This is a genomic window from Nocardia grenadensis NBRC 108939, from assembly GCF_001613445.1.
GTDB lineage: Bacteria > Actinomycetota > Actinomycetes > Mycobacteriales > Mycobacteriaceae > Nocardia > Nocardia grenadensis.
The window spans coordinates 1-114,308 of the sequence record NZ_BDCJ01000028.1 but is presented as its reverse complement, the minus strand read 5'-3'; the positions used below and the strand labels follow the sequence as shown (position 1 = coordinate 114,308).

At 68.3% G+C, this 114,308-nt stretch carries 100 protein-coding genes, 2 tRNA genes, 3 pseudogenes and 1 riboswitch; of the genes and pseudogenes, 52 read left to right on the top strand and 53 right to left on the bottom strand.

Annotated elements, in window-relative coordinates:
- Positions 1-363 precede the first annotated feature (363 nt).
- Positions 364-699, top strand: coding sequence for a hypothetical protein (locus NGR01S_RS26545; protein ID WP_373861466.1), 336 nt, complete (start codon positions 364-366; stop codon positions 697-699).
- 16 nt (positions 700-715) lie between these two features.
- On the opposite strand, the gene NGR01S_RS26540 is transcribed toward NGR01S_RS26545, so the two are convergent.
- A complete protein-coding gene (locus NGR01S_RS26540; protein WP_039825984.1) occupies positions 716-1,366 on the bottom strand; it encodes an ACT domain-containing protein in 651 nt (216 codons plus the stop codon).
- 291 nt (positions 1,367-1,657) lie between these two features.
- On the opposite strand from NGR01S_RS26540, the gene gatC reads away from it, so the two are divergent.
- A complete protein-coding gene (gatC, locus tag NGR01S_RS26535; protein ID WP_063041474.1) occupies positions 1,658-1,957 on the top strand; it encodes an Asp-tRNA(Asn)/Glu-tRNA(Gln) amidotransferase subunit GatC in 300 nt (99 codons plus the stop codon).
- Complete coding sequence (gatA, locus tag NGR01S_RS26530; RefSeq protein ID WP_063041472.1) at positions 1,954-3,432, top strand: Asp-tRNA(Asn)/Glu-tRNA(Gln) amidotransferase subunit GatA; 1,479 nt, start codon at positions 1,954-1,956, stop codon at positions 3,430-3,432. Before gatC ends, gatA begins: the two co-directional genes overlap by 4 nt.
- Before the next feature lie 98 nt (positions 3,433-3,530).
- Here the strand turns inward: gatA and NGR01S_RS26525 are convergent, their stop codons facing one another.
- The 4 genes from NGR01S_RS26525 to NGR01S_RS26510 all read right to left on the bottom strand — a co-directional run bounded on the left by NGR01S_RS26525 (position 3,531) and on the right by NGR01S_RS26510 (position 7,571).
- Entirely contained in the window at positions 3,531-3,974 is a 444-nt protein-coding gene (locus NGR01S_RS26525; protein ID WP_063041470.1) for an SRPBCC domain-containing protein, read from the bottom strand.
- A 41-nt stretch (positions 3,975-4,015) separates the two neighbouring features.
- A complete protein-coding gene (locus NGR01S_RS31800; RefSeq protein ID WP_063041468.1) occupies positions 4,016-4,945 on the bottom strand; it encodes a hypothetical protein in 930 nt (309 codons plus the stop codon).
- A gap of 129 nt (positions 4,946-5,074) precedes the next feature.
- Positions 5,075-6,367, bottom strand: a complete 1,293-nt coding sequence (locus NGR01S_RS26515) for an alpha/beta-hydrolase family protein (protein WP_245664794.1) — start codon at positions 6,365-6,367, stop codon at positions 5,075-5,077.
- 469 nt (positions 6,368-6,836) lie between these two features.
- On the bottom strand, positions 6,837-7,571 hold the full coding sequence (locus tag NGR01S_RS26510) for a hypothetical protein (RefSeq protein WP_063041466.1): 735 nt from the start codon (positions 7,569-7,571) through the stop codon (positions 6,837-6,839).
- Between the two features lie 165 nt (positions 7,572-7,736).
- On the opposite strand from NGR01S_RS26510, the gene NGR01S_RS26505 reads away from it, so the two are divergent.
- The 3 genes from NGR01S_RS26505 to NGR01S_RS32930 all read left to right on the top strand — a co-directional run bounded on the left by NGR01S_RS26505 (position 7,737) and on the right by NGR01S_RS32930 (position 11,957).
- Positions 7,737-8,978 (top strand): sensor histidine kinase, encoded by a 1,242-nt coding sequence (locus NGR01S_RS26505; protein ID WP_084481730.1) that lies wholly within the window; start codon positions 7,737-7,739, stop codon positions 8,976-8,978.
- Positions 8,979-9,108: 130 nt separating this feature from the next.
- Positions 9,109-9,771: a response regulator gene (locus NGR01S_RS26500; protein WP_063041464.1), complete on the top strand. Its 663-nt coding sequence runs from the start codon at positions 9,109-9,111 to the stop codon at positions 9,769-9,771.
- A gap of 107 nt (positions 9,772-9,878) precedes the next feature.
- A complete protein-coding gene (locus tag NGR01S_RS32930; RefSeq protein ID WP_063041462.1) occupies positions 9,879-11,957 on the top strand; it encodes a serine/threonine-protein kinase in 2,079 nt (692 codons plus the stop codon).
- 109 nt (positions 11,958-12,066) lie between these two features.
- Here the strand turns inward: NGR01S_RS32930 and NGR01S_RS33275 are convergent.
- Both NGR01S_RS33275 and NGR01S_RS26490 read right to left on the bottom strand, forming a co-directional pair.
- Positions 12,067-12,135 (bottom strand): annotated as a pseudogene (locus NGR01S_RS33275) (ABC transporter ATP-binding protein); the annotation flags it as partial.
- 168 nt (positions 12,136-12,303) lie between these two features.
- Positions 12,304-12,609 (bottom strand): hypothetical protein, encoded by a 306-nt coding sequence (locus tag NGR01S_RS26490; RefSeq protein WP_063041459.1) that lies wholly within the window; start codon positions 12,607-12,609, stop codon positions 12,304-12,306.
- Between the two features lie 191 nt (positions 12,610-12,800).
- Here NGR01S_RS26490 and NGR01S_RS26485 point away from each other — a divergent pair, with 191 nt between their 5' ends.
- The 9 genes from NGR01S_RS26485 to NGR01S_RS26445 all read left to right on the top strand — a co-directional run bounded on the left by NGR01S_RS26485 (position 12,801) and on the right by NGR01S_RS26445 (position 24,196).
- Positions 12,801-14,273 (top strand): sensor histidine kinase, encoded by a 1,473-nt coding sequence (locus NGR01S_RS26485; RefSeq protein ID WP_084481729.1) that lies wholly within the window; start codon positions 12,801-12,803, stop codon positions 14,271-14,273.
- Between the two features lie 239 nt (positions 14,274-14,512).
- On the top strand, positions 14,513-15,202 hold the full coding sequence (locus NGR01S_RS26480) for a response regulator transcription factor (RefSeq protein ID WP_174551751.1): 690 nt from the start codon (positions 14,513-14,515) through the stop codon (positions 15,200-15,202).
- 64 nt (positions 15,203-15,266) lie between these two features.
- Positions 15,267-17,657, top strand: a complete 2,391-nt coding sequence (locus NGR01S_RS32925) for a serine/threonine-protein kinase (RefSeq protein WP_281179806.1) — start codon at positions 15,267-15,269, stop codon at positions 17,655-17,657.
- Positions 17,658-17,802: 145 nt separating this feature from the next.
- Entirely contained in the window at positions 17,803-18,705 is a 903-nt protein-coding gene (locus NGR01S_RS26470; protein ID WP_245664793.1) for a serine hydrolase family protein, read from the top strand.
- Positions 18,706-18,793: 88 nt separating this feature from the next.
- Positions 18,794-19,828 (top strand): ATP-dependent 6-phosphofructokinase, encoded by a 1,035-nt coding sequence (locus tag NGR01S_RS26465; RefSeq protein WP_063041558.1) that lies wholly within the window; start codon positions 18,794-18,796, stop codon positions 19,826-19,828.
- Positions 19,829-19,930: 102 nt separating this feature from the next.
- On the top strand, positions 19,931-21,316 hold the full coding sequence (locus tag NGR01S_RS26460; protein ID WP_063041453.1) for an alpha/beta hydrolase family protein: 1,386 nt from the start codon (positions 19,931-19,933) through the stop codon (positions 21,314-21,316).
- A gap of 43 nt (positions 21,317-21,359) precedes the next feature.
- Positions 21,360-22,868 carry an Asp-tRNA(Asn)/Glu-tRNA(Gln) amidotransferase subunit GatB gene (gene gatB, locus NGR01S_RS26455; RefSeq protein WP_063041451.1) on the top strand — a complete coding sequence of 503 codons (1,509 nt, stop codon included), beginning with the start codon at positions 21,360-21,362 and terminating at the stop codon, positions 22,866-22,868.
- Between the two features lie 172 nt (positions 22,869-23,040).
- Positions 23,041-23,577, top strand: a complete 537-nt coding sequence (locus NGR01S_RS26450) for a PadR family transcriptional regulator (protein WP_063041449.1) — start codon at positions 23,041-23,043, stop codon at positions 23,575-23,577.
- Positions 23,558-24,196 carry a GyrI-like domain-containing protein gene (locus tag NGR01S_RS26445; protein WP_063041448.1) on the top strand — a complete coding sequence of 213 codons (639 nt, stop codon included), beginning with the start codon at positions 23,558-23,560 and terminating at the stop codon, positions 24,194-24,196. The genes NGR01S_RS26450 and NGR01S_RS26445 overlap by 20 nt, the downstream gene beginning before the upstream one ends.
- Before the next feature lie 225 nt (positions 24,197-24,421).
- On the opposite strand, the gene NGR01S_RS26440 is transcribed toward NGR01S_RS26445, so the two are convergent.
- From NGR01S_RS26440 to NGR01S_RS26420, 5 genes are read right to left on the bottom strand one after another with little or no spacing between them, the layout of a single operon-like run.
- Entirely contained in the window at positions 24,422-25,162 is a 741-nt protein-coding gene (locus tag NGR01S_RS26440) for a TetR/AcrR family transcriptional regulator (RefSeq protein ID WP_063041447.1), read from the bottom strand.
- An 11-nt stretch (positions 25,163-25,173) separates the two neighbouring features.
- The gene (locus NGR01S_RS26435) at positions 25,174-26,706 is read right to left on the bottom strand and encodes an FAD-dependent monooxygenase (protein WP_063041445.1); all 1,533 of its coding nucleotides are present in this window, start codon (positions 26,704-26,706) and stop codon (positions 25,174-25,176) included.
- Positions 26,703-28,388 (bottom strand): (2,3-dihydroxybenzoyl)adenylate synthase, encoded by a 1,686-nt coding sequence (locus tag NGR01S_RS26430; protein WP_063041443.1) that lies wholly within the window; start codon positions 28,386-28,388, stop codon positions 26,703-26,705. The genes NGR01S_RS26435 and NGR01S_RS26430 overlap by 4 nt, the downstream gene beginning before the upstream one ends.
- A 33-nt stretch (positions 28,389-28,421) precedes the next feature.
- Positions 28,422-30,746 (bottom strand): hydantoinase B/oxoprolinase family protein, encoded by a 2,325-nt coding sequence (locus NGR01S_RS26425; protein WP_063041441.1) that lies wholly within the window; start codon positions 30,744-30,746, stop codon positions 28,422-28,424.
- Positions 30,747-30,763: 17 nt separating this feature from the next.
- Positions 30,764-32,884: a hydantoinase/oxoprolinase family protein gene (locus NGR01S_RS26420; protein ID WP_063041439.1), complete on the bottom strand. Its 2,121-nt coding sequence runs from the start codon at positions 32,882-32,884 to the stop codon at positions 30,764-30,766.
- Positions 32,885-33,089: 205 nt separating this feature from the next.
- Here NGR01S_RS26420 and NGR01S_RS26415 point away from each other — a divergent pair, with 205 nt between their 5' ends.
- Genes NGR01S_RS26415 through NGR01S_RS26400 form a run of 4 tightly spaced genes read left to right on the top strand, consistent with a single transcriptional unit; the run spans position 33,090 to position 36,007 of the window.
- On the top strand, positions 33,090-33,845 hold the full coding sequence (locus tag NGR01S_RS26415) for a maleate cis-trans isomerase family protein (protein WP_063041437.1): 756 nt from the start codon (positions 33,090-33,092) through the stop codon (positions 33,843-33,845).
- A gap of 28 nt (positions 33,846-33,873) precedes the next feature.
- Positions 33,874-34,521 (top strand): VOC family protein, encoded by a 648-nt coding sequence (locus NGR01S_RS26410; RefSeq protein WP_063041435.1) that lies wholly within the window; start codon positions 33,874-33,876, stop codon positions 34,519-34,521.
- Positions 34,521-34,766, top strand: coding sequence for a hypothetical protein (locus NGR01S_RS26405; protein WP_063041433.1), 246 nt, complete (start codon positions 34,521-34,523; stop codon positions 34,764-34,766). The genes NGR01S_RS26410 and NGR01S_RS26405 overlap by 1 nt, the downstream gene beginning before the upstream one ends.
- Positions 34,763-36,007, top strand: coding sequence for a hypothetical protein (locus NGR01S_RS26400; RefSeq protein ID WP_063041431.1), 1,245 nt, complete (start codon positions 34,763-34,765; stop codon positions 36,005-36,007). The genes NGR01S_RS26405 and NGR01S_RS26400 overlap by 4 nt, the downstream gene beginning before the upstream one ends.
- Positions 36,008-36,233: 226 nt before the next feature.
- On the opposite strand, the gene NGR01S_RS26395 is transcribed toward NGR01S_RS26400, so the two are convergent.
- Positions 36,234-37,340 carry a PQQ-dependent sugar dehydrogenase gene (locus NGR01S_RS26395; RefSeq protein WP_063041429.1) on the bottom strand — a complete coding sequence of 369 codons (1,107 nt, stop codon included), beginning with the start codon at positions 37,338-37,340 and terminating at the stop codon, positions 36,234-36,236.
- A gap of 338 nt (positions 37,341-37,678) precedes the next feature.
- Here NGR01S_RS26395 and NGR01S_RS26390 point away from each other — a divergent pair, with 338 nt between their 5' ends.
- Positions 37,679-38,374: a DoxX family protein gene (locus tag NGR01S_RS26390; protein WP_245664792.1), complete on the top strand. Its 696-nt coding sequence runs from the start codon at positions 37,679-37,681 to the stop codon at positions 38,372-38,374.
- 65 nt (positions 38,375-38,439) lie between these two features.
- On the opposite strand, the gene ilvD is transcribed toward NGR01S_RS26390, so the two are convergent.
- Positions 38,440-40,281 (bottom strand): dihydroxy-acid dehydratase, encoded by a 1,842-nt coding sequence (gene ilvD, locus NGR01S_RS26385; RefSeq protein WP_063041424.1) that lies wholly within the window; start codon positions 40,279-40,281, stop codon positions 38,440-38,442.
- Between the two features lie 96 nt (positions 40,282-40,377).
- Complete coding sequence (locus NGR01S_RS30555) at positions 40,378-41,103, bottom strand: PH domain-containing protein (protein WP_245664791.1); 726 nt, start codon at positions 41,101-41,103, stop codon at positions 40,378-40,380.
- A gap of 391 nt (positions 41,104-41,494) precedes the next feature.
- Between NGR01S_RS30555 and NGR01S_RS26375 the strand changes: the two genes are divergently transcribed.
- The 3 genes from NGR01S_RS26375 (at position 41,495) to ilvC (ending at position 45,107) form a co-directional block, all read left to right on the top strand.
- Positions 41,495-43,420, top strand: a complete 1,926-nt coding sequence (locus NGR01S_RS26375) for an acetolactate synthase large subunit (protein WP_063041422.1) — start codon at positions 41,495-41,497, stop codon at positions 43,418-43,420.
- A 70-nt stretch (positions 43,421-43,490) separates the two neighbouring features.
- Complete coding sequence (ilvN, locus tag NGR01S_RS26370; protein WP_030521893.1) at positions 43,491-43,994, top strand: acetolactate synthase small subunit; 504 nt, start codon at positions 43,491-43,493, stop codon at positions 43,992-43,994.
- A 99-nt stretch (positions 43,995-44,093) separates the two neighbouring features.
- Positions 44,094-45,107: a ketol-acid reductoisomerase gene (gene ilvC / locus NGR01S_RS26365; protein WP_036513754.1), complete on the top strand. Its 1,014-nt coding sequence runs from the start codon at positions 44,094-44,096 to the stop codon at positions 45,105-45,107.
- Positions 45,108-45,179: 72 nt separating this feature from the next.
- Here ilvC and NGR01S_RS26360 read toward each other — a convergent pair.
- Positions 45,180-45,568 (bottom strand): annotated as a pseudogene (locus tag NGR01S_RS26360) (IS30 family transposase); the annotation flags it as partial.
- Here NGR01S_RS26360 and NGR01S_RS32720 point away from each other — a divergent pair.
- Positions 45,563-45,746: pseudogene (locus NGR01S_RS32720) on the top strand (dihydrofolate reductase family protein); the annotation flags it as partial. The pseudogenes NGR01S_RS26360 and NGR01S_RS32720 sit on opposite strands and share 6 nt — an antisense overlap.
- Before the next feature lie 53 nt (positions 45,747-45,799).
- Here NGR01S_RS32720 and NGR01S_RS26355 read toward each other — a convergent pair.
- Positions 45,800-46,210, bottom strand: coding sequence for a RidA family protein (locus NGR01S_RS26355; protein WP_063041556.1), 411 nt, complete (start codon positions 46,208-46,210; stop codon positions 45,800-45,802).
- A 79-nt stretch (positions 46,211-46,289) separates the two neighbouring features.
- On the opposite strand from NGR01S_RS26355, the gene NGR01S_RS26350 reads away from it, so the two are divergent.
- Both NGR01S_RS26350 and NGR01S_RS26345 read left to right on the top strand, forming a co-directional pair.
- Positions 46,290-46,697 carry a winged helix-turn-helix transcriptional regulator gene (locus tag NGR01S_RS26350; RefSeq protein WP_063041420.1) on the top strand — a complete coding sequence of 136 codons (408 nt, stop codon included), beginning with the start codon at positions 46,290-46,292 and terminating at the stop codon, positions 46,695-46,697.
- Between the two features lie 151 nt (positions 46,698-46,848).
- Positions 46,849-47,610 carry a dienelactone hydrolase family protein gene (locus NGR01S_RS26345; protein WP_063041554.1) on the top strand — a complete coding sequence of 254 codons (762 nt, stop codon included), beginning with the start codon at positions 46,849-46,851 and terminating at the stop codon, positions 47,608-47,610.
- 101 nt (positions 47,611-47,711) lie between these two features.
- On the opposite strand, the gene NGR01S_RS26340 is transcribed toward NGR01S_RS26345, so the two are convergent.
- Positions 47,712-48,293 carry a TetR/AcrR family transcriptional regulator gene (locus tag NGR01S_RS26340; RefSeq protein WP_063041418.1) on the bottom strand — a complete coding sequence of 194 codons (582 nt, stop codon included), beginning with the start codon at positions 48,291-48,293 and terminating at the stop codon, positions 47,712-47,714.
- Positions 48,294-48,378: 85 nt separating this feature from the next.
- Here NGR01S_RS26340 and NGR01S_RS26335 point away from each other — a divergent pair, with 85 nt between their 5' ends.
- Together NGR01S_RS26335 and NGR01S_RS26330 are read left to right on the top strand one after the other, a co-directional pair.
- The gene (locus tag NGR01S_RS26335) at positions 48,379-49,146 is read left to right on the top strand and encodes an alpha/beta fold hydrolase (protein ID WP_063041416.1); all 768 of its coding nucleotides are present in this window, start codon (positions 48,379-48,381) and stop codon (positions 49,144-49,146) included.
- A gap of 126 nt (positions 49,147-49,272) precedes the next feature.
- The gene (locus NGR01S_RS26330; RefSeq protein ID WP_063041414.1) at positions 49,273-50,106 is read left to right on the top strand and encodes an SAM-dependent methyltransferase; all 834 of its coding nucleotides are present in this window, start codon (positions 49,273-49,275) and stop codon (positions 50,104-50,106) included.
- A 109-nt stretch (positions 50,107-50,215) separates the two neighbouring features.
- Here NGR01S_RS26330 and NGR01S_RS26325 read toward each other — a convergent pair whose 3' ends face one another.
- From NGR01S_RS26325 to NGR01S_RS26315, 3 genes are read right to left on the bottom strand one after another with little or no spacing between them, the layout of a single operon-like run.
- Entirely contained in the window at positions 50,216-50,794 is a 579-nt protein-coding gene (locus tag NGR01S_RS26325; RefSeq protein ID WP_063041412.1) for a TetR/AcrR family transcriptional regulator, read from the bottom strand.
- A 44-nt stretch (positions 50,795-50,838) separates the two neighbouring features.
- Entirely contained in the window at positions 50,839-51,534 is a 696-nt protein-coding gene (locus NGR01S_RS26320) for an ABC transporter ATP-binding protein (protein WP_063041410.1), read from the bottom strand.
- Positions 51,531-52,655: an ABC transporter permease gene (locus tag NGR01S_RS26315; RefSeq protein WP_063041408.1), complete on the bottom strand. Its 1,125-nt coding sequence runs from the start codon at positions 52,653-52,655 to the stop codon at positions 51,531-51,533. Before NGR01S_RS26315 ends, NGR01S_RS26320 begins: the two co-directional genes overlap by 4 nt.
- A 260-nt stretch (positions 52,656-52,915) precedes the next feature.
- On the opposite strand from NGR01S_RS26315, the gene NGR01S_RS26310 reads away from it, so the two are divergent.
- A complete protein-coding gene (locus NGR01S_RS26310; protein WP_063041406.1) occupies positions 52,916-53,398 on the top strand; it encodes an RDD family protein in 483 nt (160 codons plus the stop codon).
- A 371-nt stretch (positions 53,399-53,769) separates the two neighbouring features.
- Here NGR01S_RS26310 and NGR01S_RS26305 read toward each other — a convergent pair whose 3' ends face one another.
- Positions 53,770-53,961 carry a DUF397 domain-containing protein gene (locus NGR01S_RS26305; RefSeq protein WP_063041404.1) on the bottom strand — a complete coding sequence of 64 codons (192 nt, stop codon included), beginning with the start codon at positions 53,959-53,961 and terminating at the stop codon, positions 53,770-53,772.
- Entirely contained in the window at positions 53,958-54,851 is an 894-nt protein-coding gene (locus NGR01S_RS26300) for a helix-turn-helix domain-containing protein (RefSeq protein WP_169811970.1), read from the bottom strand. Before NGR01S_RS26300 ends, NGR01S_RS26305 begins: the two co-directional genes overlap by 4 nt.
- Positions 54,852-55,012: 161 nt before the next feature.
- On the opposite strand from NGR01S_RS26300, the gene NGR01S_RS31220 reads away from it, so the two are divergent.
- On the top strand, positions 55,013-56,008 hold the full coding sequence (locus NGR01S_RS31220) for a hypothetical protein (protein ID WP_157107439.1): 996 nt from the start codon (positions 55,013-55,015) through the stop codon (positions 56,006-56,008).
- Between the two features lie 132 nt (positions 56,009-56,140).
- Here the strand turns inward: NGR01S_RS31220 and NGR01S_RS26285 are convergent, their stop codons facing one another.
- The 17 genes from NGR01S_RS26285 to urtA all read right to left on the bottom strand — a co-directional run bounded on the left by NGR01S_RS26285 (position 56,141) and on the right by urtA (position 77,298).
- On the bottom strand, positions 56,141-57,025 hold the full coding sequence (locus NGR01S_RS26285) for an HNH endonuclease (RefSeq protein WP_245664790.1): 885 nt from the start codon (positions 57,023-57,025) through the stop codon (positions 56,141-56,143).
- 137 nt (positions 57,026-57,162) lie between these two features.
- Positions 57,163-57,843, bottom strand: a complete 681-nt coding sequence (locus tag NGR01S_RS26280) for a response regulator transcription factor (RefSeq protein ID WP_063041397.1) — start codon at positions 57,841-57,843, stop codon at positions 57,163-57,165.
- Positions 57,840-59,048: a sensor histidine kinase gene (locus tag NGR01S_RS26275; protein WP_063041395.1), complete on the bottom strand. Its 1,209-nt coding sequence runs from the start codon at positions 59,046-59,048 to the stop codon at positions 57,840-57,842. The genes NGR01S_RS26280 and NGR01S_RS26275 overlap by 4 nt, the downstream gene beginning before the upstream one ends.
- Positions 59,045-59,935 carry a CPBP family intramembrane glutamic endopeptidase gene (locus tag NGR01S_RS26270; protein WP_063041393.1) on the bottom strand — a complete coding sequence of 297 codons (891 nt, stop codon included), beginning with the start codon at positions 59,933-59,935 and terminating at the stop codon, positions 59,045-59,047. Before NGR01S_RS26270 ends, NGR01S_RS26275 begins: the two co-directional genes overlap by 4 nt.
- A 654-nt stretch (positions 59,936-60,589) precedes the next feature.
- Complete coding sequence (locus tag NGR01S_RS26265; RefSeq protein WP_245664788.1) at positions 60,590-61,378, bottom strand: ABC transporter permease; 789 nt, start codon at positions 61,376-61,378, stop codon at positions 60,590-60,592.
- Positions 61,375-62,112, bottom strand: a complete 738-nt coding sequence (locus NGR01S_RS26260) for an ABC transporter ATP-binding protein (protein WP_063041390.1) — start codon at positions 62,110-62,112, stop codon at positions 61,375-61,377. The genes NGR01S_RS26265 and NGR01S_RS26260 overlap by 4 nt, the downstream gene beginning before the upstream one ends.
- A 137-nt stretch (positions 62,113-62,249) precedes the next feature.
- Positions 62,250-62,732: an MTB12 C-terminal domain-containing protein gene (locus tag NGR01S_RS26255; RefSeq protein ID WP_063041550.1), complete on the bottom strand. Its 483-nt coding sequence runs from the start codon at positions 62,730-62,732 to the stop codon at positions 62,250-62,252.
- 178 nt (positions 62,733-62,910) lie between these two features.
- The gene (locus NGR01S_RS26250; RefSeq protein ID WP_063041388.1) at positions 62,911-64,143 is read right to left on the bottom strand and encodes a cytochrome P450 family protein; all 1,233 of its coding nucleotides are present in this window, start codon (positions 64,141-64,143) and stop codon (positions 62,911-62,913) included.
- Complete coding sequence (locus NGR01S_RS26245; RefSeq protein ID WP_063041548.1) at positions 64,140-65,405, bottom strand: cytochrome P450 family protein; 1,266 nt, start codon at positions 65,403-65,405, stop codon at positions 64,140-64,142. The genes NGR01S_RS26250 and NGR01S_RS26245 overlap by 4 nt, the downstream gene beginning before the upstream one ends.
- 763 nt (positions 65,406-66,168) lie before the next feature.
- On the bottom strand, positions 66,169-67,911 hold the full coding sequence (gene atzF, locus NGR01S_RS26235) for an allophanate hydrolase (RefSeq protein WP_084481726.1): 1,743 nt from the start codon (positions 67,909-67,911) through the stop codon (positions 66,169-66,171).
- Entirely contained in the window at positions 67,908-71,567 is a 3,660-nt protein-coding gene (gene uca, locus NGR01S_RS26230) for an urea carboxylase (protein ID WP_245664787.1), read from the bottom strand. The genes atzF and uca overlap by 4 nt, the downstream gene beginning before the upstream one ends.
- A 50-nt stretch (positions 71,568-71,617) precedes the next feature.
- A complete protein-coding gene (locus NGR01S_RS26225) occupies positions 71,618-72,319 on the bottom strand; it encodes a GntR family transcriptional regulator (RefSeq protein ID WP_281179805.1) in 702 nt (233 codons plus the stop codon).
- A 10-nt stretch (positions 72,320-72,329) separates the two neighbouring features.
- Positions 72,330-73,022: an urea ABC transporter ATP-binding subunit UrtE gene (urtE, locus tag NGR01S_RS26220; protein WP_063041539.1), complete on the bottom strand. Its 693-nt coding sequence runs from the start codon at positions 73,020-73,022 to the stop codon at positions 72,330-72,332.
- A gap of 5 nt (positions 73,023-73,027) precedes the next feature.
- Complete coding sequence (urtD, locus tag NGR01S_RS26215) at positions 73,028-73,969, bottom strand: urea ABC transporter ATP-binding protein UrtD (RefSeq protein WP_084481725.1); 942 nt, start codon at positions 73,967-73,969, stop codon at positions 73,028-73,030.
- Positions 73,966-75,084 carry an urea ABC transporter permease subunit UrtC gene (gene urtC, locus NGR01S_RS26210; protein WP_063041384.1) on the bottom strand — a complete coding sequence of 373 codons (1,119 nt, stop codon included), beginning with the start codon at positions 75,082-75,084 and terminating at the stop codon, positions 73,966-73,968. Before urtC ends, urtD begins: the two co-directional genes overlap by 4 nt.
- Entirely contained in the window at positions 75,081-75,968 is an 888-nt protein-coding gene (gene urtB, locus NGR01S_RS26205; RefSeq protein WP_063041382.1) for an urea ABC transporter permease subunit UrtB, read from the bottom strand. The genes urtC and urtB overlap by 4 nt, the downstream gene beginning before the upstream one ends.
- Positions 75,969-75,972: 4 nt before the next feature.
- Positions 75,973-77,298, bottom strand: coding sequence for an urea ABC transporter substrate-binding protein (gene urtA, locus NGR01S_RS26200; protein WP_084481724.1), 1,326 nt, complete (start codon positions 77,296-77,298; stop codon positions 75,973-75,975).
- Positions 77,299-77,531: 233 nt separating this feature from the next.
- Between urtA and NGR01S_RS26195 the strand changes: the two genes are divergently transcribed.
- Both NGR01S_RS26195 and NGR01S_RS26190 read left to right on the top strand, forming a co-directional pair.
- Entirely contained in the window at positions 77,532-78,137 is a 606-nt protein-coding gene (locus NGR01S_RS26195) for a ClpP family protease (RefSeq protein WP_063041535.1), read from the top strand.
- Positions 78,138-78,312: 175 nt separating this feature from the next.
- Positions 78,313-78,918, top strand: coding sequence for a ClpP family protease (locus tag NGR01S_RS26190; RefSeq protein WP_063041380.1), 606 nt, complete (start codon positions 78,313-78,315; stop codon positions 78,916-78,918).
- A gap of 68 nt (positions 78,919-78,986) precedes the next feature.
- On the opposite strand, the gene NGR01S_RS26185 is transcribed toward NGR01S_RS26190, so the two are convergent.
- Positions 78,987-79,358, bottom strand: coding sequence for a helix-turn-helix domain-containing protein (locus NGR01S_RS26185; protein WP_084481723.1), 372 nt, complete (start codon positions 79,356-79,358; stop codon positions 78,987-78,989).
- Between the two features lie 199 nt (positions 79,359-79,557).
- The gene (locus NGR01S_RS26180; RefSeq protein WP_063041378.1) at positions 79,558-79,875 is read right to left on the bottom strand and encodes a hypothetical protein; all 318 of its coding nucleotides are present in this window, start codon (positions 79,873-79,875) and stop codon (positions 79,558-79,560) included.
- A gap of 362 nt (positions 79,876-80,237) precedes the next feature.
- On the opposite strand from NGR01S_RS26180, the gene NGR01S_RS26175 reads away from it, so the two are divergent.
- The 4 genes from NGR01S_RS26175 to NGR01S_RS26160 all read left to right on the top strand — a co-directional run bounded on the left by NGR01S_RS26175 (position 80,238) and on the right by NGR01S_RS26160 (position 84,545).
- A complete protein-coding gene (locus NGR01S_RS26175; protein WP_030521844.1) occupies positions 80,238-80,441 on the top strand; it encodes a cold-shock protein in 204 nt (67 codons plus the stop codon).
- A 605-nt stretch (positions 80,442-81,046) separates the two neighbouring features.
- The gene (gene serA / locus NGR01S_RS26170) at positions 81,047-82,645 is read left to right on the top strand and encodes a phosphoglycerate dehydrogenase (protein ID WP_063041376.1); all 1,599 of its coding nucleotides are present in this window, start codon (positions 81,047-81,049) and stop codon (positions 82,643-82,645) included.
- 183 nt (positions 82,646-82,828) lie between these two features.
- The gene (locus NGR01S_RS26165) at positions 82,829-83,836 is read left to right on the top strand and encodes a 3-isopropylmalate dehydrogenase (protein ID WP_063041374.1); all 1,008 of its coding nucleotides are present in this window, start codon (positions 82,829-82,831) and stop codon (positions 83,834-83,836) included.
- A gap of 106 nt (positions 83,837-83,942) precedes the next feature.
- On the top strand, positions 83,943-84,545 hold the full coding sequence (locus NGR01S_RS26160) for a Uma2 family endonuclease (RefSeq protein WP_218020832.1): 603 nt from the start codon (positions 83,943-83,945) through the stop codon (positions 84,543-84,545).
- A 232-nt stretch (positions 84,546-84,777) separates the two neighbouring features.
- On the opposite strand, the gene NGR01S_RS26155 is transcribed toward NGR01S_RS26160, so the two are convergent.
- Positions 84,778-85,995 carry an MFS transporter gene (locus NGR01S_RS26155; RefSeq protein WP_218020831.1) on the bottom strand — a complete coding sequence of 406 codons (1,218 nt, stop codon included), beginning with the start codon at positions 85,993-85,995 and terminating at the stop codon, positions 84,778-84,780.
- Between the two features lie 186 nt (positions 85,996-86,181).
- Here NGR01S_RS26155 and NGR01S_RS26150 point away from each other — a divergent pair, with 186 nt between their 5' ends.
- The 4 genes from NGR01S_RS26150 to NGR01S_RS26135 all read left to right on the top strand — a co-directional run bounded on the left by NGR01S_RS26150 (position 86,182) and on the right by NGR01S_RS26135 (position 88,937).
- Positions 86,182-86,943 (top strand): fumarylacetoacetate hydrolase family protein, encoded by a 762-nt coding sequence (locus tag NGR01S_RS26150; protein WP_063041372.1) that lies wholly within the window; start codon positions 86,182-86,184, stop codon positions 86,941-86,943.
- Positions 86,944-86,956: 13 nt separating this feature from the next.
- Complete coding sequence (gene gltX / locus NGR01S_RS26145; RefSeq protein WP_063041370.1) at positions 86,957-88,432, top strand: glutamate--tRNA ligase; 1,476 nt, start codon at positions 86,957-86,959, stop codon at positions 88,430-88,432.
- 211 nt (positions 88,433-88,643) lie between these two features.
- Positions 88,644-88,715, top strand: a tRNA-Gln gene (locus NGR01S_RS26140).
- A 149-nt stretch (positions 88,716-88,864) separates the two neighbouring features.
- Positions 88,865-88,937: transfer RNA gene (locus NGR01S_RS26135), tRNA-Glu, on the top strand.
- A 188-nt stretch (positions 88,938-89,125) separates the two neighbouring features.
- Here the strand turns inward: NGR01S_RS26135 and NGR01S_RS26130 are convergent.
- Positions 89,126-89,653, bottom strand: coding sequence for a pyridoxamine 5'-phosphate oxidase family protein (locus NGR01S_RS26130; RefSeq protein ID WP_063041368.1), 528 nt, complete (start codon positions 89,651-89,653; stop codon positions 89,126-89,128).
- 34 nt (positions 89,654-89,687) lie between these two features.
- Entirely contained in the window at positions 89,688-90,389 is a 702-nt protein-coding gene (locus tag NGR01S_RS26125) for an IclR family transcriptional regulator (protein ID WP_063041366.1), read from the bottom strand.
- A gap of 147 nt (positions 90,390-90,536) precedes the next feature.
- On the opposite strand from NGR01S_RS26125, the gene leuC reads away from it, so the two are divergent.
- The 3 genes from leuC (at position 90,537) to NGR01S_RS26110 (ending at position 93,408) form a co-directional block, all read left to right on the top strand.
- The gene (leuC, locus tag NGR01S_RS26120) at positions 90,537-91,952 is read left to right on the top strand and encodes a 3-isopropylmalate dehydratase large subunit (RefSeq protein ID WP_084481722.1); all 1,416 of its coding nucleotides are present in this window, start codon (positions 90,537-90,539) and stop codon (positions 91,950-91,952) included.
- A 49-nt stretch (positions 91,953-92,001) separates the two neighbouring features.
- Positions 92,002-92,610, top strand: coding sequence for a 3-isopropylmalate dehydratase small subunit (gene leuD, locus NGR01S_RS26115; protein ID WP_063041364.1), 609 nt, complete (start codon positions 92,002-92,004; stop codon positions 92,608-92,610).
- Between the two features lie 156 nt (positions 92,611-92,766).
- A complete protein-coding gene (locus NGR01S_RS26110; protein ID WP_063041362.1) occupies positions 92,767-93,408 on the top strand; it encodes an HU family DNA-binding protein in 642 nt (213 codons plus the stop codon).
- A gap of 293 nt (positions 93,409-93,701) precedes the next feature.
- Here the strand turns inward: NGR01S_RS26110 and NGR01S_RS26105 are convergent, their stop codons facing one another.
- The 3 genes from NGR01S_RS26105 to cofC form a co-directional block, all read right to left on the bottom strand.
- Complete coding sequence (locus NGR01S_RS26105) at positions 93,702-94,667, bottom strand: NUDIX hydrolase (RefSeq protein ID WP_063041360.1); 966 nt, start codon at positions 94,665-94,667, stop codon at positions 93,702-93,704.
- Complete coding sequence (locus tag NGR01S_RS26100) at positions 94,664-96,850, bottom strand: RNA degradosome polyphosphate kinase (protein WP_084481721.1); 2,187 nt, start codon at positions 96,848-96,850, stop codon at positions 94,664-94,666. Before NGR01S_RS26100 ends, NGR01S_RS26105 begins: the two co-directional genes overlap by 4 nt.
- Positions 96,851-96,981: 131 nt before the next feature.
- Entirely contained in the window at positions 96,982-97,671 is a 690-nt protein-coding gene (cofC, locus tag NGR01S_RS26095; protein ID WP_063041358.1) for a 2-phospho-L-lactate guanylyltransferase, read from the bottom strand.
- A 30-nt stretch (positions 97,672-97,701) separates the two neighbouring features.
- Between cofC and NGR01S_RS26090 the strand changes: the two genes are divergently transcribed.
- Together NGR01S_RS26090 and NGR01S_RS26085 are read left to right on the top strand one after the other, a co-directional pair.
- Positions 97,702-98,697 carry an NAD(P)H-dependent glycerol-3-phosphate dehydrogenase gene (locus tag NGR01S_RS26090; RefSeq protein ID WP_063041356.1) on the top strand — a complete coding sequence of 332 codons (996 nt, stop codon included), beginning with the start codon at positions 97,702-97,704 and terminating at the stop codon, positions 98,695-98,697.
- Between the two features lie 55 nt (positions 98,698-98,752).
- Positions 98,753-99,868: a D-alanine--D-alanine ligase family protein gene (locus tag NGR01S_RS26085; protein WP_063041354.1), complete on the top strand. Its 1,116-nt coding sequence runs from the start codon at positions 98,753-98,755 to the stop codon at positions 99,866-99,868.
- A 6-nt stretch (positions 99,869-99,874) separates the two neighbouring features.
- Here the strand turns inward: NGR01S_RS26085 and NGR01S_RS26080 are convergent, their stop codons facing one another.
- On the bottom strand, positions 99,875-100,468 hold the full coding sequence (locus tag NGR01S_RS26080) for a DUF3515 domain-containing protein (RefSeq protein WP_063041524.1): 594 nt from the start codon (positions 100,466-100,468) through the stop codon (positions 99,875-99,877).
- Between the two features lie 275 nt (positions 100,469-100,743).
- Between NGR01S_RS26080 and NGR01S_RS26075 the strand changes: the two genes are divergently transcribed.
- Genes NGR01S_RS26075 through NGR01S_RS26060 form a run of 4 tightly spaced genes read left to right on the top strand, consistent with a single transcriptional unit; the run spans position 100,744 to position 103,614 of the window.
- A complete protein-coding gene (locus tag NGR01S_RS26075) occupies positions 100,744-101,727 on the top strand; it encodes a thiamine-phosphate kinase (RefSeq protein WP_218020830.1) in 984 nt (327 codons plus the stop codon).
- Positions 101,728-101,738: 11 nt separating this feature from the next.
- The gene (locus NGR01S_RS26070) at positions 101,739-102,422 is read left to right on the top strand and encodes a uracil-DNA glycosylase (protein WP_063041352.1); all 684 of its coding nucleotides are present in this window, start codon (positions 101,739-101,741) and stop codon (positions 102,420-102,422) included.
- 38 nt (positions 102,423-102,460) lie between these two features.
- Positions 102,461-102,700 (top strand): hypothetical protein, encoded by a 240-nt coding sequence (locus NGR01S_RS26065; protein WP_063041350.1) that lies wholly within the window; start codon positions 102,461-102,463, stop codon positions 102,698-102,700.
- Between the two features lie 50 nt (positions 102,701-102,750).
- A complete protein-coding gene (locus NGR01S_RS26060) occupies positions 102,751-103,614 on the top strand; it encodes an alpha/beta fold hydrolase (protein ID WP_063041520.1) in 864 nt (287 codons plus the stop codon).
- 53 nt (positions 103,615-103,667) lie between these two features.
- On the opposite strand, the gene NGR01S_RS26055 is transcribed toward NGR01S_RS26060, so the two are convergent.
- From NGR01S_RS26055 to rpmB, 3 genes are all read right to left on the bottom strand, one after another.
- Positions 103,668-104,453, bottom strand: a complete 786-nt coding sequence (locus NGR01S_RS26055; RefSeq protein ID WP_063041348.1) for an enoyl-CoA hydratase/isomerase family protein — start codon at positions 104,451-104,453, stop codon at positions 103,668-103,670.
- A gap of 10 nt (positions 104,454-104,463) precedes the next feature.
- On the bottom strand, positions 104,464-105,057 hold the full coding sequence (locus NGR01S_RS26050; RefSeq protein WP_245664786.1) for a GNAT family N-acetyltransferase: 594 nt from the start codon (positions 105,055-105,057) through the stop codon (positions 104,464-104,466).
- Positions 105,058-105,123: 66 nt separating this feature from the next.
- Positions 105,124-105,315, bottom strand: coding sequence for a 50S ribosomal protein L28 (gene rpmB, locus NGR01S_RS26045; RefSeq protein ID WP_011210730.1), 192 nt, complete (start codon positions 105,313-105,315; stop codon positions 105,124-105,126).
- Positions 105,316-105,701: 386 nt separating this feature from the next.
- On the opposite strand from rpmB, the gene fakA reads away from it, so the two are divergent.
- Positions 105,702-107,408, top strand: a complete 1,707-nt coding sequence (fakA, locus tag NGR01S_RS26040; protein WP_063041516.1) for a DAK2 domain-containing protein — start codon at positions 105,702-105,704, stop codon at positions 107,406-107,408.
- Between the two features lie 48 nt (positions 107,409-107,456).
- Positions 107,457-109,715, top strand: coding sequence for an ATP-dependent DNA helicase RecG (recG, locus tag NGR01S_RS26035; RefSeq protein ID WP_063041346.1), 2,259 nt, complete (start codon positions 107,457-107,459; stop codon positions 109,713-109,715).
- Positions 109,716-109,988: 273 nt separating this feature from the next.
- On the opposite strand, the gene metE is transcribed toward recG, so the two are convergent.
- Positions 109,989-112,256: a 5-methyltetrahydropteroyltriglutamate--homocysteine S-methyltransferase gene (metE, locus tag NGR01S_RS26030; protein ID WP_063041344.1), complete on the bottom strand. Its 2,268-nt coding sequence runs from the start codon at positions 112,254-112,256 to the stop codon at positions 109,989-109,991.
- 168 nt (positions 112,257-112,424) lie between these two features.
- Positions 112,425-112,563: riboswitch (cobalamin riboswitch) on the bottom strand.
- Between the two features lie 365 nt (positions 112,564-112,928).
- Here metE and NGR01S_RS26025 point away from each other — a divergent pair.
- Positions 112,929-114,308: ATP-binding protein (locus NGR01S_RS26025; RefSeq protein ID WP_245664784.1), on the top strand; the 1,380-nt coding region annotated here is incomplete at its 3' end.

Below are 114,308 nucleotides of genomic sequence, written 5' to 3'. Positions count from 1 at the left end.
TCCGGTGGATCTGAGATACCCCGTACCGCACAACTCATGCGCGGTGCCGTCCGTCTCGCAGAAGTGATGGCCGGCGGGCCGGGCGGCCGGATTTTCGCCGCCGCAGCGGTATTCCCATGCACAAGTTCACCGGTGCGGGAGGTAGGAGCCCGGCCGCGGTGCGGCCTGTCCGGGTGCGCGGCCGGCCGACCGGATTCCATCGGCCGCGGGTCCAGGTCGTTGTCGTCCGGGTGGGAGGGTATCCGGGCCCGCATGCCCGGGCGCCGGCGCGGCGACCTCCCCCTGAGAGTGGCGTACGCCACCGAATCGCGTCGCCTCGGGCGTCGCCGGCCGCCACGACGCCCCGGGGCCTAGCATGGTGGGGTGTTCGAACTGGCGATGCTGGCGATCATGGTGGCCGCACTGGTGGGAATGCTCGTGCTGGTGTTCCGTGGGCGGAGGGGCGGGCGTATGCCCGCGGACGCGGAGATCGGTTCGTTGTATCTGACGGGGGTGAGTCCGCGCCCCGAGGCGATGGGTGAGCAGTTCGTCACCGTCACCGGGAACCTGTCCGGACCGTCCGAGCCGGGAAAGGTGGTCTACGGGCGCATGGTGTGGGACGCCGCCTATTGGCCGTCGGTCGGGGACACGCTCACCGTCGCCTATCCGCCGGGTAGGCCGGATCGGTGGCGCATCGTCGAGCCGGGCACCGGCGGGTAGCTCTCCGCCGCGGGACTCAGCCCAGGACGGTGGCGACGATTCCGGCGAGGTAGCCGAGCCGCGCGATCTCCGAGGGGCGGAAATCCGGGCCGCCGGGACGGCCGAGGAGGAGCGCCTTGCTGGAGGGGCCGAGCGGCGCGGCGGCCAGTTTGGTGTCCATATCGCGCCAGATCTCGGGGACCCAGTCGGCGTTGCCGTCGAGCGCGGTGGGTTTCTGCAGCGGCATCCACGGCACCGAGGCAGCCTGGGTCTGCGGCGCGCTCTGACTGCCCACCACGCGGTAGGCGCCGTGCGTCCCCATATCCAGGACGGTGCTCCAGCCGACCCGCAGCACCCGCGGAACCCCGTCGACCAGCACCTGGAGCCGATCGTCGCGGGCGTTGGCCACATTGTCGATCAATTCGAGCTCACGGTGGGTGTCGAGCACACCGGAGTAGGGGCGGATGGAATCGACGCGCACATCGCCGAGCGATTCCGCGGCGGTGATGAGTGTGTCGGGCAGGGCGTTGGGGGCGATCTCGACGACGAGATCGTCGACCGCGTAGCCGGCACCACGCTCCACCACGTCCAGGGAAAGGATATCGGCGCCGACCGTGCCCAGTGCTACGGCTAGCGACCCGAGGCTTCCCGGACGATCCGGAAGTTGCACGCGGAGCAGATAAGACACGTGCGTTTCCCTTTCCTTCTGCGGCCGAGGCTTACAACGGATACCCGGTCTGCCCATCCTTACACCCATTACCGAGGGTTATCGAGTCGAATTGTGCGCCTCGAACGGGGTCACAGGTGACGAATGGTGTGAAAAGGGCAAACCTCGCATTGCCGCGTGGTCCACGGCCGACCCGCGCGCGGCCCGGTGGGTGCGGCCGCGCGGCCTGCCGGGCAACCCGGTCCGGCCGCACCATTAGGCTGTTCGATGCTTGTGATCCGCAGTCCAAACTATTGCCGAAAGGGGTTCGCGGTGACCGCCATCTCCCGCGACGAGGTCGCACACCTCGCCCGGCTGTCCAGGCTCGCCCTGTCCGAGGACGAACTCGACCAGTTCGCCGGGCAGCTGGATTCGATCCTCAGCCATGTGCGGACCATCTCCGAGGTCGCCGCCGCCGATGTCCCGGCCACCGCGTCACCGGATCCGGTGACGAATGTGACCCGTCCCGATGAGGTCCGTCCCGGTCTCACCCCGGAGCAGGCGCTGTCCGGCGCACCCGCCGCCGAAGAACAGCGGTTCCTGGTTCCGCAAATCCTGGGGGAGGGCGAATGAGCGCGAGTGAACTGACCCGGCTCGGCGCGGCCGACCTCGCGAGCCGTATCCACGGCGGCGAGGTCTCCTCGGTGGAGGTGACCCGGGCGCATCTGGACCGGATCGCCGAGGTCGACGGGGAGTACCACGCCTTCCTGCACGTCGCGGGAGAGCAGGCGCTCGCCGCCGCTGCCGAGGTGGACGCCGCCCTGGCCGCCGGTGCGGTGCCGGCCTCGCCGCTGGCCGGGGTGCCGCTGGCGCTCAAGGACGTGTTCACCACGACCGATATGCCCACCACCTGCGCGTCGAAGATCCTCGAGAACTGGGTCGCCCCCTACGACGCCACGCTGACCACCCGGCTGCGTGCCGCCGGGATCCCGATTCTGGGCAAGACCAATATGGACGAGTTCGCGATGGGCTCCTCCACCGAGAACTCCGCCTACGGGCCGACCCGCAACCCGTGGGACACCACCCGCATCCCCGGCGGCTCCGGCGGCGGTTCGGCGGCGGCGTTGGCCTCCTATCAGGCGCCGCTGGCCATCGGCACCGACACCGGCGGCTCGATCCGGCAGCCGGCCGCGGTCACCGCGACCGTCGGCACCAAGCCCACCTACGGCACGGTGTCCCGGTATGGACTCGTCGCGTGCGCGTCCTCGCTCGACCAAGGCGGCCCGTGCGGCCGGACGGTGCTGGACACCGCCCTGCTGCACGAGGTGATCGCCGGACACGATCCGCGCGATTCCACCTCCCGTGATGTCGCGGTCCCGGCCGTGGTCGACGCCGCCCGGCAGGGCGCGTCGGGTGATCTGCGCGGGGTGAAGATCGGCGTGGTGAAGGAACTGCACTCCGACAGCTACCAGCACGGCGTGCTCACCTCCTTCGACGCCGCGGTCGGCGTGCTGAAGGATCTGGGCGCCGAAGTGGTCGAGGTGTCCTGCCCGCATTTCGAATACGCCCTGGCGTCCTACTACCTGGTCATGCCCAGCGAGGTCTCCTCCAACCTGGCCCGTTTCGATGCCATGCGCTACGGCCTGCGAGTGTCCGACGACGGCCACCACAGCGCCGAGCAGGTCATGGCCGCGACCCGCGCCGCCGGATTCGGTCCGGAGGTCAAGCGCCGGATCATGATCGGCACCTACGCCCTCTCGGCGGGCTACTACGACGCCTACTACGGTCAGGCGCTCAAGGTCCGCACGCTGATCGCGCGTGATTTCGACAAGGCCTACGAGCAGGTCGACGTGCTGGTGTCCCCGACCAGTCCGTTCACGCCGTGGAAGCTGGGCGAGAAGGTCGACGATCCGCTGGCGATGTACCTGTCCGATCTGTGCACCCTGCCCACCAACCTGGCCGGGCATCCGGCCATGTCGGTCCCGTCCGGGCTGAGCCGCGACGACGGGATGCCGGTGGGTCTGCAGATCATGGCGCCGGCATTGGCCGACGACCGGTTGTACCGGGTGGGCGCGGCCTACGAGGCGGCCCGCGGCGATATCGCCTGACGCGGATCGCCGGGAGCGGCGAGAGTTCGCCGAGGGCGGTGGTCCGAACGGGCCACCGCCCTCGGCGTTCCCGGGGGCCGGGCGGGTGATACCGCGTGTCAGTGGGCGTGCAGCCGCTCGGCTTCCCGTTCGACCGCGGTGGTCATCCCGGGGAACCCCTTCTTGAAGCCGCGCCCGAACAGCAGGCCGACCACCGGAGCGAGCCAGCCGTCGAGCTCGAAATGGGATTCGTAGCGGGTGCGGTCGCCGGTCAGCGGGGTCAGCGTATGCGAGCGTTTGCTGCGTAGTGCGCCGAGCGGGATCGGTTTCATGGAGTAACTGAATTCCCGGCCCGCGGTGACGCTGCGAATCCATTCGCGCATCCGGATCGGCCGGGGCGCGAGCTGCTCGACCCGCATATCGATCGGCGCACCCACCGTCAGCTCCGCCCGGCAGCGGCTGATGAACGGATTCCAGTCGCCGTACCGGTCGAAATCGGTGAGCACCGACCAGACCACCTCGGCGGGGGCAGCCACCTCGACCACGTCGTCCACAACAAGCACGTTCCCAAATTAGAACGTGTTTCAAGTCGGGTCAACCGTGGTCAGCCGGTCCGGGCGGCCGGCGGCGTGGTGACCGGCAACAGGTGCACTCCGGCCGGAAGTGCGGGGTCGGGCGGGGCGGCCGCGGGCGGCTGCGCGCATCCCGGCAACCATCGGGTACGCGGCAGGAGACGGGTGAACGCGGGCCGCGGCAGACCCGTCGCGCGGCCGGTCCGTATGGACCCGACCGGAATGCGGATACGGGGTGCCGTCGTGCGCCTGATTCGCCGGTGCAGGCGCCGGATTCCGAAGACCAGGGCGGCTACCGTCGCCAGACCGAGCGCGACCGCGCGCAGCAACCAGGGCCGGGTCGGATGGCCGGTGGCGGCCTGGGCGGCCACCTGGCTCAATGTCTCCACCACCGGGACCCCGTAGTGCTGTCGCCGCGAATTCAGGTCCACCGCGGTGGCCGCGATCTCGGCGAGGGTCTCGCAGCGGGTACGCACCACCGGTTCGGAATGCGTTTCGCAGGCCTGGTGCAGCCGCAGGCGCAGCGTCCGGTCCAGGGCCTGCCGGGCCCACGGCCCCAGCGGTGCGCCGGTGCGGTCGGCGTACCGCAGCAGGTCGTATCCGAGGTCGTGGGCCATACAGGCGGTATCGAATTCCGGTGGCAGCTCGACCGGCGAGGAACAACTGCCGTCCGGAGCCACGAGCACGCCCTGCCGGACGACCGGCCGGTAGCCGAGGTAGTCCGCGAAATCCCGCGGTATGGCTGCCACGGCGTCCACCGCCGTATCACCCGAGGTCAGACCCACCACCGCCGGCCCGGCCGGTGCCGTGACCGAAGCGTCGATACCGACGGCCTCGGAGGTCGGCGCCGGCACGGCGGTGATCACCAGGCCGAACAGCGCGGCACCGGTGAATGCCGGCAGCGAGATCCGCCGGAACCGGCGCCGGGGCCGGCGCGGGTGATCGTTACGGGGTGAAGCCATGGTGGGACACCTTAAGCGTTATGGAGCGGTGGGCCCGCACGGCAGGTCCCGCTCCCGGTAGCCGTGACCGCCGTCGAGACGGTCCGCATCCGACCGGCAAACCCGGCGCCGCGCGGGCGGCGCAGCGCTTCACTCCGGGCCGCAGCCGGGCAGTGCCGTCCCTTGGTCGGTGTCGTACCGGTGGCCGTGCCCCGCTGGCGCGCCGAGGGCGGCCGGCAGGTCCGCGGTGGTCTGCAGGAAACCGACCACGGGCAGCCAGGGCGGGGTGGGCGCGTCGCGGCGGGCGGCGGTGAGGTCCGGCGGCCGCCACAGCAGGTCGAGTGACCAGTGCACGACCGGATCGGAGGTATTGGCCAGTACCGCGGTACGGGCACCGGGCGCGGGTCCACCCCCACCGGGCATCCCGGCCCACAGCGCCGAACACACCCGGCGGTTCTGCTCGGCGGCTCCCGCGAACACCGCGCTACCGCCGAATGCGCCGAGGCTCTGTCCGTACAGGTGCAGCCGGGGCGGATCGGACATCGTGGCGATGCGCTCTTCGACGGCGGCGACCAATGCCCGCGCCGAGGCCGCCGCCGCATCCCGGCCGAAGACGAAGGTGGCCCAGCTCGGCGCGTACGAGTACTGCAGCGCGACCACCGCCACATCGCCACCGAATCGGGCACCGAAACCCTCCAGCGCCCGCGCGTCCACCCAGCCCGATCCGGTGGGTACGGCGATCACCAGATCGGAGCGGTCGAATCCGCCGGCCCGATCCAGTTCCCGAACCGCCAGCGCGGCGCGCGCGGCCAGATCCGGCGCCGAGCGGAGCCCGATATAGACCCGGACCGCGCCCGCCGGCCCGGCGCTGACGAAACGCTGTCCCTCGCGTCCCAGGGTCGACCAGCTCACCATGGACTCGGCGCTCCCCGATCGGGTCACCGCCACCGGCTCGACCAGACCCGGCTCGGGGGCGGCGTTCGCGGCGGCATAGGTTCGGTCGCCCCAGCTCACCGCCGCGGGGACCGCGAACAGCGCCACCGGCAGGCCCGCGACCACCGTCATCACCAGCATCCGGGACCAGCCGATCCGCCGGAGCAACCGGCCGCACCCGTGGACCACCGCCACCGTCCCCAGGGTGAGCAGGGTCGCGCCGACCGCCCACCCGGCCCAGTGGCCCGGACCGGCCGGCGCCACCTCCATCGCCGATCGCAGTGTCTGCTGCCAGCGCGCGGCGTACACCACCGCGCCGAGGACGCCGGCCGCGGTGACCGCGAACACCGATCGCCGGGTTCGCGGCGTGGCGACCGGGGCGGAACCCGTGGTGTGCCGGATCACGAGGCGGACGACCCGCGCGACGCCCAGCGCGACGACCACGGCCACCGCGGTGAGTACGGCCTGGGCGGCGGCGGTCCGGGGCAGCAGGCCGGGGGCCAGGGACACCGCCGTCCCGGCACCGACGGCGAGTGTGGTCGCTACCGGTGGCCAATGCCGCGGCCACCGGGTTCGGACGTAGTCGAGAAGGCCCCTGCGAATACTCGGTCGCGATGGGGTCGGAACGTTATCGGCCGGACCGGTGCCAGGGCAGGGTTGCGAGGGTGCCGGGGCATCGCCGAGTCCACCGGAGAAGGGTTCCGCTGCGGCCGGGCTGCGCTCGGAAGTGCCGGTGCGCGGCCGGGACCGGGCGGGTGCCGGGTTGTCGTCGGCTGTGTCCGGGCGGGATCGGGTTCGAGAGAGCGACGTGATGCTCCCGGGCGTGCCGGTGCCAATCCGGGACCGGCCGGGTGGCGGGGCGTCATCGGATGGATCGGGGCGAAGTCGTGTCCGGGCGGGCGCCGGGATATGGCCGGGCAGGTCGGCGCGTGGCCGGGCGCGCGACGGTGCCGGGGCCGGTGCGGCGGTGGTGGTGGTGTCAGGCATGGGGACCCCCGAGGACGGTGTGGTGCGGACGGATCGGACCGCGGGCCCCGATCCCCGGAAGCAGCGGCGCGGTGACCGGGCGGCCCAGGAAGAGGACGGCGATTACGAGCAGGAGCAGGCCGCAGATCCGCGGCAGCCACGCGGTGACGGTGTCGGCCAGGGGGAAGTCCTCCACGACCGGTACGCCGTAGTCTTGCCGCATCGAATTGAGGTCCACGGCGATCTCGGCGATCTCGGCCATCACGACGCAGCGGGCGCGCGGCAGCGGCTCCGGCCGTTGCGCGCACGCCGTGTGCATCTGTTCGGCGAGGGTCCGGTCCAGTTCCTGCCGGGCCCAGGGGCCGAGCGGGGCGCCGGTGCGGTCGGCGTAACGCAGCAGGTCGTAGCCGAGGTCGTGGGCCTGGCAGGCGGTCTCGAACTCCGCCGGCAGCGGTACCGGCGAGGAACACGATCCGTGCGGTGCGACCAGCATCCCGTCCACCGGTGCCGGGGCGTACCCGGCGACCGCGCGGAAATCCGCGGGGATCGTGGCGACTGCTCCCGGTGTGGTCAGCGCGCGTACCGCCGCCGCGGCGTCCGGTGCGGGCGCGAGACCGGCGGCATCGGCCGCGGGCGCCGACAGCAGGGATACCGCCGCGGCGACTCCGGCCGCGGCGGTCACCGCGCACCGCGCGGTTTGCAGGGAGAGCCGGGCCGGGAGGCGCACGGCATTGTTCGAGACAGCCATGGCGAGAACGTTAGGAACGGAAGGCGGTCGGAGCCGTCCTGCTCGGGTGGGGTTTGTGCGCCGACCCCGGGACCTACGCGGGTACGGGGCTAACCCCGGCGTACCGCCCGCGATTCACCCCACGGTATGAGGTGCGCCGGGGCCGGAGTTCCTAGTCTCGGGGGTATGAACGAAACGAGCATCGCGGTGCCGGGACGCCCGCGGCGGGGCCTGTGGGGCCTGATCGTCGGTCTGGGGCTGCGCTGGTGGCTCGACGCCGCCTCGGTCCTGACCGCGGTGACACTGTTCTCGGTGGCCTGGCCCACCCTGCATCTCACCCACGACGTGCCCGCGCCGCTCGCGCCGCTGATCGCCGCGTTCGCCGCGCTGCCGGTACTGCTGATGCGTAGAAATTCCTTGCTGGGCTGGGCGGTCTCGGCGGGCTCGGCGCTGTTCATCGCATTGGCCGTGCCGAACCTGCCGGGGGAGGAGATGCCGGTCCAGGTGGCGCATATCGTCGCGCTGTACTTCCTGGTGTTCGCGGTGGCCCTGCGCTCACCTCTGCAACTGGTCGCGGTGGTGTGGGGGGCGACCGCACTCCTGCTGGGCGCGGCACTGTCGGCCGAGGGGATCGACGCCGACCCGTGGGCCTGGCCGGTGTCGCTGGGTGGGCTGGTCTTCGTCGCGCTGCTGGTGCGGTCGCTGATCCGCTCCCGGTCCGAGCTCAGCAAACAGACCGAACTCAGTGATCTGGAACGGGCCCGCCGCACGATCCTGGAGGAGAAGGCGCGAATCGCGCGCGATCTGCACGATGTGGTGGCCCACCATATGTCGCTGGTCGTCGTGCAGGCGCAGACCGCACCCTACCGGGTGGAGGGTGTGAACGACGCGGCGCGCGCGGAGTTCGAATCGATCGGTGCCACCGCCCGGGAGGCGCTGAACGAGATCCGCGGTCTGCTCGGGGTGCTGCGCAGCGACGGCCAGCTCGCCGAACACGCGCCCCAGCCGACCGCCGCCGACCTGGACGCGTTGTTCGTCGGTGCGGCCCGCGCCGGGGTGGATCTCACCTGGTCGTTCGACGGGAACCTGACCGCGATCCCGGATACCGTCGGTTCCGCGCTGTACCGAATCGTCCAGGAATCGCTGGCCAATGCCGGCCGGCACGCGCCGGGCGCACCGGTGCGGGTGACGATCGCCTGCACGGGGGAGGTCGACCTCACCGTGGTCAACGGCCCGGGCGGCAGTGCCGCCGGCGGGGGGACGGGCGGGCACGGTATCCCGGGTATGCAGGCGCGCGCGCTCGCCGTCGGTGGCCGGCTCGACGCGGGCCCCGCCGCCGACGGCGGCTTCCGGGTCCACGCGCGGTTGCCGCTCACGCCCACCGTGGCGGTCGCGCCGCCCGCATCCGCCCAGGCGGGTGCGCGCTGATCCGGTGGTTGCGCCGGCGCTGCGGCCTGTGGGACCGCGCCGCGGGCGCGAGTAATCCTGTCTCCGGCGGCGGAGTTCGCCGCCCGACGCTCGGCGCACGCCGGTTTCGTCCGGGAATTAAGCTGGGCCCGTGGCAATAACCGTGTTGATCGCCGACGATCAGGCCATGGTGCGGCAAGGATTCGGAGCATTGCTCGCCGCCCAACCCGATATCAGTGTCGTCGGCGACGCGCCCAACGGAAAAGTGGCCGTCGCCGAATCGGCGCGGTTACGACCCGATGTGGTGCTGATGGATGTGCGTATGCCGGAGATGAACGGGCTCGACGCGGCCCGCTCGATCCTGGGGGCCGGATTCGATCCGCCGGTGCGCGTACTCATGCTCACCACCTTCGATATCGATGACTATGTGTACGAGGCGCTCGGAATCGGTGCCAGCGGGTTCCTGCTCAAGGACGCGCCGGCCGAGGAACTGGTTCGGGCGGTACGGGTGGTCGCCGCCGGGGAGGCGCTGCTCGCGCCGACCGTCACCCGGCGGCTGATCGCGGAAGTGACCACCCGCCGCGCGTCCCGGCGCACCCCGGCACCGGCGCTGGCGTCGCTGACCCCGCGCGAGCGCGAGATACTCGAACTCGTCGCGCGCGGGATGTCGAATACCGAAATCGCCGCGGCGCTGTTCATCGCCGAGCAGACGGTCAAAACACATGTGTCCAAGGTCTTCACCAAATTGGATCTGCGCGACCGCGCGCAAGCCGTGGTGCTGGCCTACGAATCCGGGCTGGTCACCCCCGGCTGAACGCACTGCCAGGTATTCCATGAAGTGCCCTGATTCCCGTTGTCACGGGGGAAACGGCGCGCTGTGCCCGGTAGGCTCACCAGTCTGTCGGTCGCCTGAAGGGGGTCGTGTTGCTCAACAGCGGTGACGTGTTCGCCGGGTTCACCGTCGAGCGGTTGCTCGGCGAAGGCGGAATGGGCGCCGTATATCTGGCCCGGCATCCCCGGCTCGGAAAACAGACCGCGTTGAAGCTGCTCAAACCGGAACTGTTCGCCGACGCCGCGATCCGCACCCGGTTCGAACGGGAAGCCGATCTCGCCGCCGCGCTCGACCATCCGAGCATTGTCACGGTCTACGACCGGGGGGTGGAGGGCGACCACCTGTGGATGTGCATGCAGTACATCGACGGCGCCGACGCCGGCACGGTCAACCCGCTGGCCCTGGCTCCGGAGAAAGCGGTACAGATCATCGCCGGTGTGGCCGACGCGCTCGACTACGCGCACGGTATGGGGGTCCTGCACCGTGATGTGAAACCGTCCAATATCCTGCTCGCCCGGGCCAATCCCGGGCAGGGCGAACGCGTTTTCCTCACCGATTTCGGATTGGCCCGACTACGCGCGGAAACGGTGCGGCTGACCCAGACCGGTATGTTCACCGCCACCCTCGCCTTCGCCTCGCCGGAACAGATGACCGGTGGCGACATGGACGGCCGCTCGGACCAGTATTCGCTGGCCTGCGCGCTGTACTGGCTGCTCACCGGTATGGCGCCGTTCGATTCGCCCAATCCCGCCGACATCATCCACGGCAATCTGCAACTCGCCCCGCCGCCGCTCGCGGTGAAACGACGGGGCCTGCCGCCGGGTCTGGATCCGGTGCTCGCGAAGGCGATGGCCAAACACCCCGGTCACCGGTACCGCACCTGTGTCGAGTTCGCGCGGGCTGCCGAACAAGCACTCACCGCCCCGGCGCCCACACAGAGCTATGTGCCGCCGACCGAGGCGAGCGGTCCAGGTATGGCGTATTCGGTTGCGGCGGGCGGATATTCGGCCGTTCCCGGTGCCGCGCCGGCACCGGCGGGGCCACCCGGTGTGCCCGCGGGACCACCGGGAGCGCACGGTGCGCCTGCCGGGTCACCGGGAGCGGTCGCGGGGGCGTCGGGTGGGCCCGCGGGCGTGGCCGGCGGTTACGCAGACAGTGGCTACCCGGCCGGTCGTGCCGGTGCCGTGCTGCCGCCCGGTGCGCCGGGACCGGCCGTGGAGCACCCCGGTGGCGCGACGATCGCTCCGGCCGGCGCGCCGATGCGGGCGGGGGATGTCGAGCACACCGGTGCGCAGCCGGTCGTGACACCGCCCGGTCCGGCGCCGCGCCCGGCCGTGGAACACACCGGCCCCGCCGGTGCGGCGCGGAGCGTGGGAGGCGAGCATACCGGGGGGATACCCGTGCAGGCCGTTCCGCGACCTCCGGCGCCCGGGCAGTACCACGGCTATCACCCGGCTCCGGCCGCGCACCGGCGTAACCGGGCGGCGTGGATCGCGGTGGCCGTTCTCATTCCGCTCATCGTGCTGGCCGTGATCGTGGCGGCTGTTCTGGTGGTGCTGGGCAGCAACGATTCCGGTTCCGAGGACGCGCCGGCCGCTGCTCAGCCCTCCACGCTCGAACGGGGCCCGGTCGCCGGTACCAGCGGCGAATCCGAGAACTCGCCGAAGACGGAGCCGGGCGACCGCACCCGGCGGCTGTTCTCCACCCTGCTGCCGCAGGGGTCGGAACTGGACGGGTTCGGCTATCAGGACGCGCTGTGCAGTCAGTACGAGCCGGGTGAGCAGATCCCGATACTCGAAGCGGTCCCGGTCTTCGACGAGGTCCTGGAAACCCGCCCGTGGGAATCGATCTGGGATTGCCGGCAGCGCTCGCTGGAGGCCACCCGGCTCGACTACACGATCATCACCTATCCGGATGCCGAGGACACTCTGGAGGTGATCGAAAGCCTGCCGCCCCATGATTCGGTCTCCGGTGCCAAGAGCGGTGAGCCCTATACCGCGCATCTGTGGGAGGAGCCCGGCGATCGGGGCCGGTCCACCGCGAACATGGTGGTCGGTTTCGGTGCCAGGACCGATTCGCCCCGGAGCGATTCGCTGTTGTTCGTCCGCTACTGGGGGACGGGAGCCCGCGGCGATATCGACCGCTGGTGGTCGAATGCCCCACTGTGAGCGCCGCCGTGCGGCGGGTGGGCGTCAGGCGTCGACGGTCGTGCCGCTTCGCGGTGCGGTCCTCGTCCAGATCGCCGATCTCATCGCCCTGGAAGCGGATCGACCCGGAATCGGGGCGGTCCAGCGCGCCGAGCATGTGCAGCAGGATGCTCCTACCTGATCCGGACGGCCCGATCACCGCGGTGAATTCACCGGCCTCCAGGCGCAGATCGATCCTGTCGAGCGCCCGGACCGGCCGTTCGCCGACCCGGTACTCCCTTCACCACATCGGTCGGTTCCAGCATGGCCGGCTGCGTCATCGCCACCCCGGTCTTCCACGGACATTCGTTCGGTGTGCGCGGCCCGGTCAGGCCACCGGCACGGGTGACGTCGTGCGCGCGTCGAGCACCGCGTAGAGAACGGGTTGTTCACTCGCCAGCTCGAGCCGGGCCTCTTCGGCGGTCCAGCAGCGGCCCGGGTCGAGCTCCAGCTTGGCGTCCACATGAATGTTCCACCGATAGCGCAGCGCCGCAAGCACTCCTTGCGGTCCGCCGAACAGACGGTCGAGGTGCGGGATGTCGTCGAAGAGGTCCGGTCGCGCCGGATCGAGGGCGGCGCGGTCGAGGACGGTGTGCAGGATGTCGGTGCGCAGGTGCTGATCTTCCCAAGACATGATCCGAGCCCTTTCGGTCGGGGGCCGGGTGTTCGCCGGCCGGTGGTGCGGCGACCTCGTGTTCCACGCTAGGAATCGGGCGCCGGTAAATCGTCGTGCCGTGGATGTGAATCGCTGTCCTACCGTGGGTGGAGCCGGGAACCGGCCGTAGCAGGATGCCGAGCGCCGCCGGGGGCGCTTACCCTGGACGAATGACTGAGAGCCACCTCACACGGGTTGCCGCCGCAGGGGGCCGCGCGCAGCCGGTGGGTGGTGGCGCGGAGAAAGGATTCGGCCCGCCCGCCCCGGCCCCGCCGGTTACGACGACGGACCCGGGCGAAGCGGTGGCCGCGACCCGGCCCGCAGGGTGGGCGCGCGCTCGACGCCGGCTGGGCGCGGGGGTGGCGAAACTGCTCCCCGGGGCCCCGTACCCGCTACGGGAACTGCCCTTCGACTATCCGCCCAAGGTCGTGCTGTTCACCGATCTGGCGTTCTTCGTCATCGGTGTGGTGGCCTGTCTGCAGCGGCACGAATACTTCCCCACCGCACTGCCGGTAATCGCGCTGGTGCTGCTGTTCGCCTCCGGCCCGGTGTATGTGCTGTTCGGGATCGTGCCGCGGCCGCTGCCACTGTTCGCTGCCACGATGATCGCGGCGGCGCTCTTCTTCGTCCAGCCGGTGGACTCCGATTTCGCCCCCTTCGTGCTGATGGTCGGTATCGCCGAGATCGCGGCGATCGCACCGAAACGGCTGAGTATCCTGCTGGCGGTGGTCGCCGCGGCCGAACTGCTCGCCTTCGCGCTGGTGGGGGAGGCACTGTGGGGCGACCACTCGCTGCGAACCGGTTTCCCCATGTACGCGCTCGGCATCCTGCTCGGCTGGCTGGTGGGGGTGATGCTGCAGTATCAGCGGCTGTTCCTGTACCAGGAACGGGAGAATCAGAGCGCGCGGGCCGCGCAGGCCGCGGCCGCCGAACGCAACCGGATCGCGCGCGAGGTACACGATGTCATCGCCCACTCGCTCACCGTGACCCTGCTGCACGTGACGGCCGCCCGGCACGCCCTGACCGCCGATCGTGATGTGGACGAGGCGGCCGACGCCCTCGTCGACGCCGAACGACTGGGCCGCCAGGCCATGTCCGATATCCGGCGCACGGTCGGCCTGCTGGATTCGGTGCCGTCGGCGGCCGGGGTCGAACCGGGTGCCGGCGATATCCCGGCTCTCGTCGACGACTTCGTCAATGCCGGCCTCACGGTGAACCGGCGTTTCACCGGCGATCTGGCCGGGGTCTCGGCGGCGGTCGGGTTGGCGCTCTATCGCATCTGCCAGGAATCGCTGGCCAATATCGCCAAGCACGCCCCGGGCGCGGAGGTGGAGCTGACGGTTTCCGTGGACGGCGGCTCGGCCGTCGTACGCGTCCACAATACGATCCCCCGCGGCCTGCCCCCACAGTTCGGCCGGGGGACCGGGGTCGCCGGGATGCGGCACCGGTCCGATGGGCTGGGCGGTCGTATCCGGATCGGACCGGAGGCCGGTGGGTGGCTCGTGCGCGCGGAGTTCCCGCTGGACGACCACCCCGCGCATGCCGCGACCCCGAGCCGGGACCGGCTGCGTTGCCCCATCTCGGAGATCATCGCCGACCGCGACGCGGGCCCCGGCCGCGGCGACGAACCGCGTCCGGCATGAGAGGCTGCGGCCGGGCCCGGCGACCCCGCCGCCGGCCCGATGGCCTAGGCGCCGACGCCGGGCCGACCGCGGACGGATCCACCGCCGGCGCGAGCGCGAACGCGCCGGCGGAACGATGAGGTGCGACCTCCGCTTCCGCGGACCGCACGAACCTGCTCCGTGGAAGGAATGACGATGCGATATCTCCGCCTTCGCTACGGCCCCCGCGGACCGTATGCACCTGCTCCGAGGGAGAAACAATGACCAGGCCGGCCGACACCGATCCGGAGGCGGTCGAGGTGCTGATCGCCGATGACCAGGAACTCGTCCGCGGTGGGTTGCGGCGTATTCTGCGCCGCCGCGACGGTTTCCGGATCAGTGAATGCGCCGACGGTGACGAGGTGCTCGCGGCGGTCGCCGCGCACAGCCCCGATATCGTGCTGATGGATCTGCGGATGAAGCGGGTCGGCGGTATCGAGGCGACCCGTCTGCTCCGCGCCCGCGCTCCCGAACCTCCGGTGCTCGTGCTCACCACGTTCGACGACGACCAGCTGCTGTCCGGTGCCCTGCGCGCGGGTGCGTCCGGGTTCCTGCTCAAGGATTCCCCTGCCGAGGACCTGATCCGCGCCGTCCGCACCGTCGCCGCAGGCGGTGCCTGGCTAGACCCCGCCGTCACCGGGCGGGTGCTGTCCACCTACCGTAGTACCGCCGCCGCCCCGCCCGCGCCCGCGGTGGCCGTCGAGCTGACCTCCCGGGAACGCGAGGTGCTGGCGCTGATCGGCCGCGGCCGGGCCAACAGTGAAATCGCGCACGCGCTCGGAATCTCCGAGGTGACCGTGAAATCCCATGTGGGTCATATCTTCGGGAAGCTGGGCGTGCGCGACCGCGCGGCGGCCATCGTCTACGCGTTTGACCACGGTGTGGTGTCCCCTGGACAATCCAGGGTCTGACGGGCAGCCCGGGTGCGATCCGTGGCCGGCTGAGACGGTGCCCGCGCGTGGAGAGGATGGACGGGTGCAGGCGCCTGGCTCGGAAGTCGATAGGTGGTTCGGTCCTTACGAACTGCGCTCACTGCTGGGTAAAGGCGGGATGGGCGAGGTCTACGAGGCCTACGACACCGTGAAGGAGCGGGTCGTCGCGCTCAAACTGCTCTCCGACGCGCTCGCCGGCGACCCCGAGTACCAGATCCGGTTCCGCCGGGAATCGCAGGCTGCCGCCCGCCTCGCCGAACCGCACATCATCCCGATCCACGACTGGGGTGTTATCGACGGTCGCCTGTTCATCGATATGCGCCTGGTCCAGGGCATCGATCTGCGGGCACTGTTGCAGGCGGAGGGGCCGCTGAGCCCGCAGCGGGCGGTCGGCGTGATCGAGCAGATCGCCGCCGCGCTGGATGCCGCGCACGAGGGCGGTCTGGTGCACCGCGATGTGAAACCGGCGAATATCCTCGTCACCCCGGCCGACTTCGCCTATCTGGCCGATTTCGGGATCGCCCGCCACGAGAGCGATACCGGCGTCACGCAGGCGGGTGTGGCGATCGGTTCCTATACGTACATGGCGCCGGAGCGTTTCGACAGCGGCCCGGTGACCCCGCGCGCCGATATCTATTCCCTCGCTTGTGTGCTGCACGAATGCCTCACCGGGGCGACGCCGTTCCCGACGGCCAGTGTGGGTGTGCTGATCCGCTCGCATCTGACCGAACCGCCCCCGCGAGCAAGCGTGCAGCGAACCGGATTACCGGCCGGGCTCGATGATGTGATCGCATGGGGTATGGCCAAGGATCCGCACGAGCGATTCGCTACCGCAGGTGAACTAGCTGTAGCTGCCCGCACCGCGCTGAACGCCCCGGCGCGTTCCCCGCATCCCGCCGGTCCGGAGCCGCGGCACGGCGAATCTCTCGCTACCCCCGAGGTGTCGAGTCCGTCCGCGCCGCCGACCGGCGGAATTCCCACCCTGGTGGTCCGGATGCCGCGCGAGGAGGGCGCGCCGGACCCGGCCACCACGCTGCCCGCGATCATCCCCGGCGACCCGACCTCCTTCCGGCCCACAGAAACCGAGTTCACGCCGCTACCCGCCGACGATCCCACGCCGGCCGACCCCGAGGCGCCGGCCGGCGGTATCCGTCCGTTCCCGGACGCGCATCTCTACCAGAACGAGCAGTTGCATCCGGCCGCCGATCCGTCACAGTACGAGAATCCGGCGCCCGCGACCGGGGGTATGCCGGTGGCGGATTTCTACCCGCACGATCAGGCGACCCGCATCTACGGTGAACCCGGCTATCCGCTCCCGGGAGCCGAGGAGAACACCCGTGTCTTCCAACCGGCGGACGAGGCGCCCGCGCCCTACTCCGCCGACGAGCCGACGCATGCCTACCAGCCGACGGCCCAGGAGTCTTCGGGACTCGCCTATTCCGCCGAGGACCCGACCCGTGTCCACCGGCCGGTGGATCAGGCTTCGTCGGGGCTCGCCTATTCCGCCGAGGAGGCGACCCGGGTCTACCGGCCGGTGGATCAGGCTTCGTCGGGACTTGCCTATTCCGCGGAGGAGGCCACTCGGGCCTACCGGCCCGTGGAGGAGGGGCCCGCGGGGCTCGCTTACTCCGCCGAGGAGGCGACCCGGGCCTATCGGCCGGTGGATCCGGTGTCTTCGGGGCTCGCTTATTCCGCGGAGGACGCGCACGGCGCGTACCGGCCGCAGTACCCGCCGTCCGAACCGACCGGCCGCCACGACGCTCCGGCGCCGGACGACCACTACGGCTACCGGGCCGACGATTCCGGCCCGCCCCCGGCCGACCCGTACGCGGCCGCCTACGAGGCCGGCTATCGCGACAGTTACGCCGCGAACGCGCGAACCCGCGACAACGCCCCCGGCGGCGAGCGGTCCAAGGTCGTTCCGATTTTGACCGGTATCGGGGTGTTCGCGGTGGTGGTCATCCTCGCGGTACTCGGTCTCCAGTTCCTCGGCGGCGCCGGCGGCCCGGAATCCACCGGCGCCGCCGATACGACCGGCGCCGCCACCACCTCCGCACCCGAACAGACCTCGGCGGCCGGCAGCAGCGCCGAACCCACCACCACCACCACCGCGCGCACGAGCACCACCACGTCGGCGACCACCACCACGCGCCGGGCCGATCTGCCCGCGGGCGCGCAACCCTGCTCGGGTTCGGCGTCGGGCGGCTCCGAATACGGCTCGGCGGCAACCGGTACCGCGGTGACCAGCTGCGAATTCGCCGAGGCGGTCCGGCAGGCCTACCTCGATCCGACCGTCGTCTCGGCCGACGGCGATCCGGTCTCCGTCGAGGCCACCAGTCCGGTGACCGGCCAGGCCTACACGCTCGAATGCGTCGCTGCCGGCGGTGTGGTCACCTGCCGGGGCGGGAACAACGCCGTCGTCTATCTCTACTGACCTGCGGTCGATACGGAATCGGGCACTCCCTCGCCGGTTCGGCGGGCTCATCCGATCCGGCCCGGGGCCGTCGATGGAGTACGGTTTTCCGACCGGGTACGAATCATCGGGACTGTGGGAGATCGCAAGAGCCATGCGGAGAGAAGTGTCGGCCGATAAGAAACGGGAAATCCCACTGGTCCGCCGCCTGCTCGCGGTCACCGCCTGCCTGCTCGTCGCGGCCTTTGTGGCGTCCTGCGGATCCGAGCCGGAGAAGCGTCCGCTGGCCACCTCGATCACCCAGGCGGCGGCCGGAGCGCCGGGCGGCGAGGTCTCCATCACCATTCCGGGCACGCTGGCGGCCGATTTCACGGTGATGGAGCAGTCGGCGAAAGGGAAGCTGGGTCTGGCGATCATGCCGGTGGGCGGTGAACAGCTCGTCGGACTGGGGAAGTGGACCACCGGCCCTGCCTGGTCGACTATGAAGGTCCCGCTGGTGGTGGCCGCGGAACGAAAGAACCCCGGCGGCCAGTCCTACGCTGTCTCGGCCGCTATCACCGCGTCGGACAATTCCGCCGCGGACAGTCTGTGGTCCGCGCTGGGCACCCCGCGGGAGGCGGCCCAGTCGGTGCAGGCCGTGCTGCGCGAGGGCGGTGACAATGTCACCGTCGTGGCCGAGAAGCCCAAGCGCGCGGAATACTCGTCGTTCGGCCAGTCCGAATGGTCGCTCGCCGACCAGGTGCGGTTCGCCTCGAAACTGCCCTGTCTCCCGGGGGCGGACAAGGTCGTGCAGCTGATGGGTTCGGTCAGCGCGAACCAGCAGTGGGGCCTCGGTTCGGTGTTCGACGCGGCCGAGTTCAAGAGCGGCTGGGGTCCGGACGCCGAGGGTGCCTATCTGGTGCGTCAGTTCGGGCTGGTACCGGCACGCGACGGCTCGGTGGCGATAGCGCTTGCCGCGCAACCGGATTCGGGCACGTTCTCCGACGGGATGAGTCTTCTCGACGAGATGGCGGGCTTGATCTCACAGCATCTGGGCGAGTTCACCGGCGGATCCTGCCCGGCTCGATGACCGGTGGCCCCGTACGGTGCGCGGGTGTTACCGGACATTCACGGGCCCGACGCGGCAAAGGTGTGGCGCAGCGGGCAAGATGGGCGCCATGCGCATCGGAATCCTGACCGGAGGTGGGGACTGCCCGGGACTGAACGCGGTGATCCGCGCTGTCGTTCGCACCGCGAACGGCCGCTACGGTGACGCGATCGTGGGCTTCGAGGACGGGTGGCGCGGATTACTCGAGGACCGCAAGATCCGGATCCAGAATGACGATCGCACCGACCGTCTACTCGCCAAGGGCGGCACCATGCTCGGTACGGCGCGTACCAACCCCGATATCCTGCGCGCCGGCTTGGGCCGGATCCGCCGGACCCTCGACGACAACGGCATCGAAGCGCTCATCCCGATCGGCGGGGAGGGCACGCTGACCGCCGCCAGCTGGCTGTCCGAGGAAGGCGTTCCGGTCGTCGGCGTCCCGAAGACGATCGACAACGATATCGACTGCACCGATGTCACCTTCGGCCACGACACCGCCCTGTCCATCGCCACCGAGGCCATCGACCGGCTGCATACCACCGCGGAATCCCATCAGCGGGTGATGCTGGTCGAGGTCATGGGTCGGCACGCGGGCTGGATCGCCGTGCACGCCGGGATGGCGGCGGGCGCTCATCTGACGCTGGTCCCCGAACAGCCCTTCGACGTGACCGAGGTCTGCGCGCTCATCAAGAGCCGCTTCCAGCGCGGAGACAAACATTTCATCTGCGTGGTCGCCGAGGGCTCGCACCCGGCCCCCGATTCCGGTTTCACCCTGCGAGAGGGGGGGATCGACGAATTCGGGCACGAACGGTTCACCGGCGTCGCGCAGCAGCTGGGTGTGGAGATCGAACGCCGTATCGGCAAAGAGGTCCGCACCACGGTGCTCGGGCACGTGCAGCGCGGTGGTAGCCCGTCCCCGTACGACCGGGTGCTGGCGACCCGGTTCGGCCTGCACGCGGCCGAAGCCGTGCACGCCGGGCATTTCGGTCAGATGGTGGCCCTGCGGGGCACCGAGATCGGGCTGGTGCCCTTGCACGAGGCGACCAAACAACTCAAACGTGTTCCGGCCGACCGCTACGACGAGGCCCGGGCCTTCTTCGGCTGAGCGCCGCCCGGCGGGTCCGGAATCGGCGGTCCGGCCGAAATCCTCGCTGCGACCCCGGTGCTTCACCCGGGCCCGGCCGTAGCGCGGGGATACAGTCGCACCATGCGCCATGGCAGGGGAGTGTTGCTGGTTGCGGTTCTCTCGATGCTCGTCCCGGTGTTGGCCGGTTGCTCGGGCGGCGCTGTCGACGACCGGGTGCGCGGGCAATGGCACGGGGCCATCGAGGTCCCCGGCGCGCCGGTCGTGGTCGCGGTGGATTTCACCGGCCGGCACAGCGGGCGGATCGATATACCCGCCGAGAAGGTCACCGGCCGTGCCCTGGCCGGGGTGGTGGCCGAACCGGAGCGGGTGGAATTCGGGGTGCCGGATATGCCGGGTGACGCGCGGTTCGCGGGCCGGTTCGACGAATCGGCCGATGCGATCGTGGGTGATTTCAGCCGGTCCGGGCACAGTTTCGGACTGCGGCTGAACCGCCGGCCGGTCGGGCCCCCGGCCCGCCCCCAGCGACCCGCGCCGCCGTATCCCTATATCTCCGAGGATGTTTCGTACCCGAGCGGCGGTATCACCGTCGCGGGGACGCTGACCCGTCCCGCGGCGGCCACCGGCCCGCTGCCGGCGGTCGTCCTCATCAGCGGCAGCGGACCCCAGGACCGCAACGAGGAGATTGCCGGACATCAGCCCTTCCTCCTGCTGGCCGATACCCTCACCCGTGCCGGGTACGCGGTGCTACGCACCGACGATCGCGGGGTCGGCGGTACCGGCGGCAATCTGAACCAGGCGAACTACACCGACCTGACCGGTGATATCGAGGCCGGGCTGCGTTTCCTGCGCGAGCGCCCGGAGATAGATTCCGGCCGTATCGGCCTGCTCGGCCACTCCGAGGGTGGCTATCTGGCGCCGCTCGTCGCCGCGCGGCCCGAGAACGGGATCGCGTTCACGATCCTGATGGCCGCCCCCGCCGTCCCGGGCACCGATATCGTCCTGGCCCAGGGCCGCCGGACCTTCACCGAGGCCGGTGCCACGCCCGAGCAGCTGGACACCCATCTCGCCTTCCTGCGGGACTGGACCGCGGCGTTGCGGGACGGCCGGCTCACCAGGGCGGCGCGGCTGTCGGAGACCTACAACCGCACGCTGCCCCAGGGTCTGCGCGCCGTCTCCGAAGCCCTCACCGGGGAGAACACCCCGTACATGGCCGCATTGGTGTCCTACGATCCGGCACCCGCGCTGTCCGCGCTGCGGATACCGGTGCTGGCGTTCTTCGGGTCCAAGGATGTGCAGGTCCCGCCGGCGCAGAACGCGCAGCCCATGCGTGATCTGCTGGGCGCCGGCCCGGACGCCACCGTCACGGTGCTGGACGGGCTCAACCATCTGATGCAGCCCGCCGGAACCGGCCTGCCCACCGAGTACGAGTCCATCGAGACAACCATCGCTGCGATGGCCCTCGAAACGGTCACCGGCTGGCTCGGCGTCCGGGTGCGGGCGGACTGACCGCCCACCGGAGGGTACTGCCCGGCCGCTTAGACTGTGGGCCATGAGCGCACCCACCGTCGAACTCATGGATTACGCCGAGGTCGTCACCCGGTACGAGCCGGTGCTCGGCATGGAGGTCCATGTCGAGCTGAACACCGCGACCAAGATGTTCTGCGGTTGCCCGACCACCTTCGGCGCCGAACCCAACACCCAGGTCTGCCCGGTCTGCCTGGGCCTGCCCGGTTCGCTGCCGGTGGTCAACCAGCAGGCCGTGGAGTCGGCGGTGCGGATCGGCCTGGCGCTCAACTGTTCGATCACCCCGTGGGGCCGGTTCGCGCGCAAGAACTATTTCTACCCCGACCAGCCGAAGAACTACCAGATCAGTCAGTACGACGAACCCATCGCCACCGAGGGCTATCTCGACGTCCCGCTCGACGACGGCACCACCTTCCGGGTGGAGATCGAGCGCGCGCACATGGAGGAGGACACCGGTAAATCGGTGCACGTCGGCGGTGCGACCGGGCGTATCCACGGGGCGAGTCATTCCCTGCTCGATTACAACCGGGCCGGGGTGCCGCTCATCGAGATCGTCACCAAACCCGTCACCGGCGCCGGTGACCGCGCGCCCGAGGTCGCGCGCGCCTACGTCACCGCGCTGCGCGACCTGCTGAAATCCCTGGATGTCTCCGATGTCCGGATGGAACACGGCTCGCTGCGCTGCGACGCCAATGTCTCGCTCATGCCGGTCGGCGCCGAGGTCTTCGGCACCCGCACCGAGACCAAGAACGTGAACTCACTCAAGAGCGTCGAGGTCGCGGTCCGGTTCGAGATGCGCCGCCAGGGCGCGGTGCTGGCCACCGGCGGCGAGGTGATCCAGGAGACCCGGCACTTCCACGAGGCCGACGGTTCCACCTCCCCGGGCCGCCGCAAGGAGACCGCCGAGGACTACCGCTACTTCCCCGAACCCGATCTGGAACCGGTGGCGCCCGATACGGCCTGGGTGGACGGGCTGCGCGGCACCATTCCCGAATATCCGTGGCTGCGCCGCGCGCGTATCCAGTCGGATTGGGGTGTCTCCGACGAGGTGATGCGTGATCTGGTGAACGCCGGCGCGCTGGACCTGATCATCGCCACGGTCGATGCCGGCGCGCCCGCCAGGGAAGCGCGTTCCTGGTGGGTCGCCTACCTCACCGAGAAAGCCAACGAGCGCGGTGTCGCCCTCGAGGACCTACCGATCACGCCCGCGCAGGTAGCCGAGGTGATCGGCCTGGTGGAGGCCAAGACGGTGAACAACAAGGTCGCCAAACAGGTGGTCGACCTGGTGCTCGATGGTGCAGGCGATCCGGCCCATATCGTGGAGAGCAAGGGCCTGGGCATGGTCAGCGACGACAGCGCGCTGCAGGCCGAGGTCGACAAGGCGCTGGCCGCCAATCCCGATATCGCCGACAAGATCCGCTCCGGCAAGGTGCAGGCCGCGGGCAAGATCGTCGGTGATGTCATGAAGGCCACCCGGGGTCAGGCCGACGCGGCTCGCGTCCGCGAACTGGTCCTCGCTGCCTGCGGCGGGTAGATCCGAGAAATTCCGATACCGGCCCGTCCCGCCTCTTGCGGGGCGGGCCGGTTCGCGTGGCGGGCAGGTCGGCACCAGTCGGGAGTGGGATACCTCGTCCGGGTGTGGACGCCTTTCGTCGACGTGGTGAGAGGTCCCGCCTGCCGCACTATCCTAGTGCTAGAATAATGCCGTGGAGCTCACCTCGTCCGAACTCGTCGTCCTCGGTCTGATCATCGAGTCCCCTCAGCACGGCTACGACCTGGAGCAGGTGATCGAGCGCCGCGGGATACGGCAGTGGACCGAGATCGGGTTCTCCTCGATCTACTACCTGCTCACCAAACTGGAAAAACGCGGTTTAGTGCACGCGCCCGATGCGCCCGCCGCCGCGAAGGGCCGGCGTGTCTTCCAGGCCACCGCGGCGGGGCAGGAGGCGGCCACCCGCGCGGCGCTGGCGCTCGTCGCGGAACCGCAGCCGGTATCGAATCCCTTTCTCGTGGGTGTGTCGAATCTGCCGCTGCTCACCGAGCCGGAATACCGCCGGGCGCTGGCCGAACGGCTCGGGCAGGTGCGGGCGCGAATCGCCGCGATGGAGGCGGCGGCAGCCGCGCAATCCCCTCTCGCGCTACCCGCGCGCGAGGTCTTCTCCTATTCGCTGAGCCTCCTGGAGGCAGAGAGGTCGTGGCTCGCGCGGCGAGTCCAGGTATCCGATGGTGGACAAAACGGCTGACAAGATCGATTTCAAGAAAGAGATCGCGGCCTATCGCGCCCGCCGGGGCCGATTCGAGGTGGTGGACGTGCCCGATCTGCAATACCTCATGATCGACGGGCACGGTGATCCCAATACCGATCCCGACTTCGCGCACGCGACCGAGGCGCTCTACCCCTTGGCCTACGCGCTCAAGTTCGCCAGCAAACGTGAACTCGGCCGCGACTATGTCGTCATGCCGCTGGAAGGTCTGTGGTGGGCCGACGATATGGACGCCTTCACCGCCGCGCGGGACAAGTCCCGCTGGGACTGGACGCTGATGATCATGGTCCCCGACTGGATAGAACCCGGGCTGTTCGCGCGCGCCGTCGAACAGGTCGCGGCCAAGAATCGACCGGCACGGCTGCTCGATGTGCGTCTGGACGGCCTGTCGGAGGGGCGCTGTGTGCAGACACTGCACATCGGCTCCTACGACGACGAAACCGAGGTGCTGGCGCGGATGCACCACGAATTCGTGCCGGACAACGGGTTCCGGATGGTCGGCCGGCACCACGAGATCTATCTCGGTGATGCCCGCAAGGTGGCGCCCGAGAAACTCCGCACCATCCTCCGCCAACCGGTCACCGTGCGAACTCCCTGAGACGCTGCCGACCCGGGACCGCGGCACCTGTCGTCTGGTCGGTTTGCGCCGATCGGAGGGTCCGGGCGGTCGACAGCGATGGCTGGTGCCGGAAGCGAGTGCCTTCCGGTGGGTCGATGGTGGTGGTCCTGCGCGGCTAGTGTGGTTCTGCACAGACGTCCCCGGCGTTGTGCGGCGGTCCGCTCGTCGGTAGTCGTGGCGGGCTTGTCGAGGCGACAGATCCGATCAGGGAGGCGACAGTTGGTTCGTATCATCGGATAAACGCTGGACCATGTCGAGTTCCCGGCGAACGTTCGCGAGAATCCCCGCGACCGTCGGTGATCGGGGGTCGTAGTTCTCACTCTGGACGGTGCGCACTGCCATCTCGGCCAGGTCATCGGCCGCGTGCTGATCGCTGCTGCCCTCTTGGTGCCACCAGGCTATCCAGTTGAGCATGCCGATTATGCCCAGTGCGGCAGTCCGCGAATCGACGGTGCGAAACGTTCCGGCGGCGATGCCGGCGTCGATGACTTCGATGAGTTCCCTGAGGACGCGCCGACGGCTGGCGGTGTACGACGTCGCCAAGTGCGGGGGCAAGTCGGATTCCGACCGGATCATGAGCCTGAATCGGTCCGGGTTCGCCATCTGATGCAGCGCCAGCGAGTGCGCCATGCGCCGCAGTTTGTCTCGGGGGCCGAGGTCGTCCATCGCGTTGATCTCGTGGAGCACCTGGGCGGGCTGATCGGCGATCTCACTGACCAGCTGGGCGAACAGATCGTCCTTGTTCGCGACGTAGTGGTAGACGGCTTGGCGAGTCAGGCCGGTCGCGTCAGCGATGTCCTGCAGGGTCGTCCCTGCGACACCGCGCTCGGCGAACAGGCGTGCGGCGTTCTCCTTGATCTCCCGTTCGACGAGCTCACGGCGCACACTCGGCCGGCCCCGACGCTTTGGCGCGGGGTCGGCCGGGTCTGCAGCAGTGGATGCCATAGTGATCGAGGCTATACGGTGAACGCCACGAGATCGACACGCTCGCCGGCGATCGCGCCGGCGGCGTCGGCGCGGAACTCGCGTGGCAGTTCGGCCACCAGGACCGCGCCTGTTTCCCGGCGAATTCGCTCGGCGACGTCCAGCCGATCGAGAACCGCTTCGCGATTGTCGGGGCCGGTCAGCCAGTATGTGGTTGCCGGTGGCAGGTCGACGATCAACTTGGTGGCTGCATGGCTCCAGGGCCGGACCGAGACTTCGATCCGCACCGTGTCGGCGGCGGTCCGCAACGCCTCGGATGCGAAGCGATCGGCGAACTGCTGCTTGTTCGCTGACAGGGGCTGGGCAAGTATCCAATCCGCTACCGCCGAGGGCGGCGGAACGTCGCCGGAATCGACGCCGGCAAATGCCGCCAGGCCGGGATTGGCAACATGTGGTGCGGATTCCGCAAACCGCTCGATGGTGACTTTTCCCGCTCGGGTCATGTAGGCAACCATCAGTTGTTCCACCGGCATCGACATACGCTCCGGGAACGAATCCCACCAGGCCATCGATCGCTCGGCAATGGCCTGGAGGTGTTCGACGGCCGGCCGGCGCTCTGTTTCGTACGCGGTGAGGGCCTCGTTCATATCGTCGGTGGCGATCAGCGCACGGTCGAGCGCGATCGCATCCTCCATGGCGAGCTTCGTTCCCGATCCGATCGAGTAGTGCGCGGTGTGCGCAGCATCGCCGAGCAGGACCACATTGCCGGTGAACCAGTTCCGGCAGCGAACAGTCCGGAACCGCAGCCATTTGGTCCGATTGCCGATCAGCCGATTTCCCTGCAGCGTCTGCGCGAACGCCTCCTGCAAGTAGTCGAGTGAGACCTGATCGGTTTCCCCGTTCGACGTCTCGCGGGTCGAAACATCGAAGCCTGCTCGTTGCCAGGTCTGTTCGTCGGTTTCGATCAGGAAGGTGCTGCGATCACCGGCATACGGATAGGCGTGCGCCACGAAAGTGCCATGCTCAGTGGTGACCGGTGTGAATACCGCGCTGGACAGCGCGAATTCGGTACCACACCAAAGGTAGAGTCCTGCACCTTCCACGATCTCCGGGGCGAATTCCGCAGCGAGTGCGGCCCGGGTCGCGCTGGAGATGCCATCGGCGGCGACGATCAGGTCCGCCTCGAGGTCGGCTATCGAGCGGCGTTCACCGAATCGCAGGGTCACTCCGGCGGCACGGGCGTAGGTCTGCAGTACCGACAGCAGGGTGGCCCGGCCGATGGCGAGCAACTCGCCATGGGCAAGTCGCACCTCGGCGGTGCCGACACGCATCGACATCTCGTGCGGGTGCGCGGCGGCCACGATCGCATCGAGCGAATCCTGGTCGGCGAGACGTAGGTTGCGCTGGGTTCGCGACGCCAGACCGACGCCGAATCCGAAGGTCTTGTCCGGGACCCCTTGTTCGTAGACGGTGACTTCGGCGTCGGGGTGGCTCAGTTTGAGCAGACGCGCGGCATACAAGCCGGCTGGGCCGCCGCCCAGCACAGCGATCGTGTCGAACTTCATGACGGTGCTCCCTCGAGCGACTCCGCCTCGAGCCGCTCGACGATCTCGGCGCGGAGGCGCTTCTTGTCGATCTTGCCCACGTTGGTCCGGGGCAGAGCGGAAAGCCAGACCAAACGTTCGGGCCACTTGAACTTGGCCACACCGAGGACGGTCATATGCTCTTGTACGGCTTCCATCGTCAGCTCGGCCCCCGGCTCCGGGATAAGGAAGGCGCATGCCTTCTCGCCGAGTCTTTCGTCGGGCATCGGTACGACTGCGGCGTCGGCGATGCCGGGGTGGCGCACCAGGAGCAGCTCGATCTCTTCGGCGTTGATCTTCTCGCCGCCGCGGTTGATGAGGTCCTTGATGCGCCCCTCGATGCACACGTAGTGACGGCCGTCGAACTCGCGCAGCGCCGCCAGATCACCGGTTCTGTAGAAGCCGTCGGAGGTGAACGCTTTCGCGTTGTGCTCGGGGGCGTCGAAGTAGCCCGGTATCGTGTACGGGCCGCGACAGCACAGTTCCCCGACCGCGCCCGCAGGGATTTCTTGTTCGCTGTGCGGGTCCAGGATGCGGATTTCGTCCGACGGTGCGATAGGAAGGCCGACGGTGGCCGCCCGCGCTGCCGCGGGGGCGTCTCGCGGCGTGACCATGAACATGCCTTCCGACATGCCGAACATCTGCCCGGCCCAGCGGGAGTGACCGTCGTCGAGCTTGCCGAACAGCTCTGCCGGTACCTTCGCGCCGGACAGTACCGTGCGGCGCACGGTACGCAGGACAGTACTGAATTCCGCTGAGCCGACGGCCTGGTAGTGCCCGTGCCCGATGAGTACGTCCGTGATCTCGCTGCGCGCCATGAGGTCGAAGGCAGCAACGGGATCCGGTGTTGCCAGCACCAGCGTCGCGCCGACCGCGTGGGCGGCGTGCAGAGCGCAGGAGATACCGGCGTTGTGGATGATCGGGATCAGATGCGCCACGCGGGTCTGTTCGTTCCAGCCGAGGGCACCGGCGTAGAAGAGGCCGTTGTTCCAGTATTCGGCGTGGATCCGTGGGATCACCTTCGGCACTCCGGTCGTCCCGCCCGACAGCTGGAACACCGCGATGTCCTCGGGATCGGTCTCGGCCTCGATCGCCTCGACGAGGGCCCGGGCCTCGGTCGGATCGATGCCGGCGCCGAGATCCTCGATCCGATGTACTCCTGGCTCTGCTGTGGGTGCTTCGATGGAGAGTACGTGGCGCAGCGACGGGTGGCCCTCGCCGACCGCGCGGGCGAAGCCCACCAGATCGAACGAAAGACCCGCTTCCACGAGGTGGGCCACGGCGCCCACCTTCTCGCTGATATGACCTATTTCGTGCATGCGGTGCTGGGACAGCGTGCCCACCGGGATCAGGCCGGCTTTGAGAACGCCATACCAGGCGAGAACCGTCGCGGCCCGGTTGGTGGCCTGGAAGATCACCGGGTCCAGTCGGCGCAGTCCCAGCCGGATCAGCCCCGCGGCGATGCGGTCTGTGCGTTCGTCGAGCTCGCGGTAGGTGTAGGTGTCGGACGCGGTGATGAGCGCGATGTGATCGGCGTGCCGCAGCGCCGACTCGTGCAGCCGTGCTGTGGTGGGCAACTCGCTCCACTCTCCGGTCGCCCGGTACGCCGCGGCGCGGTCGGCAGGAAACGGAACAAGGCGTCCGTTCCAATCATGTGCAGTCACGGGATAGCCTCTCTGCGGGTGTCTGTGACCGGCTCACCGGGTGGGAGCCGCGGGCAGGAGGGTGGTCAGATCCCCCACATGGTCGGGGTGGTCGGCCGGAACGATTCCGGAGTACACCGCCGACCAGCAGCCAGGACAGCACTGCTGGCGGAAGACGATATCGGTGTCGACGTACTCCGACGGATCGGATGTAACCTGGGGCCCCGCCGCGCTGGACGGGCCTTCGTAGCGGGCCAACGACAGCTTGCCGGACGCGATGTCGCCCAGCACTCGGCCGCAGTGCGCACACGCGATCACGCGCGCGTCACCGATCGCGACCTCGGCCAGGTTGTCGTCGATCCGCCGGGCGTGACTCAGATCGACCGTGGCTTCCTGCGATACCGGTAGTTCGGAGCGCTCGCGGCGCTCGCCGAGCATGCTCGCCCGCAGGTCGGCGGTGCGGGCGGCGTCGAGTTCGCCGCCGTCGTCGACAACTACGCCGTAGTTGGCGCGGGCACCGTCGGCGCTGACCTTGCCGTTCACCACATCCCGGGCCACGGCATCGGGCTCACGGCGCAGCGGGTCGCCGTAGCCGCCGCCACCCTGCCAGTGCATGTACAGCACTTCCCCGGGTGCGAGGTAGCTCTCGGCGTAGCAGGCGCCGATCTCGCGCGTGCCGTCCAGGTCGTCGAAGCCGCCGGGCAGCTTGCCGGCCGCGAGCAACTCTTGTACGCCGGAATTCCGCGCCAAGATCTCCAGGCCGGTGTTGCCGGGCAGGCCGCCGGCCAGACCACCGTTCTGCGCCACAGCCTTGCCGGCCGAGGCGAAGACCAGGCCCATCGGGACGCTGGATCCATAGGGGGTAACGGCCAGTGAGGCGCTCACGCCGCCACGCATACGGCCGGGGCCGCCCGAATCGGGTTCCTCGCGTCGCCACAGGGTGAGCAGCGGATAGAGAAACTCGGTCATCTCGGTGTCCGGGATGCGGCCCATCGGGATACAGAACAGGCCACCGGTGTCCATCCCGTCGGCGACCGGGCGCGCGCCGTAGCCGCCGGCCATCGGCTCCATCATGATGTTGAGGAACGGCACGGGTTGTTCGCCGCGCTCGTCGAGGCCGGCGACGACCGCGGTGTCCCAGGTGCCGCAACAGGAGGCCTGCACGTTCTTACCGAGTTCGATGTCCCGGTCGAGCATCTGGGCAAGGCATTCGGCGATCAGGTTGCCGGTGAGCCAGGCGGGGCCGATCGGGCCGCGGCTGACGGCGGCGGGGAAGGTCGCGTTGTTGATCGTCCCTTCCTCCGAGACCAGTTCGAAGCAGCGCATCAGGCCGCCCGCCGACCACGGGATATCGCCGGCCAAGATGGGCAGAAGGGCCAGCATCACGCCGCCGCGCATGCCCGCGTAGGTGCAGTTGATGACGCCGGTCTGCGGATCGGTGCCCGTGAAGTCGAAGATCAGGCGGTCCTCGGATTTGGTCATGGCGACGGTGATCTTGTGGAGTCCGCGGTCGCCGACGGAGGCCTGGTCCTGGTAGCCGGTCGCCTTCCAGGTGCCGTCCGGGAGGCTCCCGAGTTTCGTGCGCAGACGGGACTCGGCGTCGTTCATCATGCGCTTCATCACGGCCTTGACCGTGTCGGCGCCGTACTGCTCGATCACGGCGAGCAGCCGGTTGCGGCCGACGGTGTTCGCACCGATCTTGGCCCGCAGGTCCAGTCCCACGAGCATCGGGACGCGGGAGCGCCTGGTCCACGCATCGGCGATATCGCGCTGCAGCACATGGTCACGCACCACCTTGACCGGGGGCGTCGGCAGGGACTCGGAGAAGACGTCCTTGGCGCCGGGATCGAACGAACCGAGCCCCGAGCCACCGAGGTCGGGCTCGTGGCAGATGGCGCTCGTCCACGCGAACAGCTTGCCCTCGTGGAAGATCGGCTGGTAGACGATGACGTCGCTCTGATGCAGGCCGCCACCGACCCAGGGATCGTTGCAGAGGAACATATCGCCCTCGGTGATGCCCGGATTGTCGGCGCGGTGCTGCAGCGTCCAGTAGATGGCCAGGTCCACCGCGCCTACGAGCATGGTGTTGTAGAGGCCCACCTGGACTTCCTGCCCGACCTCGTCGCTGACGGCGAAGTCGAAGTCGTTGGCGTCGGTGACGATCGGTGAGCCGGACATGCGCTTGAGGGCTTCGCCCATCTCGTCGGTGACCGACCACAGACGGTGGCGGATCACCTCATAGGTGAGCGGGTCGACGGCGTCGATCTGTTCCTGGGTGACGGTGTGCAATTCGATGGTGGCGCCGACGGCGCGGCCGAGTGCCTCGGGATCGACGGGTCGACTGGAGAAGATCTCCGAGCCGGGAATCGGTGCGGTCATGGACGTACTCCTCTGGATCAGGCCTGGGTGGCGGGTGCGTCGACGACGATGTGCAGGTTGCCGAGCTTGTCGATGGTTCCGGTGGTGTCGTGGGGGACGACCACGGTCGTGGTGGGCACCTCGATCACCGCGGGGCCGCGTAACGTATGGCCGGCGCGCAGCGCGGCGTAGTCGTAGATGGCGGTGTCGTCGTAGCCGCGGGCGGCGCCCAGGCATACTTTGCGGGTACCGGTGAGCGCCGCCGAGGCATCGGCGGAGTCCGCTTGCTCCATCGGCGGCAGGGTCGGCGAGAAGGGCAGGACGCCGGTGCCGCGCACGCGGTAGGTGATGGCCTGGATACCGGCTTCACGGAAGCCGCTGTCCTTGCCGTACAGGTCGGCGTACTTGGCCTCGAAACGATCGGCGGCCGCGGCGAGGTGCTTCGCTGTCAGGTCGCCGCCCGGGATCGGGGTGGCCACTTCGGCCAGCTGCATCGTGTAGCGCATATCGATCTCGCGCTCGATCTCGATCGAGGAGAAGTTCAGGCCCTGCCGGGCGAGCAGCTCGCGCACCTGCCCTTCGAGCTGCTCGAAGTTGCGCTGCACGCGCTGCGGGTCGAGCGGCAGAGCCGCGGGATCGGACATTTCCTTGGCGAGCACGATATCCGAGGAAGCGAGGCCGAACGCAGAGAATGCCGAAGCCACCCGGCCGAGCGGCACGACGACGTTCGTGGCGCCGATCTCCTGCGCATACAGCCCGCAGTGGGCGGGGCCGGATCCCCCGAAGGCGTAGACGATGAAGTCGCGCGGGTCGTGACCGGCTTCGACGACGGTCTTGCGCAGGAGGTCGCCGGTTTGTGCGTTCTGCACCTCGTAGATGGCGGCGGCCGCCTCCTCGATGCCGAGCCCGAGCGGCTCGGCGATGCGGGTGCGGATAGCCTCCCGGGCCAGGCTCATATCCAGTGCGCGACGCCCACCCAGCAGACCGCGCTCGGGAATGATGCCCAATACCAGGTTGGCGTCGGTGTTGGTGGGTTCGGTGCCGCCGTTGCCGTAACAGGCGGGACCGGGCACGGCCTGGGCGCTGTGCGGGCCGATCTGCAGGTTGCCGCCGGCGTCGAGCCAGGCGATCGCGCCGCCACCCGACCCGATCGCGTGCACTTCGAGGGTGGGCACGTTGATCGGGTGGTGGTTGATGATCGTGGTGGACGAGCGAACCGGCTCGTTCTCGACGATGAGGCCGGCGAGGAAGGTGGTGCCGCCGGCATCGGTGGCGATGATGTTGCGGTGGCCCAGCTGCCGGCCGAGGGACACTGCTCCCACGACGCCGCCGGTGAGCACAGATCCCACGGTCGAGATCGCGTTGCCGGGGGCTTCGGTGGCGGCAACGGCGCCGCCGTTGCTCTGCATGACCAGCAGCGGCCCGGCGAGCCTCTTCGCGCGGAGCTTGCTTTCCAGCTCGCCGAGGTAGTCGCGCAGACCGGGGCCGATCTGGGTGCTCATGATGGTGGTGGCGTTGCGGGCGAACTCGCGGATGCGCGGTGACACCTCGCTCGAGATCGCCACGAACAGGGCCGGGTCGATCTCATGGGCGATTTCGCGGATCCGCTGTTCGTGGGCCGGGTTGCGGAAGGACCACAGCAGTGACACCGCGATCGCGGAAATCCCGTCCGCCACAAGGGTGCGCACCGCGTCGCGCACCTCGTCTTCGTCGAGCCGAACCACCACCCGGCCGTCACGGTCGACACGCTCGGTGACCTCGAGGGCATGGCGCTTGTGTACGAGGCCGTGCGATTTGCTCTGGCCGATCGGGTTCTGCAGCTCCTCGGGCGCACGGCCGAGGTACCGACCCTCGACGTTCATGATGTAGATCGAATCGCGGTGCCCCTTTGTGGTGAAGAAGCCGATGTCGGGGACTCGGTTCATGACCAGGGCATTGAGTGACGATGTGGTGCCGTGCGCGATGTGGTGGGTATTCGCGAGCATCTCCTCGACGGACGCGCCGAGTTGTTCCGCCAGCACCTCGAGTACGTCCATGACGCCACCCGAGTAGTCAGGTGGTGTCGACGGTGCCTTACCGGCGACGACCATGCCTTCGCCGTCGTCGAGGACGGCGTCGGTGAACGTGCCGCCGACGTCCACTCCGATTACGTATGCCATGGATTTCTACTTTCCTTCGGGCTCGCGATCTTGGTGACCGGGCTCACAAGTTGACCCTTGCGACGATTATTCGACGGATGCGCAGAAGAAGTCAAGTGCATGCCGGGAGCTGTGAAAACCTCCGCTACACCTTGACTGATCGACGATTGCGTCGAATAATCGGCGCAAGCGCAAAGTAATTGATTAGCTCCGAAAGGGAAGCCTCATGACAACTCACCGAATCGGGCTCGTCGTACCGAGCAGCAATGTGACGGTCGAGACCGAGATGCCGGCCATCCTGCGCGGACACATGAGCGCGGACTTCTCGTTCCACTCCACTCGAATGCGCATGCACACCGTCTCCCCTGAGGGGCTCGCGGCGATGAATGCCCAGCGTGAGCGATGTGTGATGGAGATCGCCGACGCCGCGCCCGAGGTGATCCTCTACGCCTGTCTGGTGGCGCTCATGGTCGGCGGGCCGGGTGAGCATCAGCGGGTCGAATCCGCGGTCGCGGAGCAGTTGGCAACCGGCGGCTCCGAGGCACGTATCCGCTCCAGTGCGGGAGCACTGGTCGAAGCTCTGCGCGCGCTGGATGCCGAGCGTATCGCACTGGTGATGCCCTATATGGAGCCGTTGGCGAAACAGGTCGTGGAGTACCTCGAGGCGGAAGGCTTCGAGGTCGCCGACTGGCGCGCGCTCGGGGTTGCCGACAACAGCGAAGTCGGCTGCATCTCCGGTGAACGCGTCATGGAGGCCGCGCGCTCGCTGGACCTCACCGGCCTGGACGCCCTGGTGATCAGTTGCTGTGTGCAGATGCCGTCATTGAACCTGGTTCAGCCCGCCGAGGACGAGTTCGGTCTGCCCGTGGTCTCGGCGGCTACCGCCGGCGCATACAGCATCCTGCGTAGTCTCGGCGTCCCGGTCGCGATCGACGACGCCGGCAGTCTGTTGCGGGTGGACGCCGCGGACACCTCGGTCTGATCCCTACACAATCTCGAGGAGATTCGACATGTCCCGGACACAACATCTGGTGAAGGGCGTCGACCATGTCGCCTACCCGACCTTCGACCCCGCAGGCACCGTACGTTTCTATCGCGACACCCTCGGTTTTCCGGTGGTGCACTCGATCTGTGCTGCGGGCTGGGGCCCTGACCGGCACCCGGACTTCATCCACTTCTTCTTCGACATCGGTAACGACGACCGGCTCGCATTCTTCTACTACTTCGGACTCGAAGAGTTCGGAGGCGGCCCGCAGGGTGATTCGTACTCGAAGTTCGCCGCCGAGGTGCCGATCTGGTTCATCCGCTCACGTCACCTCGCAATCCACGTCGACAGCGAAGAGCACCTGACGGAGTACCGTCGCCGGCTCGACGCGAGCGAATGGCCGGTCGAGATGCAGATTCGGCACGAGACCATCGAGTCGATCTATACCCACGATCCCAACGGCTACATGATCGAGATCACCCGGGCCATGCGGCCGGTGACACCGCAGGAGGACCTCGATGCGAACATCACCATCGACGCCTTGGTCGACGTGGTCTCCGGTCCTGCGCCGTCGATGGACGCGCTGTTGGTCCGCAAGGCAGAACTGATCGTCGAGCGTGCCGAGAAATGGCAGGCGGGCCGGTCGGTGACCGGCGAGGAGGTGTCCTCGTGATGACCACCGTTCTGATACTCGATGTGCCCGAGAACCGTCCCGTCGCCGCTGTCGCGGCCGCCGTCGAGACCGTCACCGTCGACCGGGTGGGCCCGTACTTCAAGATCAGCGCACCCGGCCCGATCGTTATCGACCGCCGCGCGACCGGTTGTCGCCACGCGGTCTGGTACAGCAGTGTGGCCGGCCTGCTCGACGCGAGGATCACCCAGTGGGACAAGGACGCGCTGCGTTTGGAGGCGAGATGAGTTCGCCTGCGGCCGAGGCGCGCCTCGGTGCGGGCCGGTACATCGAATCCGCCGCGATCCCCGCCGCCACGATCACCTCGGCGCACGAACTCGAAACCGTGGACGGAGCCAAGGTTCACGGCGTGCTGCGCACGCTGACCGGCGCCCGCACCGTGGTGAGTCTGATGCACCCGCGTCAAGATCTCACACACCACGTGCTGGTACCGGAGCTACTGGCCCGCGGTTTCGCGGTCTGGACCCAGGGCGTCCGGTCGACCAACAACGACCTCGACCTGATTCACGAGCAGGCGCTGCTGGACGTGGCCGCGGGGCAGGTACTGCTGCGCGAGCACGGCTTCGACAACCGTGTCGTTCTCGGACATTCCGGCGGCGGCACGCTGTTTGCGTTCTATTACGAACAGGCTGTCCTCGCCCCGGACGCCCGGCTGCGGAAGGCGCCGTCGGGTCGCCCGGTAGACCTGCCCTCGGCTGATATGCCCGTGCCGGACGCCGCCGTGTTCATGGCGCCGCACCCGGGGCAGGGCGCGCTGCTGCGGCGGCTGATCGACCCGTCGGTGGCGGACGAGGCCGACCCGTTGTCGGTGGTCCCCGAACTGGACCCGTTCTCACCGGCCAACGGCTTCGCGGCGCCGGGCGAATCATCCATGTACACAACAGAGTTCATCGACCGGTACCGCACCGCGCAGGCTGCGCGGATAGCGCGGATCGATGCCGAGGCCCGGGCCCGGGTGGCTATTGCCGACGAGGCCAGGGCTCGGTACAAGGCATCATCGGACCCCGCCGATCGAAGAGTCTCGCTCGCACCCAGGGTGCTCACGGTCTACCGCACCGATGCCGACCTACGATTCGTCGATCTGTCGATCGACCCGAACGAGCGGCCCTACGGGTCGTTGTTCGGCCGCCGACCCGACCTGACGAACTACGGTCTGGTCGGTTTCGGCCGACTGGTGACGCCGGACGCCTGGATGTCGACATGGTCGACGAACACCACCAACGCGGACTTCCTGCGCTGCGCCCCCGCCGTGCGGGCCCCGACTCTGTTCGTGGAACTCACCGGGGATGCAGTCTGTTTCCCCTCGGACGCGACTGCGATGGTGGCGGCCCTGGGTGCGAAAGACGTCGAACACCGCCGGGTTGCCGGCACCCACTTCGGTGGGCCGATCCGCCCCGGCGCACCCACCGGCGCCGCCTCGGCAGCGGCCGAGATAGGCGGCTGGCTGGACGAACGGTTCCCGGTATAACGCACGGCCGATCACCGGCCGGTGCCTGTTCGCGGCGATCCTCGAGGGCTACGACATCTCGATGTTCGGCCCTGGTGCCGTCGCTACTCGGCCATCAGCCGTGGGGTCTGCACGTCGAGCAGATCACCGGCTCGGCTCGATCGCCGCAGTAGGCATGCTGTTCCGTGCGGCCGTCGCATCCGGTGACCGCTTCGGACAGGCGTGCCTCGTCGCTTCGGCTGTCGTGCTAGTCCGGTCCGCCCCCACCGGCGGACGGCGGCGGGATGCGCACCACCCGGTCGTCGTTGGGTGTCGGCTCGCCACCGTCGGATTTGTTCGCCGTCGACACCCAGATGGTCCCGTCCATCGCCGGGGACGCACCGAGCAGGCGGCCGTACTTGTTGGCGACGAAAACGCTCGGGGGAGCGGTGACGGCGAAGGTCTTGGGGTCCGGCGCGGCCATGGCGAGCGCTTTCGCGTCGGTCAGCGAGATCGCCACGCCCTCGGGGGTTACCGCGCATCCGGCCACGCCCGGCCGGTCGGGCCAGGTCCAGGCGGTGGTGACCACACCGTCGGGGCCGATGCGCTGGAGCCGGTCCATGGTGGGGGTGCGGTCGGTGATCCAGATCTGGTCACCGCCGAGGCAGATATCGCCCGCCGAGCCGATTCCGGCGACCGCGACCTCGGTGGGCGCGTCCCCGGTGGAGCTCGGATTGTTCACCCGCAGCAGTTTCCCGGCTCGGCTCCCGGGATCGGCGGCCGCGGCGGGATTGCCGGTGTCGCCGGTGAGCACCAGCATCTGGTCGGGTTTCGACCATTCGATCGCACCGCGATTACCGGTGGCGCCCTTGGGGATTCCCGTCAATACCGGTTTCGCGGGCCCGCCTTCGGCGAAGCGCACCACCCGGTTGTCGCTGGGTGTGGTGACATAGGCGTAGATCAGCCCGTCCTCGGCGTAGGTGGGGGAGATCGCGATATCGCTCAACCCGCCGTCGCCCGCGGGGTCGACATCGACCCGGGCCACTTCGATCGGTTGCTGCTCCGGCGCCACCTGCAGGATGCGGCCGCTACGGCGTTCGGCCACCAGTGCGTACCCGCCCATCTCGACCAGTCCGCCGGTGGTGTCGAGGCAGCTCACCACCACGGCCGGGTCCGGGTCGATACACGGACCGCTGGGCCGGGTGGTGGAACTCTCGGAACGCTCGGGCTTCTTCGGCCGGAGTTCCGCGCCGTCCAGCGTCGGTTCCGGGGTGAACGGACTGGATGCGGAATCGTCGAATCGGGCGCATCCACTGAGCACCAACGCTCCGAGTACCAGCCCCACCGTCACGCGCCGCGCGCCAACCGACCTCATAATCTCCCAACGTAGTGGAAACGACGCCGGCCGTGCCCCGAAGGCCCCGCCCGGCGAGAAGCGTCCTTTCGGTGCGGGTTCGTCCGCCCTGTGACACGGGGCCGGCGGGTGGCTCGGACACGCCGCCGATTCATCCGGTGCCGGGCGGTCGGTCGGCTTACTGTTGAGGAGTGAGTGCCAAGGCGAGAAACGGGTCCGCGTCCTCCGAGGCCGCGGGGCCCGGGAATCTGTCTACCGGAGAGCAGCGCGCGGTGTCGACCACCGCGGGCGGGGTCGGGAGTCCCTACGATTCCCCGACCGGCCAGTTCCCCCCAGTGGCCATGACGAAGGAGGTTCCGGTGAACGCGTCCGCGACCACCGGTGGCACACCCGCCGATACGCCGGGTCCGGGTGGTCCCGGCGTCGCCGGGGGCCGCGACGACACCTACGACTACGCGAGCATTCCACCGGCCGGTAATCAGCCCAATGGGGGCCTGCGCCGCCGCAACGGCGATTTCCGCCGCGGCACTCTCGACTTCGGGCTCTTCATCCTGCGGCTGGTCGTGGGAGCCACCTTCCTCTACCACGGCCTCCAGAAACTGACGGGCTGGTTCCACGGCCCCGGACTGGACGGCACCAAGGCCATGATGGAGGGCGGCGGCTGGCAGCATCCTTCGCTGGCCGCCGCCATGGTGACCGCCGGCGAGGTGGGTGGCGGGGTGCTGCTGATCCTGGGCCTGGCCACACCGCTGGCCGCGGGCGCGGTGCTGGCGGTGATCCTGGACGCCTGGTTCTGGAAGCAGGGGATGTATCCCGGATTCCAGTACAAGGCCGGTCCGGGCGCGGTCGAGATGGAGAGCATCCTCGTCGGCACCGCGGTCGCCCTCATCTTCACCGGGCCCGGACGCTGGTCGCTCGACCGCGGACGGGGCTGGGCGGTCCGGCCGGGAGCGGGATCGCTCGTGGTCTTCGTCCTGGCGGTCGCCGCCGCGGTGCTCACCTACTGGTGGCTGCAGAACGGCAACCCGCTCACCGGTATCGGCCCCTTCGACTGACTTCGTGAGACGAAAAGGCGCTCCCTCGAATCCGAGGGAGCGCCTTCATCGTTTCCGCGGGCGAATCAGGGCACGTGCCGGACCGCGCCCTTGTCGGCGGAGGTCGCCATCGCGGCATAGGCGCGCAGTGCGGTGGTGACCGTCCGCTCCCGGTTCTGCGGCTGCCAGGGACGTTCGCGGGCCTCCATCTTGGCCCGGCGCTCGGTGAGCACCGCCTCGTCGACGAGGACCTCCAGGGTGCGTGTCGCGACATCGATGCGGATCCGGTCGCCGTTCTCCACCAGGCCGATCACACCGCCGCTGGCCGCCTCCGGCGAGATATGGCCGATCGACAGACCCGAGGTACCGCCGGAGAACCGGCCGTCGGTGATCAGGGCGCACTGTTTGCCCAGGCCCGCGCCTTTGAGGAAGGCGGTCGGATGCAGCATCTCCTGCATCCCCGGTCCGCCGGCCGGGCCCTCGTACCGCACCACGAGCACATCACCGGGCTGGATCTTCTTGCCCAGGATCACCGAGACGGCTTCCTCCTGGGACTCCACCACCACGGCGGGGCCTTCGAAGGAGAAGAGTTCCTCGTCGATACCGGCGGTCTTGAGCACCGCGCCGTCGACGGCGAGATTGCCGCGCAGCACGACCAGCCCGCCCTCGGCGGTGTAGGCGTGTTCGATATCGCGGATGCAGCCGCCCGCGGCATCGGTGTCCAGCGACGACCAGCGGTTCTCCGTCGAGAACGGTTCGGTGGTGCGTACTCCACCCGGCGCCGCGTGGAAGAGTTCCAGCGCTTCCTCGGACGCCTTACCGGAACGGATATCCCAGGTGTCGAGCCATTGGTCCACCGACGTGCTGTGCACGGTCGTCACATCGGTTTCCAGCAGCCCGGCCCGGCGCAGCTCACCGAGGATGGCGGGGATACCGCCGGCCCGGTGCACGTCCTCCATGTGATAGTCCGAGTTCGGTGACACCTTCGACAGGGTGGGCACCTTGCGGCTGATGGTCTCGATGGTGTGCAGATCGAAATCGATCTCGCCCTCCTGCGCCGCGGCCAGCGTGTGCAGGACGGTGTTGGTGGACCCGCCCATCGCCACATCCAGGGCCATGGCGTTGCGGAAGGCCTTCTCGTTCGCGACATTGCGCGGCAGCACCGAGGCGTCGTCGTCGCGGTACCAGCGGGTCGCGATATCGATGATCACCCGGCCCGCCCGCTCGAACAGCGCCCGCCGGGCCGCGTGGGTGGCCAGCGTCGACCCGTTGCCCGGCAGCGCCAGACCCAGGGCCTCGGTGAGGCAGTTCATCGAGTTGGCGGTGAACATGCCGGAGCAGGAACCGCAGGTCGGGCAGGCGCTGCGCTCGACCTCGCTCAATCCGTCATCGGTCACCGCGGAATTCGCGCTGGCCGAGATCGCGGTGATCAGGTCGGTCGGGGCCTGCGCGACCCCGCCCACGACCACGGCCTTACCGGCCTCCATCGGCCCGCCGGAGACGAACACGGCGGGGATGTTCAACCGCATGGCGGCGTTCAGCATGCCCGGGGTGATCTTGTCGCAGTTGGAGATGCACACCAGCGCGTCGGCGGTGTGCGCGTTCGCCATGTACTCCACCGAATCGGCGATGATCTCCCGGCTCGGCAGCGAATAGAGCATGCCGCCGTGGCCCATGGCGATTCCGTCGTCCACCGCGATGGTGTGGAATTCCCGCGGTACCCCGCCCGCTTCCCGCACCGCGTCGGCCACGATCTCACCGACGTCCTTGAGATGTACGTGCCCGGGCACGAACTGGGTGTAGGAGTTGGCGATGGCGACGATCGGCTTACCGAAATCGGAATCGGTCATACCGGTGGCCCGCCACAGGGCGCGGGCGCCGGCGGCATTGCGGCCGATGGTGGTTGTTCGGGAACGAAGCGGTGGCATGAGTGTCCTCGGTCGGGTCGCGGGGCTGAAAGTTGCGACAGCGCCGTATCGCCCGGCGCGGGGACCGCGGTCGGGTGCGATCGGCGATTTTCCAGGCTACTCCCGTTCGGGAGCGGAGCCGGTGTCGGTATCGGCGGCCCCGGTGGTTGGCGAGGTGCCACGTGGCGTGTCGGAGCCGGCAGTCGAGGGCCGGTCGGCAGCCGTGTCACCGGCGGGTGCGATATCGGAAGCCGTTCCCGCGGGCGCGGAACGGTCGGTGTCGGCGGGCGTGGGGTGGTTGGAAGTCGCGTTACTCGGCGCCGCGTTCCCTGTCGCTTCGTCGCCGATGGTCGCCTCGCCGGTCGCCGCGTTGCCCGCCGCCGGTTCGGCGGCCGCGGGATCTTCCTCGGTGCCGGGTGCGCTGTCATCGGACGCGCCGGCGTCGGTGGTGGAAGCGTCGGCGTCGGCCGGGGCCGGGTCGGGGACCGCGAACGGGTCGGGGATACGCCCGCCGGAGGCGTCCACCAGATCACGCAACCGGTCGTAGCTCACCGCCGGCAGCGGCACCTCGCTGTCGTCGTCCAGATGGGCGCGGACGAACCCGCGTTTGGGGATGCTCAGGCCCTTCAGCTGCGCCCAGTCGATGTGCCGGGAGGAGAAGACCGACCGCAGATCCAGGCCGGCCGGTGAGACCGTCGTCTGTGTGCGCACGAGCCAGACGATCGCGGCGAGCGGGATCAGCGCGAGCCAGAACAGCCCGGCCGGCCAGCCCACGATGGGGAAGAACACGCACATCGCGAGGAGGAACACGCCGAGGAAGGACAGTCGTGTCGTGCGGATCACACGCCGCGGTCCGGGCGGCGCCGTATCCCCACCCGTTACCTCCGCGGCCGCGGGGTTGTGGGACGATTCAGGAGGTGGCACGGACTGATGCGGTGATGACACCTCACCATCCTCGCATCATGGTGGACCGGCGTGAGCACCCGCTACCTTCCCACATAATGGGAAGACAGCGGTCAGCTGTTTGACTCCGCACCACACGCACACATACCGTCATGCGCGTGAATCGAAACGAGTTGCTCGTAATCGGCCGGCGCGTCCAGCGCTGAGCCAGACGATCCGGAGTCGAATACGTCAGCTCGCACTGCGACGCGCCACCCTCGAACAGCCGCCGGCTGTCGAGGGCTTTTTTATGTCGGGACCAGTGAACGACAAGCAGTAAGGAACCAAGACGGTGAGCGCACCAACCACCCGGCCCGGGCCCGCGGCCCGCAGGCCCGCGCCTTCGAACCCGTCGGCTCCGGCCGGCGCTCCGACCACCCAGGCGAACCGCCGCCAGGTCCCGCCCGAGCGGGTCACCGGCGCGCAGTCCGTCGTCCGCTCCCTCGAGGAGCTCGGCGTCGACACCGTATTCGGTATTCCGGGCGGTGCTGTCCTTCCTGTTTACGATCCGCTCTTCGATTCGACCAAGGTGCGCCATGTGCTCGTGCGGCACGAGCAGGGCGCGGGCCACGCGGCCACCGGATACGCCCAGGCCACCGGCAAGGTCGGGGTGTGTATGGCGACCTCCGGTCCCGGCGCGACCAATCTGGTGACCCCGATCGCGGACGCCCAGATGGACTCGGTGCCGATGGTCGCCATCACCGGTCAGGTCGGCCGTAGCCTGATCGGCACCGACGCCTTCCAGGAAGCCGATATCTCCGGCATCACCATGCCGATCACCAAGCACAACTTCCTGATCAAAGAGGGCATCGATATCCCGCGGATCCTCGCCGAGGCCTTCTACCTGGCGTCCAGCGGTCGGCCCGGGGTGGTGCTGGTGGACATCCCCAAGGATGTGCTGCAGGAGCAGACCACGTTCAGCTGGCCGCCGGAGATGCGGCTGCCCGGCTACCGCCCGGTCACCAAACCGCACGGTAAGCAGGTGCGCGAGGCCGCCCGGCTGATCGCCGAGTCCAGGCAGCCGGTGCTCTACGTCGGCGGCGGTGTGATCAAGTCCGAGGCGTCGGCCGAACTGCTGGAGCTCGCCGAGCTCACCGGTATCCCGGTGGTCACCACGCTGATGGCGCGCGGCGCGTTCCCCGATAGCCACGAACTCAATATGGGTATGCCGGGTATGCACGGCACCGTGGCCGCGGTGGCCGCCCTGCAGAAATCCGATCTGCTGGTCACCCTGGGCGCCCGCTTCGACGACCGTGTCACCGGCCGGCTGGATTCCTTCGCGCCCGGCGCCAAAGTCATCCACGCCGATATCGACCCCGCCGAGATCGGCAAGAACCGGCACGCCGATGTGCCGATCGTCGGCGACTGCCGCGAGGTGATCACCGAACTCATCGAGACCCTGCGCGCCGATCCGGCCGGTTTCGAACTCGATCTGACCGCTTGGCGGACCTACCTCGACGGCATCCGCGACGCTTACCCCCTCGGCTGGAGCAAGCCGTCGGACGGGTCGGTGTCGCCGGAGTTCGTCATCGAGACCCTGGGCCGCCTGGCCGGCCCCGACGCCATCTATTGCGCGGGTGTCGGCCAGCACCAGATGTGGGCCGCCCAGTTCATCAAGTACGAGAAGCCGCGGACCTGGTTGAACTCCGGCGGCGCCGGGACCATGGGGTACGCGGTTCCCGCCGCGATGGGCGCCAAGATGGGCGCGCCCGACCGTGAGGTGTGGGCGGTCGACGGTGACGGCTGCTTCCAGATGACCAATCAGGAACTCGCCACCTGCGCGGTGGAGGGCGTGCCGATCAAGGTCGCGCTGATCAACAACGGCAACCTGGGCATGGTCCGCCAGTGGCAGACCCTGTTCTACGACCAGCGCTACTCCAATACCGACCTCAAGACGCACGGTCTGCGCATCCCCGATTTCGTGAAGCTCGCCGAGGCGCTGGGCTGCCACGGGATCCGGGTGGAGAAGGAAGAGGACGTCGAGGCCGCGATCCGCGAGGCGCAGTCGATCGACGACCGTCCCGTGGTGATCGATTTCATCGTCGGTAAGGACGCCCAGGTGTGGCCGATGGTCGCCGCCGGCACCAGCAACGACGAGATCATGGCCGCCCGCGGTATCCGCCCGCTGTTCGACGAGGACGAGGCGGCCGCCGAACCGGCCATCATCCACGAGGCCATGAACCGCGAGCAGGCCGCCACCGAGGGGAACCCGGCATGACCGGTCAGCGCCGGAGGAGGCAGCGCAGCGTAACCACGCCGGCGTCCGGTCAGGCCCGAAAGGACACAGCATGAGCACCACCCACACCCTCAGCGTCCTGGTCGAGGACAAACCGGGCGTGCTGGCCCGGGTGGCCAGCCTGTTCTCCCGCCGCGGATTCAATATCGAGTCCCTGGCCGTCGGCGCGACCGAGGTCAAGGAGATCTCCCGGATGACCATCGTGGTCACCGTGGACGATCTGCCGCTGGAGCAGGTCACCAAACAGCTGAACAAACTGGTGAATGTGATCAAGATCGTCGAGCAGGACCCGGAGACCTCCGTGGCTCGCGAACTGATCCTGGTGAAGGTCCGCGCCGACGCCAGCGTGCGCACCCAGGTGATCGAATCGGTCAACCTGTTCCGCGCCAAGGTCATCGACGTCTCGCCCGACGCGCTCACTGTCGAGGCGACCGGCACCCGGTCCAAGCTCGATGCGCTGCTGCGCATGCTCGAGCCGTACGGCATCCGGGAGATCGTCCAATCCGGGGTGGTGGCCGTGGGCCGCGGACCGAAATCCATCACCGCCACCCGCTGATCCGTGGCCGGGCGCACCCCGCGCCCGGCCGCATTACGTGCCTCGTTTACCGTTTCCCGCGTTTCGCGGGTTCGAATAAGTCAGAAGGGATACCACCAAGTGGCAGTCGAGATGTTCTACGACGACGATGCCGACCTGTCGATCATCCAGGGCCGTAAGGTCGCGGTGATCGGTTACGGCAGCCAGGGGCACGCGCATTCGCTGAGCCTGCGCGATTCCGGCGTCGAGGTCCGCATCGGCCTCAAGGAAGGCTCCAAGTCGCGGGCCAAGGCCGAAGAGGCCGGGCTGACCGTCGGCACCCCCGCCGAGGTCTCGGAATGGGCCGACGTCATCATGCTGCTCGCCCCCGACACCGCACAGGCCTCGATCTTCACCAATGACATCGAGCCCAACCTGAAGGACGGCGATGCCCTGTTCTTCGGCCACGGTCTCAATATCCACTTCGGCCTGATCAAGCCGGCCGCCGAGATCACCGTCGGCATGGTCGCCCCCAAGGGCCCCGGCCACCTGGTGCGCCGCCAGTTCGTCGACGGCAAGGGTGTCCCCGCCCTGATCGCCATCGACCAGGACCCGAAGGGCGAGGGCCAGGCACTGGCGCTGTCCTACGCCAAGGGCATCGGCGGCACCCGCGCCGGCGTCATCAAGACCACCTTCAAGGAAGAGACCGAAACCGACCTCTTCGGTGAGCAGGCCGTGCTGTGCGGTGGCACCGAGGAGCTGGTCAAGACCGGTTTCGAGGTCATGGTCGAGGCCGGCTACGCCCCGGAGATGGCCTACTTCGAGGTGCTGCACGAGCTGAAGCTGATCGTCGACCTGATGTACGAGGGCGGTATCGCCCGCATGAACTACTCGGTCTCCGACACCGCCGAATTCGGTGGCTACCTGTCGGGCCCGCGGGTCATCGACGCCGACACCAAGAAGCGGATGCAGGACATCCTGAAGGACATCCAGGACGGCACCTTCGTCAAGCGGCTGGTCGCCAATGTCGAGGGTGGTAACAAGGAGCTCGAGGGTCTGCGTAAGCAGAACGCCGAGCACCCGATCGAGGTCACCGGTAAGAAGCTGCGCGATCTGATGAGCTGGGTGGACCGGCCGATCACCGAAACCGCCTGAGCGGTTCGCCGACCAGCGCTGATAGGGGCCCTTCCGCAGAGGCAGATTCTGGGGGTCGTCGCAACACCGCTGTTAGTTGGTGGTGGACAAGAGCATAGCGAGGCGCTCGGCTGGGGTATCCCAGCCGAGCGTTTTGCGTGGTCTGTCGTTGAGCTGCTGGGCGACGTATTCGAGGTCGGCGGGGCTGTGGACGCTGAGGTCGCTGCTCTTGGGGAAGTATTGACGTAGTAGGCCGTTGGTGTTTTCGTTGGAGCCGCGTTGCCAGGGGCTGGCCGGGTCGCAGAAGTAAACCTGCATGTCGGTGGCCATCGAGAACTGCTTGTGGCGCGCTATCTCGCAGCCTTGGTCCCAGGTCAGCGGGCCCGTAGGTGGGCGGGCAGGGTCGAGATCGTGGCGATCAGCCCATCACGGACGGTTTCGGCGTCGTGACCGGTGGGCAGATGGACCAGCATCGTGTGTCGATGAACTGGGCGCTGTTGGCCGCCGGCCTGGTCGACCTGGTGCAGGTGACGATCTTCCCGGTGATCACCCGGGCGGACCGGCACGGCCCCGGTCTTCGGCGGTGCGGCCGACTTCGATCTGGAGCTGATCGAGAGCCGGACGCTCGACGGCGATATCCAAGAGCTCATCTACCGTCCCCACCCCGCACGTGTGACCTTCGGGCGGCGTTTCTCGCGCGCTCCCGCCACCACTCAGTCCAATACGGCGTACGCCTCCACCTCGACCAGCACATCGGGCTCGAACAGGTAGTCGACACCTATCGCCGACAAGGGCGGCAACGGCTGGGGTATGCCGAGTTCCTCGACGACGCGCTCGATACCCGCGACGAAATCGTCGTACTTGTCCGGGGTCCAGTGCGTGACGAAGAAGCGCAGCCGGACGACATCGGCGAAGGTCGCTCCTGCCCCCGCCAGCCCGCGTGCCGTATTGCGCAGGGCGTGGGCGACCTGGCCCGCGAGGTCACCGGTCGCGACGGGATTTCCGGCGGCGTCGCGTGCGATCTGGCCGGCCACGTGTACCTGCCGTGTGCCCGAGCCGATCGCGACATGGTGGTACGGCACGGGGGTGAACATGCCTTCGGGGGTGCGCAACTGCACTGCCATCATGATCCCTTTCACTGATTGAACAAGGTATCCGATGTCTACCTGGTGTCCGAAGGGAACTTCAACGAGACTAGGTGGCATGCCGGAAACCGCGCCACTGCCCCTGGGCAGCCCGCAACTCACGCAGGCCCATCGCGAACTACTCGATCAGGTCCTCGACAAATGGTCGCTCCAAGTGCTCGACGCGCTGTGCGAGCACGGCCCGCTGCGCTTCAACGACCTACGCCGGGCCATCCCGGTCGTGACGCAGAAATCACTCACCACCGCGCTGCGGCGGCTCGAACGCAACGGGATGGTCGACCGGGTCGTCACGCACACCCGGCCGGTCGCCGTCGAGTACCGGTTGACGCCGCTCGGCCGGTCGCTACAGGACCTCATCGACGCGCTCCTGCACTGGGCCACCGGAACATTGCCCGAGGTCGAACGTGCCCGCATGCGGTTCGACCAGGACGCGGAAGGCGGGCAGGCCCGTGCACGTACGAGCTGAAGTACGCCGGGGAGTTCGACGAACCGTGCGGCGCCGCCGGAACCGCGATGGTGCCGCGCCGAACCACGATCGGTGGGCCGCGCACCGTATCGAATCGGCCGATCCGAACCCGGTATGTTCGAGATCGCCCGACACCACAGGAGGTTTCACGATGACCGAAGTCCACGGTATGCCGGTCGATATCCGAACCCCGGACGGTGTCGCCGACGCCTACGTCACCTACCCCGACGACGGTGCCGCCCATCCGGGAGTACTGCTGATCCAGGACGGTTTCGGACTGCGGCCCGGTCTGCGGGCCATGGCCGACCGTATCGCCGCGCACGGCTACACCGTTCTGCTGCCGAACGCCTTCTACCGGCACGGTCGCGCGCCGGTGCTGGAGTTACCGGATTTCATCGACCCGGAGGCGCGACCGGAGATCTTCCAGCAGCTCGTCCCGATGATCCGCGAGCTGACACCGGAGCTGCTGCGGTCCGATGCCGGCGCCTATCTCGCCTGGCTGGCCGCGGCGCCACAGGTCGCCGCGGGGAAGGTCGGTGTCACCGGCTACTGCATGGGTGCGCGACTCGCGGTGCTGGTCGCGGCCGCGTTCCCCGATCGGGTCGCGGCGGTGGCCGGATTCCACGGTGGTCCGCTGATCACCGAGAACGCGGACAGTCCGCATCTGCTCGTCGGGAACATCACGGGGGAGCTGTATTTCGGTCACGCCGGCGAAGACGTGGCGAAGGCGCCCGATTCTTTCGATCGGTTCGACGAGGCGGTCGCCGCAGCCGGTGAGCGCCACCGCACCGAGGTCTACGAGGGTGCGAAACACGGCTACACCCAGGCGGATACCGCCGCCTACGATGCCGAGTTCGCCGAACGGCACTACCGCGAACTGCTGGCCCTCTTCGACCGCAACCTGCGGGGGTAGCCGAGCCGGGAATCCGCCCGCACCCGGAAGCTGTGCCGTACGTCGGACCGGGCGAACCCGCGCCGGGCGGAATGCGGGCGGCCGCCGGCCGCGGTGTGCCATCAGGGGGCTACGCCGCCCAGCACCAGAGCGACGGCCGCTTCGATATCGGCGGCCTCGACCGGTTCGGCGCGTAGGAACAGGCGGAACCAGATCGCTCCGGCGAGCATATCCATCACCAGGCGGGGATCGGTCTCCTCAGCCAGTTCGCCGCGTTCGACCGCCCGGCGGAAGATCGGGTGTTCGCGGGCGGCGCGGTCGGCGAAGAACATGCGGCCGATCGCCGCCAGCGACGGCCGGCCGGGGGAGGCCGCCAGGACGGCGGCCGCGATGGGGGCGGTCGCGGCATCGGTGAGCAGATGGTGGATGCTCCGGGTCGTTTCGACGAGATCGCCCCGGAGGCTTCCTGTGTCGGGCACCGGGAAGCCGAGCAGATCCGAGCCGGTCAGCGCGGCGGCGAGCACCTCGTCCTTGGATTTCCACCACCGGTAGAGGGTCGTCTTGTTCACACCGGCGCGGAGCGCGACCGACTCCATGGTCAGTCCCTCGTAGCCCGTGGTGGCGAGAAGTTCGAGGGTGGCCGCGAAGATCGCCTCGGCCTGGCGGGGCCGGGCGGTCGTGCTCGTATCGGCGGGGTCATCCATATGCCGACAATACAACGCAACGTTGCGTTGCACCGTCAAGGTTGACTACAGTGCAACGCAACGTTGCGTTGTGTTTGGAGGCGTTATGGCTCTTCCCGTGGTTCTGGTGCACGGTATCCGGCTCAGCGGCCGCTGCTGGATCTCCGTCGAGGCAGAAATCGGCCCCGAGCGATCGGTGGTTACCCCCGATCTCCCTGGGCACGGTGCCCATCGCGGCGAACGTTTCACCATGCCCGCGTCGATCGAGAGCGTCCGCGCGGCGATCGACAGCGTCGGCGGCCGGGCCCTGGTCGTCGGCCATTCGCTGGGCGGGTACGTCGCCCTTGCGGCGGCCGCCGAACTCGGCGAACGCGTGGCCGGTCTGGTGGTCGCCGGGTCGACGCGTATTCCGAACGCCGCCCTGACGATTCCCTTCCGGATCGCACATCTACTGCTGTCGATCCAGTGCGACGGAGGGGAGCGGCTCAGTCGTCGGCTCTTCGACGCCGTCCTCCCTGCGCAGGTCGCCGCTGCCGTGGCAGCCGGCGGTATCGCCACCGAGGTGATTCCCGATATCGCCAGGGCCACGGCAAGTTTCGATCCGCTCGGCGAACTCCGTCGATACCCCGGCCCCGTCTGGCTGATCAACGGAAGCCGCGACCATTTCCGCGGTCACGAGCAGCGTTTCGTCGCGGCCTCGCCCCGGGCAAGGGTGCTCGTGGTGCCCGGGGCCGGGCATTACCTACCGCTGGCCGAACCGCAACGCTTCGCCCGGCTGATCCGCGATATCGCCGACGGTTGCGATCTCCGGGAGTCTGCGCACCGCAGCGGTATCGACGGGGTGCGGGCCCCCACCCCGCCCGCTTCTGTGTGACGTGTTGATCGACCATTCGACCGAAATTGCTGTGGCACAAAAATTTCCGGATGGCCATGTGCGGCGGTGTGTCCCGGGTGGTTAACTCGTTGCGGCGGACAGCGGCGCCGGAGTGAGGAGTAGATCGTGGCAGATCACAAGGGTTCGACGGATCTTCGGCAGGACCGGGCACACAGCGCCCGCATCTACGACTACTTCCTGGGCGGCAAGGACAACTATCCCGCCGACCGGGAGGCCGCGGCGAAGATCGAGCAGGCCATCCCGTCGGTGCGCGGCGTGGCGCGGGACAACCGCGCGTTCATGGTGCGCGCGGTGCGTCACCTCAGTGAGCTGGGAGTCCGCCAGTTTCTCGATATCGGCACCGGAATCCCCACCGAACCGAACCTGCACCAGGTGGCGCAGGAAACGACACCCGACGCCCGGGTGGTCTACGTGGACAATGATCCGATCGTGCTCGCCCACGCGCGGGCACTACTGGTCGGATCACCCGACGGTGTAACCCAGTACGTGCAATCGGATCTGACCGCCCCGGACCGGATCCTGTCCGCGGCCGCGGTGCGGGAGACCTTGGATTTCGACCGGCCGGTGGCCCTGAGCCTCATCGCCCTGTGCCATTTCGTTTCCGGTGACCGCATCTACGACATCGTCGATACCCTCCTCGCGCCGCTGCCGTCCGGGTCGTACCTGGTGATGACCCATCTGACCACCGACTTCGACCCCGCCATGGTGGAGGGCACCGTGCGGGCCTACCGGCAGAGCGGGATCGAGATGGAGGCACGCGACTACGCCGGGGTCTCACGTTTCTTCCGTGACCTGGAGGTGCTGGAGCCGGGGATCGTCGCGATCGAGGACTGGCACCCGGAGGGGAAACCGCAAGAGACGGACGGAGTGACCGTGTTGCCGAACGGCGCACCCCGCCCGCCCGCCGCGGGTTACGCGGCCGTGGGCCGCAAGAAGTAACCCGCGATATCGCGGCGACGACTGCGCGGGCCGGGAGCTCACCGGCGGCCCTACCCGATGGGCGAAGCACTCGCGCAAACGCACCCGCCCGGGTGTTCACCGGCCGCGTCTACCCTTTCCGCAGATACGGCTCGAGCAGTTGGTGGGTGAGCTCGCGCACATGCGCTTCCGGCGCGCCGCTCTCGATCATGCGGCCGGCTGCCAGCACGATCGACTGGATCAAATCGGATATTCCCTCCGCGTCCGTGGCGCCGTGATCGGCGAGCGCCACGGTCAGCGGCACACGTAGCTGTTCGTGCAGGATCCTGCTGTCCTCGGCCAATCGTTCGCCGGGCACGACCGCGGCCAGGCCCCGGACGACGGCGTGCTCGCCCGAAGCGACCAGATGCAGGTTCGCGTCGACGTAGGCGAGCACCCGTGCCGCGGGACCGTTCACCCCTGCCATCCGGTCGGTGACTGCGGCGGACCAGCGGGGGAAACTGTCGGCGATCACGGCCTCCAGTAGATCGTCGCGGGAACGGAAGTAGCGGTAGACGCTGGGACGCGCCAGGCCTGTCCGCTCGGCGACAGCGGCCAGGCCCGGCGCTTCGGTCCCGCCTTCGGCCAGGAGCTCGCGGGCCGCGTCCAGGATGGCGCGGCGTTGCGCCGCGCGATGCTCGGCGACAGTGGCCGCCTGGATCTTCGGCATGGGCGCGCACTTCCCTCTTCTCGGCGACGACGACGCGGCCGGGATCAGTCGGTCCGCGTCAGCTTCCCGTCGATCATCTCGTACACGCTGTCGCAATGGCTCAGCACGTCGTGGTCATGGGTGACCATGACAGTGGCCGCGCGGTGCGTGCGGGTCTCCTTCGCGAGCAACTCGACCACCTCGTGGCTGCGGGACCGGTCCAGCGCCGCCGTCGGTTCGTCCACCAGTAGCAGTGTCGGTGCGGTGACCAGAGCACGAGCGATGCCGACCCGTTGCCGCTCGCCGCCGGAGAGCTGATGCGGCCGGCGGTTCGCCTTCTGTGCCAAGCCCACTTCGGCCAGCAGTTGGTGTGGGTCGCGGGCGGCGCGCTTGGCACCGAAAGCGGTGGGTAGCCGCAGCTGATCGACGGCGGTCAGGGCCGGGATGAGATTGCCGGACTGGAAGACGAAGCCGACCAGGTCTCGGCGCAGTCGGGCGCGCGTCTTGCGGCTGGATACCGTCATGTCCTGTCCGGCCACGGTCACCGTTCCCGAGTCGGGCCGGGTCAATGCGCCGGCGACCGCCAGCATGCTCGATTTGCCCGAACCCGACGGACCGACCACTGCGACGAATTCACCGGGGGCGACCGTCAGTGAGACATTCTCGAGCGCCCGCACGGTCTCGTCACCGTCACCGAATCGCAGGGTGACCTCACGCATCACCAGGCCCGCGTCGGTGTCGTGGACAGCTGCGCCGGTCATCGGCTACCTCCCAGGGCGATGAGCGGATCGACGGCCGCGATCCGGGTGATGGCGGCGGCCGCGCCCGCCAGGCCGAGGGCGATGAGCAGCGCGGCGGCCGATCCGATGGCCGAGATGGTCATCGAGAAGGGAACGGCAGCGCCCATCAGGCTGCCGAGGCCCACACCCGCACCCACGCCCACGGCCACCGCGAGCAGCAGGATGATCAATGCCTGGGTGAGTCCGTCGCGCAGCAGGTATCCGGTGGGTGCGCCCATCGCCCGCAGCACGGCCAGTTCTTGCCGTCGCTGGATGGTCCAGACGGTGAAGAACGCGCCGACGACCAGCGCCGAGATCGCGTACAGAAAGACCTGGATCATGGTCAGGGTCAGTGTCTCCGCGCTGTAACCGGGGGACGCGTTGAAGGATTTCTTCAGTGAGAGGCTCTTCGTGCCCGCCGCCGCGTCACCGGCTCCGAAGTCCATATCGGGGTCGGTCGCCTGGATGGCGACGGCGGTGATTTCTCGATGGACATGCGCGGGCACCGGGCTGCCGGGGCCGATTCCGGATCGGATTTCCTGCCACAGGGGCAGCGGCACATAGGCGACGTCCACGTGACCGTAGGTGTGCTGGCCGCTGAGCGAGCCCACCACGCGCAGCCGGGTGCCGACGCGATCGACGGTGAGGGTGTCGCCGAGCTTCAGCCCCTGTTCGATCGCGGTTTCACTGACCACGATCCCGTCCGTCGCACCCAATCTCTCGCCCGCCGCCACGGCCGGGGCGAGGAAGGAATCCGGTTGGACCCCGAACAGCGCCAGGTCGATATCCACGCCGGAATCGCTGCGCGCATTGACCAGAGCATTACCGAAGGGCGCGGCATGTTCGACACCGGGTTGCGCCGCCCATGTGTCCACCGCCTCCAGGTCGATGACGCTGCGCGAGAACGCGGAATCGGTGTGTGCGGTGTCGGCGAAGGCGAAGGAGGTGACGGGCAGCTGTTGCAGTCCCGATACGCCGTCGCGGACGAGCCCCTGGGAGAACCCGGACAGCATGACCATCAAAACAGCGATCAGCGAGATCACCGCACCGACCAGGGAGAACCTGACCCAGGCGAAACGCAGTTCTCGGATGGCTAGGAACATCTGGGCCAGCTTCCGACGAAGGTTGGAAACATCATGTCCGCATCATAGCGACACAGTGTTTCTAACATTCCCGCGCGGGTACCCCGATGGTTCCCACGTGTCACTTTCCGCTATCAACGGCATGGAGTCCGCGCTGCGAGATGGACACGAAACAGTGTCGGCGCCGCCGCTGCCGCCCCCAGCATGGAATCCTTGAAGATCGACATGCCGTGAGCACGTGACAGGCACCCGGAGCCACACAGCGTTCGCTAGGAGGCGTGATGACCGCAGGTGGATTCGACCCCACATACAGCCCCACAGCAAGCCCCGCCGGCAGCATCAAACCTGCCGGCCTGGGCAAACGTGCGGTAGCGAGGTTCGTCGACTGGATCATCGCCGGCATCATCGGCGCCATCTTCTTCTGGCTCCTCGGCACGGTCTGGGACCTCCCCGACTGGGTCTCGGTCCTCCCCGGCGCCGGCTTCGGCTGGCTGTACTTCGTCCTCTTCGAGGTGTCCTCCGGCTCGACACCCGGCAAAAAACTCCTCAGCCTGCACGTCAATGGTTCGGGCAGGGCACCGAAACCCAGCCTCAAGGACTCCGCGATCCGCAACGCCTATATGCTGCTCAACCTGATCCCGTGGGTGGGCGGGTTGCTGTGGTTCGTCGCGGCGATCGCCATCGCGTTCACGATCAGCTCGAGCCCGACGAAGCAGGGTTGGCACGATAATGCGGCGGGGGGGACGCAGGTCATCGACACATAGTCACAGTCATTATGTGTGGGCGCGACGGACTGGCCCACGCTTCATATGGCCCAGCATCAGAGCAGATGCTGGGCCATATCGTTTGACCAATCCTGATCCACATCCCGTAGACGGCTGGCGGACGCTAAGGCGGCGAATCGAGGGGAGAATAGGACGGGGTTTACTGCACGAGACCGAAGGTGTCACAGCGATCAACTGGCCCTCAGTCCCCACCCCGGCCTGGCCACTGTCCTGATGCTCACCGAGATTTGAGGCCGGGGGCTACGCAGCCACCTGTTTGTGATTCATCGCGGGTCTTTGCGATCGCGGTCGTGATTCCAGTCCGGCGTCACACGGTGGAGGCGAGCTGAAAGCCACGATCGTGGCAGCCTTCAGCTGGCTGACAAGATATCCCGGAGGAAGCCGTCCCACTCGGCGGGGGTGAACATGAGCACCGGGCCCGTCACATCCTTCGAGTCCCGGACTCCGACTGCCTCGCCGAGGTGAGCGACCTCCACGCAGTCGCCGCCATGCTGGCTGTAGCTGCTCTTGAACCAGATAGCGCCGGATAGATCATCGTTCACTCGGCATACTCCTCTGAGACTTCCCGCATAAGGCACCTGGTGTCCTCTGGACTCAACGCTACATCGCGCAGGGTTGCTACTGCTCGTCGATGGCGATCGATCTGGCCGTCATCTTCCAGGAACAACGCTCCGGTAAACCCTTCGACGAACACCACGGGCGGTTCCGGAACGCGGCCGGCGCGCAGTGGCGGGAATTCGAATAAGGTGAACGATTGAGTGATCAGGCCGAAGTGTCCGCCCACCCCGAACGGGATAACCCGGATCGCAACATTCGGTAGTTCACCGGCTTCCAGCAGCCGACCGACCTGTTCGCCCATTACTTGCTTACCGCCGATCTGGTGCCTCAGCACTGCCTCCGATAGCAACAGCTCCAATGAAAACGGCTGGGTCTCCGTCAGTTTGCGCTGCCTCCTGGCGATCAGCTCGAGGTGCCGCTCCCTGTTCGCCGCGGAGATATCCGGTTCGGTCGTCTCCATGATCCACCGGCGATAGGCCGGGGACTGAAGCAACCCGGGCAGCAAAGTGAGTTGGAACGTCGTCATACTCGAGCACGCCTGCTCCAAGCTCATGAAGTGATCGAAGTGCGGATTGACCACGTCGGCGTAGTCACGCCACCACCCTCTCGACGGATCGCCTTTCGCCGCTTTCACCTCTTGAATCAGTCCCAGCACTTCATCGCGCACATCGTCGGCCGCCCCGTAGAAATTCAGCAGATCCCTGAACTGCGCGGTACTGATCCGGACCGGCTGACCTTCCTCCAAGCGCCCGATGCCCTGCTTGGACACCTCGATCGCCAGCCCAGCGGCCAGTTGACTCTTCTTGGATTCGAACCGCAGTTCCCGAAGCCGCCGACCCAAAGCACGCCGTGGAAGAGTCGAACCAATAGCCATGCCCACCCTCGCTATCTCGTCGTGGTCCAGTACGGACCTATGTTTTCTGGACCTACCCATACTGGACGCCTGGTGACCTGGCCGGATGGTCTCGAATAGTCTTTCCAGCGAACAGCTTTCGTTGTCTACTGTATCCACCCGATGACCGCGAACTCGGATAGATGCCGAGCGCAGATACTTTCATTGCGAATATTCAGGAAAGCTGCCGGAATCGCATTGCCGTGCCGGCAGGAATTGGCATGCGCGGTCACCGGGCAATTCGCCATCGTCGAAAGGGGATAGAGCAGATGACGTTACGTCCGGTGAACGAATTGCACCAATCGCATCGCCCCCGCGCGATCGGCTATCTCCGAACCGATCTCTCGCCCTATCAGACCCGCGACGCGGAAGCTATCCGTCGACTCGCCCGACAGCAGCGTCACACGCTGGTCTATATAGTCCGACTCGGTCCCGACTCCGTTTCGGACGCCATCGGTCACGTCCTCGAGATCGTCCGCGCGACCGGCGCAACAACGCTGATCACCCCCGACCTCGCGCATCTCGAAAACCACCCCGGCCGAGTCTGCGACACCTGCGACCTAATGACGGTGTGCCCGGGGCAGCTCTGGATGAAAATCGGCACGAATCCACATGACGTCCCCCACGAGCCCATATGGTTGCCCGAGGACTGGCACAGCGAACCCGACACCCGGCTGCACATCGCCGACGCGCACCACATCATGCAGACCCACCTGGACTGCAATCTCTTGGACTGCCCGCATAAAGCCGCCGCTTACGCACTCCTGGTAGAGGCCGGCAAACTCGTTCCCGCCACTCGCAGCACCCGCGAGCGCGCCGTCTCTCGCGGCCTCGCGTACCCGCTGGTCGGGCCGCCCCCCGAGCACGTGTCCATCCTGCGCGAGGCTGCAACGGCTACTGACTGTTCTCAACCAGGCGCGGCCATGAAGACCTACGCAATCCAACAGTTCGGCGCCGATGTCCACCTCGCGGTCTTCCTCGACGGCCTCCGCCTCAACTACCGAGCCCACCCCATCGCTGCGGAACGCTTCCTCCAGGAGTGGACCGCACACCACGGCGCCCACACGGCTGCCGTCCTCTGTGGAGATCCGGCCGACCTCCCACGTCTCCCGTGTGAACGCCTCTACCTGGACCGATGAAACCTCCACGCCCAACGTCGGTGACCTCCGGCCCAACCTTCCCTTCTGTCGGCTCGAGCAACCGAAGTCGAACCCGTGCGCGGCTCTCGCTCCCGTCGTGGCGGGGGGCTCCGCGTTCAATTCGGCCGACGGCTACACCGAGTTTGTAAATTCCGCGTACCTCTCCGCTAATCTATCTCGCGAGGGCTTGTCGACGGACCTGTGCGGAATCGAAATCATCCTGCCGTGCATCTCTTGTAGTCCGTGTTTCAACATCGGGCCGTCCTCTTCTTCGAGAAGATCTCGGTTGATTTCGACCCGATAGTTCGGAGTAATTCCCAGGTAGTTGCGATCGTAGGCTGCGTGATGGATTTTGCAGAGACTCAGGCCGTTGCTGACCTCAGCGCTCCCATGCGGTTTCGCGTCAGAGATAATATGCGCTGCATCGAGGAGGGGGCCGTGCTTCAGATTGCACACCGTGCACTGACCGCTGTATGCGTGCAGGACCCTCCCGCGGAACTCAGGCTGATGTAGCCGCTGCTTGGTGACCCTCTCTGCGTACTTCTTCTCCACCGGATGAAGATGGAGAGGGTCGTCTACGGAGAGCAGCGTTTCGTCGAGCGCGATAAGGAACCGTCTGTTCGCTGGATCGTCGGCCACCGCATAGACAGGGAAGATCGGTACAAACAGCCCCGGCTTGATCTTCCGAAGCAGAATGAACGGCAGTCGGAGTTCATAAGCTCGGCGAAGCTTCTTGTTGTCTCCGGCGGTGCTGCCTTCGCGGTACGCGTACGCAAACAGTGATTCGGTCACGTCCTCGTCCGCGTATCTCCCCTGCGGGTCCGACAGGATCGACAACGTCCCGTGCATGTCAGCGGGGTTCCGGATGCCGCGACTGTGGTCAATCAGTCGATGCACCTCTCCATCGACAGTGAACCTCGAAAGTTGCTCACGAGTAACAACCCCGGTATCGCGGGCCATCTCTTCGAGGTGGTCGAAAATCGCCTGTCGCAGAATGGTTTCAGCACTGATGTCCACCAGTGGATTCTGTCAGGCCCGATCGGCTTGTGCCTGACTACGATGCCGGATTCGCTAGTCGGCGACGGCACACGGGTCGTTGGCGCGCCCGCGAGTGACTGCAAGTGAACCGCTGGGGACAGCGGGCATTCTCGTGGTCAGGGGGCCGGGGGCTGGCCGAGTGAGCGTAGGTAGATAAGCGTCGCCTGAACTCGTCGATCACCGTCGAGGAGGGGTAGTTTCGCGAATATGGCACCGATGTGTTTGCGCACGGCGGCTTCCGAAACCGTCAGGACCTCCGCTATGCCGGAGTTCGTCTTGCCTTCGGCCACCAGTGCGAGGACTTCCCGTTCGCGTGCGGTGAGGTCGGCCAGGGGAGTGTGGTGCCGGCTGGACTTGACGAGGGCTCGGACGACCTCGGGGTCGACGATCGTTTCACCTGTGGCGACCCGGGAGATGGTGTCGAGGAACTGCCGGACGTGTCCGACGCGTTCTTTCAGGAGGTACCCCACCCCGGCGGTCGAATCATCGCCGAGTAAGTCGTCCAGGTAGGCGACGGAAACGTACTGTGACAGAACCACTATCGGTAGGCGTGGGTCGCGCCTACGGAGTTCGGCGGCGGCGCGGAGGCCGTCGTCGGTGCCGTTCGGCGGCATCCGGACATCGGTGATCACCAGGTCGGGCGTGTAGGCCGCATACGCATGGAGGAGACCCGGTGCGTCGCCGACTGCCGCGCTCACCTCGTGGCCGGCCGAGGTGAGCACACTCTCCAGCCCGGCACGCAGTAGCGGGCTGTCCTCGGCAAGCACGATCCGTAGTCGAGTGGGTGGGGCTGTCACACTGTGCACTCCATTCGGATGGTGGTCGGTCCGCCGGGTGGGCTGGATACTGTCAGTTGTCCGTCCAGGGCCGCGAGGCGGCGTTGCAGGCGGTCGAGGCCGTGGCCGCCCACCATATGGGCGCCGCCCGGGCCGTCGTCGGTGATGGTCACAATCCACTGTGTACCGGTGTGGGTGCCGTGGAGGTCGACTCGGGTGGCATCGGTGTGCCTGGCGACATTGGTGAGGGATTCGGCGGCGAAGACGTAGGACATATGCTCGACGGCCGGTGGCAGCCGGTTCTTCGGGCCGGACGCGTCGTCGAGGTCGATGCGGATATCAAGCGGTAGATCCGCCGCGAGATCGATCAGCGCCGGACCCAATCCGCGCTCGGTCAGGACCCGGGGCGAGAAGCCGCGCAGGACGGCCCGCAGTTCGCTCAGGATTTCGTCGACCTGCCGGTGGGCTTCGGCGGCGACGCGGCCGGTGGGGCCGTGCGCATCCTGGGATTCGGCCAGGCCCAGGGTCATCGACAGGGCGACGAGCCGATGCTGGACACGATCGTGCAGTTCGGATTCGAGGAGTTCGCGCTCGAACCCTTCTGCTTCCAGCAGCGCGGAACGGGAGTTCTCGATTCGGACGGCTTCGCGCCGCCAACGGTCGGCGTCGGGGGCCAGTAGCATCCGGGCCACCAGCGCTTCGAGTGCCGACCAGGCGCTGAGCAGTACCAACAGCAAGATCGCGGCGACGAACCCCGCGCCTGCGCAGATCCATGCTTCCGTCGGCTCGTCGACCACCCAGGGACCGAGGTCGAAGTAATCACTCCGGACCAGGCGCGGCGCGGCGAGCAGGACCGCGGCGAGGATGAAACCGAACACTGCCAGGCAGCACACCGCACCGCCGAACACAGTGGTGGCGACGAGATAGGTGGCGTGCCGGGCACTGGGCAACCGGCGCTCGGCCGCGGCGGCCCGCACCCGGGCGGCGGCGTGGTCCGCGGTGTCGGGGTCGACGAGTCGGAGCCGAGCGCACTGGAGCCGCAGCATGGGCTCCCACAGGGCGGCCCGCAGATCGCGGGTCAGCCCGAGCAGTAATACCGGCACGAAAACGACTGCCGCGGCCGCCGCGAGGACACCACCGCAGAATACGGAGAGCAGCGCGCGCCACGGCCAACGGGAGATGAGGAAACGCGGGCCGGTCCGGAGTGCGGACCCTATCGCGGTCACGGCCGGACTCTGTCCGGCGTTGCCGCTTGCCTGTGCTGTGGGCCGCCGCGCTTCGTCGCTACGACGATCCACGCGACCACGGGCGAATATGCTGCGCACATCAGCAGAGTAGTGGCGGCGCCCGATGGGTCGGCGGTACCGGCGAACAGTTCCAGTCCCAGCGCCAGCACGAGGTTGCTCCCGCCGTGCAGCAGGGCCGGCGGCCACACCGAACCGCTGCGCGTCCACAACCAGCCGATCACGAACTCGAGCTCGATCGACAGCGGCAACCACAGCAGCATGGCGATGAACGCGTCGGCGGCGGAACCACCCGCGCCGAGATACCCCACCCAGGGCAGCGGCCAATGCCATACCCCCCAGATCGCGCCGGTCGCGAATGTGGTGAGGACGGGGCGGCCGGGCACGAGGCGGTCGCGCAGATAGGTGGTCCAGCCGAATTCCTCACCGAAGAAGATCGGCGCGGCCACGACCGGGATGATCGGCGCGAGCGCCAGGAACAGCAGATGACCGGAATCGAAATCGCCGGCCTCGGGACGCCATATGCCCAGCACCACTGCGAGCCCGAGCGCGAGGGCGAGAACACCGATGGGGAGCAGCGAGGCAATCAGGTACGAGCGCCACTGGCGGGCGAGCCGCAGCCGCAAACCGGCGTCGGCGAAACCCTCGCGGGTGATCCACCGCCGGGTGCAGATCGCGGCGAGAGCGGGAACGAAAGCCCCGGTGAGCAGCTGGACCACCGGATTGTCGAGGGAGAATCCGACCGCTCCGGCGATTCCCCACGGAATCCATGCTCCCGCGAAGGCGAGTATGAGGAACCAGAGAATGCCCCGGTGCCGTGTCCGGGTGCTGAAGCCCAGCGGCTCCCGCTCGGTCAACGCTGTTGTCATGCCCTTATTACAGAGCGGCTGCCGCGGGAAGTCAGTGGTGAACGAGACCGTTTCGTGGTCGCGTACGCGCTACCACGGAGGCGACGGCCGCGGCCCTGTCCTTATGGATTGCCCGGCAAGCCGTACCGTGTCCCAGGAGTTCGACGGTGGCCCTTCTATGACCGCCCTGGTGGACAGGTCTCCCATGACGGCGTGGTCGGTCAGGCCGGGGCCCGCGCGGGTCGGCCACTCTGCCGAATGTGTGGGCGGCGGCCCGATCATTCGGGTCCGCCGCCCGCTTCTCGCTCGGAGCCGGGTGAGAAGCGATATCCAAGCCAGGGCGCCGACGATCCGAGCACCGCGGCACCGGCTCCGCCCTCTGTTGGGTAGACCCGGAGGTGGGTCAACCGACTGTTACGCTCACCCCTTGGCGGGGCAGCCATTCAGTCCATCTCGATCGGCGCATCCCCTCGCAGGGAAGTGATACCGGCACCCAATCTAGTGGTTCGATGCCGACAACGCCGACCGAGTACGGGGCTCGACAGCTGTCCATGGGTTCTCGCGCCACTTCGCGCGTAGACAGTGTGCTTTCGAAGACCTCGGCCGCAACAGAAGACAGATCGGTCCTACGGATTCACGATCCGCCGTTCGAGCCGTGACGGGCGTTGTCGCCGGTCAGTGGCCTTGTGGGTCCGTGCGGGACAGCCGCACCGTGCCCACCGCGAAGATTGCCACGCAGACCACTGCGAAGTAGATCAGCGACCCGTTCTGCCCGCCGAACATGCTCTCGATCGTCGCCAACTGCCCCACCCCGAGCTCCCCGTTCTTGAACGGCGACAGCTGTTGCAGGGTCACGCCGAGATCCCCCGGGACGAAGGTCACGAAAACCTCCACTCCGAATTTCCACAGCAGCACGATCATGACCACCAGTCCCGGTTTCGGGACCAGTGCCGCCACTCCCAACCCGAGTGCGGAGATCAGCAGTGTGTAGACGGGAACCCCGATCAGCAGCTGGACCCCGTCACCCGAGAACACCTCGACCCGGCCCCAGATCTCGGGGAACAACTGCGGGAACGCCCACAGGACCAGGAAGGTGACGACGGCGGCGGTGACCGCGGCGATCACGCCGAAGACGATGAGTTTGGCGACCGGGAGGATCCATCGGCGGGTTTGGATTCCGAAAACCGTTTCGATCGTGTTGTCCTTGAACTCCGCGCACAGTGAGGACACCCCGCCCGCCATGAGGATGAAGGACGAGAACACGAGAATCCAGTAGGCGGCGTTGTCGGTGTCCATACCGCCGGCGCCGTTGAGGGCATTCGACTCCGTGGCCTTGGCGATACCGAAATTGAGGCCCAATGGGAGCACGACGGCGAGGGGGACCATTGCGTACCAGACTGGGCTGCGCCAGGAGAGTTTCGCGAGTTCGCTGCGGACGGCACGCACGAGATAGGCGGCGATCACCGGGCACCTCCGGTAGCGGCGTATTCGATGCTGTCCTTGCTGATTTCGATGTAGGCCGCTTCCAGCGGGCGTGGGCCGGAGCCTGCGGTCACCAGTTCGTCCTTACTCGTATCGGACAGCACTCTGCCCTTGCCCATGATGACCACGCGGGTGCCGGTGATCTCGACTTCGGTGAGGTTGTGGGAGGCCACGAGCAGGCATTTGCCTTCGGCGGCCAGGGCGAGGAGTAGCTCGCGCAGCCAGATGATGCCTTCGATGTCCAGGCCGTTGGCCGGTTCGTCGAGGACCAGGGTTTTCGGGTCGCCGAGCAGGGCGGAGGCGATGCCCAGGCGTTGCAGCATGCCGTAGGAGAATTTGCCGACGGGGCGTTTCGCGACCCGGCCGAGGCCGACACGGTCCAGTGCCGGGCCGATATTCGAGGCGGGGAGGCCGCCGAGGCGGGCTTGCCAGCGGAGATGTTGTTCGGCGGTGTGACCCGGGTTCCGGGCGAAAGCGCCGAGGCCGAATCCGATTTCGGTCGGGGTACAGCGAAAGTCGCGTAATCCGCTGCCGTTCACCGAGATCGTGCCGGAACCGGTGCGGGCCAGGCCGGCGATCATGCGCATCACGGTGGTTTTCCCGGCACCGTTCGGGCCGAGCAAATAGGTAATCGAGCCCGGCTCGGCCTCGAAAGTGACGTCGTCGACGGCGAGTTTCTCACCGAAGCGTTTGGAAACGCCCCGAACGCTGATCATAGGGATTCCTGGGTGACTGGTGCCGGAAACCGCCGGGAAATGAAGTCCCGGAGATTGTTTCGGAAATGGGTAACCACCCGGACGGAGCGGTCCCGGATCGAATGATCCACGGTCGCTCCGCCCGGGTGTGTCCGAACTCAGTAGCCGAAGGAGGGGTTACCCTGGCACTGCATTTCCTGGCAGGTGGCCTTCCAGTCGAACTTCCACAGGCCGCCCTCGCGGATGTAGTGGTAGAGGACGCTCTGTGCGGGGAACCCGGCCATCACGCCGTGCACGGTGACGGACATGGTGTTGCCGGAGATATCGACCGGTGCGATGGCACGACCCTGGATGGAGAAGAAGTCCATGGTCTTGCTGCCCTCCATGACCCGTTCGAGGGCGGGGCGGGCGGACGGCCCGTTGTAGCTCACTTCGATCTTGGGTTCCATGGCGATATTCGGGTTCCAGAACGCGGCGAACTGCTTCTCGATCTGCGCCAGGCTCGGGACCTCGTCGCGGACGTAGAGATCCGAGGTCTGGGAGGCCCGGATGGAGAAATCGGCCGATGCGGGGTGCGCCAGGCCGAATCCCATGAGCGCGGTGAGAATACAGACAGCGGCGATTCTGATGAATTTGGACATGACGGCCCCTTCTAAGACCAACCTGCGAAGCGATGCGACGGCGGCGGTGTTCGCGAGGACGCGTACCTCGTCCGCCGGCGCGGCCCGGGTGGGGGAACGCAGGGCGAAACCCACTCGGGTAATGCGAAACGCTAGCGATCGGCCTTAGGTTAGTCAATCCTAAGTTCTGGATCGGGGTTCAGACCACGACCGGGAGGGTGCGATGTCCATTGGTGACCAGGCTCGGGACATTGCCGAGGGCGGCGGGGTCGGCGGCCAGGCGCATCTCGGGGAAGCGCGCGAACAGGGCGGGCAGCGCGACCGCGGCCTCGAGCCGGGCCAGCGGGGCGCCGAGACAGTGGTGCACGCCGTGGCCGAAGGCCATGTGGTCCTTGGACTGCCGGGTCGGGTCGAAGGTGTCGGGGTGGTCGGGATGGACCCGCGGGTCACGGCCGGCGCCGGCCAGCCCGGCCAGGATGGCGTCGCCCTTGGTGATGCGGTAGCCGTCGGACAGATCGATGTCCTCCAGGGCGAAGCGCATCGGCATATGGGCGATCGGAGGTTCCCAGCGCAACGTCTCCTCGATGATCTCGGTCCAGTCGAGCTGCCCGTCGAGTGCGGCGATGCGGTGCTCCGGATGGGTGAGCAGGGCGTAGACGGCGTGATCGAGGAGATTGGCGGTGGTCTCGTGGCCGGCGACGATGATGAGCAGCAGGGTGTCGCCCAGCTCCTGCTCGCCGAGTTTCGAACCGTCCTCGTCGTGGGTCGTCATGAGGATGGTGGTGAGATCGTCACCGGGGTTGCGGCGCTTGTAGTTCAGCAGTTCGTGCAGGGTGGTGTAGAGGCCGGCGAAATTGGCCTGGGCCTGCTCGGGGGTGAGCGTGGTGTCGAGGGTGCCGCCGGCGTAGGTGCGCAGGGCGGCGGACAATTCGGCGGGCACGCCCATCAGTTCGCCGATCACCCGGATCGGGAGGGCGCAGGCGAAACGGTCGCGCAGGTCGACGGCCCGATCGGCCGGGGTGGTGGCGATATCGTCGAGCAGTTCGGCGGTGATCGCCTCGATCCGGGGCCGCAGCGACTGGGTCCGGCGGTGGGTGAAGGCCGGCGCCACCAGTTTCCGCAGCCGCCGGTGGTCGTCGCCGTAGGCGGTGAGCAGATTGGATACGGCGACCCACGGCCACATCACCCAGTCCTGCGGGATCTCGCCGGTATGCATGGCGGGCCAGTGCCGGTGAGCGTCCTTGGAGACCCGGGGATCGGTGAACAACTTCTCCAGCAGCTCGGCGTCGATCACCGACCAGGCGGGCACGCCGCCGGGGAGTTCGATCCGGGCCATCCGGCCGCGGGTACGGATCCGGTGGATCTCGGTGTGGAAATCGGCGCCTGCGGGGTCGAGGACCAGCGGTTCGGTCTGCGACTGCTCCTGGGTCATCGGGGTGCTCCTGTCATCAGCGGGGTCAGGGGAGCGGACGGGGGGAACTGCACCGGGAGCTCGCTCAGGGCGTGGTGGAACAGTCCGGGGCGCCAGGTGAGCTCCTCGGCGGGGATCACGAGCTCGATCTCCGGCAGGGCGTCGAGCAACTGGTCCACCGCCTCACCGGCGATGATGCGCGCGATGTTTTCGGCCATGCAGGCGTGACTGCCCTGGCCCCACGCGAGATGGGAGCGGTTGCCGATCCGTTCGCCGCCACCGATCTTCGGGTCGGTGTTACAGGCGGCGATGCTGATCACCACCGGCTGATCGGCCGGCAGCCAGGTGTTTCCGATGAGGATCGGCTGGCGCGGGTAGGAGGTGCAGAAGTTCGGCAGCGGCGGATCGGTGAACAGCACCTCGTCGATCGCGTCGCGGGTCGACAGCGAACCGCCGAGCATATGGCTGCCGAACCGTTCGTCGATGAGCATGAGCCGCAGGGTGGTGGTGATCAGTGAGGTGGTCGGCTCGGTACCGGCGGCGTACACCAGGGCCGCCTGCTGCACCATCTCCATATCGTCGAGCCGGGATTCGTGCTGCATCATGTACGAGGTCACATCGTGGGCCGGGCAGGTGCGTTTCTGTCCGACGACCTCCATCAGCGCCCCGGCGAAACGCGTATTGCCCTCGGCGGCGCTCTCCGCGGAGGTGGCGTCCAGAATCGCGGCCATACCCTCGAACGCGGTATGCCCGGCTTCCGGTGACAGGCCCATCAGTTCGGTCAGCGTGGCGAAGGTCAGCGGGAACGCGTACTCGGTGCGCAGGTCCGCGGTGCCGGTCTCGCAGAAGTCGTTGATCAACGGGATCGCCAGCCGTTCGATGGTGGCGCGCAATTGATGCAGATCCACCGCCTCGAGACCCGCGACGATGGGCGAACGCAGGCGGAGATGCTCGTCACCGGCCGAACGCAGGGCATTGGGCCGGTACTCCATCATCGGCAGCAGCGGGCAATCCGGTGGTACGGTCTCCTGCCAGCGGCGCGGGTCGGCCGGGAAATGCTCGGGGTCGTGCAGGATGCGCAGTGCGTGGCGATATCCGACGACGAGCGTCGCCGGGACATCCGGGGCCAGATCTACCGGAACCAGCGCGCCGTACCGGCGCCGCATCTCTCGATAGGCGGCGGCGGGGTCGGCGGCGAACTCGGGGGTGTAGAGCGGCACGCGCTCGCCATCGGGTGCCAGCGGCGACCCCTGGGTGGCCGGACGCGTGGACGGAATCGACATGGTCTCGTACTCCAAAGCGGATCGATGGTTCGGTCGGAGGCCCCGATCACGGATGGTCCCGGCGCGCGGCAGCGCGGCGACGGCCGCGGGCGCCCGGGGCGGGTACTTTCGCGTGCAGTTCCCGAGTCGGAACGAGCACGGGGCGATCCGGGTGATGACGTACGGTGCCGGAGGCGAGACCGTCTCGTCACCGGGAATTCGGGCCGGGGCACCGCGCGGTGGTGCCGCCGGCCGTCGATAATCGAGAGCGGCCCGGCCGGGCGGGCGGGGTGTGCCGAGTCGGCGCGACCTTTCGCGAACGGCGGACCGGATGCCGCGGGGCGGAAGCCCGGCGGCAGGTGTATGGAGCCGGCGAGGTGCGATGGGTACACCCGCCGCACCGGCGGATGTCCGCTACGCGGGAATCGGGCTGCCGGCCGAAGAGTGGGCGTTCGCGGATCGAGATGGCGCGCAGGCGGTCGCGGGGACGGGTGGGACCGGGCGGCGGCGGTGGCACGGCGCGCTCCGGCACAACGAATCCCTCCCGCTTCGTCAGATCACAATCGTCGTGAATTGTAGTCCAGCACTAGGCATTACGTGCGGCGAGCGGAGCCCTGCAGGTCATCGTACCGGCGGTGAGGTGACTCGCATTCGTTTCGGATACCGGGTGGCCGATGGCCACCCGGCCGTTCCTGCTTCGCAGGCTGCCCTGCAACCCTCATCGGGAACGGCCGGGTGGCGCCGTGCGGTTGGACGGGCCGCACGGGGTCTCGGGCGGAGAGTGTCAACGACTGTTGTTCAAGTAGTTGCGCCACCCTCCGTATTCGGTGATATCCGTTGCGTCGCGGGCGGATTCGTAGTCGCAGGCGAAGCCGGTGACCCAGCGTCCGTCGTCCAGTTCCACCTTTCCCAGTGTCATCGGCGCCGGCAGATCGCTCAGGAAGGTGCCCAGGGCCGCCGGGGAGAGCCGGTACAGTTCGCCGGGCAGCGCCCGGCCGGCGTCCGCACCGACCCGGAGCATGCCGGGTTTGGGTGGTTCGGCGGGCAGTGCGACCATGCGGTACGCCGCCGAGGTGACCACCTCGCCGAGGAACCGCGCCTTCGCCTGTTCCAACTGGTGATGTAGGGGCAGGCCGCGCAGATGGGCGCCGACGACCAGGAGGTCGGTGCCGGTCCCGGTGAGCAGCGGGGCGGGCGTGTCCAGCAGCCGGGCGGCCAGATCGATGCCCACCTGGTCGGCGAACGCCGGAGTAACCAGCATGACGCCGAACGGATCGCCCGTCGCGGTCTCCTCGCCCGGTACCGCGACCGCGGCCAGGTCGAGAAGGTTGCAGAAATTGGTGAAGGTGCCCATCCGGCTGTTGATCGCCACCGGTTCGGCGGTGACCGCGGCGAGGGTCGGATGCTCGGTGGTGGTGGGCAGGAGCAGGGCGGGGTATTCGGCGAACAGCCGGCGCGCGGCGGCGGCCGCGACAGCGAGACGGCCGAGGTCGGTGACGTATTCGTGGGCGGCGGGCCGCGCCGCGCCCGCGACGATCCGCGCGACCACCGGATCGGCGCCCTCCGGTTCCCCGGCGAGGACTTCGCCCATCGCGGCGTAGCGCTGGGCCACGATGGCACCGTCGTAGAGGAGTGTCGCGGCATCGAGCAGTTCGCCGATATCGACCGTGGCGACCTCCCCGCCGCCGGCCCGCCAGCGCGCGACGGTGGCGTCGAAGGCGGCACGGTAGGCGGGGGAGAGGGCGGTCAGGTTGTGGTCGTCGGGGACCGCGAGGGTGGTCGGGGCGGGCGTGCCCAGGGGAGTGTCGGTCGGCCAGGTGCGGGAACGGGGGTCGGCGGGGTCGGGGCCGATCATGGCGGCGGTCACCTCGGTGGCGAGCGCCAGATCGCGGGCGAAAACGGTGACCGCGTCGTAGTCGGGGCAGGCCGGGGCGACACCGGTGGTGGAGACCAGCCCGAGGGTCGGTTTGATGCCCACGACCCCGTTGAGCGCGGCCGGTACCCGGCCCGACCCCGCGGTATCGGTGCCCAGTGCCGCGTCGACCATGCCGAGTGCGACGGCGACGGCCGAGCCGGAGCTGCTGCCGCCGGAGACACGGTCGGGGAACAGGGCGTTGCGGACCGCGCCGTACGGGCTGCGGGTACCCACCAGCCCGGTGGCGAACTGGTCGAGATTGGTCTTGCCGACGACGAGCGCGCCCTTATCGATCAGCCGGGCCACAGCGGGAGCAGTGTGCTGCGGCGTCCTACCGAAACCCGGGCAGGCGCAGGTGGTGGGTATTCCGGCGACGTCGATATTGTCCTTGACCGCGAGCAGCATCCCGGCCAGCGGCAACCGCTCGCCCCGCGCGAGCCGGGTATCGAGCGCGGCGGCCTCGGTCGCGACCTCGGCCTCGGTGCGCAATGTGATCCAGATTTCGGGGCGATCGTGTTCGCGGATCATCCGGTAGGCACGGGCGACCTTGTCGGTGACGCGCACCGGCGTATCCATCGCCGGTTCCGCCAGCGGTAGTTGCTCCATTGTCATGCCGCTCCTTCGGTATCGATGGCGACCAGAGGGGCGCCGGTGGTGACCTGGTCGCCTGCCGCGACCGTGATCGTGTGCACGGTGCCGGAGACCTCCGCGACCACGGGCAGCTCCATCTTCATGGCCTCCAGCACGAGCAGGGTGGTGCCGGCCTCGACGTACTCGCCCGCGGCCACCTCGACCCGCCAGACATTGGCCATCATGGGCGCCGCCGCGATATGGGCGCCCGCGGGTAGGTCGAGATTCTCGGCGGGTTCGGGTTCGACGGCGAGATCGGCCCGGTCGCTCAGTTCGCCGCTGGCTTCCCAGCGCTGCCGTTCGGCGGTGAACGCGGCCTGCCGGTGTTTCTCGGTGGCGGCGATATCGGTCGCGTTTTCACGCAGGAACTCGAGATGGTCGGCCATGGCAAATTCCCCGATGCTCGTGCGCATCTCGTAACGGCCCGCCGCCATATCGGCGCGCAGGTCCAGCAGTTCCCCGGCCGCGACCGGATACCAGCTGATCCGGTCGAAGAATCGGAACAGCCACGGCTTGCCGATCTCGAAGGGAGCCCGCTGGCGGTACCCCGACCAGATCGGGACGGTGCGGCCGACGAGTTGGTAGCCGCCGGGGGATTCCATACCGTAGACGCAGAGGTACTTGCCGCCGATACCCACCGCGTCGGACGGGGTCCAGGTGCGGGCGGGGTTGTATTTGGTGGTCACCAGACGGTGGCGGGGGTCGAGCGGGACGGCCAGCGGCGCGCCGAGGTAGACGTCGCCGAGACCGAGCACCATGTACTGGGCGTCGAAGACGATATCGCGCACCTCGTCGATACTGTCCAGCCCGTTGATCCGGCGGATGAACTCGATATTGGACGGCAGCCAGGGGGCTTCGGCGCGGACACCGCGACCGTAGCGTTCGATGGCCTGCCCGATGGTGGGGTCGTCGAAGGACAGTGGGAGTTCGATATGGCGGCTCGGGACCCGCAGATCGGCGGTATCGGGGATATCGTCCTCGAATTCACCGAGCAGCCGGACCACCGTACGCTGATCGATGACATCCGGGTCGAAGTGCAGGTGCAAGGAGCGCACCCCGGGGGTGATATCGATCAGGCCGGGGATGGACGCCTGTTCGAGGCGTTCGCTCAGGGCGTGTACCCGCATCCGCAGCCCGAGATCGAGTTCCCTCGGGCCGTACTCGATCAGCACATTGTCGTCGCCGCCGCGCAGGTATCTCACCTCGGGCGTGCCGCTTCCGGCGTCGCGGCGGCCCAGGACGCCGCTGTCCCGCTCCCGGGAACCGAGGAGTTCGGGAGTGGGAAGGCTCCGGCCGCGCAGGGCCGGCGCGGAGCGGAAAGCTCCGGTGCGGTCGTCGGCGACCGGGACGAAACGCACTCGGTCGCCGGGGCGCATCTGGCCGAGTTTCCAGCGGTGCGCGGAGATCACGGTGAGCGGGCAGGCGAAACCGCCCAGGCTGGGACCGTCCGGGCCGAGCAGGATCGGGGTGTCACCGGAGAGATTGAGCGCACCGACGCTGTACGGGCAGTCGTGCAGATTCGAGGGGTGCAGGCCGGCGTCGCCGCCGTCGGTCCGCGACCAGGTCGGTTTGGGGCCGGCCAGGCGCAGACCGGTGCGGTTGGCGTGGGCCTGTACCTGCCAGGTGGCGTCGTAGAACTGGTCGATATCGGCGGGGGTGAAGTAGTCGGGGGCGGGCTGGGGCCCCTCGCCGACACCGACGTACCAGATGTGGCCGAATTCGGGGCGTTCGCCGGCCGGGATCGGCGTGGGCTCCAACAGGCCGCCGGCGTCGGGTTTGAGGCCGAGGATATCGCCTCCTGCCACGGCGCGGCCGGTGATACCGCCGAACCCGCCGAGGGTGAAGGTCGCGGCGCTGCCGTGATAGTCGGGGGCGAGGATGCCGCCGCGGACGGCGAGGTAGGTGCGCAGGCCGGTGTCGTGGGGCGCGCCGATATCGAGGACCGAACCGGCGGGGACGGTGACCGGCTCCCACATGGGGACCGGCCGATCGTCCACGGTGACGGGGGCTTCGGCGCCGGTCACGCAGACGACGGTGGTGTCGGTGCAACGGATCCGCGGACCCAGCAGCGTGGCCTCCAGTCCGTTCTCGCCCAGCGAGTTCCCGACTGCGTGGTTGGCGAGCTGGAAGGACAGATCGTCGAAGGCGCCCGACGGCGGGATACCGACATTCCAGAGTCCGAGGCGGCCGGGGAAGTCCTGGATGGTGGTGGAGACACCGGCGCGCAGGATCTCCAGGCGGGGGCGGATCGTGGCCAGGCTGCCGAGGGTCGCGGTGGTGTGCCGGGCGTCGAGCATGGGGGAACTGGTGGCGGCGGCACGCAGCTGCGGCAGGTTGGTGGTGATACCGAACATGCGGGTCTCGTCGAGTGCGGCGCGTAGACGGTGCAGGGCCTCGGGGCGGCTCTCCCCGGTGGTGATGATCTTGGCGATCAGCGGGTCGTAATAGGGGCTGATCTCGGTACCGGTCTCGACCCAGGTCTCTACCCGGGCCGCCGCGGCGGGGATCTCCACACCGGTGAGGGTGCCCGCGCCGGGCCGGTAGTCATTGCCGGGGTCCTCGGCATAGACGCGTGCCTCCACCGCGTATCCGGTGATCGGCGGGCCGGAATCGGGGATCTCGTCGAGGAACGCGGCGTCACCACCGGCCAGGCGCAGCATCCACTCGACGATGTCCACACCGGTCACGGCCTCGGTGACCGGATGCTCCACCTGCAACCGGGTGTTCACCTCGAGGAACGAGGCCTCCCCGCGGTCGACGTCGTAGATGAACTCGACCGTCCCGGCGGAACGATAACCGACGTCACCGAGCAGTTTCCGGCTCGACTCGAGGAGTTGTTCGCTCACGGTATACGGGAGACCGGGGGCGGGTGCCTCCTCGATGACCTTCTGGTTGCGCCGCTGCAGACTACAGTCGCGGGTGCCCAGGGAGACGGCCCGACCGCGGCCGTCACCGAAGATCTGTACCTCCACATGGCGGGCGCGGGCGACGAACCGTTCCAGGTACACCGCGGAGGAGCCGAAGTTGTTCTGTGCCAGGCGGATCACCCGCAGGTAGGCGTCGGTGAGTTCGCGGGGCCCCGCGCATGCGGCCATCCCGATACCGCCGCCGCCCCCGGCCGCCTTGAGCATCACCGGGTATCCGATCCGCTCGGCCTCCGCCAGTGCTTCGTCGAGCCCGGTGAGCAGACCGCTCCCGGCGACCAGTGGCACACCCGCCGCCGACGCGGCCCGGCGGGCACTGTGCTTGTCGCCGAACAGCCGCAGGTGCTCGGCGGCCGGCCCCACGAACGCGATCCCTGCGGCCTCCACTTCCGCCGCGAAACCCGCGTTCTCGGAAAGGAACCCGTAGCCGGGGTGGACGGCGGTGGCGCCGGTGGACAATGCCGCCTCGATCACCGCGTCCGCCCGCAGATACGACTCGGCGGCCGGGGCGGGGCCGAGCCGGACCGCGCGATCGGCCATCCGCACATGCCGCGCACCCTCGTCGGCGTCGGAGAACACCGCGACCGTCTCGATCCCCAGCCGCCGGGCGGTGCGCAGGATGCGGCAGGCGATCTCACCGCGGTTGGCGATCAGCAGGCATTCGGGCAGCGGCGTATGCAGCGGTGTATACAACTGCGGGGCGGTCTCGGTCACGGTCGATCCTCTCGGCGTGGACAGTGCGGCTACCGGAGTAGCCGGGAATATCAGGTCTTGGTAGCGCGGGCCATCCGGGTCAGCTGGAGCACCTGACCGGCGCGGTCGGCCACCACGCGGCGGGACTGGTCGATATGGGCGAGGAGCTGCGCGCGGGCGCCGGTGATATCACGGTCGAGGACGGCCTCGCCGATGGCGATGTGTTCCTCGATGGTCGCGAGCATGCGGTCGGGGGTCAGGTAGTCGAACATCCGGACAGGGCGTATCCGGGCGTTCACGGTTTTCAGGGCATCGGTGAGGGCGTGGTTGCCGGAGGAGTCGAGCAGGACGGTGTGGAACTGTTCGTCGGCGGCCACGAAACCGGCATCCGGGTCCGGGGGCGCGGTACGGAAGGCGCGCCAGCGGTCGATCTCGGGCCCGAGGACGGCCCGGTCGTGGCCGAGCTCCGGATCGTCGAGGACGCGGGCGATGCCCTGCACCTCCAGGGTGATCCGCAGCTCGTAGTAGTCGCCCAGGGTGTCCAGGCGCGGCCGGTAGGGGAACAGTCCGGCGTCGTGGCGCTCCACCAGACCGTCGGCCTGCAACCGGGCCAGCGCCTCGCGGACCGGAGTGCGCGAGACACCGTAGCGTTCGGCCAGCCGTTCCTCGCCGAGCCGTTCCTCCGACCCCAGCACACCGGACATGAGTTCGTCGCGCAGCGACTTGTACACGGCATCGCTGCGTGATTCGCGTTTACCTCGTGGTTCGATCACGACGCGCAGCCTAGAGAGTCATGGCGGCGCGAACGGTTTCCACTGCTCCGGCACCGCCCTCCCCGGTAGAGGTGACCCGGCCGCTCTCCAGCACGTAGTACCGGCTCGCGGCCCGCAGCGCGAAACCGATGTGCTGTTCCACCAGCAGCACCCCGAGCCCGCCGCGGGTCACCAGTTCGGTGATGGTGTTCTCGATCTCGGCGACCACCGACGGCTGGATGCCCTCGGTGGGTTCGTCGAGGATCAGCATGCGCGGTGCGGTGATCAATGCCCGCGCGATCGCCAGCTGCTGGCGCTGCCCACCGGAGAGCAGCCCGGCCCGGCGGTCGAGCAACTCCTTCAACGCGGGGAACAGATCCAGCTGTTCGTCGATCAGTGCCCGGCCGCGTTTGCGGCCGTCCGCCACCACTCGCAGGTTCTCGGCGGTGGTGAGATGACCGAAGCACTGCTGTCCCTGCGGGACATAGGCCAGTCCGCGTTTGACCCGGGCGCTCGGCCGCAACCCGGTGATATCGGCCCCGTCGAATTGGATCCTGCCCCGGTGGGTACGCACCAGACCGACCGCCGCGCGCAACAGGGTGGTTTTACCGGCGCCGTTGTGGCCCATAATTGCGGCCACACCGTCGGCCGGTACCTCGATCCCGGCCCCGTGCACGACCTCGGTGCGGCCGTAACCAGCATGAACATCGATGAGTTCCAGCATCGCGGTCACCCTTCGTTCTCGTCGGCGATACGCGGCGAGCCCGCGCGGTCACGGGAGGTGATCGCCCCGCGGTGACCGTTCGACGCGGGCGATGCCCCGGCGTGGTCACGTCGTGCCGCGGCCGCCGGATCCGGTTCGCCCACGCCGTCCTGCTCGGCGGCCGCCGCAGTTCCCAGATACGCCTCTTGGACGGCCGGATCGGCCTGCACCTCGGCCACCGTTCCCTCGGCGAGGACCGCGCCGCGAGCCAGCACCGTCACCGAGGTGGCGAAACTGCGCATGAAGTCCATATCGTGTTCGACCACCACGACCGTGCGTTCGCCGCCGATGCGGCGCAGCAGGTTCCCGGTTTCTTCCCGTTCCTCCTGGCTCATCCCGGCGACCGGTTCGTCCAGAAGCAGTACCGAGGCATCCTGTACCAGGAGCATGCCGATCTCGAGCCACTGTTTCTGGCCGTGGGCGAGCGTCCCGGCGGGTCGGTCGCGCAGCGCGGTGAGACCGATGGTCTCCAGAGCTTGTTCGATCGACGCGGAGGCCGCGGCCGGCCGGCGCCGCAGCATGGTCCACAGCGATCGTCCGGCGCCCGCGGCGATATCGAGGTTCTGCAATACCGACAGTTCCTCGAATACGCTCGCGGTCTGGAAGGTGCGGCCCACGCCCAGCCGGGCGATCCGGTGCACCTTCTTGCCGAGCAGCTCGACCCCGGATTTCTGCACCGACCCGGTGGCCGGGACCAGACCGGTGATCGCGTCGATCATGGTCGTCTTCCCGGCGCCGTTGGGGCCGATGAGGAAACGGAGATCACCCTGGAAGAGCGTCAGGTCCACATTCGACACCGCCTTGAACCCGTCGAATTCGACGCTCAGCCCGCGGACCTCGAGGTAATCGCTGTGCATACCGGCGTTTCCGCCGGTCACCGGAGCTTTCACGGCGGTTGTCTCGGTCATGATGACACTCCTACCGGGGTAGCGGGTGCGGGATCCGGTATCGGAGTGGGCGGCGGATCCTCCTGCTCGTGGCCACGGCGTTTCCGCCGCAGCAGGGTCACCAGGCCCGCCAGACCGGCCGGGAAGAAACCGACCACAACGATGAAGAGGATGCCCTGCGCGTACACCCAGCCGGAGGGGAAGTTCTCCGACAGGCCGGTCTGGGCCCAGGCCACCGCGATCGCGCCGAGTACCGGGCCGAGCAGGGTGGTGCGTCCGCCGATGGCGACACCGGTCAGGAACGCGATGGAGGGCACGATCCCGATATCGGCGGGGGAGATGATCCCGACGATCGGCACGAACAGCGCGCCGGCGATCCCGGCGAACAGCGCCGCCACCGCGTAGGCGACCACCTTCACATTGGCCGGGTCGTAGCCGAGGAAGCGCACGCGCTCCTCCTGATCACGCACCGCGACCAGCAGTTCGCCGTACCGGCTGCACATCAGCTGCCGGGTCGCCGCGACGATCACCAGCAGGGTGGCGGCCGCGATGAAGAACAGCAGCCGCCGGTTCACCGGGTCGTTGAGCGCCAGCCCGAAGAAACTGCGGAACCGGTTGAGACCGTTGCTGCCGCCGGTGGACTGCTGACCCACCAGCAGGATGGCGAAGGCCGCGGCCAGCGCCTGCGACAGGATCGCGAAATAGGCGCCCTTGACCTTGCGTTTGAATACGCCCAGTCCCAGCAGCACCGCGACCAGCGGCGGCACGATCAGAATGCCGAGGACCGTCAGTACCGGCGAGGCGAACGGCACCCAATAACCGGGTAGCTCACGAATACCGGCGATCTGCATGAAATCCGGAACATCGTCACCGCGCAGCTGCGCGTCGGAGATCTTGAGATGCATCGCCATGATGTAAGCGCCGAGGCCGAAGAACACGCCCTGTCCGAGTGTGAGCATGCCACCCCGGCCCCACGCCAATCCGATACCCACCGCGACGATGCCGAAGCACAGGAACTTGCCGAGCAGGTTGAGCCGGAAGTCCGAGAGCACCGCGGGCGCCACCGCGAACAGCAGCACGGCGGCGACCGCGAAGCCCGAATAGACCTTCCAGCGGGTGGTCAGGAATTCCCTCATACCAGACTCCTCGACCGGATCGTGAACAATCCTTGTGGGCGGACCTGCAGAAAGACCACGATGACGACGAATACGATCACCTTCGCGACCGAGGCCGTGGTGCTGTATTCGATGAACGAATTCAACAGTCCGAGCGCCACCGCGGCCAGGACCGCGCCGCGGATCTGCCCGAGACCGCCGATGACGACCACCAGGAAGGCGTCCACCAGATAGGTGGTGCCGGTATTGGAACTGGTGGAGCCGATCAGCGTCAGCGCCACACCCGCCACCCCGGCGAGCCCGGACCCGATGAAGAACGTCGTGATATCGGTGCCGCGGCTGGAGATCCCGCTGGTTTCGGCGAGATCACGATGCTGCACCACGGCCCGGATGCGCCGGCCCATCGCGGTGTATTTCATCGTCACCGCGACAGCCGTAACGCACAGCACCGCGAGCAGCATGATGAAGATCCGGGTCCTGGGCACCACCGCGCCCAGGATCTCCACCCCGCCACCGAGCCATTCCGGGGTCACCACGCGAACCGCGGGCGCGCCGAAGATGTCCCGGGCCGCCTGCTGCAGGATCAAACCGACGCCGAAGGTCACCAGCAGGGTGTCCAGTGGTCTGTCGTACATCCGCTTGATCAGCGTCACCTCGAGGGCGACACCCATGAGACCGCCGACTCCGAATCCGATGAGCAGCGAGACGATCAGCGAGACCTCGGCGTTCGCCACCAGGTACTCCTGCACCGTGTAGGCGGTGTAGGAGCCGGCCATGATGAACGCGCCGTGGGCCATATTGATCACGCCCATCTGACCGAAGGTCAGCGAAAGCCCCAGGGCCGCCAGCAGCAGGATGGAGCCCAGGCTCAAGCCGGTGAACAGCTGCCCGACCAGTGCTTCCACGAGATCAGCCCCCGAGTCCCTCGGCCCACGAGTAGCCGGCCAGGTATGGATCGGGTTCGACGGCCGCACCGGAATCCCAGACGCTGTAGATCAGGCCGTCGGGACGGATTTCGCCGATCCGGGCGGTTTTGGTGATGTGGTTGTTCTCGCCGTCGATGGTCACCAGACCCTCGGGCCCTTCGAAGGTGACCCCGCCCGCGGCCTGCTGCACCTCGGCGACCGCGAAGGACTGCGCCTTCTCCACGGTGTTCTTCCACAGGTACACCGAGACGTAGGCGGCCTCCATGGGGTCGGAGGTCGGCTTGTTCGCGCCGTATTTCGCCTTGTACGCCTTGACGAACGCGGTGTTCTGCGGGTTGTCGACGGTCTGGTAGTAGTTCCAGGCGGTCAGCTGACCGGCGATGTTCTGCACACCGATACCGCCGACCTCCTCCTCGGCGATGGACACCGAGACCACCGGCATATCCTGCGCGGTCAGGCCGACGTTCTTGTACTCGCGGAAGAACGCGACATTGGAATCGCCGTTGAGGGTGTTGAACACAGCGTCGGCGTCCGCCGAGCGGACCTTGTTGACGATGGTGGAGAAATCGGTGGAGCCGAGCGGCGTGTAGTCCTCGCCCTTGATCTCGATACCGTTGGCCTCGGCGTAGGCCTTGATGATGCGGTTGGCGGTCTGCGGGAAGACGTAATCGCTACCGACCAGGTAGAGCGATTTCACGCCGCGGCCCTTCAGATAGTCCAGGGCGGGCACGATCTGCTGGTTGGTGGTGGCGCCGGTGTAGAAGATATTCTCCGACGATTCCAGGCCCTCGTATTGGACCGGGTAGTACAGCAGCGCGTTGCGGTCCTCGAACACCGGCAGCATGGCCTTGCGGCTCGACGAGGTCCAGCCGCCGAATACCGCGGCCACGCAGTCGCTGCTGATCAGCTTCTCCGCTTTCTCCGCGAACACCGTGGGCTCGGAGGCGCCGTCCTCGCCGACCAGCTGAATCTGCTTGCCCAGCACGCCGCCGGCGGCATTGATCTCGTCGACGGCGAGCCTGATCGAATCCCGCACGGTGACCTCGGAGATCGCCATGGTCCCCGACAGCGAGTTCAGTGAGCCGACCTTGATATTCGGGCCCGCGGTGTCGACACAGGAGGTCGCGTTCGCGCCGGCTTGATCGGAGGCGGAGCTACCGCAGGCGGTGACCGCCAGCGCGGTCACGCACACCGCGGCCGGCAGCGCGAGAAGATTCCGAGCGCGCCGGCGCTGCCGACGGTTGCGGGTGTCGCGGGATACCGCACCTTTCCTGGGTTGTCCGGGGGTTTCGGTTCTGGCTGCATTCATGACCGTTCGGCCTCCACTCAGGAAAGGTCAGCCCGCTGACCAGCATGTATTCGGCGTTGTATACAGCGGCGTATACGAAGAATTACGGTAGGGAGGCTGTGTTTCGCCCACGTATCGCAGCGTGAAGCTCGAGTATCGATCGGCCGATGATCCCGGGCGGCGCTGCCGAGAGCAGATCTGCCCACGGCAGCGCGCACTCCCGCTCGCGGGCCCGCTCCGGCAGCGTGATGACCATGGCTTACGACGACAAATCCCCGCTGTTCGGCTGGCGTGCCCGCGAACAGCTCCTGGCCCGCCGCATCCTGGTTCTCGACGGCCCGCTCGACGACGACAACGGCACCCTGCTGGCGACCCAGCTGCTCACCCTCGCCGCCGAGGACGGCGAGGCCGGTATCTCGCTGTGGATCCATTCGCCCGGCGGGTCGGTACCGGCGATGCTGGCCATCCGCGATGTCATGCGGCTGATCCCGAGCCCGGTATCCACCCTCGCCCTCGGCTTGGCCTGTAGCGCGGGCCAGTTCCTGCTCTCCTCGGGGACGCCGGGTAGACGTTTCGCGCTGCCGCACGCCCGGGTCCTGATGCACCAGGGGTCGGCCGGTATCGGTGGGTCCGCGGTGGACGTGGAGGTGCAGGCCGACGATCTGCGCTACACGGTGGAAACCGTGCTCGGCCTGATCTCCGCGGATACCGGGCAGCCCTACGAACGGGTCTACGAGGATTCCCTGCACGACCGCTGGTTCAGTGCGACCCAGGCGAAGGAATACGGCTTCATCGACCATATCGTCGGCGATTTCGCGCAGGTCGTCCCACAGCGCCGACGGGTCGGGATCTCCGCATGAGCGGCCGTGTCCGGCGCAGGCCGCGGGCGTGATCACAGCGACGGAGCGTGCGCGCGCCCATCCGGCGCAGCACGAGCGGGCCGAGCCCCGGAGTGCGTGACCGGGAGAGCAGGACCCGGCAGCACCGGGCGCGACGAGAGCCGACGACAGCCGCACCGAATACAGGGAGACCCCGATGAGCACCTACACGATCCCCAATGTGATCGCCCAGCATCCGCGGGGCGAACGGATCACCGATATCTATTCGCACCTACTCGCCGAACGCATCGTCTACCTCGGCACCCCGATCGATTCCGGGGTCGCCAACGCGCTCATCGCGCAGCTGCTGCACCTGGAATCGGAGAGTCCGGGCCAGGAGATCGACTTCTACATCAACTGTGAAGGCGGCGATCTGTCGTCGATGCTGGCGGTATACGACACCATCCAACACATCGGCGCCCCGGTACACACCACCTGCGTCGGCCAGGCCATCGCGGTCGGCGCCGTGCTGCTCGCCGGGGGCGCCCCCGGCCACCGGGCGATGCTCCCGCACGCCCGGGTGGTGCTGCACCAGCCCGCGGCCCGCGGCCAGGGAGCGATTCCCGACCTCATCCTGCAAGCCGACGAACTCGTGCGTATGCGGGCGGAGATCGAAACGATCCTGTCCCGGCACACCGGGCGCACCCCGGAGCAACTACGGCACGACACCGACCGCGACCGGGTGTTCACCGCGGCGGCCGCGGTCGACTACGGGCTGGTCGATTCGATGCTGACGCCGCGGAGTCCGGCTCCCGCCCGGTGAGCGGCGACCACGGCGGTCACGTATCCCGCCGGTGAGCGGCGACCGGGGAGGGTGCGGACGCCGACCGGTCAGGCCGCTCGGAGCAGCGCGGTCGGTGCGGTGCCCGGCCGCCGGGGCGCCACGGGGAGACGCCGGGTCCGCAGCTCGTCGGCCACCTGCTCGGTGAGCGCGCCGAGGGAGGTGCCCAGAGCGCCCGCCAGCGCGGCGATCATCTCGCTGGAGGGTTCCTTGCGGCCGCGTTCCACCTCGGAGAGGTACTGCGGTGAAATGCCCGCGCGCTCGGCGGTTTCCGCGAGCGTTTCGCGTTTGTCGTTGCGCAGCATACGAAGTCGGCCGCCGAGGACCTCGCGCCACAGCGGCTCGGGCCGGTCCGCCGGCTGCCGGGGCGGACGTTCGGCGCGTCCACCGGGAATCGCCTGGAGTCTGCGGGGCTCGGTCATGGACAGAGCCTAGAACCCGGGTCCGCCGGTACGGGCGGATTACGCTATGGGCGTACATCCGGGCAGGCTCAGGGGGTCGATGTGCGGAGTTGTGCTCGCGAAGAAAGCTGATCCCGCGGCGCGGTACCGGCATCGGGCGCCGGGATCCTGCCGGATTCGGTCGGGTATGCGGGCCCGCGCACGCGGGCCCGCATACCGATCAGCTGCTGCCGAAGAGGCCGCGCAGCAGATGGCGGACCCAGCCCGCCGGGTCCTGCCAGCCGCGGTCCCGGTGCCGGTCGTGGTTCCAGTGGTCGTCGCGATCGCGATCCCGATGGCGGTCGCGGTCGCGGTCCCAGTGGCGGTCGCGGTCACCGTGGCGGTCGCGATCCACCTGGGTGTAGCCCGGGGCCGGGGCCGCCGGGTCGGCCATCGCGGGCGCCGCGAGGCCGGCCAGCGGGACCAGGGTGATGGCACCCGCGACGGCGAGCCGGGCGGTGGCCCGGCGGGTCGCGGATACTCGGTTCGTGCGGAACACGTCGAATCCTCTCGTGCTGTGTCCTGCGGCACAGCCGGAGTGGCCGGCCGGAAGACGTTGAACCTTCACCCTCGCGCAATGGTCGCGAAAGTCACAGACCTTCCGCGGATCCGATCGAGAAATCATCCCCGGGTACTACGGGGAATCCCGGGGTCCTGCTTCGACCGGGCGGTGAGCGGGTCATCCGTGCGGCGGACCGCCCCGTCGGAGCGTGACGCCGGTCTCCTGGCGCTGCGTCCTTCCTCGCGATGGAAAATTTTCGAAGTGGAGGAACTTTCCCGGACATGGCATCGTTGTCAGAGAGATCAGGCGGATCGACCGTGGTCCGTCTGGCTCGCAACAGAAAGTATGAAGTAAGTAACATGGCTCAAGGCAGCGTGAAGTGGTTCAACAGCGAGAAGGGCTTCGGCTTTATCGCGCAAGACGGGGGCGGACCTGACGTCTTCGTGCATTACTCGGCAGTGTCGGGAAGCGGTTTCCGTACCCTCGAAGAGGGTCAGCGCGTGGAGTTCGAGATCGGGCAGGGCCAGAAGGGTCCGCAGGCTCAGGACGTCCGCGCCATCTGAGTGGTGTGACGAAGCAGCGAGGCCCCGTACCGGAAGGTACGGGGCCTCGCTCCGTTTCCGGGGGAATTCGCGGCCTCGGCCGAAAGCCGACCGCCGGGTATGAAAATTCCCTGTCGGCTCGGCACGAGTGAGGTCCTGGTTCGCCGGTCGTCGTTTTGCTGGTCGGTCCAGGTGTGCCGAACCGAATTATCGAGCGAGCGTCCGTGGCCGCCCGATGTGAAAATCCGGCAATTCGAATTTCCCGGTTCGAAGCCCGATATTCGGACTGCGCGGATTTCGGCCGAACGCCACCCCGAATGCTTTTCCTCTACTCCCGATCCGGCTCGGCGGATTCGGAACCGGTCCGCGGACCGAGCCGGTGTATGCGCGGCGGTATTCGAATCCGTGGCGGCCGCCCCGCGGCCCGGGAGAATGCGCCCCGCACCTGTACAGCCACGGCTCCCGCCCGGGTGAGCGACGCTCCGGTGCGTGATCCGGCCCACCCACGCGACCGCGTACGCGCAGGTCGGTCGATACCTATAGCAGGGGGTGGGACATGGCCGGATCGGTCCGAACTAAGCTTGGCCCCGTCAACTGGCCGTCCCCACATCCAGGAGTACCCCACTGTGAGCCAAGCAGGCCGTCCTGTAGTTCTGATCGCCGACAAGCTCGCCCAGTCGACCGTCGACGCGCTCGGTGACGGTGTCGAGGTCCGCTGGGTCGACGGCCCCGATCGGCCCGCGCTGCTGGCCGCGGTGCCCGAGGCCGATGCGCTGCTCGTCCGCTCCGCGACCACCGTCGACGCCGAAGTCCTCGAAGCCGGCAAGAACCTGCAGATCGTCGCCCGGGCCGGAGTCGGCCTGGACAATGTCGATGTCCCCGCCGCCACCGAACGCGGCGTGATGGTCGTCAACGCGCCCACCTCCAATATCCACACCGCGGCCGAGCATGCCGTCACCCTGCTGCTGAGCGCGGCCCGCCAGATCCCGGCCGCCGACGCCACCCTGCGCGAGCGCACGTGGAAGCGCAGCAGCTTCAACGGCGTGGAGATCTTCGGCAAAACCGTCGGTGTGATCGGCCTGGGCCGGATCGGACAGCTGTTCGCGGCCCGCCTTGCCGCCTTCGAAACCAAGATCGTCGCCTACGACCCCTACGTCTCCCCGGCGCGCGCCGCCCAGCTCGGCATCGAACTGCTGAGCCTCGACGAGGTGCTCGAACGGGCCGACCTCATCTCCGTCCACCTGCCGAAGACCCCGGAGACCAAGGGTCTGCTCGGCAAGGACGCGCTCGCCAAGACCAAGAAGGGCGTCATCATCGTGAACGCCGCGCGCGGCGGCCTGGTGGACGAGGCCGCGCTCGCCGAGGCGATCACCTCCGGACATGTCCGGGCCGCCGGTATCGATGTCTACGAGACCGAGCCCTGCACCGACAGCCCGCTGTTCGACCTGCCCCAGGTCGTGGTCACCCCGCATCTGGGCGCCTCCACCAGCGAGGCTCAGGATCGGGCCGGCACCGATGTCGCCAAGTCCGTGCTGCTGGCCCTGGCCGGCGAGTTCGTACCCGGCGCGGTCAATGTCACCGGCGGCGTGGTCGGCGACGAGGTCGCGCCGTGGCTGGACCTGGTTCGTAAACAGGGCGCCCTGCTCGGCGCGCTCGCCGACGAACTGCCGGTGAGCCTCGAGGTGCAGGTGCGTGGCGAACTGGCCGCCTCCCAGGTCGAGGTGCTGCAGCTCGCGGCACTGCGCGGGGTGTTCTCCGCGCACGTCGACGATCAGGTCACCTTCGTCAACGCCCCGGCCCTGGCCGAGGCCCGCGGGATCAGCGCCGAGGTGACCACTGTGAGCGAGAGCCCCAGCCACCGCAGCCTGGTGGATCTGCGCGCCGTATTCGGTGACGGCCGCACCGTCAATGTCGCGGGCACGCTGACCGAGCCGCAGCAGGTCGAGAAGATCGTCAACATCAACGGCCGCAACTACGATATGCGCGCCGAGGGCATCAACCTGGCCGTCCTCAACTACGAGGACAAGCCGGGCGCGCTGGGCAAGGTCGGCACCGCGCTGGGCGCCGCCGAGGTCGATATCCTCGCCGCGCAGCTCACCCAGGACGCCAACAAGGAAGGCGCCACCGTCGTGCTGCGGGTCAACAAGGAGGTGCCCGAAGCGGTGCGTTCCGATATCGCCGCCGCGGTCGGTGCCGCCAAGGTCGCCCTGGTCGACCTGTTCTGAGCTGTTCCGTGCACGCCGCCGCCCGGGCCGGTGGGCGGCGTGCGCCGCGGGGTACGCACCCGCCCCGGGCCACGCGGTCCGGGGCGGGCCGCACCCGGCCACCGTCCCGGTGACAGACCTACCCGGCCCGGCAGCCGCGTCCCGCTGGAGTTCGCGGCCTCGTTCGTAGAAAGCGTGGTTGTCATGAAACTCGCCGTGATCCCTGGTGACGGTATCGGACCGGAAGTCGTCGCCGAGGCGCTGAAAGTGCTCGATGTGGTGCTGCCCGGAGTCGAACGGACCCACTACGACCTGGGCGCCAAGCGTTACCACGCCACCGGGGAGATCCTGCCCGAATCGGTGCTGCCGGAACTGAAACAGCACGACGCGATCCTGCTCGGCGCCATCGGCGACCCGTCCGTACCCAGCGGCATCCTGGAACGCGGTCTGCTGCTGCGCACCCGGTTCGCGCTCGATCACCATGTGAACCTGCGCCCCTCCAAGCTGTACCCGGGCGTCGGCAGCCCGCTGGCGGGCACCCCGGATATCGACTTCGTGGTGGTCCGGGAGGGTACCGAGGGTCCGTACACCGGCACCGGCGGCGCGATCCGGGTGGATACGCCGCACGAGGTCGCCACCGAGGTCAGCACCAATACCCGGTTCGGTGTCGAGCGCGTGGTCCGCTACGCCTTCGCCAAGGCGCAGGCCCGGCGCAAGCATCTCACCCTGGTGCACAAGACGAACGTGCTCGCCTTCGCCGGTTCGCTGTGGCAGCGCACGGTGGACGAGGTCGGCGCGGAATTCGGTGATGTCGAGGTGGCCTACCAGCACATCGACGCCGCCACCATCCACATGGTCAACGATCCGGGCCGCTTCGACGTGATCGTCACCGACAACCTGTTCGGCGATATCATCACCGACCTCGCCGCCGCCGTCAGCGGCGGTATCGGCCTGGCCGCCAGCGGCAATATCGACGCCACCGGCACCAACCCGAGCATGTTCGAACCCGTGCACGGCAGCGCCCCCGATATCGCCGGCCAGTCCAAGGCCGACCCGACCGCCGCCATCCTCTCGGTCTCGCTGCTGCTCGAGCACAAGGGCGAGACCGCTGCCGCCGCCCGTATCCAGGACGCGGTCGCCAAGGATCTGTCCGGCCGCACCGGCACCGCGTCGACCACCGAGATCGGCGATCGGATCGTTTCCGCCCTCTGACCTCGAGGGTCCCGGATTTCCGTGCGCGAAATCGGGTTGCGTGTCCGATACCATCGGGGATACCTGGGCGTATCCCCGATAGACGGCCCGAGCACTTGGAGGCAGCATGACCGCGTGGCACGCCACCAGTGAGGTCGGCTTCGGCCCGTACACAGTGCTGGATCTCTACGATCTGCCGGAGGACGGCAAGGGTTTCGAACTCGAAGACGGATGGTTGGTCGAGGTGGCAGCGGGGGCGCGGCACAACTTCATCGGGTGGTCGCTGGCCGGCCGAATCCGGACCGCCGCGGAATGCGCCGACGTATTCGTCTGTGACGGCGGCGAGTGGGAGGTCAGTACGCCGTCGGGTGTCCGTAAGCCCGATGTGTTCGTCGTGCCGAAAGCAGTGGCGCGAGCCGCGATTGTCGACGAATCGCCGAAACTGATCCCGGGTACCGACATTCTGTTGGCCGTCGAGGTGGTGTCACCGGGTAGTGGCAGTGAACGCACCGACCGAGTGCGCAAGGTCCGCGAGTACGCGGCGTTGGGAATTGCGGAGTACTGGCTCGTCGAACATCAGCCGCATATACGGATTCATCGAGGCACCCTCGATGGTGCCTCCTATCGGTGGGACCCGCCGGTCGCGGAAGGCGCAGAGTTCATCGCCGAGATCGAGGCCGACGCGAGAATTCGCGTGGCGCTCGATCCGGCGGTGCTCATCGAGATCTGACGAGTTCGATCCGCTCGTCCGACCCGGCCGGGCCGCCGGATACATCGCCGATACGACGAGCGTGTGGTGGTGCGCGCTCGCTCACGCCTGCGGGGATCAGAAGGGTGGGATAGGGACCGGCGAACGGAACCCGGTCCGCGCGAACGACTCGGCTGTACTCATCGAGAGTCGGCCGGTAATTCGTTGGTCGGTCGGTAGGACCGAGGGCGACGGTAACGGATTCGGCTCCTGATTATTCGAGGGGCTTTTCCGACGCCACCGGGACCAGCGGGATCGCCACCGCCGCCAAGGCCGCTGCCGCCAGGTAGACCGCCGGGAAACCGGTCGCGGTGATGAGCGCGCCGAATACCGGCGGCACCGCGGCGACGGTCAGGTTCTGGCCGGTGTTCTGGATGCCCAGGCCGCGACCGCTCCAGAACGGCCCGGCGCGCTCGGCGATGGCGGTGAAGGCCAAGCCGTTATCGGAGACCGTGACCACCGAGGCGACGACGAGCAGTGGGACGGCGGCCCACCACCAGTGGGTCCAGGAGGTCAGCGCCAGCAGGGCCATAGTGGCGACCGCGGCGATCGCGACCTGGCGCAGCGGGCCCATCCGGCTGCCGACCCGGTCCGACCAGGCGCCGGCGCCGATCCGGCCCAGCGCGCCCAGGATCTGGGTGAAGGTGACCAGCGCGCCGGCCGCCGCCAGCGACCAGCCGAGGTCGCGGTGCAGCCACAGCAGCGCGAAGGTCCAGACGGTGGCCTGAGGCACGACCAGCAGGATCGATACGCCGTGGATCCGCCACAGTGTGCTGCTACCCCGGTAGGGGTTGGCGCCGGTCGCCTGGGCTCGGGGCGGCCGGGGCGGGTCGACGATGCCCAGCAGGCAGCACACGGCGGCCAGTCCGGCCAGTAGCGCGGGCACGCTCAGCGCGGGCGCGACCCCGATCCGGTCGGCGACCAGTGGCACCGACATCGCCGCGATTCCGACGCCCAGCGGCTGGCCGGTCTGCCGGATTCCCATGGCGAGGCCGCGCCGGTCGGGCGGGAACCAGCCGACGATCACCCGGCCGCTGGCGCCGTTGGTGCTGGCGGCGCCGATCCCACCGAGGAACAGCAGTACTCCGAGGGCGGGATAGCTGGTGGTGAAGGCGGCGGCCGCCCCGGCCGCGCACATGATCACCGGCCCGGCGACCAAGGCGATCCGTTCGCCGACCCGGTCGACCAGGTAACCCCAGGCGATGAGGGTGCAGCACAGGCCGACCGTGGGCATGGCCACCAGCAGGCCGGCGGTGGGCAGCGGCATACCGCCGGCGGTCAGCGCGGGGAGCAGGAACGGTACCCCGTGCACGAAGATCGCGCTGGACACCTGGGCGAAGACCCCGAAGCCGAGCATGAGCCAGCGGTGGGTGGGAGAGATCTGTCTGCCGGACGCGGCGATCGGGAAGGCCGCCGAGGGACTGTGCGCCATGGTTCCCCATCTCGGAGCGAGCGTATCTCAATATATGAGAATCAATTCTCAATCTTTGAATTTACGACGGCCACGGTACACCCCGGAGGTGGGGATCTCGCAAGTAGTGGTGCGGTTCTCACCATCGGGCGGACCGACCGGTCGGGCGCATTCGGGCTGGTGGACCCGGCTGGATAGACTTCCGTCATGCGTCTAGGTCGAGTTGCCAGCCCCGACGGGGTCGCGTTCGTCGCCATCGAAGGCGAAACCGCCAAGGAAATCGCCGAACACCCGTTCGGTACCCCGACGTTCACCGGCCGGAGCTGGCCACTGGCCGATATCAGGCTGCTCGCCCCGATCCTGGCCAGCAAGGTGATCTGCGTCGGTAAGAACTACGCCTCCCATGCCGCCGAGATGGGTGGTGAGGCGCCGGCCGAACCGGTGATCTTCATGAAACCGAATACGTCCATCATCGGCCCCGACATTCCGATCATTGTGCCGCCCAGTTCGTCCCGCGTCGACTTCGAGGGCGAACTCGCCGTGGTCATCGGGCGGCCCTGCAAGGACGTTCCCGCGGCCCGGGCCAAGGACGTCATCCTGGGCTATACCGTCGCCAACGATGTGACCGCCCGCGACCAGCAGGCCCAGGACGGCCAGTGGACCCGGGCCAAGGGTTACGACACTTTCTGCCCGCTGGGCCCCTGGATCGAAACCGAACTCGATCCGGCGGACCTCGAGATCACCACCGAACTCGACGGTGAAGTACGCCAACGTAGTACCACATCGCTACTCCTGCATGATATTCCGGATATCATCGAATGGGTCACCCGTGTGATGACCCTGCTCCCCGGTGACGTGATCCTCACCGGAACTCCCGAGGGTGTCGGTCCGATGAAAGACGGTCAAACGGTCTCGGTCACCGTCTCCGGTATCGGCACGCTGACCAATCCCGTTGCCGCAAAACGCTGAACGAAAGAGGGACATGACAAACGTACGGGTCCGTTTCTGCCCGTCGCCCACCGGGACACCGCATGTCGGGCTCATCCGCACCGCGCTGTTCAACTGGGCCTATGCCCGCCATCAGGGCGGCGCGTTCGTCTTCCGTATCGAAGACACCGATGCCGCACGGGATTCCGAAGAGTCCTATCAGGCACTGTTGGACGCGTTGCGCTGGCTCGGACTCGATTGGGACGAAGGCCCGGAAATCGGTGGGCCCTACGAACCCTACCGGCAGTCGCAGCGGCGCGAAATCCATCGCGACGTGGTGCGGAAACTCCTCGATGCCGGTGAGGCGTACGAATCCTTTTCCACGCCAGAGGAAGTCGAGGCGCGTCACCGGGCGGCCGGTCGTGATCCGAAACTCGGCTACGACAATTTCGACCGCGATCTCACGGCCGAGCAGATCGCCGAATACAAGGCCGCCGGCCGAGGCGCGGTGGTGCGGCTGCGGATGCCCGATGCCGATCTCACCTGGCACGATCTGGTACGCGGAGAAACCACCTTCAAAGCCGGTTCGGTGCCGGATTACGCTCTCACCCGCGGCACCGGCGATCCGCTCTATACGCTGGTCAACCCGGTCGACGATGCCACCATGCGGATAACTCACGTCCTGCGCGGCGAAGATCTGCTCTCCTCCACGCCGCGCCAGCTCGCGCTCTATGCCGCGCTGCAGCGGATCGGGGTCGCCGATTTCACTCCCGAATTCGGTCATCTGCCGTTCGTGATGGGGCAGGGGAATAAGAAGCTGTCCAAACGCGACCCGGAGTCCGACCTCTTCCTCCACCGCGACCGGGGATTCATTCCGGAGGGGCTCCTCAATTACCTCGCGCTCCTCGGCTGGAGCATCGCCGACGACCGCGATGTCTTCTCCATGAACGAGATGGTCGCGGCCTTCGATATATCGAAAGTGAATTCGAACCCGGCCCGCTTCGATCAGAAGAAGGCCGACGCGATCAATGCCGAGCACATCCGTTTGCTGGATCCGGGCGATTTTGCCGGACGGTTGCGCACTTTTTTCACGGACCGCGGATATATCGGTGCCGGAATAGACGAGAAGGTTTTCGCCGCTGCCGCCGATCTGGTGCAAACGCGCATTGTCGTGCTCGACGACGCATGGGGTCTGTTGCGATTCCTCTTCGCGCCGTCCGACGAGTTCGGTATCGACCCCGCCGCGGGCAAGAAGAATTTGGGTCCGGACGCCGTTCCGGTATTGGATGCCGCAATTTCCGCACTCGAACCACTGACCGCCTGGACCGCATCCGCGATCGAGGACGCCCTGAAAGTCGCGCTCATCGACGGAATGGAATTGAAACCGCGGAAGGCATTCGCGCCGGTGCGGGTATCGGTCACCGGATCGCATATCAGTCCGCCGCTGTACGAATCCATGGAACTGCTGGGTCGCGAGCTCACCATGCAGCGACTGTGCGGGGGCCGCGAATGGACGCCGCCGGCCGAGTGAGCGGCGGTGCGACGCCGTCCTCGCGCCACCCAGGACGGCGTCCGTCCATCCGCCACCCGCGGCCGGGCGGCACGCCGCAGCACCGTTACACACTCGATGTGGCGGCGTGACCAGGCGATTTGTAGTTTCCCCGGAACGGTTTGGTACTCTCTTTCTCGGCCGGAACGACGGTGCCACCGCAGCCAGCGGTGCAGCCGAAAGTCCAGGTCATTGGGGTATGGTGTAATTGGCAACACAGCTGATTCTGGTTCAGCCATTCTAGGTTCGAGTCCTGGTACCCCAGCGGAGATCGCTCTCAGCTTCATCGTCCAGATGCGGTACGGAACGAGTTATCCAGGCGATTTGGTCGCCGCCGCCCGGTCGGTTACGCTGATCGAGCTTCGGATCGAAAGATCCGCGATCCACTCCAGCCAGGAGTTGGTCATAAGTCCTGGCCCCGTCGTCTAGCGGCCTAGGACGCCGCCCTCTCAAGGCGGTAGCGCGGGTTCAAATCCCGTCGGGGCTACTCAGTTGCGAGGCCCATGCTCACAGAGAGCATGGGCCTTTGCTGATTCGCGATGTTTTGCGGGGGTGTAACCCTCGCACCCCGCCCAGGCGGGCTCGGCGGCGGGATGCGTCCGACACCCGCCTTCGGGCCGGTAGCGGCCGGAATGGGTGCCGGGTGCTGCCGGGCCGACAGCACCCGGAGGTCGATCAGTCGTCCAGGGCGTTGGCGGTGGAGCCGCCCAGGGGCATGGCGGGCAGACCCAGTTTGCGGTGGTCCCAGCTGCGGATGCGATCGGGGACGACGCGGACCGCGACGCGTTTGTTCAGCATGCCCTCGACGTACTCGCGCATATTGTCGGTATACGGGCCGGTGTAGCGTTCCCAGACGCTGACACCGACGGCGAACAGTTTCTCCGGGTCGTCGATGACCTCGGCGCGGCCCTCGAGGGAGACTCCGCGCAGGGTGTCGTAGGTTTGCCCGGCCTCGATCATGCAGGTGACCGTGGGGTTGCGGCGTAGGTTGACGGCCTTCTGGGATTTGCCCTTGGTCTCGAACCACAGTTCGGGTATCGCGTCGGGCCGCTCCGGATCGGTGATCAGCGCGTACCACATGGCGGTGAGGTGCGGTTTACCGTCCGCACCCAGGCTGGCCAGGGTGGCGACGCGACTGCGGGTGAGGAAATCGGTGATCTCGGTATCGGTCATCACGATCTGCGACCGTTGGTTCACTCCCATCAGGCCACCATAAGTGACGGCAGCTGCCCGCCGCTCAGAGTCGGCGGTGCAGCGCATCGGCGGCCGCCACCAGGTCCGCCGCCCAGCGAGCCCCCGGCCGGCGGCCCATTCGATCGATCGGGCCCGATACCGAGACCGCGGCGACCACCGCGCCCTGCTGATCGCGTACCGGCGCCGAAACGCTGGCCACCCCGGACGCGCGCTCACCGGCGCTCTGGGCCCAGCCGCGTTTGCGGACCTCCGCGAGGGTGCGCTCGGTGAACATGGCGTCACCGAGGACGGTGCGCTGCAGGTCGGGATCGGCCCAGGCCACCAGTACCTTGGCGGCGGATCCCGCGGTGAGCGGGAGGCGGGAGCCGATCGGTACGGTATCGCGAAGCCCGGCGGGGGGTTCGAGGGCGGCGACGCAGACCCGTTCGTTGCCCTCCCGGCAGTACAGCTGCACACTTTCGCCGGTGATCTCGCGCAGCCGGGGCAGAATCGAGCCCGCGGCCTCGAGCAGCGGGTCGGCGGCGCCGGCGGCGAGTTCGGCGAGGGCGGGGCCGGGGCGCCAGGAGCCGTTGCCGTCCCGGGCGAGCAGCCGGTGGGTTTCCAGGCCGACCGCGAGCCGGTGCGCGGTCGCGCGGGGCAGGCCGGTGCGCTCGCACAGCTCGTTGAGACCGCAGGGTCGTTCGGCGACCGCATACAACACTGTCACCGCTTTGTCCAGGACGCCGATACCGCTATGCTGTCTCATACAACGATATTAGCGTCCTGCATTCTGAGATGCCATTACGAACAGCCCAGGTGGCGTCCTTGGAAGTGGTCGCATGATTCCAGCTAGCGCGTATCCGGTGCCGGGCAGGCCCGGGCCGGATGCCGAGCCCGAAAGGTGATCGAAACAATGCCACGTACGCTGGCCGAGAAGGTATGGGAACAGCACGTCGTCGCCCGCGGCGAGGGTGAGGGCGAGGCGCGCGAACCCGATCTGATCTACATCGATCTGCATCTGGTGCACGAGGTCACCAGCCCCCAGGCCTTCGACGGTCTGCGGGCCGCCGGTCGTCCCGTGCGCCGGCCCGATCTCACCATCGCGACCGAGGACCACAATGTCCCGACCGTCGATATCGACAAACCCATCGCCGACCCGGTGTCGCGAACCCAGGTGGAGACGCTGCGCCGCAACTGCGCGGAATTCGGCGTCCGGCTGCACCCGATGGGCGACCGGGAGCAGGGCATCGTCCACGTCGTGGGACCGCAGCTGGGGCTGACCCAGCCCGGCACCACCGTGGTCTGCGGCGACAGCCACACCTCCACCCACGGTGCTTTCGGCGCGCTGGCCATGGGAATCGGCACCAGCGAGGTCGAGCACGTGCTGGCCACGCAGACCCTTTCGCTGCGGCCGTTCAAGACGATGGCGATCACCGTGGACGGCGTGCTGCCGCCGGGAGTCACCAGTAAAGACCTGATTCTCGCGGTGATCGCCGAAATCGGCACCGGCGGCGGCCAGGGCTATGTGCTCGAGTATCGCGGTGAGGCCATTCGCAATATGTCGATGGAAGCGCGGATGACCGTCTGCAATATGTCCATCGAGGCCGGTGCCCGAGCCGGAATGATCGCCCCGGACAAAACCACCTACGAGTTCCTGAAAGGCCGCCCGCACGCCCCGCAGGGCGCGGACTGGGATGCCGCGGTCGAGGCCTGGGAGGCGCTGAAGACCGACGAGGACGCGGTTTTCGACCGGGAGGTGCACATCGACGCCGGCGCGCTGACCCCGTTCGTCACCTGGGGCACCAACCCGGGGCAGGGGCTGCCGCTGGCCGCGAATGTGCCCGATCCGGCGGAGATCGCCGACGAGACCGCCCGCGAGTCCGCGGAGAAGGCGCTGCGCTATATGGATTTGACCCCGGGTATGCCGCTGCGCGAGGTGTCGGTGGACGCCGTTTTCGTCGGATCCTGCACCAACGGCCGGATCGAGGATCTGCGGGCCGTGGCGGAGGTGCTGCGGGGTCGCACGGTGGCCGAGGGCGTGCGAATGCTGGTGGTACCGGGCTCGATGCGGGTGCGGGAACAGGCCGAGGCGGAGGGGCTGGGCGAGATCTTCACCGCGGCCGGGGCCGAATGGCGGCAGGCCGGATGCTCGATGTGCCTGGGAATGAACCCCGATCAGCTCGCTCCGGGCCAGCGCTGCGCGTCGACCTCGAACCGGAACTTCGAGGGCCGGCAGGGCAAAGGCGGGCGCACCCACCTGGTGTCGCCGTTGGTGGCCGCCGCGACCGCGGTCCGCGGCACGCTGTCGGCGCCCGCGGACATCGACTGAGCCCGTCTTATATCGAAACTCACTTATAGCCGAATCAGGGAGAAATACGATGGAAGCCTTCACCGTGCACAAGGGGATCGGCGTTCCGCTGCGCCGGTCCAATGTCGACACCGACCAGATCATCCCCGCCGTCTATCTGAAGCGCGTCACTCGTACGGGATTCGAAGACGGCCTGTTCGCCGCCTGGCGCGGTGATGAGGACTTCATTCTGAACACCGAGCCGTACAAGCAGGGCAGCGTCCTGGTGGCCGGTCCGGATTTCGGGACCGGATCTTCCCGTGAGCACGCTGTCTGGGCGCTCATGGACTATGGCTTTCGGGTAGTTATCTCTTCACGTTTCGCCGACATCTTCCGCGGTAATGCGGGCAAGGGTGGCCTGCTGGCGGCACGAATGTCACAGAATGATGTCGAAATGCTCTGGAAGTTGCTCGAGGAACAGCCCGGACTGGAATTGGTTGTGGACCTCGCGGCGCGCACGGTGACCGCAGGAACCATCGTGTTGCCGTTCGATATTGACGACTACACCAGGTGGCGCCTGTTGGAGGGTTTGGACGACATCGGCCTGACGCTGCGGCGTAGCGATGTGATCGCCGAGTTCGAAATGACAAGGCCGGCTTGGAAACCAAAGACCCTGCCCGAACCTATTTCGCAGGCGTAATGTTCTCGGCCTCTTAGTGGCCCCCCGGATGTCGTGGTAGCTGTGCGTGTGCTAGACCACATGAATTTTGGCGTGGCACATAGACTCTTGCCCAATGTGGGTTTACCGTGGTACCTAGTCGGTCCGACGACGGGCCATTAGTCTGCGGAGGATTCAATGAACAAGGCGGAACTGATCGACGTTCTGACCGAAAAGTTGGGTACTGACAGGCGCACGGCCACCGCGGCAGTCGAGCATGTGGTCGACACCATCGTGCGCGCGGTACACAAAGGGCAGAGCGTCACCATCACCGGATTCGGTGTGTTCGAACAGCGTAAGCGGGCAGCCCGGGTGGCGCGGAATCCGCGTACCGGGGAAACCGTCAAGGTGAAGCCCACTTCGGTGCCGGCGTTCCGGCCCGGTGCCCAGTTCAAGGCGGTTATCGCGGGTAAACAGAAGCTCGCGGCGACCGGACCCGCGGTGAAACGCGGTGTCAATGCTCCTGTGGCGGCCAAGAAATCCACGGCGAAGAAGACAACGGCGAAGAAAACCACCGCCAAGAAGGCCGCGACGAAGGCGCCCGCCAAAACAACGGCACGCAAGACCGCCACCAAGGCGCCGGCCAAGAGCACCGCCGCCAAGAAGGCCGCCACCAAGACCGCGGCCCGCAAGACGGCGGCGAAGAAGACGACAGCCAAGGCCACGGCCACCAAGAAGGCCACCGCCAAGAAGACCACGGCCGCCAAGTCCACGGCCAAGAAGTCGGCCACCGCGAAGCGGACCCCGGCCAAGAAGACGACAGCCAAAAAGGCTCGCTGACCGCGGGCCAGGCGCGCCGGCGCCGCACTTTCCAGCCGGGGTCCCACCGGATCCCGTGTGCCCGGCCCGCCATGCGGCTCTGCCGCACTGTTCGACTCCGCCGGATCCCGGGTGCGTGCTCGCACCCGCGGACGGTACGAGACCCCGCGATCGGTTCTCGTCAGCGAGTCACCGGGTGGTGTGACGACTCGGCGACTCGCGGATCCACACGACCGGAACGCCGGACGGACCAGCCCCCGGGCAAACCCCGGGGGCGTAGCCGTCTCTGTAGCCGTTTCGGCTGCCCGCGTGTCCTATGCGGTGACCGCGGGCGCGGTATCGACCGACAGGGATCGGTCGAGATGATCGGCGGCCACGAGTCGCTCACCCGAGAACGACAACACCCAGACCGACCCCTTACGGGTCCGCGCGGGTGACAACCGCATCCCGTCCTGGGCCGCCCACCAGCGGACCAGATCCGGAATGGTATCGCCCTGGCTGCACAGCACCTGGACCCGCGGCGCCGAGACCAGTGACCGGATCCGGTCGCGGGCCTTGTCCGGATCGGCGGCGTAGCCGATATCGCCCAGCAGCGGTTCGATCTCCACATCGACGCCGAGTTCCTCGGCCAGCGGCGCCACCGTCTGTACACAGCGCAGCGGTTCGGCCGAATAGATGTCCTGCGCGCCGAACGCCAGCAGATTCGGAACCAGCGCCAGGGACTGCCGATAGCCGGCCGGCTCCAGCGGGCGCTGTTCGTCGGGGCCCCTGTAGCGGTCGCGTCGTCCGGCCTTGGCGTGGCGTACCAGCAGCACGGTGTGTGTATCGGCGGGTAACCGGGTGAACGCCCGTACGATCTGGCGATCCATCGGATACGACAGCTCCGACATCACCGTGTCCAGCGCGCACCACGTCAATTCGTCGACCTCGCTGTTGGCGCTGAATTCCCCGTCGACTACCTCCGCGGCCCAGTAGTCGACCCGTTTCATCTTGCGATGCCCGGTGACCGGATAGGTCACCTTGCCCAGATAGCGGCCCAGCCGGGGGCGCAATCCGGTTTCCTCCTCGGTTTCCCGGAATGCCGCCAGGACCGGCGACTCCCCGGGATCGAGTTTGCCCTTGGGCAGCGACCAGTCCTGGTATTTGGGGCGCCGGATGACCGCGATCTCGAGACCGCCCGCGGAACCGGGGGCATGCCGCCACAACACGGTGCCCGCCGCGTGGATATTGGGTGCTGTCCGGGGATCCGGGTAGGTCGGTGGGGTGTGGGTGTCGTTCACTGCTGATCCGGACGGCGTAGTCGCATGAGCGCCACCTGGTGATCGCGGACTTCGGTACCGTCACCGCCGGTACCGGCCCGGTCCGGGCTGGATTTCCAGCTGCCGTCCGAGTCCAGGACCCAGCAGCGGGTCATCGGGTGCAGGGCGGATTCGAAGATCTCGTCGAGCCGTTCACACAGCCTGGGATCCTTCACCTGGGCCATGACCTCCACCCGGCGGTCCAGATTGCGGTGCATCATATCGGCGCTGCCGATCCAGAATTCGTTCTGTGCCCGGAAGTTGAGGATCCGGGAATGCTCCAGAACGCGGCCCAGAATCGAGCGCACCTCGATGTTCTCGCTCATCCCGGGAACCCCCGCCCGCAGCCCGCAGATACTGCGCACCACGATGCGTACCGGCACCCCCGCCTGGGAGGCGCGGTAGAGCGCGTCGATGATCTGCTCGTCGACCAGCGCATTGGCTTTCAAACGGATTCCGGCCTCAGCACCGGAGCGGGCGAGTTCGATCTCCCGTTCGATCCGGGCGATGATCCCGGCGCGGATGCCGTTCGGGGCCACCAGCAGATTGCGGTAATCGGATTTACGGGAATAACCGGTCAGCGAATTGAACAGATCGGTGAGATCGGCACCGATCTCGGGCGCCGCGGTGAGCAGTCCGACATCCTCGTACAGCCGCGCCGTCTTGGGGTTGTAGTTCCCGGTGCCGATATGGCAGTAGCGGCGGATGGTGGAACCCTCGCGCCGCACCACCAGGCAGGTCTTGCAGTGGGTCTTCAGTCCGACCAGACCGTAGACCACGTGCACACCCGCCTGTTCCAGCGTGCGCGCCCATTTGATGTTGGCCTGCTCGTCGAACCGTGCCTTGATCTCCACCAGCGCCACCACCTGCTTGCCCGCCTCGGCGGCATCGATGAGGGCGTTCACGATCGGGGAGTCGCCGGAGGTCCGGTACAGGGTCTGCTTGATGGCCAGCACCTGTGGATCGGCGGCGGCCTGTTCGATGAAACGCTGCACACTCGTGGAGAACGAGTCATAGGGGTGGTGCACCAGCACATCACCCTCGCGCAGCGCCTGGAACACATTGCGCGGTGTCTCCCGTTCGCCGAACGCGGGCGGCGTCGCGGGCACGTAGGGAGCGTCCTTGAGATTCGGGCGGTCCACCCCGTACACCTGCCACAGGCAGGACAGATCCAGCAGCCCGGGGACCTGGATGACATCGGCGGGATCGACCTCGAGCTCGCGCAGCAGCAGATCGAGCATGTGCTCGGTCATATCGTCGGAGACCTCGAGCCGGACCGGGGATCCGAAGCGGCGGCGGGCGAGTTCCCGCTCCAGCGCCTGCAACAGGTCCTCGTCCCGGTCCTCGTCGACCTCGAAATCGGCATTGCGGGTGATCCGGAACGAATGGTGCTCCACCACGGTCATACCGGGGAACAACTGGTCCAGATGGGCCGCGATGAGTGCTTCCATCGGCAGGAATGCCGCGATCGCGCCGCCGTTGCCCGAACCCTGCCGGCGCACCCGCACGAAACGGTCCACATTGTCGGGGACCTTCACGCGCGCGAAATGCTCACCGCCGGTGGTCTCGTCCTGGACGGTCACCGCGAGATTGAGGCTCAATCCGCTGATATAGGGGAAGGGGTGGGCCGGGTCCACGGCCAGCGGGGTGAGGACGGGGAAGACCTGGTCCTGGAAATGCCCCGACAATCGTTCCTGTTCGGCCTCGTCGAGATCGGCCCAGTCGATGATCGCGATGCCCTCTTCGGTGAGCGCGGGCAGTACTTCGTGGAGGAAAACCTCGGCGTGCCGGACCGCGAGATCCTGACTGCGCACCGCGATGAGGGCCAGTTGTTCGTTCGGCGTGCGACCGTCCGCCGACCGCACCGAAAGCCCCGTTTCGGCGCGGCGTTTGAGACCGGCGACGCGGACCATGTAGAACTCGTCGAGGTTCGAGGCGAAGATCGCCAGGAATTTCGCGCGTTCCAGCAACGGCAGTGAAGCGTCCTCGGCCAGGGCCAGGACTCTGGCATTGAAATCCAGCCAGCTCAACTCCCGGTTCAGGTAGCGATCGGCCGGCAAACTGGGTGCGCTCCCGACGGCGGGGATCTGGGTGGCGGCCGGAGGCGGGGTCGGGAGGACCTGCTGCTGCTTGATGGTTTCCGTATCGCTCACACCTACGATCATTCCCTACTAACCTGTGACCGTGCATATGCCGTAGATGACTGTTATCTCGAGTTCACGCGGTGGCGGCTGCCCGTTGGCGCAGTCGAGTGGCTGCCGTCCACCTCCCGCGCACGGGCGGAGCGAAGGCGGAGTTACGCCTGACACACCTGGGTGACCGAATCGCGGACGGGAGCCGGCCAGCCGAGTTCGCCGAGCAGTGCGGCGGTATCGGGCCCCGTTCCCAGCGCCCGCACCGCCGCCAGGTCGTCGGCGGTATCGACATCGTGACGCAGGCCGGGCCAGTCCCCGTGCAACCGGACCGCGCCGTCGTCCCGGTGCCGGCGCGCCGAATTCCGCCCGAATCCGGGTCGCAGCGCGGTACCGGCCGGAGCCAGCAGCGCCGCGGTACCGGTGCCCGCGTGGTCGGCCACGAACGCGCGGGCACCGCGGGCGGTCGCCAGGACCGCGGACAGTTCCGGCGTGCGCAGGGCCGGCAGGTCGGCCTGCAGGGCCAGCACGGACACGTCGCCGTGCCGGGCGCGCAGCGCGGCCGCCGCGGTGGACAGGGCGGTGTTGAGGGCATCGGGGTCGGTGGCGGCGCCGCGGGGTTCGGGATGGACGTCGGCACCGAGCGCGCGGGTCGCGCGGGAGACCACGGGATCGGGGGTGACCACGGTGATCGAGGCGATCTCCGGGGCCGCCGCGGCCGCGCGCACGGTATCGGTCAGCATGGCCAGGACCAGCCGGGACCGCTGGGCCGGGGCCAGGACTCCGGCCAGCCGGCTCTTGGCGCTTTCCAGGGTTTTCACCGCGATGACGGCGTGCACGGTGTGCGAGCACATGGCCCCATCCTGTCATGGCATATTGGGCTGATGACGAGGGCGGCGGTACTGGGTGCGGGATCGTGGGGCACGGCATTCGGGAAGGTGTTGGCGGAGGCGGGAACCGAGGTGACCATCTGGGCCCGCCGGCCCGAGGTCGCCGAGGCGCTGGCCACCGACCACCGCAACCCCTGGTACCTGCCGGGGGTGCAGTTGCCGCCGGTCGCGGCGACCGACGACTACGCGCGGGCCCTCGACGGCGCCGATATCGTGGTCCTCGCGGTGCCGTCGCAATCCCTGCGCGCGAATCTGAAGATCTGGTCACCGGCCATCGGCCCCGACACCACGCTGCTCAGTCTGGCCAAGGGGATCGAGAACGGCACCCTGCTGCGGATGAGCGAGGTGATCGCCGAGGTGACCGGTGCGTCACCGGATCGGATCGCGGTGCTGTCGGGACCCAATCTGGCCAAGGAGATCGCCGCCGGGCAGCCCGCGGCCACGGTGATCGGTTGTGCCGACGCCGAACGGGCCGCCGCGGTGCAGCGCGCCTGCGTGACCGGTTACTTCCGGCCCTACACCAACACCGATGTGATCGGCTGTGAACTGGGCGGTGCCTGCAAGAATGTCATTGCCCTGGCGTGCGGGATCGCCTCGGGCATGGGCTTCGGCGACAACTCCCTCGCCGGGCTGATGACCCGGGGGCTGGCCGAGATCATCCGGCTCGGTGTGGCACTGGGCGCCGAACCGGTGACCCTGGCCGGGCTGGCCGGGGTCGGGGATCTCATCGCGACCTGTACCTCGCCGCTGTCCCGGAACCGCTCCTTCGGGCAGGTCCTCGGCAGCGGCGGGTCCATGCAGGCCGCACAGGAGGCGACACACGGCCAGGTCGCCGAAGGGGTGAAGTCGTGCACCTCGGTGCGCGCCCTGGCCGCCGCGAAGAATGTGGAGATGCCGCTCACCGAGGCCGTGCACCAGGTGTGCCACGAAGGCCTGGCGGTGCAGACGGCGCTGGAGAAGCTGCTGGGCCGGCAGATAAAACCCGAATAGGCACACCGGTGGTCCGGGACGGTTGGCGGGCATCCCGGCAGGGTACGGTTCGGACATGAACCGGATCAGGGTGGCCGTAGTTTTCGGCGGACGCAGCAACGAGCACACGGTGTCGTGTGTGTCGGCCGGTGCAGTGCTGCGGAACCTCGATCCGGCGCGTTTCGACGCGGTGCCGATCGGGATCACCACCGAGGGCACCTGGGTGCTGGCCGGCGATGACGCCGCCGAGCTCGGCCGGCACGACCGGACCCTGCCCTCGGTCACCGGCGGCGGGCGGGAACTGATGCTGGCCGCGGATCCGAGCCGGGCCGGGACACTGGTCGCGTTGGACGATCCGCGCACCGCGCTCGAAGCCATCGATGTGGTGTTCCCGGTACTGCACGGAGCGTTCGGCGAGGACGGCACCGTGCAGGGCATGCTCGAACTGGCCGGTATTCCCTATGTGGGGCCGGGGGTGCTGGCGAGCGCGGCCGGTATGGACAAGGAGTTCACCAAGAAACTCCTCGCCGCCGACGGCCTGCCGGTCGGCATGCAGGTGGTGTTGCGGCCGGGCACTGTCACCGTCACTCCCGCGGAGCGGGAACGGCTGGGCTTGCCGGTGTTCGTCAAACCCGCGCGCGGCGGTTCCTCGATCGGCATCACCAAGGTCACCGACTGGGCCGATCTCGACGCCGCGATCGCCGCCGCGCGCGCCCACGACCCGAAGGTGATCGTGGAGGCGGGCATCGTGGGCCGCGAGGTCGAATGCGGGGTGCTGGAATTCCCGGACGGCCGGGTGGAAGCCAGTGTGCTCGCCGAGATCAAGATGCCCGAGGACCTGGCCGATGCCGACGCCGGTGAGAAACCCGGTCCCGCCTTCTACGATTTCGATACCAAATACCTCGATGACGTCTGCGAATTCGATGTCCCGGCCAAACTCGACGACGAGGTGTCCGACGAGGTCCGCGAGATGGCGGTGCGTGCCTTCCGCGCGCTGGACTGTCAAGGCCTGGCCCGCGTCGATTTCTTCCTGACCGAGGACGGCCCGGTCATCAACGAGATCAACACCATGCCCGGGTTCACGCCGATCTCGATGTATCCGCGGATGTGGGACGAGACCGGGGTCGGTTACGGGAAACTGCTGACCACACTCGTGGAAACGGCCCTCACCCGCGGTACCGGGCTGCGCTGACCGCGCTCAGTTCGGCAGCTCGCCCGGGTCGAGCGGGCGGGCCGGCAGCTGCGCGGTGACGGTATCCGATACCGCCTGCAGCGGTGTCGGGCCGGACCTGTCGGGAACCGTGAGGGCGATATAGGTTTCGCGGTCCACCGCGAACCAGGTGGCTGTGGCGGCCGCGTCGTCGCGTATTTCGAACCACTGGACGCCGTTGACCACCTGTAACGGGGAGGCCCGGTGGAATTCCAGAGGGCGGTCGAGTCCGCAGCGCAGCACGATCGGTTCGCCGCCGTCGGGTAGCTGCCAGGCCGTCGTCGCCGGCGGTACCGGTTCGACGAGGGCGGCACGGGTGTACTCGCCGAGGTCGGCGGGCAGGGCGGGCAGCAGGGTGGCGCAGGCGGGACCGTCGGCCGCGGGCGCCGGCACCGGACCCAGCGCCAGCGGTTCGCGTTCGACCGGTGTGCGCGCGGCGATGAACGCCGCGACCACCACGCCGATCAGCAGGGCGATCGGCAGCGCGACCGCGGTCGCGATCAGCGCGGGCGGATACCCGGTGCGTTCGGCGCCGCTGCCGTCCGGGGTATCGATGTCGTTGTCCGGCGATGTCCCCGGCATCCTCGGCGGTCCTTTCATCAGCGCGTACGTGGGGCGGGGCACCGGCGGGAGTCCCGGCCGCCGCGCCTGGTCATCGGGCACAGGGTACCGTCGTGCGGGAAACACCGGAGTATCGGCCGGGCGCGCGGCATCGGGGCTCCGCGGCGTCCGGGGTACAGCAGGGCCGCGTTCCGCCGACGGACATACGGCCCGTTGCCCGGGCCGAGCGGCGGCGGCCGGTGCCGCCGGTGGTAGCAGCGAGTGAGGAAGGTCCCACGATCGATACAGGACCCACGGTGCGCGACGTGGGCGAATTCGCCCTCATCGCCCGGATCAACGCGGGCCGGGAACAGGGGCCCGCTGTGCAGTTGGGCCCCGGTGACGACGCGGCCGTACTGGCGGCGGCGCGCGGGCGCTATGTGGTGAGCACGGATATGTTGATCGAGGACCGCCACTTCCGGCTGGACTGGTCGGCCGCCGAGGAGATCGGCCGCAAGGCGATCGCCCAGAACGCCGCCGATATCTACGCGATGGGCGCCGAACCGGCCGGCTACGTGGTGGGCCTCGGGGTACCGGAACGGACCCCGGTGGATTTCGTGCTCGGACTCGCGGACGGGTTCTGGGCGGAGGCGTCCCGCGCGGGCGGCTCGGTCGCCGGTGGGGATATCGTGCGCAGTCCGCAGGTGGTGATCTCGGTGACGGCATTCGGTGATCCCCTGGGTGAGCAGCCGGTGACCCGGTCCGGGGCACGGGCCGGTGGGTTCCTCGCGATCGCCGGGCGGCCGGGCTGGTCGGCGGCCGGTTACGCCGTACTCGCGAGGGGGTATTCGCCGGAGTCCGGCCCGGGCGTGACGACGGCCGTCGCCGCGCACCGTGCCCCGCGACCCGCCTACGACCTCGTCCGCGCCGCCGTGACCGGCGCGCATCCACCAATGGCGCTCACCGATATCTCCGACGGGCTACTCGCCGATATCGGGCATCTGGCCGAATCCTCGGGAGTCGCCATCGATGTGCGTGCGGCGGCACTGCACGATACCGAGCTCGAGGAATGCGCCGATTTCCTAAAAGCCGATGCGCGGCAATGGATCCTGACCGGAGGCGAGGACCATGTGTTCGCCGGGGTCTGGCCGGCCGGGTCGCCGGCGCCACCTGGATGGACTGTGATCGGCGATATCGAGGCCGGTCAGGGGGTGACCGTGGACGGTGCGCGGTACCGCGGTCCGCAGGGCTGGGAAGCGTTCTCCGGGACGGACTCGGCGAATGTCGGCCACTCACGATAGGTTGTGCGGTCATGAGCACGAAACCACTCGTGGAAATCATCGATCCGGGCTGGGCGAAGGCACTGGATCCGGTCGCCGACCGTATCGCGGAGATGGGCGAATTCCTGCGTGCGGAGAACGCCGCGGGCCGCGGGTATCTTCCTGCCGGGGAGAACGTACTGCGTGCTTTCCAGGAGCCGTTCGAAGACGTCCGGGTGCTGATCGTCGGCCAAGACCCCTATCCGACCCCGGGCCACCCGATGGGACTGAGCTTCTCGGTGGCGCCGGATGTTTCGCCGGTACCCCGCAGCCTGGCCAACATCTTCGCCGAATACACCAAGGACCTGGGCCATCCCACCCCGAGTTGCGGCGACCTGAGCCCCTGGTCGCGCCAGGGTGTGCTGATGTTGAACCGAGTCCTGACGGTATCGCCCGGCAAACCGGCCTCCCATCGCGGCAAAGGTTGGGAAAAGGTCACCGAGCAGGCGATCGCCGCACTGGTGGCGCGCGACGAGCCGCTGGTGGCCGTGCTGTGGGGCCGGGACGCCGCCTCGCTGAAACCGGCGCTGGCCGCCGCGGAGGTGCCCAGTATCGAATCCGCGCATCCGTCACCGCTGTCGGCATCGCGCGGGTTTTTCGGCTCGCGTCCGTTCTCCCGGGTCAACGAACTGCTGGACGAACTCGGCGCCGAGCCGGTGGACTGGCGCCTGCCCTGAGCGGGCGTCGAAAGAGAAACAAGATAGAGGAGCACACCATGAAACTGCGCGGCATCACTGCCTCGCTCGCACTGGGCGCCGCCCTGTCGGGTGCGGCCGGGGCGACGGCCGGAGCGGCCCCGCTGACGCTGGAACCGATGAGTCCGGCGACCGAGCCCGCGGCCCCGATCGCCGAGGATTTCACCTCGAGCGGCTCGTCCACGATCTCGGCCTCGGTGAACGCCAAGGGCGCCTGTCTCTTCCAGCGGACCCTGAGCGCCATGGATCTGGACTGCTGATTCGGCCGTTCGTACGGCGTAACGCCCGCATATTTGCGATGCTGAAAATCGTGAGTAATGCGAACAATCTGCTCGATCCCGTCCGGCTGCGGGTACGCGGCCGAGGCGGGATCGAGCTCGTTGCGGACCGATACGGCCCGCCGGACGGCCCGGCCGTGCTCTTCCTGCACGGCGGCGGCCAGACCCGGCATTCCTGGAAACAGACCGGTGCGCGACTCGGCGCGGCGGGGATCCGGGCGGTCACACTGGACGCCCGCGGCCACGGCGACAGCCAATGGGCTCCCGATCGTGATTACCGCTACGAGGCCATGGTCGGCGATGTACTCGCGGTGCTGGAACAACTCGGCGGTGGCCCCGCGGTGGTGGTCGGCGCCAGTATGGGCGGTATCACCGGGCTACTGGCCACCGCGGCCTCGGGGGGAGACGCGATCGGCGCGTTGGTCCTGGTGGATATCGTCACCCGGCCCGAGCCCGAAGGCGTCAACCGGGTGCTCACCTTCCTGAGCAGAAACCCCGATGGATTCGCCACGCTCGACGAGGCCGCGGACGCCGTGGCCGACTATCTCCCACACCGGCCACGGCCCAAATCCAACGCGGGACTGCTGCGTAACCTGCGTGAACGCGACGGCCGCTGGTACTGGCACTGGGATCCGGGCATTCTCGGCGACAAAGCCGCCGACCCCGACGAAATGGCTCGCACGCTCGAGGGCGCGGCACGGGCACTCGATATTCCGGTCCTGCTGGTGCGGGGGTTGCGATCGGATGTGGTGAGCGCCGCGGGCGCCGCGGAATTCATGGAGCTGGTGCCACACGCCGAGTTGGTCGAGATCGGCAATGCCGCGCATACGGCCGCCGGCGACGACAACGACGCGTTCACCGAGGCGGTCGCGAAGTTCGTCACCCGGTCTCGCTGACCGGGACCGGGCGCGGTCGGCGCGATGATCCCGCGCCGCCGGGCCGGGGGCGGTCAGCTCAGCCCGGAATAGTCCGGGGCGCGTTTGGCGAGGAACGCGTCCACCCCCTCGCGGCCGGTCGGACTGCCCGCGGCCGCTCCCATCGCATCGCGTTCGGCGTCCAGTTGCTCGCCGAGCGTGGCGGTGGCCGACCGGCTCAGCAAAGCCCGGATCGAGGCGTAACTCGCGCGTGGCCCGCGCGCCAGGGTGCGAGCCAGTGCGCGGGCGTCGTCGCGGACCGTCTCGTCGCTGTCGGCGATACGCGCCAGGATCCCGAGACGCTGGGCCTCCGCGGCATCGAGTACGGCGTCGGTGAGCAGGATCTCGCGGGCTTTGGCCGCCCCCACCAGTCGGGGCAGCGTCCACGACATACCCCCGTCGGGGCTGAGCCCGACACCCGGATACGCGGGACGCATCCGGGTGCCCGGCCCCCCGATCGCGATATCGGCGACACAGACCAGGCTCATTCCGGCACCGGCGGCCCAGCCGTGCACCGCGGCGACCACGGGCACCGGTGCGCTGTCCAACGCCCGGACGAAAACGTGCAGGGTATCGGCGAGTTGGTACAGGTGCGCGGAACGGTCCTGCGCCGCGGCGAAATCGCGCACATCGCCACCGGCGCAGAAGTTCGGCCCCGCGCCGGTGAGCAGGACGGCACCGATATCCGATCCCGGGTCGGCGAGGGCGGCGGTGCCCGCCGCGACCCCGGCGAAATCCAGGGAGGTGCCCTTGGCTGCGGTGGACAGGGTGATCTCGAGGACCCCGTCGTCGATGCGGACGTATTCGGCTTCGGTGCTCATCGTCGCGACATTACTGGGCGCGGCCGGACCGGGATATCGCCGACGGTCGCACCATCCGGATCTCGGTGGCCGTGGTGAAACGTTCGGCGCGGGCGGTGCCGTCGGGGACGAAACCGTATTTGGTGTAGAAGGCACGGGCCCGGGGATTGTCCGCGAATACCCACAGCGAACAGGAGCGCTCGGGTTCGAATACCGCGTCCAGCAGGGCTTGGGCCAGTCCGCTGCCGTACCACTCGGCACGGACGTACATGGCCTGCAGTTCCCGCTCGGCGACCGGGGGATCGTCGCGGGGCGGGCCGTAATGGGTGAACCCGGCGATCTCGGGTCCCGATTCCGCGACCAGGATTCGCCCGGAATGGTTGCCGGCGATGCGCTCCCAGTTCGCGGCGCGGCGATCGATATCGAAGGCGGCCAGCACATGGTCGGGAACCAGGCCCCGGTAGGCCTCACGCCAGCAGGCGATATGGCAGGCGGCCAGGGCGCGGGCGTGGTCGGGACGCAGTGCGGCGAGTGTCCAGGGGGCGTCCGCGCTGCGCGGAACGCTGGTGTCGCTGTTCGTCCGGTGCTCCTTCCGGAAAGCGATACGACCTCGCCCCGGCTCCACGCAGGAGCCGGGGCGAGGTCGTATCGAAGAGCTGTGTGCCCGACGGGTGAACCGGTCGCCCGGTGATCAGCCGCGGACCACCTTGCCCGCCTTCAGGCAGGAGGTGCACACGTTCATCCGGCGGGTATTACCCGGGGCGACCTGCGCCCGCACGGTCTGGATATTCGGGTTCCAGCGACGATTGGTGCGCCGGTGCGAATGCGAGACCGATTTACCGAAGCCGGGGCCTTTGGCGCAGACGTCGCAGACGGCAGCCATAGTCGCGAACTCCTTCATGTCATCATGGGGGACCTGCCACCGGTATAGCGGTCGATCCTGATCAATGTCGTCATGCCCACCGACGAGCATCGGCGGATTCGATGACCATCGGACAGCGCCGACCGATAACGGCCGCGCCAGGCAACCCTGCAAGGGTAGCCCGACCCGCTGCGATCCACCAAACTGGGGTTGATCCATCAATCCGGAGCCTACCCGGCGGATCCACGCGCGGCGTCGTTCGTGTGGCCCGTCCCGGGTCGCGGTGTCGGGATCGGCCGCTAACCTGGCCTTCGACTGCTCCGACGACGAGGAATGAGGTGACGGTGCCCGAAACCCGGCAGGTGAGCGGCGACGGTTCGTCGGCCACCGGTTCCGCCGACGGCGGGCTGGGCGGGGCCGAACTTCTGGACTGGGGCCGTCGGTGTGTGTGCGCGCTCGAACAGCGGCGCGTGGAGATCGATGCGCTCAACGTCTTCCCGGTACCGGATTCCGATACGGGTACCAACCTCCTGGCGACGATGCGTGCCGCAGTCGCGGCAGCGCAGCGCCTACCGGCGGACGCCGATGGGGACCCCGGCCGGTCGTCCGCCCACCCGGTGGCCGTGGCATTGGCCCGGGGCGCGACGGCCGGGGCGCGGGGTAACTCCGGAATCATCGTGTCCCAGGTACTGAGGGGTTTCGCGGACGCGACGGTGGACGCCGGGCTCACCGAATCGACCTATCGAGCCGCGTTGGCGGGGGCGGCCGAACTGGTCCGGGGCAGCCTGAGCGATCCGGTGGAGGGCACCATCCTCACGGTTCTCGACCGGGCGGGGGCCGCGGCGCACGGCTGCACCGAGCCCGGGCTGGCGGCGGTGGTCCGCGCCGCCGCCGACGCGGCGGCGCGGGCGCTGGAGGACACCCGCGACCAGTTGCCGGTGCTGCGCGCGGCCGGGGTGGTGGATGCCGGTGCGCGCGGGTTGCTGGTCCTGCTGGACGGGCTGGTCGGCGTGGTGACCGGCGAGACCCCAGTACGGGCCGAGTATCGGGCCGCCGCGTTCCGCACGGCGTCGGCCGGGCCGGGAGCGGCGCACCGCTACGAGGTGATGTACCGGATCGACGGGGCTCGCGCGGATCTCGCCGCCGAACTACGTTCCCGGCTCGCCGCCCTGGGGGATTCGGTGGTGGTGGCCGCCGACGGTGCCGGGGGCTGGTCGGCACATGTGCACTGCGCGGACGCGGGTGCGGCGGTGGAGGCCGGCCTCGCCGTGGGGCGCCCGGTCGCGATCCGTATCGAGCATCTGATCGAGGACGCCGACCATGGGGACGGCGCGAGCACCGGGCCCGGCGACCCGCGCGCCGGTGGCGCCGTGGTCACCGAGGTGCGCGAGGCGGCGGACAGTAGGCAGGTGCACGACCGGGCCGTCCGGCGGATCAGCGGACGCCTCGGTGAACCCGCCGATCGCGGGGTGCTGGCCGTCGCGTCCGGTGCCGGCGCCGCGGCACTCTTCGAGGCGGGGGGCGCGGTGGTGCTGAACGCCGAACAGACGCTGGAATCGGCGGTATTGCTCGCCGCCGTCCGGCAGCTCCCGCATCGGGAAGTGCTGGTACTCCCCAACGGTGCGCTGCCGGCCCACGAACTCGTGGCGGTCGGCGCGGCGGCCCGCGACGCTCGCCGGGACGTGCTGCTGCTGCCGAGCGCGAGCATGGTCCAGGGCCTCGCGGCCCTGGCGGTACACGATCGGGCCCGGATCGCCGTGGACGATGCCTTCACCATGTCCGAGGCGGCCGCGAGCACCCGCTGGGGCGCGCTGCGCCGGGCCCGTGGACGCGCGCTCACCATGGTCGGGACCTGCGCGCCCGGCGACGGGCTCGGCCTGGTGGGCCACGATGTGGTGGTGATCGACCGGGATACCCGGGCCGCCGGGCAGACCCTGCTGGACCGGATGCTCGGGCTGGGCGGTGAACTGGTGACCCTGCTGGTCGGCGCGGCCGCACCGGACGGTCTCGCCGACGATCTCGCGCGGCATATCGGTGACGAATTCCCCGGGGTGGAGGTCACGGTGTATGCCGGAGGCCAGCAGGGCGACCTGATACAGATCGGTGTGGAATGAGTATCCGCCGGACCCGCCGCCGCGGGCCGTGGGGACAGGAGTAGCGCGATGGCGACACTGAGCGACCGGCTCGACCATCTGCTCGGCGCGAAGGCCGCCGCGACGCTGGCGGACGCGTTCGATATGCACACCGTGGAAGATCTGCTGCGCCACTATCCGCTGCGCTACGCCACCCAGGGGCAGCCGCTCACCGAGGAGGCCCCGGAGGACGGGGCGCACATCACCGTGATCGGCCGGGTCACCAAGGCTGATCTGCGGCCGATGCGGCAGCGGCGCGGGTCACTGCTGAAGGTGGTGCTCGATACCGGCGGCGGGCGCGGCGTGGATGTCACGTTCTTCAACGGCGACAAGGTTAAATACGCGGTCCGGCAGGGCGTCCGGGCCATGATGTCGGGCACGGTCAACTACTGGCGGCCCGGTCAGTGGAATCTCAGCCATCCGGGATATCTGATCCTGCCGGAGGCCGACGACGAGGAACCGACCCTGACCACCGTGCGCGGCGGGGGTGAACTACGGGGGATCGCGCAGAGCGCGAAGGGCGCCGGCGGCGTGGATATGTCTTTCTTCGATCGGGAGTTCATCCCGGTCTACCCGGCGACGGCGAGGGTGCAGAGCTGGGAGATCCTGGCCTGTGTCCGGCAGGTTCTCGATCAGCTCGACCCGCTCGCCGATCCGCTGCCCGCCGCCGTGCGCGACGAACGGGAACTGATGCCGGTGGGCGATGCGCTGCGCCTGATCCATCTGCCCGAACGCACCTCCGATATCGAACGCGCCCGGGAACGGCTGCGGTTCGACGAGGCGCTGGCACTGCAACTGGTCCTCGCCGAACGGCGGCACGAGGTGGCGGGCCGTACCGCGCGGGTCTGCCCGCTGCGCACGGACGGAATCGTCGCCGCCTTCGAGGAGCGGCTGCCGTTCGAACTCACCGCGGGACAGCGCGGGGTCATCGGCGAGATCTCGGCGGATCTGTCCCGGGAGCAACCCATGCACCGGCTGCTGCAGGGCGAGGTGGGTTCGGGTAAGACCGTCGTCGCGCTGCACGCCATGCTGCAGGTGATCGACGCGGGTCAGCAGTGTGCGCTGCTCGCGCCCACCGAGGTACTCGCCGCCCAGCACTATCGGTCGCTGCGGGCGATGCTGGGCGACCTCGGGCAGGCGGGGGAGCTGGGTGCGGCCGAGACCGCCACCCGGGTGACCTTGGTGACCGGTTCCATGCCGGCCGCGGCGAAACGAGCCGCATTGCTCGCCGCGGTGACCGGGGACGCGGGCATCGTGATCGGCACCCACGCCCTGATCCAGGACGCGGTCGAATTCTTCGATCTGGGCCTGGTGGTGGTGGACGAACAGCACCGGTTCGGGGTGGAGCAGCGTGATGCGCTGCGGGCCAAGGCGAAATCGGGTTTCTCCCCGCATCTGCTGGTGATGACCGCGACCCCGATCCCGCGCACCATCGCCATGACCACCCTGGGCGACCTGGAGACCTCCACGCTCGCCGAACTGCCCCGCGGGCGTTCGCCCATCCAGTCGAAGGTGGTACCGCGCCGGGTGCATCCCAACTGGGTGGACCGGGCCTGGGAGCGGATCACCGAGGAGGTCGGCGCGGGCCGGCAGGCCTATGTCGTGTGCTCGCGGATCGGTGACGACGAAGACGGTTCCGGGGCACGGGGTAAGAAAGCCGCGGAGAAGGAAGCTCCGCCGACACAGGCCGTGGTCGATGTCTTCGACCGCCTGCGCACCGGACCGCTCGCGCGGCTGCGGATCGGGCTGCTGCACGGACGGCTGCCGTCGGATGAAAAAGACCAGGTGATGCGCGACTTCAATGCCGGCGATATCGATGTGCTGGTCTGTACGACAGTGGTCGAGGTGGGCGTGGACGTGCCGAACGCGACCGTGATGGTGATCGTGGACGCCGACCGGTTCGGGGTGAGCCAGCTGCACCAGCTCCGGGGCCGCATCGGGCGCGGTGCACATCCCGGGCTGTGCCTGTTGATCACCGACGCCGCACTCGGGGGTCCGGCGATGACCAGGCTGGAGGCCGTCGCCGCCACCACCGACGGATTCGAGCTCTCGGTACTCGATCTGCGGCAGCGCCGCGAGGGCGATGTGCTCGGCGCGGCGCAGTCGGGGACCACCCGGTCGCTGCGCCTGCTGTCGCTGCTCGACGATCTGGAGGTCATCACCGCCGCCCAGGAGCTGGCCCGCACGGTGGTGGAGCAGGATCCCGGGCTGACCCGGCACCCCGGGCTGGCGGCGATGATGCACGCTGCCGTCGATTCCGAACGCTTGGAATATCTGGCCAAATCCTGATCGGCGTACCTGGGAACCGGGCCGGGACACCCGGCGTCAAACCTGGCAACGGTAAAACGCCGAAGGAAAGGATCAGGTCTCATGGGGGAAAGACAAGGGTGCCGGGCGGTGCGGCGGGGGCCGTCCGCACCGGCCCGGATCCGGCCGGTGCTGCGCGTGGCGCAGGCCTGCCCGCACTGTGTGGCCCGGCGGACGAAACGCCGGGAACCAGGAGCCGGGGAGCTGGAGGGCTGAACGGTCCGGGTCGCGGGTGGCGCGGCCCGGACCGGGAATTCAGCGGACGCCGTGGGCGGCGGCCACCATATTGCGCAGAGATGCCTCCACCTCGGCCGGGCCGCGGGTCTTCAGGCCGCAGTCGGGATTGACCCAGAGACGTTCGGCCGGCACCGCTTCCAGGGCCGCACGTAGGGACGCGGTGATCTCCTCGACACCGGGCACCCGGGGCGAGTGGATATCGTAGACGCCCGGTCCCACCCCGGCGGCGAAGCCGGAGGCGTTCAGATCGCCCAGTACCTCCATCCGCGAGCGGGCGGCCTCGATGGACGTGACATCGGCGTCCAGCCCGGCAATGGCGTCGATCACCTCACCGAACTCCGAGTAGCACAGGTGGGTGTGGATCTGGACGGAGTCGGCCACCCCGGAGGTGGCCAGCCGGAAGGCATGCACCGACCAGTCCAGGTACGCCTGCTGATCGGCGTCACGCAGCGGGAGCAGCTCCCGCAGCGCGGGCTCGTCGACCTGGACGATGCGGATACCCGCGTTCTGCAGATCCACCGTCTCGTCCCGGATCGCCAGGGCCACCTGCCGGGCCGAATCCGCCAGTGGCTGGTCGTCGCGGACGAAGGACCAGGCCAGGATGGTGACCGGGCCGGTGAGCATGCCCTTGACGGGTTTGTCGGTGAGCGACTGCGCGTAGGTGATCCAGTCAACCGTCATCGCGGCCGGGCGGGAGACGTCACCGAACAGGATGGGCGGGCGCACGCAGCGGGTGCCGTAGGACTGCACCCAGCCCAGATCGGTCGCCGCGAATCCGTCCAGCTGTTCGGCGAAGTACTGCACCATATCGTTGCGTTCCGGTTCGCCGTGTACGAGGACATCGAGCCCGAGTTCCTCCTGCAGGGCGACGACCTCGCCGATCTCCGCCCGCATCCGGCGCACGTACTCGGCCCGGTCGATCTCCCCGGACCGCAGTGCCGCCCGGGCCAGCCGGATGGCCGAGGTCTGCGGGTAGGAGCCGATGGTGGTGGTCGGCAGCGGCGGCAGGTGCAGACGCTCCCGCTGCAGGGTCCGGCGCTGGTCGGCGGGAGCCCGCCGGGCGGCGTCCGGGCCCAGCGCGGCGAGTCGCGCCCGTACCTGCGCATTGCCGATCCGTGGATCGGCGCGGCGGCTCGCGGCGGCGGCCCGGGCGGTCTCCAGTTCCGCGGCGACCGCCTCGGTGCCGGAGCTCAGTCCGGTCGCCAGCACCCGCACCTCGGCGGTCTTCTCGGCGCCGAAGGCGAGCCAGGAGCGCAGTGCGTCGTCGAGTCGAGTCTCCACCTCCAGCGAGTACGGGACGTGCAGCAGCGAGCACGAGGTGGAAACCGCCAGGGCCCCTACGCTGCCCAGCAGCGTGGCCAGCGTCGACAGCGCACCGTCGAGATCGGTGCGCCAGACATTTCGACCGTCGACCACGCCCGCGACCAGCAGTTTGTGCGACAGAGCGGGGACCGCCGCCACCGCGGCGACCTCGGTGCCGGCGACCAGATCGACGGCGATACCTTCGACATCGGTGGTGGCCAGCGCTTCCAGCGCCGCGCCCGGATACCCGAAATAGGTGGCCACCAGCACCGCCGGCCGCCGCCCCGCCGCGGTGAGTTCGGTGTAGACCCGCCGGACCGTCGCCAGTTCCACCGCGGTGAGATCGGTGACCAGCGCGGGTTCGTCGAGTTGTACCCAGCCCGCGCCCGCCTCGGCGAGCAGCCGCAGCAATTCCCGGTACAGCGGGATCAGTTCGTCGATCCGGTCCAGCGCCGCGCCGTCGGTGGTCTTGGCCAGTTTCAGGAAGGTGACCGGTCCGATGATCACGGGCCGGACCGGTACGCCGAGTTCGATCGCTTCGGCCACCTGCGCCAGCAGATCTTCCGGATGCAGGCCGAATTTGGTGTCCGGGCCGAGTTCGGGCACCAGGTAGTGGTAGTTGGTGTCGAACCACTTGGTCATCTCCAGCGGTTCCACCGACTCGGTTCCGCGCGCGGCCGCGAAATAGCGGTCCAGCCGATCCTCGATCCCGGCGACCCGCTCGGGTAGGGCGCCGAGGAGAACGGCGGTGTCGAGCATCTGGTCGTAGTAGGAGAAGGTGCCGACGGGGATCGAGTCCAGTCCGGCGGCGGTCAGTTCCGCGTACTGGTCCCGGCGCAGCGCGCGGCCGGTCTCGTGTAGTCGCGCCGCGTCTATCCGGCCCGCCCAGTAGGACTCGGTCGCGCGTTTCAGTTCCCGGCGCGGCCCGACCCGGGGGAGTCCGAGAACCGTTGCGGTGAACGGGGTGTGCGAAATAACAGTCACGGTGTTCTCCAGTGCTGAAGTTCGACGGCCGTCGCCGTTCCCGGACGCACGGCACCGATGAGACCCCGAACGACCCGGCCGTGCGGTCGGGTCGGTTGTCAGCACTGGTGGCGGCGCCCGCTCCACGAGGCGACGACCACCGGATACGGCGTATCCGGTACAACCGGCAGGTCTTCGGACTCGCGGGCACCGGCCGGTCGGCCGACCTACTGGCCGTCGCTTCCCAGGCGTTGCTGCCCAGTGCTGATGACGGCGGTCGTTCCTGCTCACCGCTGCGGGACAGTTCCGGATTTCCACCGGATTCCCTCTCACCCGCGTGGTGCGGGCTTCGGCGCCGGGGGCGGACGTTCGGGGCTCCTCGTCGTCCGGCCGGCGGACCAGCTGCGGGTTCCACCATAACGCGCCGGCACGAGCGGTCCGCATCTCCCCGCGCGGCACGGGCGCGGGCGGCGGTACGTGGTGCGGCAGCGACGCGTTTGCCGGTGGTGATCACGTACCCGGAATAGCGGGGTATTGGCTGGGGTTCCGGCACCGCGCCGCAGGGGGCCGCGGGTGGTGAGATATGACGGCACGGTGAACTCCTTTTCGCACCCTTGCAATACCCCCTTGTGAAAACTCTGCGAAGTGGACTTCGCTGTCGATCCTGGGTGTGACGCCGGGTACGTTGGTTCAATGTTCTCGAAAGTCTTGGTTGCCAACCGCGGCGAAATCGCCATCCGAGCCTTCCGTGCGGCGTACGAGCTCGGTATCGGAACGGTTGCCGTCTTCCCGCACGAGGACCGTAATTCGGTCCACCGCCTGAAGGCGGACGAGGCATACGAGATCGGCGAGGAAGGTCATCCGGTCCGGGCCTACCTCTCGGTCGACGCCATCATCGAGGCGGCGAAGACCGCGGGCGCCGACGCCATCTACCCCGGCTACGGGTTCCTCTCGGAGAATCCCGATCTGGCCGCCGCATGCGCGAGGGAGGGCATCACCTTCATCGGACCGTCGGCCGAGGTTCTCGAATTGGCGGGCAACAAGGCCCGCGCGATCGCCGCGGCGCGCGCGGCCGGGCTGCCGGTCCTGGATTCGAGCGCACCCTCGGCCGACGTGGCGGAGTTGCTGACGGCCGCGGAATCCATGGAGTTCCCGATATTCGTGAAGGCCGTCGCCGGTGGCGGCGGGCGCGGTATGCGCCGGGTGGCCGAGCGGTCCGGGCTGCGGGAAGCGATCGAGGCGGCCTCGCGCGAGGCGGAGTCGGCGTTCGGTGATCCGACGGTGTTCCTGGAGCAGGCCGTGGTGAACCCGCGGCATATCGAAGTGCAGATCCTGGCCGATACCCAGGGCAATGTGATGCACCTGTTCGAGCGGGACTGTTCGCTGCAGCGGCGGCACCAGAAGGTGATCGAGCTGGCCCCGGCCCCGAATCTGGATCCGGAGTTGCGGGACCGGATCTGCGCGGACGCGGTGGCCTTCGCCCGGCAGATCGGGTACAGCTGTGCGGGCACGGTGGAATTCCTGCTCGACGAACGCGGTAAACACGTGTTCATCGAGATGAATCCGCGGATCCAGGTGGAACATACGGTGACCGAGGAGATCACCGATGTGGATCTGGTCCAGTCGCAGTTGCGGATCGCGGCCGGGGAGAGCCTGGGCGATCTGGGGCTGAGCCAGGACAAGGTGACCATTCGCGGTGCGGCGCTGCAGTGCCGGATCACCACCGAGGACCCGGCCAACGGATTCCGTCCCGATACCGGCCGCATCACCGCCTACCGCACCCCCGGCGGCGCCGGTATCCGGCTCGACGGCGGCGCGAATCTCGGCGCGGAGATCGGTGCCTATTTCGATTCCATGCTGGTCAAGCTCACCTGCCGCGGCCGGGACTTCCCGGCGGCGGTGGCGCGGGCCCGGCGGGCGCTGATGGAGTTCCGGATCCGCGGTGTCACCACCAATATCCCGTTCCTGCTCGCGGTACTCGGCGACGACGATTTCACCGCCGGCCGCATCACCACATCGTTCATCGACGAGCGTCCGGAACTGCTGGCCACCCGCGAATCCGCCGACCGCGGT

What these genes read in the sequence shown, in the direction of transcription:
- NGR01S_RS26190 (WP_063041380.1), top strand. Translation starts at nt 78,313, where the DNA reads ATGAGCACCTACACGATCCCCAATGTGATCGCCCAGCATCCGCGGGGC.
- NGR01S_RS26090 (WP_063041356.1), top strand. Translation starts at nt 97,702, where the DNA reads ATGACGAGGGCGGCGGTACTGGGTGCGGGATCGTGGGGCACGGCATTC.
- cofC (WP_063041358.1), bottom strand. Translation starts at nt 97,671, where the DNA reads ATGTGCTCGCACACCGTGCACGCCGTCATCGCGGTGAAAACCCTGGAA.
- NGR01S_RS31220 (WP_157107439.1), top strand. Translation starts at nt 55,013, where the DNA reads ATGCCGAGCGCAGATACTTTCATTGCGAATATTCAGGAAAGCTGCCGG.
- NGR01S_RS26465 (WP_063041558.1), top strand. Translation starts at nt 18,794, where the DNA reads ATGCGCATCGGAATCCTGACCGGAGGTGGGGACTGCCCGGGACTGAAC.
- NGR01S_RS26065 (WP_063041350.1), top strand. Translation starts at nt 102,461, where the DNA reads ATGAAACTGCGCGGCATCACTGCCTCGCTCGCACTGGGCGCCGCCCTG.
- NGR01S_RS26300 (WP_169811970.1), bottom strand. Translation starts at nt 54,851, where the DNA reads ATGGCTATTGGTTCGACTCTTCCACGGCGTGCTTTGGGTCGGCGGCTT.
- NGR01S_RS26245 (WP_063041548.1), bottom strand. Translation starts at nt 65,405, where the DNA reads ATGTCGATTCCGTCCACGCGTCCGGCCACCCAGGGGTCGCCGCTGGCA.
- urtA (WP_084481724.1), bottom strand. Translation starts at nt 77,298, where the DNA reads ATGAATGCAGCCAGAACCGAAACCCCCGGACAACCCAGGAAAGGTGCG.
- NGR01S_RS26420 (WP_063041439.1), bottom strand. Translation starts at nt 32,884, where the DNA reads ATGGCATACGTAATCGGAGTGGACGTCGGCGGCACGTTCACCGACGCC.
- NGR01S_RS26125 (WP_063041366.1), bottom strand. Translation starts at nt 90,389, where the DNA reads ATGAGACAGCATAGCGGTATCGGCGTCCTGGACAAAGCGGTGACAGTG.
- NGR01S_RS26130 (WP_063041368.1), bottom strand. Translation starts at nt 89,653, where the DNA reads ATGGGAGTGAACCAACGGTCGCAGATCGTGATGACCGATACCGAGATC.
- NGR01S_RS26325 (WP_063041412.1), bottom strand. Translation starts at nt 50,794, where the DNA reads ATGCCGAAGATCCAGGCGGCCACTGTCGCCGAGCATCGCGCGGCGCAA.
- ilvN (WP_030521893.1), top strand. Translation starts at nt 43,491, where the DNA reads ATGAGCACCACCCACACCCTCAGCGTCCTGGTCGAGGACAAACCGGGC.
- NGR01S_RS26260 (WP_063041390.1), bottom strand. Translation starts at nt 62,112, where the DNA reads ATGATCAGCGTTCGGGGCGTTTCCAAACGCTTCGGTGAGAAACTCGCC.
- gatB (WP_063041451.1), top strand. Translation starts at nt 21,360, where the DNA reads ATGAGCGCACCCACCGTCGAACTCATGGATTACGCCGAGGTCGTCACC.
- NGR01S_RS26195 (WP_063041535.1), top strand. Translation starts at nt 77,532, where the DNA reads ATGGCTTACGACGACAAATCCCCGCTGTTCGGCTGGCGTGCCCGCGAA.
- urtC (WP_063041384.1), bottom strand. Translation starts at nt 75,084, where the DNA reads ATGAGGGAATTCCTGACCACCCGCTGGAAGGTCTATTCGGGCTTCGCG.
- leuD (WP_063041364.1), top strand. Translation starts at nt 92,002, where the DNA reads ATGGAAGCCTTCACCGTGCACAAGGGGATCGGCGTTCCGCTGCGCCGG.
- gltX (WP_063041370.1), top strand. Translation starts at nt 86,957, where the DNA reads ATGACAAACGTACGGGTCCGTTTCTGCCCGTCGCCCACCGGGACACCG.
- NGR01S_RS26155 (WP_218020831.1), bottom strand. Translation starts at nt 85,995, where the DNA reads ATGGCGCACAGTCCCTCGGCGGCCTTCCCGATCGCCGCGTCCGGCAGA.
- urtD (WP_084481725.1), bottom strand. Translation starts at nt 73,969, where the DNA reads ATGACCGAGACAACCGCCGTGAAAGCTCCGGTGACCGGCGGAAACGCC.
- leuC (WP_084481722.1), top strand. Translation starts at nt 90,537, where the DNA reads ATGCCACGTACGCTGGCCGAGAAGGTATGGGAACAGCACGTCGTCGCC.
- NGR01S_RS26335 (WP_063041416.1), top strand. Translation starts at nt 48,379, where the DNA reads ATGGCTCTTCCCGTGGTTCTGGTGCACGGTATCCGGCTCAGCGGCCGC.
- NGR01S_RS26480 (WP_174551751.1), top strand. Translation starts at nt 14,513, where the DNA reads ATGACCAGGCCGGCCGACACCGATCCGGAGGCGGTCGAGGTGCTGATC.
- NGR01S_RS26070 (WP_063041352.1), top strand. Translation starts at nt 101,739, where the DNA reads ATGAGCACGAAACCACTCGTGGAAATCATCGATCCGGGCTGGGCGAAG.
- NGR01S_RS26270 (WP_063041393.1), bottom strand. Translation starts at nt 59,935, where the DNA reads ATGACAACAGCGTTGACCGAGCGGGAGCCGCTGGGCTTCAGCACCCGG.
- NGR01S_RS26080 (WP_063041524.1), bottom strand. Translation starts at nt 100,468, where the DNA reads ATGCCGGGGACATCGCCGGACAACGACATCGATACCCCGGACGGCAGC.
- NGR01S_RS26320 (WP_063041410.1), bottom strand. Translation starts at nt 51,534, where the DNA reads ATGACCGGCGCAGCTGTCCACGACACCGACGCGGGCCTGGTGATGCGT.
- NGR01S_RS26085 (WP_063041354.1), top strand. Translation starts at nt 98,753, where the DNA reads ATGAACCGGATCAGGGTGGCCGTAGTTTTCGGCGGACGCAGCAACGAG.
- NGR01S_RS26395 (WP_063041429.1), bottom strand. Translation starts at nt 37,340, where the DNA reads ATGAGGTCGGTTGGCGCGCGGCGCGTGACGGTGGGGCTGGTACTCGGA.
- NGR01S_RS26110 (WP_063041362.1), top strand. Translation starts at nt 92,767, where the DNA reads ATGAACAAGGCGGAACTGATCGACGTTCTGACCGAAAAGTTGGGTACT.
- NGR01S_RS26510 (WP_063041466.1), bottom strand. Translation starts at nt 7,571, where the DNA reads ATGGCTGTCTCGAACAATGCCGTGCGCCTCCCGGCCCGGCTCTCCCTG.
- NGR01S_RS26435 (WP_063041445.1), bottom strand. Translation starts at nt 26,706, where the DNA reads ATGAAGTTCGACACGATCGCTGTGCTGGGCGGCGGCCCAGCCGGCTTG.
- NGR01S_RS26250 (WP_063041388.1), bottom strand. Translation starts at nt 64,143, where the DNA reads ATGACCCAGGAGCAGTCGCAGACCGAACCGCTGGTCCTCGACCCCGCA.
- urtE (WP_063041539.1), bottom strand. Translation starts at nt 73,022, where the DNA reads ATGCTGGAACTCATCGATGTTCATGCTGGTTACGGCCGCACCGAGGTC.
- NGR01S_RS26165 (WP_063041374.1), top strand. Translation starts at nt 82,829, where the DNA reads ATGAAACTCGCCGTGATCCCTGGTGACGGTATCGGACCGGAAGTCGTC.
- NGR01S_RS26400 (WP_063041431.1), top strand. Translation starts at nt 34,763, where the DNA reads ATGAGTTCGCCTGCGGCCGAGGCGCGCCTCGGTGCGGGCCGGTACATC.
- NGR01S_RS26415 (WP_063041437.1), top strand. Translation starts at nt 33,090, where the DNA reads ATGACAACTCACCGAATCGGGCTCGTCGTACCGAGCAGCAATGTGACG.
- NGR01S_RS26445 (WP_063041448.1), top strand. Translation starts at nt 23,558, where the DNA reads ATGGTGGACAAAACGGCTGACAAGATCGATTTCAAGAAAGAGATCGCG.
- atzF (WP_084481726.1), bottom strand. Translation starts at nt 67,911, where the DNA reads ATGACAATGGAGCAACTACCGCTGGCGGAACCGGCGATGGATACGCCG.
- NGR01S_RS26490 (WP_063041459.1), bottom strand. Translation starts at nt 12,609, where the DNA reads ATGTCTTGGGAAGATCAGCACCTGCGCACCGACATCCTGCACACCGTC.
- NGR01S_RS26340 (WP_063041418.1), bottom strand. Translation starts at nt 48,293, where the DNA reads ATGGATGACCCCGCCGATACGAGCACGACCGCCCGGCCCCGCCAGGCC.
- NGR01S_RS26175 (WP_030521844.1), top strand. Translation starts at nt 80,238, where the DNA reads ATGGCTCAAGGCAGCGTGAAGTGGTTCAACAGCGAGAAGGGCTTCGGC.
- NGR01S_RS26505 (WP_084481730.1), top strand. Translation starts at nt 7,737, where the DNA reads ATGAACGAAACGAGCATCGCGGTGCCGGGACGCCCGCGGCGGGGCCTG.
- NGR01S_RS26055 (WP_063041348.1), bottom strand. Translation starts at nt 104,453, where the DNA reads ATGAGCACCGAAGCCGAATACGTCCGCATCGACGACGGGGTCCTCGAG.
- NGR01S_RS26410 (WP_063041435.1), top strand. Translation starts at nt 33,874, where the DNA reads ATGTCCCGGACACAACATCTGGTGAAGGGCGTCGACCATGTCGCCTAC.
- ilvD (WP_063041424.1), bottom strand. Translation starts at nt 40,281, where the DNA reads ATGCCACCGCTTCGTTCCCGAACAACCACCATCGGCCGCAATGCCGCC.
- NGR01S_RS26100 (WP_084481721.1), bottom strand. Translation starts at nt 96,850, where the DNA reads ATGATCGTAGGTGTGAGCGATACGGAAACCATCAAGCAGCAGCAGGTC.
- NGR01S_RS26405 (WP_063041433.1), top strand. Translation starts at nt 34,521, where the DNA reads ATGACCACCGTTCTGATACTCGATGTGCCCGAGAACCGTCCCGTCGCC.
- NGR01S_RS26255 (WP_063041550.1), bottom strand. Translation starts at nt 62,732, where the DNA reads ATGTCCAAATTCATCAGAATCGCCGCTGTCTGTATTCTCACCGCGCTC.
- NGR01S_RS26315 (WP_063041408.1), bottom strand. Translation starts at nt 52,655, where the DNA reads ATGTTCCTAGCCATCCGAGAACTGCGTTTCGCCTGGGTCAGGTTCTCC.
- NGR01S_RS26440 (WP_063041447.1), bottom strand. Translation starts at nt 25,162, where the DNA reads ATGGCATCCACTGCTGCAGACCCGGCCGACCCCGCGCCAAAGCGTCGG.
- NGR01S_RS26460 (WP_063041453.1), top strand. Translation starts at nt 19,931, where the DNA reads ATGCGCCATGGCAGGGGAGTGTTGCTGGTTGCGGTTCTCTCGATGCTC.
- gatA (WP_063041472.1), top strand. Translation starts at nt 1,954, where the DNA reads ATGAGCGCGAGTGAACTGACCCGGCTCGGCGCGGCCGACCTCGCGAGC.
- recG (WP_063041346.1), top strand. Translation starts at nt 107,457, where the DNA reads ATGGCGACACTGAGCGACCGGCTCGACCATCTGCTCGGCGCGAAGGCC.
- NGR01S_RS26150 (WP_063041372.1), top strand. Translation starts at nt 86,182, where the DNA reads ATGCGTCTAGGTCGAGTTGCCAGCCCCGACGGGGTCGCGTTCGTCGCC.
- NGR01S_RS26425 (WP_063041441.1), bottom strand. Translation starts at nt 30,746, where the DNA reads ATGACCGCACCGATTCCCGGCTCGGAGATCTTCTCCAGTCGACCCGTC.
- rpmB (WP_011210730.1), bottom strand. Translation starts at nt 105,315, where the DNA reads ATGGCTGCCGTCTGCGACGTCTGCGCCAAAGGCCCCGGCTTCGGTAAA.
- NGR01S_RS26310 (WP_063041406.1), top strand. Translation starts at nt 52,916, where the DNA reads ATGACCGCAGGTGGATTCGACCCCACATACAGCCCCACAGCAAGCCCC.
- NGR01S_RS31800 (WP_063041468.1), bottom strand. Translation starts at nt 4,945, where the DNA reads ATGGCTTCACCCCGTAACGATCACCCGCGCCGGCCCCGGCGCCGGTTC.
- NGR01S_RS26345 (WP_063041554.1), top strand. Translation starts at nt 46,849, where the DNA reads ATGACCGAAGTCCACGGTATGCCGGTCGATATCCGAACCCCGGACGGT.
- NGR01S_RS26485 (WP_084481729.1), top strand. Translation starts at nt 12,801, where the DNA reads ATGACTGAGAGCCACCTCACACGGGTTGCCGCCGCAGGGGGCCGCGCG.
- NGR01S_RS26355 (WP_063041556.1), bottom strand. Translation starts at nt 46,210, where the DNA reads ATGGCAGTGCAGTTGCGCACCCCCGAAGGCATGTTCACCCCCGTGCCG.
- NGR01S_RS26350 (WP_063041420.1), top strand. Translation starts at nt 46,290, where the DNA reads ATGCCGGAAACCGCGCCACTGCCCCTGGGCAGCCCGCAACTCACGCAG.
- NGR01S_RS26160 (WP_218020832.1), top strand. Translation starts at nt 83,943, where the DNA reads ATGACCGCGTGGCACGCCACCAGTGAGGTCGGCTTCGGCCCGTACACA.
- NGR01S_RS26185 (WP_084481723.1), bottom strand. Translation starts at nt 79,358, where the DNA reads ATGACCGAGCCCCGCAGACTCCAGGCGATTCCCGGTGGACGCGCCGAA.